Source organism: Nostoc sp. C057 (assembly GCF_013393925.1).
Classification (GTDB): domain Bacteria; phylum Cyanobacteriota; class Cyanobacteriia; order Cyanobacteriales; family Nostocaceae; genus Nostoc; species Nostoc muscorum_A.
The window spans coordinates 5,206,800-5,322,142 of record NZ_CP040281.1; the positions used below are offsets into that span (position 1 = coordinate 5,206,800).

Here is a 115,343-nt window from a genome sequence, read left to right on the forward strand (position 1 = left end):
CAGCATTGCTTTTTTAAATTTTTCCTTGAGATTTAGTAATTCAACATCAGTTAAATTATTTATTTTAGATAAAGCTTCACTTAAAAATACATCTCTAGTGTTTTCTTTATAATCTTTATATGAAGTAAGCATAAATGCAAGATAACCAACTATAAACTCTCGGTCATCCATACGCTTTTTTTTAGATTCACTAAGTGTAATTACTTTTATGAATTCTGAAGAATTTGCAAGTTCTCGCAAGAATTTATTGGCTTTACCTGGGTTTAGAGCATGACGCAGTTCTTGATTTGAAAGCCCTACACCTCCAGTATTAATCCTTTTGAAGATATTATATTTGACTTCTGTAGGAGTCCCTTTTTCAATTAAATAGACTGTAGGTTGAGTTTCTAAGATTCGCCGTTGATATCTTAGTTCTAGTTCATCATAAGTTTTACCATTAAGATTTGTGAGGTATTCTAGTCCACTTAGCTTAAGTCTATCTTTACTTTTATCACTAACAAAGTGCTTTAAAGCAGATAGACGTTGTAAACCATCAACAACTACCCATTTATCATCATTAGTAGCATCTATATAAAAAGCTGGTAATGGAATCCGAATCAGAAGAGACTCAATTAGTTTACTTTTAGCATCTAGATTCCATATATTTGCTTGACGTTGGAAATCAGGTGCTAAATCAAGTGCTGCTTCATCAATTCGTCTTAATAATTGTTCAATAGTTGGTTGCCTTGTCGTAATATTAATTTTATCAGGATCGTATTGAAAAGTAACTTTATCATATTGTTCCTCATCATTATTTTCTTCATCCAAAGTTTCTTCATCAGCTAATTCTGCATTGTAGTTATTCAAATCTGTCACAGCGCTTACTCCTTAGTATTAACACTAGTTTGTTCACTCAGTTATTAGTGATGCTTGGTGTTACTACATCAGCAAATGGGGGTTTTTAACTGGCGTACTTCAATCCTACTATCTCGCAAAATGACAGAGACGCAAAATTTTGCGCCTCTACGTAACTAGTTTATTACTTGTTTACCTTCCCCAGTTAAATCAAAAATTGGCGTGATCGCCTCCGGTAAAGTCACAGCGATCGCACCTTAAAGCTAAAAACCTATACTTCTAGTTCAACACCGAGCGATCGCACCTTCAACCAAAATACCTAACCTTCTGGCTCAACATGGAGCGATCAGACTTCTAACCCATACTTGAAAAATATTAGACTTCTGGTTCAACGCCGAGCGATCGCCTTTGGAATAAAATTACTTAACGAAGCAGAAGCGAATTAAGCTTCTGGTTCAATGGTGAGCGATCGCAATTGGGTAGTTAGGCGATGGGCTCTTTGTCTTTCCTGTTCGGCTCTTTCCTCACCAGTCAACAATAAATTACCTTGCAAATCCCACCAACGCAACCAGTGAAAATTAATACAAATATTTTGGAAGTTGCAAAGATTGCTTTGGCAGCAGGCGATCGGTTGCAATGTGGCAAATAAACTAGGTTTTGACTACCGCAACCAATAAAAGGCGAAACTTAACATGCAAATTTGTCATCATGAGAGAAATTACCTATCGATTATTAACTCAGCACCAAGATGACTGAAGCAACAGCAACTCGTCCCAACGCATATATCCAGGAAACTGGCCCAACGATTCATTACTTAGTAGCAATGTCTCAACCAGAAACCCATCTGTTTGAGGTAACTTTACGCATTGTCGATTACCCCTCGCCGATTCTCGATTTAAAATTGCCGGTATGGACACCCGGTTCTTACTTAGTTCGGGAATATGCCAAGAATTTACAGGATTTTGTGGTTTTTGCAGAGGATAAGCCTTTACCTTGGCGAAAAATCAGCAAAAATCACTGGCAGGTAGACAAAACAGGTGTTTCAGAATTAACTATACGTTACCGAATTTTTGCCAATGAGCTATCGGTACGGACAAATCACTTGGATGCAACCCACGGTTATTTCAATGGTGCAGCATTATTTTTTAGACTACCGGGCTGGGATAAGCAACCCATTCGCGTTACCATCGTACCACCATACCCAGAATGGCAGGTAACAACTGCTCTACCTCCCGTAGGTGAGGAAACAAATACTTTCTGGGCGAGCGATTTTGATACTTTGGTGGATACTCCCTTTGAAATTGGTAGCCATCAATTATATAAATTTGAGGTCTTAGGAAAACCCCATGAACTGGCAATTTGGGGGAAAGGTAATTACCAAGTTCAGCAGTTGATTGCTGATATCCAAAAAATTATTCAGGTAGAAGCGCAGATGTTCGGCGGTTTACCTTATGAACGATATGTGTTTCTGCTACATTTATTTAGCCAAGCTTTTGGCGGTTTGGAGCATAAAGACTCTTGCTCGTTAATTTACCAGCGTTTTGGGTTTCGCGCTCAGGAAAAATACGATCGCTTTATCCAATTAGTTGCACACGAATTCTTTCACTTGTGGAATGTCAAACGAATTCGCCCAAAAGCATTAGAAGTTTTTGATTATGACCAAGAAAACTACACACCATCATTATGGTTTTGTGAAGGTACTACTAGTTACTATGACTTGTTAATTCCTTTGCGGGCAGAAATTTATGATGTTAAGTCGTATTTGAATAACTTGAGCAAAGAAATTACCAGATATGAAACGACACCGGGGCGCAAGGTACAACCCGTTTCCGAGTCGAGTTTTGATGCCTGGATTAAACTCTATCGCCCCGATGCCAATAGCGGTAATTCTCAAATTTCTTACTATTTAAAGGGAGAAATGGTATCGTTGTTGCTGGATTTACTGATTCGTTCTACTCACGACAATCAACGCTCCCTCGATGACGTAATGCTGAAAATGTGGCAGCAATTTGGGAAAGATGAAATTGGCTATACTCCAGAACAGTTGCAGGAAGTTATAGAATCTGTCGCCGGAATTGATTTGACTGATTTCTTTAAACGCTACATTGATAGTACTGATGATTTACCTTTTAATCAGTATCTAGAACCCTTTGGTTTGCATTTGGTAGCTGAACAGCAGGAAGAACCTTATCTGGGTGTGAGAATAAATACAGAGAATGGGCGGGAGATGATTAAGTTTGTGGAAACTGATTCACCTGCACAAGTAGGGGGAATTGATGCAGGTGATGAGTTGTTAGCAATTGACGGGATTAAGGTAGCGGCGGGTAGTTTAAGCGATCGCCTGAAAGATTACCAAGCAAACGATACCATCCAAGTCACAGTTTTCCATCAAGACGAACTGCGTACTTATTCCATTACCCTCGCGTCACCGCATCCAACTCGATATCAGCTAAAACCTGTTGATCATCCTGACTCTACACAGCAGAAAAACTTTGCTGGATGGCTTGGGGTTGCGATCGCAACTGTTTGATAAAGGGATTGGGCATGGGGCATTGGGCATGGGGTATTGGTTATTAATTCTTCCTCTGCCTCCCCTGCTCCCCTGCTCCCCTGCTCCCCTGCTCCCCTGCTCCCCTGCTCCCCTGCTTCTTCCCCATTCCCCACTTCTAAGGCGTTCTCACTGCCCCAGAGTAAATCAAACCCCGTTGCAGATCGAGCGTTATAATCGCCCCATCGCGAATCACCTGCGTTGCCTGCTTCACGCCAACAATCACTGGCACACCGAGACGTAAGCCAATCACCGCCGCATGACTTGTGAGACTTTCTTCTTCCGTAATAATCCCGGCAGATTTCCGAATAGCCTCAACAAAATCAGCACTAGTGCGCGGTGCAACTAATATGTCTCCAGGATTAAAGTTACTAACATCCATGCCAGTATTAGCTACCCGTGCGCGACCACTCACTAAACCTTGTCCTAATCCAATTCCGTGACCTAGTACCGCCGTCACCACCTCAACCTTAATCAAATCTGTGGAGCCGGAAATTCCCTGGAGTGTGCCAGCAGTCATCACTACTAAATCACCCTCAGAAAGTAACTTCAACTCCTGAGCCACATTAATCGCAGCTTGGAATGTCTGACCTGTGGAAGGTAATCCTAGCACCAATAGCGGTTTTACTCCCCATACCATTTGTAGCTGCCGCGCTACATTCACGTGGGGGGTAACAGCCAAAATCGGTGTATTGGGACGGAATTTAGAGACATTGCGAGCTGTAGCCCCAGTTTGCGTTAGGGTCATAATTGCCGCTGCACCTAGTTGTTCGGCAATTTGACCTACAGCTTGACTAATCGCATTAGGAATGGAGCGTCGAGCATCTCTCACGGAACGCAAGTTTAAGTGTTGGGCTTCTTCCTGCTCCATCCGCTCGGCAATCCGCGCCATCGTCGCCACTGCTTCTACAGGAAAGCTACCCACAGCAGTTTCATTGGAGAGCATCACCGCATCAGTGCCGTCTAAAATGGCGTTTGCCACATCCGACACTTCCGCGCGAGTGGGACGAGGATTGCTCACCATGCTGTCTAACATCTGGGTGGCGGTGATGATGGGAATCCCTAAGCGATTTGCCGTAGCAATTAGCCGCTTTTGGAGTACCGGAACATCTTCTGCTGGCAATTCTACGCCTAAATCGCCTCTGGCAACCATCACGCCATCACACAAAGCCAGAATCGCCTCCATTTGTTCAATGGCTTCATGTTTTTCAATTTTGGCAACCACCGGCACTTGCTTGCCTGTACTGGAAATTAGTTCTTTAATTTCGATCATGTCCTGCGGATTGCGGACAAAGGAAAGTGCCACCCAATCTACACCCTGATCTAGACCAAACATCAGATCCTCTCGGTCTTTGTCGGTCATTGCTTTAATTGACAGGTAAACGCCGGGAAAGTTTACGCCTTTATTGTTAGAAAGTTTACCAGGCACGGTGATGCGACAATGCAAATCACCTTTGTCTCGGTTAATCTCCTCCACGACCATTTCTACTCGTCCATCATCGAGGAGGATTTTTGCACCAACTGGGACTTCTTCGGCTAAATAATCGTAGGTGACGCAGCTAATTTCCTGTGTGCCTACCACCGGACGATTTGTCAAGGTGAAGCGATCGCCTTTTGCCAAAACTATAGACCCGTTGTCAAACTTCCCCAAGCGAATTTTTGGGCCCTGCAAGTCTTGGAGAATGGCCACTGGCTGATTTAATTCAAAAGCGGTTTGCCGAATTAAGCGAATACTACGCTGATGGTCGGCATGAGTTCCGTGGGAGAAGTTTAGCCGCAGCGTCGTGGCTCCCGCTTCAATAATCGCCTTGAGCATTTCAGGACTGCTAGTGGCGGGGCCAATAGTAGCGACAATTTTTGTCCGGCGCAGAGAATCTCTTAATTGCATAGGGGCTGAAGTGAGGGAGCTATCTGGGAAGTCATCGTAACTTAAGTTGCATCTCCTTTTCAGTCACTGCTATACCAATAGATATAAGCAGTTAGAGAGGTTTTATGGGAGAGTGAGGGCTGTGGGATAGACTAGATATAGTACATCAATCTTGTATCCATCCTCCCAACGAAAGAGTTTATCCCATCAACTTTTTGACAATTGCCATACCCCACTTATCAGTAAAGATTAGTTCTTGTCTGGAATCATAGCGTTATTCATCTACTGATATGCAAAGCTGTGGATAAATATTGCTATACAAAAGGTTACAAAACTTTATTCTTCACTAATATTTATCGTATATTCGTAATGTTTGATTAAGAAGGAGTCAATGTTAGAGATGATCGCATCGGAGGCACGAAAGCCACTGACAATCCCGCCAAAGGAATTTTTAGCGCCTCCTGGTGATTTTAATCCCACGCTATTGCTGTTTTTGGTAGCTGTAGCAATGCTGGTGTTATCTAACTTTGGTTACTGGCTTTGGGAATGGCCCCACTGGCTCTGCTTTAGCGTTAACACTATTGCCTTGCATTGTGCTGGGACGGTTATTCACGACGCTTGTCACCAATCTGCCCATCGCAACCGGGTGATGAATGCGATGTTAGGGCATGGCAGTGCGTTGATGCTAGCTTTTGCTTTTCCAGTGTTTACGCGGGTGCATTTACAGCATCATGGCCATGTCAACCATCCCAAAGACGACCCAGATCATTATGTCTCTACGGGTGGCCCACTGTGGCTGATTGCGGTGCGGTTTTTGTACCATGAGGTGTTTTTCTTTCAACGGCGACTGTGGCGGAAATATGAACTACTGGAATGGTTCGTCAGCCGCTTAATTGTCGGTGTAATTGTTTATATATCAGTGCAATACCACTTTTTGGGTTACATTCTCAATTTTTGGTTTATACCAGCTTTTGTAGTGGGCATAGCACTGGGATTATTTTTCGACTATTTGCCTCATCGTCCTTTTGCGGAGCGCGATCGCTGGAAAAATGCTCGCGTCTACCCGAACCAAGTTCTCAATATTCTGATTATGGGACAGAATTACCACTTAATTCATCATCTGTGGCCTTCTATTCCTTGGTATAATTATCAACCTGCATACTATGTAATGAAGCCCCTGTTAGATGAAAAAGGATGTTATCAAACTTCAGGATTGTTGCAGAAAAAGGACTTTTTTGAGTTTGTTTACGACATCTTTCTAGGGATTCGCTTTCATCATCAAAAAGAATAGAGTTATTGTATACAGCTATCGCCCACTAATGGCTAGCACTGGGAAATTGACACAAGTACATCATGACCAAGGCTAGCCTTCAAAGTCAACTGAGTGCGATCGCTTCACAATTCCAAGTTTTTCAATGTGTTTCCTGTGCTATTGCCCTGCGCCAATTCCTGATTAATCAAAACATTTCTGGTAAACAGATTAGTCTGTTCACAGGTAGTACAGAAGATCCTTTCTGCAACATTTACCATGAACGCCTCCAACAAAACATTTCTATTAATGGGCTACATGAAGCGATCGCCGTTGAAATTAATGGGCAAGAACTCATTTTTGACAACATCCACCCTGAAGGAATTTCCAGAGTAGACTGGATTAATAACCTATACTGCCCTGCTCTAGATTTAGGCGGCAATTTCCAAATCACCGAAACCGATTTTTAAGCAAGAGGGACAGATGGTTGATTTATATGACCTAATCCACAATATACGCAAACGTCCTGCTATGTATTTAGGACGACCTTCTATATCCAATCTCCGCACTTTTCTTGCAGGTTACTGCTTTGCCCGTCGCCAGATAGCAATCCCTCAAACACAACAAGAACAGGAATTTTCAGGATTTCAAACCTGGATTCAGCAGAGGTTTAATTTAACTTCCAATCAGACTTGGGATCAGATTATTTTATTTTTTTCCCAAGATGAACACACTGCACTAGATCAGTTTTTCAAATTGTTTGATGAATTCATTCAAACAGAACATCCTAGAGAACTTCAACCGAATACAACGAATAATTTATTGACATCCTCACCGCCGTGAACGCACTCTTAAGAAGGAGTAATGAGTAATAAGTAATAAGTAATGAGTAAATACCCATTTTTCATCCACTCATTACTCATTACTCCTTGACGAGTTACTTTAAAGCCGTGCTGGAAACACGGGGTTTTAAACCCATTTTTCTGATAATGGTTTCAGGAACCCAAGATTAAAAGAAGCTTGAAATGGATGCTTTAGTGCAAGAACTCTATACAAATCTTTGATTTCAATAACCACACCTGGAGCGATCATTGCTAGGATACTGCCAACGCTGGGTATTAATGGAAGTAAATCAGGTAGGCGATCGCTCTCCAAACAAAGCCAAATAAGTAATTTTGGTTGGTGATGGATGCGAGCGATCGCAGTAATTAAACTCACACAGAACGCCAATTTTCGATTTGCAAGTTAGGTACTCTTTGAAATTCTCGGACATTAGATGTCACCACAATATGATTATTGATTACTGCGGTGGCTGCTACAAGTACATCATAAGCACCAATCGGTGAACCAGCTAATTTAAGAAAGCTTCTGATCTGGGCTGCTTGTTCTGCTTCTTTTGAATCAAAAGGTAAAATTGTAATTGAATCTAATAATATTTCAATAGTTGATTGGATTTTAACAGCGCGTTGTGGGTTTATAGCTAATCCATATTTCACCTCCATAATTGTTAGAGATGAAACAAAAATTTCATTAGGGTAGATTAACTTTATTCGCTTGAGGGTGTTTTCTTCTCCTTTGACAAAATCACTAATGACGCAAGTATCCAGTAAATAACCCATATATAATTAAAGTTCTATTTCGTTCGGTGGTATCAGTTCCTCTCGATATGATTCAAAAATAATACTTTCTTTTATACCTGAATATTGCATGATTATTTCTGGCCATTGGCTGGGTTTAGTTTCTAAGAAGGTGACAAACACTAAACTTTCAGTGATACCTTCTGGTGTTTCAGCTAATTCAATTTTGCCGTTTTTATAAATTCCTTGAATTTTTTTTAACATATAGCTTACCTCCTACATAAATTTTAATCCATAGGACTCATATTTGATTGTTTAAAAAATTCAGTATAACTCAAAGAGGCTTCTTGACTATTGCCTGACTACGCAAATAATTTCATAAATGAAATCGGATCGCTATATAAAAATAACCTCTGAAATTGATCGCCTCGAAAGTTTCCCGAAAGTGCGATCGCTTACATTGGGTGACTGTAAATAACCACGTAACTTAGCACAACTGTATCCAATTAAATCCTCTAGGTTATTTAAGTAAACGCAGAGTTTTACGTCTTGTCATAACTAGCAGAAGGGATGGTCTATTTTTTAACCAACATTACCCGCAGACAAAACTTGTTCAACTGTAAGTGCAATTTCCGGGAAAGTTGCAGACACAATTTGCTGGCTCCCGCTAAACTGTTTTTCCTCGTACAATCCTTCTGACAACAATAAAATCGTAATTTTTGACTCTATTGGATCTACAATCCAATATTCAGAAATCTCTAACGCTGCATATTCAGAACGTTTATATCGATAATCGCGTTTTACTGAATCAGGACTGACAACTTCCACTACTAATATCGGCGCAGACTGACAAACAGCAGACTCATCAAGGAATTCCATTACCTGTTCAGCCCTTACAACATAAACATCAGGCAATCTTGACTTTCGCCATCCTGTTCTTACCCCTGCCTCTCTAAAGCATAGCCAAGGTAAACTCAAGCGATTGATTTCTGCCTTAAAGTTATCCTGAATAAAGTCAGAAATTAGTAAATGTCTAAATGTTGGTGGATTCATGCGTTCTAGTTTCCCATCCACCAGTTCATAACGGCTATCAGTACCATCGTTATAAGCGAGATATTCTTCAAAAGAGTATAGACGCTCTGTGGTTGTGTGTGTCATCGCGCAACTTTTAAATAAAGGTTTTTTTGAGGTAGTACTCAAAAAATCATGAGTAATTGCACATTAGCTTGTAGTAGCGTTTAAACGTGTAGGTAAATAAAAAATCTGTATAATTTTATCACCGACAAAACACGATTTTATCGTTAGCTACTCAACACTTTGGAAAAAATAAAGTTGTATATATAATTTAATTATACTACTATCCCAAAAAAATCCAAAAGTTCTACTGTGGCACAATTTTATGCGATCGCATTTACTAAAAATCAAAAAAGTGATTTCTATCTGACTTACTTCTTTGTAAACACTCTGCGGGAAGCAAACTAAGTTTCCTCAATTCAAGCAGCAAAAGAGTGCGTAGGCGCAGGCCGCCGTAGGCATCGCACTTTTACTTGTTATAAGCTAATCGGCATTTAAGTTGCATAAAGGTAGGGCTGAAGCCCTTACTACAAGCGAATCATTCTGGAAAAATGAATGACGATTAGCTTACCCCTCTTCTGTCACTCTCCGAAAACATTTGCCTTTTCTAAAATCTAGAGCTTTTGTATAGCAAGCGATTGCACGATTATTTTCTAATAACAAATACAAGACCTATTTTTTTCTAATAGTATAGCTTGTATCGATTGCCTCATGAGGCTTCTAGCGATTGCCTTCCCGGAAAGTGACAGAAGAGGGTTACAACCCTAATTTTTTCCTAGTCTTCGAGTCAACAATTCCAGTCTCATGTAAGCCCTTATCCTTTTGAAACGATTTGACTGCCTCTTCAGTGGCCAAGTCAAACCTGTTAGGATCAGTTGTAATAAGCTTAAGCTGTACTTTAAGCTTTTTCACCTCTTCACCCTCACTTCCAATTTTTAGCGGTTCTTTTGCTCCAGTAGCAACAGCGGCTTTTTTCGCAAGATAGGCTCCTTGACTGATACCAAATATTGACAATATCGTCGTATCTACATCAGGTAATGTCACCAAACGATGGAGTTCGAGGACACCTAGAAAGTTAATTAGCTGTAGTAGATAAACCACAACGGCAAGGAGAGTAATAAAACTCATTTGGAGATCGCCAAAGTCTATATTTTCATCATCATCATCAGTGAAAAAATCACTCAGACTTCCATTATCCTTACTACTACTCAGTTTACTATTCGGTTTGCTGTTAACTTGACTTTGAGTAATAACTTTTGCTCCCCCATAGGTCAAAGCACTTAATCCTGATAGAAGCAAAAGGTTCTGAGGGATGCCGATTCCCCCAACAAATCCTAGACCACCATGTATGACACGCAAAGAACTTAAGGAGATGTAACCTACTAGAAGAACAAAAAACCAAATTGCCATTTGAGACTTAGAATTACTAAGCCGATTGTCCTGACCAAGAAAAATTTTATTCAAGTTTTTTCCGCACGCAAACTGTACAATCAAATAGGAAATCAGATAAAGCGCAATTCCAGTAATTATAAGTGCAGAAAACCTCTCTATGCCATTGTTTACTGATTTCATCACAGAAATACTTGTAAGATCCTTTTCAGAGGTGTAAGCAATATTAACCTTATCGCCACTCGAAAATCCTTGCAAAGTTGCTTTAAGCTCTGGCTTGTTGACAGAAATGGTTATTGGATCAGAATTGTTGGTAGAATTGCACTGAACTTGTAAACTAGATTGGTCTGCGGCAATAGACTCAATTATCAGATTTTTAATAATCTCATTTGTCTTTGTATCAGGTTTGGGACAAGTTTGGTCGCCAGTTTGGGCAATGGCATATGTTGTAAAAATTCCAAAAAGAAATGTTACAAAAAGCAATGGTATTATCAAATATCGCCTGAAGAATTTCTTCAGGTTGAGACCTTTTTTACCACTAACAAATTTCATGTTTTTAATCCCTGAAATTTAAATGATTGTGTGTCACCCGAAGGATAATTTGCCCGGGGCGGAAAGCATAACTTTCTGCCAAGGTGTATCTAAAATTATTGACAATGAGGAATGTAGAAATCAGGGATTGTGAAACCCTAAAAATACCCTTTTCAACATGCCGTGAAAAGTCAGATTAGTTTGAGATTTTCTATATTACAATCGGTCATTAATTTTAGTTAAATGAGTTTTAATAGTTAAAATAATACACTTTGCAATACCTCTAAAGCAATGGAAGTTTGCCAACTTAAGCCCAGGGAAATTAAGAATTATTACAATTATTGCTCTAAACCATCAGTAGAAATCTCTTCAATAACTGAGAAATTGAGAATTTTGAGCAAAGTAAAAGATTGATTTTTCGCCCAAAAGAACGAAAAATTATCTAAAACTCAGCAAAGCCAATTTAGTTACATATTATTAAAACTGCGTGTTTTATGAGATTGTAGTATTTAAAATTACACTCATTGTTCACTATACTCTGTTCAATCTCTATCTGATATCCATATACTCTGACTATCAAAAATTACTGTTGAATAACATTCCTAAAATCAAAGTACTGGAAGTGTAATTTGAGCGCATCCACTTTTGGAAGAAATATAATAAGCACCCCTATATGGGTTGTATAAAAAACTATCTGCCAAAACCGGATGCTCATTAAAAGTTGTGATTTCCCTCTCGGCTGACTCTCTTTTTTGCTTAAAGTGTTGCGGAAATAAAATCCAACTGTTTCTTTATGCTTCCAAAACAACGCATACGTGGTGTAATCCTTACGCCTAAAGGATTACATAAACTTGAGTTAGCAAAACAACAAACAGAATTTAATGAAAACGGCAATAAGCGATTTACACTCATCAATCTGAGTGTTAAGACAGGTTTAGACTCTCATACCCTGTGTAAGATTTTAAGCTGTGGCAACAAAGTTGATCGATACTCTCTCACTCGATGTTTTCAGGCATTCAAAATATTATTAGAGCCGGATGATTATGATGTCGCCACAATTCCACTGCTCATAAATAGCTCAGAGTTACAACAGCGAGAAACCTGCAAGGATAAGACTTTAGGCAGAGAGGAAGACAAAAAACTTGGATTACAGTTGAACTTAGATGTAAATGAGGTCAACTTGCCCATGACTCCACCTGAAGAAATTCGCTCAAGAGGAATAACACTGCTGGAATAATTATCGGGAGAATCTTTACTAAAAGCAGTTAAATTTTTAGAATACCTTTCTCAAGAGTCTTTACCGCTAAGTCAAAACAAGCTTGAACATAGCAACGGTGTTGCGAAGAATATTAGGCTCAATTAAACTAAAAAGATTTTTCAACAACCATCAAAATAACCTCTGGAAGCGATCGCACCTTTAATTGGTACTATTCCTACACTTAGAGAATAACGAACCGCAGAGGCGCAGAGGACACGGGGAAATCAGAGTTTGAGAAATATTTTGCGTTAGTCCTAACAAAGAATAGAGTTGTTGTATGAAGGGATGCCTAGGTTGGGCTGCGCCAACGGGTCAAAAATCTTTGATTTCATATAACCACATTTGGAGCGATCGCTGCTAGAACCTGCTAAGACTGGGTATCAATTGGAAGGAAATCAGCCGTACAATAGCGATCGCGCCCCTTTTGTTTGGCATTGTACATTGCTTGATCGGCTGAAGCGATAAGTGTATCTGGCTTGATGTCCCAAGTGGGTATTACAGAACTAATACCCAAACTAAGTGTGACGATATCCTTGATATCAGACTTTGCATGAGGAATGGCCTGATCGTGAATTGCTTGTTGAATACTTTCTGCTACTTTGATCGCTCCTACTAAGTCAGTATTGGGGAGTAGTACCGAAAATTCTTCTCCTCCGTAACGCGCTACTAGATCAGCAGGACGATGAACTGTCTGTTGCACTGTTTGCGCTATTCTGATTAGACAATTATCGCCTCCAATATGCCCATAGTAGTCGTTGTAAGATTTGAATTTATCAACATCCAATAAAATCAGTGACAGGGGTTGTTGTTCTTGTCCAAGGCGTTTCCATTCTGCTTGCAGTCGTCCATCAAAGCAGCGACGGTTAGCCACCTGAGTCAAACCATCTAGATTTACCAGTTGTTCTAGTTTCTGATTTGCATCTTCTGCTTTTTCTTTAGCAATTAGTAACTCTGCTGTTCTCTCTTGTACCCGTTGTTCTAAAGTTTCAAAAGATGTTTGTAACTGAAGTGCCATATTGTTAAACGATTTTGCCAGTTGACCTATTTCGTCTTTTGAGCTAATTTTGGCGCGGATGTCTAAGTTACCTGCGGTAAACTGGAAAACTATATTGGTAAGGGAAATTATTGGCTTTGTTAGCACTTGCCCAATGGCAAAAGCAATGATTGTCACTACTGAAGCGATAATTGCAAATAGAAACATTGCGTCACGAATTTGCTTTTCTACAGGTGCTAGGGCAACAGCAAGGGGTTGTGCGAACAACACAGACCAAGGTTTATATTTTAAACGAGCGATCGCAATCAGATTAACCTGACTACCTGTTGCTGACAAAGATGTAATTAAATCCGACTGTTTATTATCCAATGCTTGCTTAAGTTTTGACTCATTAGTTGCCAATTCTTTGACAGGATAATTAGGCAAACGTCTTTCTTGTTGCAGTTGAGTTACAACATCGGCAGGCAGAGGCACAATTGATTTAAAAAGCAGTTCTGAGGCAGTGCTATGTGCCAGATAAATATTATTTTCATCTAAAAGAATAGCAAATGATTTTACCCCAGCTCGTTCAGTTTCTCTAGTTACTAACTGCTGAACAACAGTCGCATTGTATGAAACACGCAATACACCCAATATATCTCCCTTGGCATTGCGAACTGGACTGCTAAAAAACAGGGTAATAAGGTCAGGAATTGTCGGCGATCGCTTCATGCTAGAAACAAAAGATAACCCAGTTTCTAGCGGTTTTTTAAAATAATCTTCAACTGATTCATCTTTGCCAATATTCGGTGTTGTATATGTATCCAATACATTTTTCCCGTTTAAGTCGAGCAAAGAGTATGAGATAATATTGAGCATATCTTTGCGACTGAGACGGATTAATGTTTCTGTCGCCAATTTCATTTCGGGACTGTCATCTCGCTGTTTTGGAGTTAGGCTGAGGTAGCGTGCCAAACCTGGTAAAATCGCCTCTACACGCACGGCATTGAGATTTCCATAAATAAAGGCATCTATTCTGTTAGCAGTTTCGTTAGCCGCCGCAGATAGCAGGGCGAACGCACGGGATTTCTGAAACCCTTGCTGGGCAAGGATCTTGATGAAAAAATAGGCTAAATTAAAAAACGCCAAAACCCTTGCTATTAAAGGATTCTTATACTTTAGATGCGTTTGCCCTGCCGCAGATAGGGCTTGTTTCGCATTGTCAGTTAGTGCTTTTTCAGTTGTCTGTTTGTTGATAAATGACAATAACAGCAACGGAATCAAAGCAACAATCAGAAACGAAGTGATCAACTTTGTACGGATGCCGCCCAAAAGAGATTGCTTCATGGCTTTAAACTAGGAGGGAGGCTTCAAGAATGAAGAATTGAACAAAGTTTTTAGCTCAGGAATGCGCGTGACGTTTCCAGAGCGAATAAAAAAGTCTGTATATATCTTGGCAGTTTTGTAGATGGAGTTAGAGCTGCTAGATTGCAATAATTTTTGATTTTCACCTAAATCAATTAGGTTTACTCCCTCCAGAGAGATTGTATTGCTAGGAATTTTTAAGACTTTGCTGATGATAGCGTTTCCTTCCTGAACATTTGCTTTCCAGTAGTTTACTGCTTGCAGCCATCCTCGCACGAATGCACGAACATCTTCAGGGCGATCGCGGATGATCTCACCGCGAAAGACAATCATATCTAAAATCAAGCCAGGGGTTTGTTTGCTGGTAAATAGGATATGTCCCCCTAATTTTCTCGCTTCAGAAAGATGGGGTTCCCAAGTGTGTCCAGCTTGAATAGTATTATTTTCCAGACGTTGAGGAACTTCTGAAGCCTCTGATTTAACCAGGGCGAACGCACGGGATTTCTGAAACCCTTGCTGGGCAAGGATCTTGATGAAAAAATAGGCTAAATTAAAAAACGCCAAAACCCTTGCTATTAAAGGATTCTTATACTTTAGATGCGTTTGCCCTGCTGATTTAACTAAGTTCACATCATCGCTGGTTAAGTTGGCAGTTTTCAACATCTCAGTTACGAAAACTTCGCTAAAACCGCCTAGATTTGCACCCAGTTTTTTCCCTTTCAAGTCAGCAACGGTTTTAATTTGTGATTGGGCGACTACTACATCTGCTCCTGTTGATTCATCTACAACCATCACGCATTGTATATCTGGATTTGTGGCGCTCAAGATGATAAAACTTCCCAAAGAATACATAGCACCATCATACTTACCCGCACTGAAATTTCCTTGTTCCAATTGGATGTATCGTTTATGAAGAATTAGTTCCACATCTACCCCTTGGGCTTTGAAGAATCCTTTTTCTTGAGCAATGATGCCTGGATACTCCCCAACAAAATATCCAACTGGTATTTTCAAGGGAGGGCGTTTGAATTCGATTGGTGCCCTCTGACAAGCAAATAGCAAACAGGCCGTAATGATAAAAGTACCAGCGTATTTAAGTAGTTTTAACATAGAATATTTGCTATTTTGTAATCATTGCCGCTCAAATATTAAACTAAATTAACTATCTGTTCAAATTCAAATTAACAGGCAAAATTTTTTAAATATTGGATGAAAAAAGTTCTGATTTTATGAATTTATCTGATTGATTCTATGACAAGATTACTATTTGCTTGTCAAGCAGTCTCACAGAAGTGATTAATCATTTTTTGAAATATACAAATTGGGAGCATCCCAATGCAAACAAATTTACTAAGATAATGAGTCGTCATTGCGTTCGCCTCTGGCGTTCCCGAAGGTATGAAGCGTAGAGCCTTCTCTTCTCTTTCAGAGACGCTAATGCGAACGAGAGGCTTTTCTGCGACACGCTACGCGAACTGCATAGCTTCGCTTAACGCAGTAGCGTCTCGTAAGAGAAGCAAAATGTACTCTTTATGATTCAATTTACACTTTTGACTTCACTACTGGCTGTGATGTTTGTAAAGACTGAGGCAAACTCCAGTCGGGACGCAAGCTAGCGGCGTTGCGTAAATAGATATGATGAATTGAGGCGGAGGCTGGCAGATAGGCGTGGATTAAGAACCGAATGCAGCGCTGTAAGCTACCTTCGACGTGCATTTGCTGCACATCCAACATGGCCACATTATCCCAACCAGGACGCGCTCTAGCGATCGCAGCTGGAAAAATCGCATCCAAATCGCGTGTCACTGAGAAAGTCACACTAATCATGTCTGTCGGCTGAAATTGATTCCGATTTTCCAATTCATCTAGTAGTTCTGTAACTACTTCTTGAATTACCTCAACAGTATTTTCTGAAGCAGTTGTTGCTCCGCGAATAGCCCGCATTTGCCACTCCACGCCAAAATCCTCCTAAAAAGATAAAAGTTAGGAGTTAGAAGTTAGGAGTTAGGAGTTAGGAGTTCAAACTCTTAACTTCTCACTCCTAACTCCTAACTCAAGCTAGGGACGATATAACCACAACGGTAAACCACTAGTAGAGACTTCAAATTCGAGCCAATCAATTCCAGATCGAATTCCTGATGAAACCTGACGACTTCCTGGTAGAAGGCGACTCAATAGGGGTTTACGTTCTTCTAGGGTATAGCAGAGAGTTTTTTCCGGATCGAGTCCGACTAATTCTGCTGTCCAGCGACGGGCATCTTCTTCTGTGCCCAGGCGGTCTACAACACCCAATTCTAGGGCTTGCTGTCCAGTAAAAATCCGACCATCGGCGAAACTTTTTACAGCTTCTACTGTTAAAGAACGGCCATCAGCTACCGTTTGGACAAACTGCTGATAACTTGTGTCAATCAACTCTTGCAAGATGTTTTCTTCTGGTTGAGTCAGCTGCCGATCAAAAGCCAAAATGTCTTTGTAAGGGCCAGACTTAATTACCTGGAAGGAAACACCGATTTTTTCTAGCAAGCGTTCCAAGTTATTGCCACGCAAAATCACACCAATACTACCCGTAATTGTACCTGGGTTAGATACGATGTGTTCTGCTCCCATACCGATGTAGACACCTCCAGAAGCCGAAATATTGCCAAAGCTAGCGACGATTTTAATTTTTTCGCGCAAACGCTTCAGGGCGCTGTAAATTTCTTGAGAATCTCCGACTGTACCGCCAGGGCTATCGATACGCAGCAATAATGCCGGAAATTTTTTTTCTTCTACAGTTTTCAGTGCTTCTAGGACGCGTTTGCGAGTCGCACCGGCGATCGCACCAGTAATTTCAATCCGCGCAATTTGTTTTCTAAACTTGGGCTTAAACGGCCAAACCATGAGCTGTAAACATTCCTCGTAATAAACTCAATATAAGATCCCCAGAGGTCAGACGACCTTCTTTGCTCTGTTAAGAAACATGAGCAGGCATTATGTTTATCAGATTTTAAGGGAATTTTTATATTTTGCAGTGAGTTTTATTTGATATTCTCGATGAATGCTAATAAATTCCTTAAAGATTGCAGCCAACACAAAATGCCAAACTCTAGTCTAGCGTTCAATGCGGTGGTTTAGCACAGACTATTTTAGCTATTTTACATAATTAAAAGTTTCAAAGCCCTTGTTCTACTAGCTTTTTGACTGTTTTCGGATTGGTTTACTACAGTCGGGCACACAGAACATTTATCAGTAATTAATAACTAATAACTAATTAACAATAAGTATTTAATTAATAATTTCGGTACTCAATTTAATTAATAAAATTTCATTCAGCAACACTAATCACTGTTTAGGTTAAGACCAGTAATACATTCATTTTGGGGAATCTCAATTTTTCCTCTCTTGTACAGCCCATGAACACCTGACGAAGACTATTCACATCACTTATGAATCTATTCGTAAAATTTGATACCGATAGTAAACATAAGTATCAAACAGTGACCCGACGAAACTACAGGTCAAGCTAATTACAAATAATCCACGCAGGGGAGTCCCACTGCCAAAGGTGGCGAGAAAACGTATAATCTCAGTGGCGATCGCCTCAGTTAACTCTTGTAAACCCGGAAGGGAACCAATAAGGGATAAAAGGAGCAGTCCACCGCCAACGAAGAAGATGGGAGCGACAAAACTAAATATGATCGTAAGTACTAAGGAGCGGAGAAAGTTAATGAAAATAGTCATTTAGGACAAACTCCGTGAGTAGAGATGACAATAGCTAGATAGCGGTTTGTCATTTTCTACAATACGTGCGATCGCTCCTAAGCAGACAATCTGTCAAAAATCTTAAGTTTTCATTAAAAGAAATGGCTACCAGTTACAACACGTGCTGGGGCTTTCCAAAATTATTTAAATCAATCAAACCCTTGCATAATCAAGCTTGTGGTCAAGATTAGCATTCATTCATTGGTTTGCAGCACGTTTAATAATAGCTTTTTTTTCTGAGAGCATTTTTAATCTAAGTTAATATTCAGCCTCCTTGAGAGTCAGGGGCATAAGGGCAATGAGTTAGAAATAACCATTCCCCATTCCCAATTCCCAATTCCCAATTCCCCATTCCCTATCCCAACGACTTCCGCTATTCTTAAGGCAGTTACCGAGTTAGCTACAGAACATTGAACCAGACTACATCCAAATCCAGTTTAGGAGAATGGAGTCAGCGATTGCTGGCAGCGATTTTTCTGGGTGGGCAAGTACTAGTTCACCTATTGAGGGGCAAAATCCATCGGCGCAACACCTTAGAACAAATGGCAGCAGTTGGGCCAGATTCCCTATTTATTGCCCTATTGACGGCTATTTTTGTCGGCGCGGTGTTTACCATTCAAGTGGCGCGGGAATTTATCAACTTTGGTGCAGGAAACATTATCGGGGGGGTGCTTTCTATAGCGTTGACAAGAGAACTCTCTCCCGTGTTGACAGCAGTGGTTTTAGCTGGGCGAGTCGGTTCTGCCTTTGCAGCCGAAATCGGTACCATGCGCGTCACAGAACAAATCGATGCCATGTTGATGTTAAAAACAGATCCAATCGATTATCTGGTCATTCCCCGCGTTATTGCTTGCTGTTTAATGCTACCAATTTTAACCCTCCTGTCTTTGATAACAGGGATGTTCGGAGGATTCATAATTGCGACAAATGTCTACAACCTTTCTGATACGGTATTTCTAGACTCAGCCCGTAACTTTCTTGGGATCTGGGATATTATTAGCGCCATGCTTAAGGCGTTTTGCTTTGGGATTTTAATCGCCGTAATTGGTTGCAGTTGGGGATTGACGACAACAGGAGGAGCTAAAGGAGTAGGACAGTCAACCACAACTGCTGTTGTGACTGCCTTGCTAATTATATTTGTTAGCAACTTCTTTCTTTCTTGGTTAATGTTTCAAGGACTTGGCAGTGCATTTTTGAAAGGCTTATAAAAGTGAGAAGTGAGTATTTAGGAGTTAGGAGTGATGAGTTAAAACTCCTCACTCTTGTAGAGACACGATTAATCGCGTCTCTACTTCTGACTCCTAAAATAAGAGATATGTTTACTAATAAAGCAGGATTTAAAACTGTGACCAGTTCATTTGCTCCTAACTCCACATCAACTGTGGAACTCAAGCCTAGTTACAATATACCTATAGTATTGGTGATTACCGCTATTCCACTACTGTTGGTACAACCGTGGATAGGCGCTGTTTTCACACTGTTTGGCTTATTTCTCATGTTTCAAGCGTTAACGCTGCGTTTGCAATTTACCGTCACCGACTTAGATATTTACAGAAGTGAAAAATTGATTCGGCGCTTTCCCTACCAGGAATGGCAAAACTGGCGGATCTTCTGGAATGGAGTCCCCATTTTGTTTTACTTTAAAGAAATTAAAAGTATTCACTTTTTGCCGATTTTATTTGACCCCAACACCTTGAAAACTTGCTTAGAACAACGTTGTCCGCGTATTTAGTGCTGAGTACCATGAGCGGTGAGTCATTTTGCTCTCAACTCATAACTCAGCCCTTGTGACTCAGGACTTTTATGGCAGGTTAATTGTAATATTTCTGAAAGCTATTTATTCGCGTCATAGGAATTACACTATTGTTTATGAACCCAGAGGCATCTCAAACCCCAGAACCAATTGATGAGCGGTTGGCAGAAAAAGAAGAGCAAAACAATGCAGTTGAACATCCAGTCAATCCATCTGTTGAGTCAGTGGGAGAAACAGGAGGCGTTAGCTCATCAGAAAACTACGCAACTTTTGAGCCACTCATCTCCAATGCAGAAGTGGTAGATACTACAGTAGAGCTAACAGAAAATTCAAATGGCGAGTTTGTAGCGCAGTCGGAACCAGAAAATACCGCACTGGGGTCAGAAATAGAATCAGAAAATCATTCATTATATGCAGAAGCAGAGCAGCGAGTAGCAGAGTTGCAAAACGCTGAAGCAGCCCTCAAGGAAGAAATAGTTAAGCTGCAAGCTTCTTATAAAACCCTTCAGACACAAGTGAGCGAAACTCAAACCTCACTGGGACGAATTGTGCAAGAGTCGTTGGTACAGTTAGAACAACGCAAACAAACCCTACAAATTTCTGTAGAACAACTAGAACGCCGTCAAGAACGTATCCGCAACGAGATGCGAACCACTTTTGCTGGTACATCCCAAGACTTGGCAATTCGGGTGCAGGGTTTTAAAGACTATCTCACGGGTAGCTTACAGGATTTAGCCGTTGCTGCCGAACAGTTGCAACTAACGCCAACAGTGGTGGAACGAGAAAAACCAGCTGTAAAAGAGGCTAAACCTGTTGAATCGCAACCTGGAATACCTCAATTTGCCCAACAGCAGTTTCAAGATACTACAAAGCAAATTCGCCGCCTAATTGACCAATACCGCAATAAACCAGATTATTACGGCCCAGCATGGCAACTACGCCGAACCTTTGAACCAATCCATGCAGAGCGAGTCTCGAATTGGTTTTTTACCCAAGGGGGACGGGGTGGTTTGCGGACAATGGGTAGCCGCTTACAGAATATTCTGATTGCCTCAGCTGCAATTTCGATATTACACAAGCTGTATGGCGATCGCATTCGTACTTTAGTTTTAGCTAATACACCAGAGCGATTAGGTGAATGGCGGCGCGGCTTACAAGACTGTTTGGGAATCGGTCGCCCAGATTTTGGACCAGACCGGGGTGTAGTATTATTTGAGGCTTCTGATGCTCTTGCTCAGAAAGCAGACCGATTGACGAAAGCCAATCAACTGCCCTTAATTATCATTGACGATTCAGAAGAGCAAATCAGTTTGTCACTGCTGCAATTTCCTCTGTGGTTAGCCTTTGCTCCTGACCCCAAAACCGTGAGAAACTATGATGATGACTTTTAATTAGTCCATAGTAGAAACGTTGCAATGCAACGTTTCTACATAGTTTTTGAATTTTGAATGCGTGAATTTTAAATTTTATTATGGCTATTTGGTTAACCGGATGTGGGGCGATTGTGGTCATAGCCTACCTACTGGGTTCCTTTCCCACTGGGTATATTGCTGTGAAGCAGTTAAAAGGTATCGATATTCGGGAAGTTGGTTCAGGTTCCACTGGCGCAACTAATGTGCTAAGAACCTTGGGTAAAGGGCCAGGAGCATTTGTTTTAGTACTTGATGCCTTAAAGGGAGTATTAGCGATCGCTCTAGTTTACTGGTTATTCAATTTCGCCTCTAGTCAAAATTTTATCCCTGCAACGGTAGATGCACAACTGTGGCAACCGTGGGTAGTAATTTTAGCTGGGTTAGCTGCCATTCTGGGACATAGTAAATCGATTTTTTTGGGCTTTAGCGGTGGTAAATCTGTTGCTATCAGCTTGGGGATTTTATTGGCAATGAGTTGGCAGGTAGGTTTAGCAACAGCCGGTGTGTTTGCCGTCGTTGTGGCAATATCGCGGATTGTCTCTTTAAGTTCAATTGTAGGTGCGATCGCTGTTTCCATTTTCATGGTAATTTTGTATCAACCGTTACCCTATATTCTGTTTGGGATTGCCGGTGGATTATATGTAATTTTGCGCCATCGCACTAATATTGAACGACTGTTTGCTGGTACTGAGCCAAAAATTGGGCAAAAGGTAGAGACACCAGAACAAACTGTATAATTTACCAACTGTAAATAGATATATTTTGTCCCCAGCTTCAGCCAGGTTTAAGTTTATGAATTGACGTTCCCTTTCATTAAACGGTGGATGAGGCGGCAAGGCCAGAAAAAAGCTCCACAGATACTTACTGAAGCGATCGCGGCCACAACTCGCCAAGTCGAATTGGTTCCAGTGGCAGACTCTGAAGGGTGAGCTTGTTGTGTACTTTTAGCTAGTTCTGGCACTGAACGAGATAGCTGGCTGGCTGTACTCACCCCTTCAATTGCGGCTCCAATTAGATAAGCTACTAGGGCGATTACTAGCCAGTGATTCATAATATTCAACTGTTTCAACTCTGAGCGTATGCTTGGCATTAAGCAATCGATTTCTCGCGCTAATGATTGCCGCCTTGCCCGAAGGATAACCGACCTTCAGCCGTATCACGAATGAGAGGCAGTTTAGATTTTATATAAGTATTGAGGCTGCTATCTGCCTGGGCATCAAGAACCTGCTTCGCTTTTAACTGCTGGAGGAGTAATTGTACTAAAGCAGCATCGTCAAAATGGAGCAGGGTGTTGACCTGGGTAGACTCGATTACAGCCCAAAGCTGTTGCATCATTTTCGCTGTTACCATGAGTCTGTAACCTCTTAAGCTTTTCTTTATAATTACACAGATTTTTAATTTGTGCTTGATTTTTATCTGAAGAATTATAAAGATGTCGGCTTAAAATGCTTGAGTAAGTAAGTTGGGCGTAAATAATTGTCGTTGGGATAAGGCAATAGGCAAAAGGTAAAAGGCAATATGTATAAGGGTTTTAGCCTAGTTCATTTTTATTTACATAGTTTGATTTTATTGTGACAACTTGCTTAAGCCAATATGGTTAAGTTATAGCATTTTTCAATTGATTGAAATACAACCCTGCTCATTCATGATTCTTTACCCTAATGGCGGTGTATTGCGGTTCTCAATTGTATGGAATACAGAGCTAACCAAAATATACCTAACCCTTGTAGCCTCTCTTCTTTTAGAGTTGCCCATTAAAGCAAGAATTTTAGAAAGCCACAATGCAGATATCCGTAAGCATCAGCACTTTTTTGTCAAAGCTAAACTTCAGTCGTTGTTGAGTACTACTTTTGAAGTTTATCGTGGAACTTTCGCACAAGCTCCTTCTTGACCAGAAGGATCGGAAAAAATTGCTAAAGTGTGATATTCAGGATTATCTGTTCCATATATCACTCGAAAAGTATATAACTTATTTCTACCTTGCGCTTCGGTAACAACTGTTAAAAGTGTATTTTTAGTAAGAGGAAGTCCAGGAATGTTCAGCTTTTTAATTCGTCTGAGTTGAATTACATTTGCTGCGGAGTTTTTACAATCTCCTATATTAGTATTAGCTTCTTGACCAAACTGCATACATACAGGGCCATCAAAATCTAGAGTTACCTGTGATGGATCGTTTAACCAAACTTTTTTAATTACTTCTCCAGATGGAATAAAACTTAAGTTTGTTCCTTGTTGATACCAAATCTTGATTGTAGGTATTAGTCCCCCTAAACCCTGCGCTTGACAGGAAAAAATGGAACGCAGAACAGCATTATTAGCACCAGCACGTCCTACCAACAATAACATAGCAACCGAGAAAATTAAGGAAGCTAGAGGTAGGAAATAAGAATTATGTGAGCTATTTCCTGACAAGTTAGTATTCTTTTTCATGGTTGCAAATTAGGAGATTGATAGAACAGGTAAAAATAGGGAAGATGGCAAGAAAACTAATTACTTAATTACCATTACCCAATGCAAATTTAAAATTGGTATCAATCCTACCTCTTAAAACTGGGTTACTTGATTAACGTATATTTCAATATTTGTACCGGCTGGCAAAAACCAAATATTCGTTTGCTGGGACATTTGGGCGATCGCCTGTTGATTACGTTGGGCAATTTGGGGGACTACAGAGTTCAAACCACCTTCCACAACCCCGGCTGCAATATCGCGTCTGTTTTTAGTGACAGTAGTAAGAGTTGTGCTGCTACTGGTGTTGCCATCAACGGTAGTTTGTGAAGTAAGTGGTTGCAGTTCAGTATCACTACGATTTATTAACTCTGCTGCTTTCCCAATACCTCCCAAAACGAATAGTCCTAAATCCATCGATGCTATGGACGAGCCTTGACTGGGAAATTTATTTGCAATTAAAGGTTTACCTTGGGTAGCGCGAATAATAATTGCATTGTTAGGTAAGCTTCGTTCTATCGGGTTGCCGTTATTTTGCGAGACAACTTTCACTACATTCATCTGCAAAAGACCTTGTTCGGAGAGGGAGCTAATTTCAGCTAGGAATTCGGTATTTGCAGGTAGAGCGATCGCACCATCGGTAGATTTTAGCGGTTCTTTTAATCTGATCACAAATACGTTTTTCTGTTCACCTGTATCACCGCCGCCACCGCTTGACTTGGTAGTTTCCCCAAATATTGCCGTCGCCAACACAGCTTTAGCACTACTTCCTACTGCTACAGATTTTTGTCCCTGCTGTTGCGCTTGACTGACTAGAGGAGCAGCAGTTTGCTGTTGTGGAGTTTGCTCAGGATTTGGGTTTGGTGTTTGTTGCTGCGGCTGTGGATTGTTTGGAGGTTCAGAAGCAGCTACCGTGTTATTGGGTTGATCGTTGGCATTGACTTGACCATAGCTACCTAACTTTGATAATTTTGTCCACTCTTCAAATGGGTTTGGTGGAGCTGGTGGAGTGATATTAACTACGGGTTGAGTATTTGGCTTCACAACTGGTAGTTGGGGTGATGGCAGTTGAGAAGCAGGTACTTTAACAATGCGCTCAACTGTCACTGTTCGAGGTGCGTAAGCTATTGGTGGGGGTGTTGGGATCACTTTCTGTGTACCTCTAGAAGAAATTGATGGTTCTCGTAAGGCTACTTTAGGCGTTGATTTGGCAATTCTGAGTTGTTGTTGGGCGGCTCTTACCAACTGTGCTTGTTCCGTCAGGGCTAATTTCGTTTTCAGAGTATCTACTTCGACTGCTAGCTGTTGAGAGGTCGATTCATTAATTGGTTGCTCACGCATCGGTGGGGAAACAATATTTTTTGGCTTCTGATTGCTGGTACCCATCAACTGGGATAAAAACACACCACCCACCAAAACGATCGCTAAAGTAGCAGCCCCTACCAAGCCTAATTTTGCAAAGGGGTTAGATGAGAGGGGTTGCTTAGTCTGAACTTCTTGTGGTTGATAAGGAGACTCTTGCGGCATTGCAGAGTCTTCCGATCCTTGAGGATTGCCAGAAAAAGATTCTTCTTCAAAGCCGACCAACTTTGAGATCCGTGATTCCCAATCAAAAGATTCTACATCTTGCTGGCGATCGTCTGTAGTTAAAGCAAATCCATTTTGAGGAGGCGTTTGGGCAGGAATTGAGTATCGAGTCATGGTAAAGCTTGGTTGGGATTTCCAGAACAATTTTTATCTTGGATTTCACAGACATTATAAATTTCTAATCTGGCTTCACCAAGGCGGTAAGCTGCGAAGTACGTCGGTAGTGGCGCATTTGGTAGTGAAGTTGCTGGTTCATCTATTGCTCTAACTAAAATTTGTTTATTAAACGAAACTGATTTTCCCAACCTATCATAACCGCTAAAAATTAATTGATTGGCAAACATCTCTACTTTCCAGTTTCCCTTACTGATTTCTGTTGGTTGAGAAATTTTTTGGATGACTAATACATTCTCAGTTCCTCTACTAACATTTTCAAATTGACTATCTGGATTTAAATTAGTAATTTCTGATTTAAGTTTTTGTTTAAAATCATCAGCTACCAGTTGAGAAGTAATTTCCCAAACCTGTGTAGGTGGCTGTTGTTGTGACCAGTTAAGCATTAAGCTCATCGTTTCAGCCACAAAGCGCCGAATAGTCTCTGGCTGTCGCTCTAAATTTGGTTGAGCGTCTACTGTTATAGTGCGACCATCAACAAGTTGTACCAAACTTTGAGGTGTAAGTTGCCGACTTAACTGTTGTAACATAGACCCATGAAATATTAGTAAAAGCAAGGTTAATACATGTAAACCAAATGTTCCTACTGCCAAGAGTGGTAATGGGCTATTTCTCTTATTTTCTGGTTTAAGTAATTGCATTAATAATTGATTATATAAATTTAACTATGACTCAGTGAATTAAAAATCTCTTATTTTATAAAGCTATCAGAGGTTTATCCAGCCCTGCATTGCTTTAAATTATCTTCGTTAAGGTTGTTATACCCATCTAGCAAACATAAATTACGAATTTCATAAATTTCTAGTTTATCAGTGCGGACACTATAAATTGCTTTTTGCAAGTCTGTGACGTTGTTGGCTTGGGGATTACCAAAATAATCTACTGCACGGACAAGTAAATCTTTGTTAAAAGGAGTGACGATTTTTTCACCACCAACTCGATTCTTTTGAATTAAGTCGGCTACCATCCCCACTCGCCACTTACCTGGTGCAATTTGTTTTGGTGGATACACTCGCTTAATAATTAATTGTGATGTCATAACTTGGTTAGGATTTTCCGAGAAAACTTCTGGCGGGGTCATTTCTGCAACTGTGCTTAAGAAACCTTTGCGAAAGTCTTCTGATAAGGCAAAACTTGCTATCCAAGTACTAGTACTAATTTTTTGGCTACTACCTTGGGGTGTTCTAATTAGAATTCCTAAATCTGCTTTAGGATTTGCAACTTCTTCGATATTTTGTGGTGGTAAGGTTCCCGACCAGGTAAACATTGATATCATCGTTTTGCTGATGAATCGGCGAATTGCTTCTGGTTCTCTTGCTAAATCATCAATATTGCCTACTGGTTTACCATCTATTAGTTGCACAAAGTTGGGAGGTTTTCTCAGACTAAGTTGGCGAATATTTAGCCCTTGAAATATGAATAAAAGTAAAACTAATACATGTAAACTGAAGGACGCGATCGCAAAAATTGTCAAAACACTTCCCGTTCTTTGTCTTTTTTCTAGTAGACGCACCATTTATTCATCTCCTCCTGCAAAAAACTTCAGCCATTATATATGATGATTTGCGTATAGTCGGCAGTCAGGAAAATAGCCACTATTTAGAATATATTCTTCTTTAGAAATTTTGAGTTGCTTATATCCTCTCCTTCACTAAAGAAGCTGTATTGCTAATAGCACTGAAAACTGCAAAACCGCCAGCCGCAGCTACAAGTAAGGATAAAAGTGGTGCTAAAATTCCTAGAAAAATAATGAACCACATTAAATCTGGATCAACATTAGCATCTTGACCCGGCCCATTGACAATAACTGCGGCAGTCAGCACCGCAATAATATTGAATGAAATCTTGGCGATTCCAATAGATAAAAATCCAGTCAGCCATGCGAAGATTGGTTTGCCCGCGACAGGTAGTAAAGACCCACCTACAGCTATTGGGCCTAAAGCTGCTATCAGCAACATCGTAGCTTCTATCAAATTCTGAAAGGCATATTGTAACGAAACTAAAAAGTTTTTGATACTCGTTTGGACTGTAGAACCTAATAAAGAATTAAATGAGGTTTCTGATACAATCCCAGTGCCATATCTAATGTTATCTACCTTAGTTTGTAGTCTAATTATCCAATTTTTATTCCCATATATATCTCTATATTTTTGCCAAAGAATGTTAACTTTTTCGGCAGCTTTGACAAAGCATTGACTTTGTTGTTCGCCAGTCAGTGATTGACATGGACGCAGCAAAGAACCAGCTACTTCTTCGGCAACACTCATATTCAGTGCTTGCTGGTACATTTTGTCTGCATCTGCTGATACCACGACTTGCTGATTCACAGTGTTCAGAAAATTCCGCACTCCTAGTGTCAGATTAGAAAGAATACTTCCATTGGCTGAATTACTTAAGAGGATCACCACAATAAAAGGCCAAATTAAAGCTGATATGGGACGAGTATATTCATAGGATAGTAAGTCTTTGAGGAATTGTATCATGAAAAACAACAGGGTTCCTACCGCAAAAAAAATACCCAGATTTGTCAGCGCTCCATACAAGTTATTACTACTGTTATTTTGTAATAAATCTAGCCATTGCTTATCCCAACCTTCGGCAATACTTTGAGAGGTTGCAGCACCATTATCAAGAATCTCATCAATGCCTACTTGGGCAAATATTTGTTGAATAGCAAGTTGCATGTTCAGTTAACTAACTGTCTTTTAAAAAATGTATTTTCTAGAATCAGAAGAATTGAGATTTCTCAATTTTAAATTTCAATTATTAAGCTTTCTGCCAAACAAATCTAGTTGAGAAGTCGCCCGCAAAAGTCGCGCAGCTTCGGTAGATGTTTCCACTCTCCGAGCGCGATTTGCTTCTTCTGACTGCTGAGAAATATTTGCCAAGTTTAAATTCGAGTATTGCAAAGACTGATTATTTTGTAATGTCTGAGCAAATGTTTCAGCTACGATTTTCGATTGTTCCTGTTGGATTTTAATGGTTTCTTGGTTGGTAGTTAACAATGCTAATAAGCCCTGACCTAGTAAGTTGTCGGCAATACTTATAACTTGTTTAGCAGCTGTGTCAATACCAGTACTCTCTAATTTATTCTTAAAGCTATTAATTTGGTTATCAGCATCGTTTGAGCCGGCAATATCTTGCAGACTTCTCTCTGTATTTTCTAACTTTGATTTTGTCCGAATTTGTCCCTTTTCACCAAGAATCCCTACCGCTACTCCACGGGTAATTACCCGATTAAGTTCATTACTAACTAAATTTCCCCGCACTGCTGAATTATTCTCAAAGCGACCCGCTCTTGAGTCGGAATTAGAAGAGTAGAGAATCAAATTATCACGAACTCTTTGCCCAGCCATAACAGGGTTAGGTATATTCAATTCTCCTCTGGCATTACTCAGAGCATTTTGACTCTGTACTTCTACAGGCTTTAAGTTGTCGCTCAGATTATATTGAAGGTAGTTTTGCAAATCTGTGGAATATGATTGAAAATCAGTCCAAACCTGGCCTAATGCGCCCGTCTGAATTTGTGCCATCGCTGGTAGGATTGCCAAAGATAGCAATGTCAAAGTAAAAATGGTAGTTTTTCTCATATTTCTATACCTCAAAAAGGTAGATGCAATTAAGTTTGCTGTAAGTAGGATTTAAGTTACAAGAAAGAAAGTTGCGAAACAAAATTAAATTCTTGTGGGTTGGGCAATATGAGCGCCCTAACTAAGTTAAATGTGAAACTACATATTTTGGGTGAATATCTTGTCTGCCTTTGCTTACGGGCGACCGAGATGTCCATGATAAAGTCCACGATTAACTACTACGTAAAGTAGCCACTAACTGGCGTGCAAAGGCAGAAATTGCTTCATATTTATTGTTGTGGAGTTGCATCATTTTACTCCGGGCAGTTTGTTCAGATGGGTTATTAGCAACTGCTGCCAATTGTTCATAACCTGGATAATAACGACAGAATGTATAAATACCGTTATCATCTAATAGCCATTGGCTATAGACACCTTCTTTGCGGGGAAAAAAGCTTTCTGAAGCATTACGAGAAATAATGTTGCGGGGATATTTTAAGATATCTGCAAAACTATCCACTGCAACTGGTTGAATTCTTCCAATCAATCGCGTTGTCAAGTTTTGCAAAATTTTAGATGCAGCTTTAGATTTGGCAATGGTATCAGGATCTTGTCCCGATAAGATGACTCTGATACCGGCTTTAGCACCGTTGGCACAAATTCTGCCAACTAAGTCAGAGATTTGCTCGAATTCAAATAAAATTGGTGCTTCGTCAATAAAGAATATAGAAGCTGGGCTACTTAATGCCCGTCGCAATGCTGCTGAATAGGCACTCAAAGATAGTACGGCTGCATCTTCACTATCTGATAAGTTTCTGAGAGCAAAAACTAACAGTTGTGCATCAGTAGGAAAGCTAGATGGTGCAGAAATAGCTTGTCCCACCCGACTAGAGAGCCAAAACCGCAAGCGTAGTTGAATTTGACTCAGAGCGTCTTCTACTCTGCCACTTAAAGAATCTAGCTGCAAGTATTCTGGCGAGCAGAAATAAAGAAAATCTTTCAACGTAGGGGTTTTCTGCCAAGCCAGAGTGCCGAATCCTCCCATCATCGCCTGTCGATATCGCTCTTTGATGCCCTCATCTGTAAAGAAGGCTTCTAAAGCTAGGTTGAGCAGCGATCGCACTGTTTGCGATAAAATTTGACTTTCAGTGGACGATCCTAAAACCATTGTCATTAAAGCTGATTCTAGGAAGGCGGTATAATCGTTAAAGCGATCGCGCTGTTGTTCTGGTTCTAGCGATCGCAAATCTGGCTGTTCAAATAAGTTATTTGATTGTTTGGAGATATCAAAATAGGCTCCATTCCCCTCCATAAACTCTGTATAGTCTGTGAAAGTTGATGTGCCATCAGGTTTAGGGAAATCTAACGCCACTACAGGAATTCCATGCGCCAAAGCTTGAGTTAAAATCCCTGATACTAATACAGATTTACCAGCACGAGTTGTCGCAAACAAAGCTAAATTTTTGTGTTGATTAAACAAATCTAAATGTACAGGTGTTCCACCTTCTTCGGCAATCAATTCAAAGCCTTCTTTGTCACCCCGTTTAGTTAAAACTAAAGGCATTAATCCGGGAACTTCACTGGTTAAATATAGCTGACGACGGTTAAAGGGTGTTGCTAATAAACCTTCCCAAACTATTGGTAGAGTTTGCAGCCAAATTTTCCAGGCATATTCAGTTTCCCTAATTACTCTTGCTGGACGTTGAAAACAGTTTTCAATATACCTTGTTGCCTCATCTAATTTTTCAACAGTTGGACGATGTACCAAAATAGCGATACTCGTATAAATCGGAACTGCACCTTCAAATAATTGTTCTTGTGCCGCTACCGATTTCTTCAACTTCAATTGAGCGTTGACATCAATGGTTTTACTTTTTTCTTGAGCCATGATTGTCGTCATGTTTGACTGCTTCAGCACTCGTTGCAAAGTCGTTTTTACCATTGCTGAATTTGCGGCAGTCAACTCACAAAAAATCTCTGTATCTACAACTCTTTCTCTGGCCAATAGTTCCCATAAATATCGCAGTTGGGAAGATTTATTTGGCCAACCTCCTGGTTTTTCGAGAAATGACAGTGCGCCAATATAACGATTGTTAACATTAACCCAACGGCGATCGGCACAAGGTACGCTAGATTCCATCAGCAAAGTTGTGCCGTGGATATTGTCTATCAGCAATTTAGTACTAGCTAAATCTGAATTAGCTTGCTCATGCAGTCCTTGTTCATCTAATGTCATCAACTGAGGAATCTCTATTGCCTCTGTATCATTAAACCTTTTCCAGACCTCTTTCCAGAGTTCATCTGCTGTCAAAGGTTTGATATCCAATCCCATTTGATTAGATAAAATCTGTTCCCAGCGCAGAAAACCCTGCTTGTAAGCATTTGTGATTAGGGTTTCGATGCGCTGATTTTCTACTTCTGAGAGTTCACCTTTGAATTTCAACCACCACGATTCAGCTTTGACTAAAAGTTTCTCTATCCAATCATCTGCATGTTGCGAGTTAGATTCAATGGTGTAAGTGACATAAATCCGCAAAAATTTTGGCTTGCGAACACCAGAAATAGTCAGTTCTTTGACTCTGGCTCTTTCTGCCATCAACAAGTATTTGATATCTCGTGATGGCGCATTTCTGATTAGTGTTGCTAATTCTTTTTGGCGTTCTTTGTCAGAACTAAAAGACCCTAAATGCAGCGTCATCCTTTCACCGCTAGGGATATCTTTTAATCCAGCTTCAATGTTATTAAAAAGTGTATCGATTTGTTCGGGTCTTAAAGTAGTATGAATTCCCTTACAGTCAAAACCAAAAACAAAGCAAAACCGATCTTTTTGAGTGCCTTTTGTCAAAAGGTACGCGCCAATATCGCGTCCATTCAAGGCGACACGTAACATTGTCGCCAAGTGTAAGGCATCTTCAAATGGTGTTAATCTACTTTCGTTTCCGGCTATGCCGACGCTTTGTTTTCCGATTTTTTGCTTCATGGTTAACTTCCAGTAAGCTTTGATAACGAGCAAAGCCTCTTGTCCAAGCGGGAACGCCAATAAATTTACTTAAAAAACTCCAACTCCTACCACCAGTTAAAATCCACCAGGTTCCTATTCCCCAACCAGTCATTAGTACTGTCCACAACCATTTTTGAAACTCTTCTTGGAAAAGACCCCCAAAAATTCCATTGATAATAAAGTAGGAGGCTAAGGCAATCACCGTCCAAGGAAGAATTTGATCGGCAGGGATGGGCCCTAGAGAAGGTTGGCTTCCCAGAACCTGATTAACTGGACGAAATTCTTGTTCCCGCTCTTGAGACATTTGAAATATCTGAATTATTTACTGCTATCGCCAATTACAAAGCGTGTGAGTACATCAGCAATAGTAACAGCAACAACGACTAATAGGGGAGTTCTGGCAATGCTTTGCCAATCTTCATCTTTACGCACTGCGTTGATCACACCAACCAGGGAGATTGCAATATATAGTAAGTAAATCGCCCGCAACACATTAAATATCAAACTTACAGCTGTGTTGCTACCACCACTATTTGTTGTTGAACCATCACTTAAGGTTTTTTTGAAAAACTTTTCAGCTTCTCCAAAAAACTGTGCTTGTGCGGTGCCAGCAAAACAATCTAACCAATAAAAACTCAGGATGAAGGCTGCTGCTAGAATTTGCAATAATATTAGCGATCGCCTAGGTAAATGAAACTGCTGCCCAATTTGCTGGGTAATGACTGCAATTAAACTACCAACTAGTAAACAAAAAAGCAGGATAGGACTTTTTAGGCTGATAACGCTTACAAGTACAGCACAAGCAATCAAAAAAGGTATAGATTCAATCAGAATGAATAAACTGGATTCCAGTCCCAGTCTTAACTTATGAGATCCTTTGACAGCGCTACCAGTTAAAGCTTTGAAAAAGTTTCTCTTGTGAGAACTTTGTCTAGACATTTGCTAATTTTCCTATGGTGTACTATGAGTGTTGGTTGTTTCAAATTTTACAAGCATTACAATTTTACATGATCTAACATTTATTTATCCTCAAATTATAAAGTTATAGCTAGCAAAGTCCTATACTATACACAAACCTATATTAAGTTAAGTTAACAAAACATTAATAATTATTTAATTAAGTAGGCATGACTTGAGAGACTAGGTTTTATGAAGCCTTTGGGATTTTCAATAAATAAACTATCCAATCTTGTAGGGCGGGCATCTTGCTCATCCCCCAATAAATAGTTGGATATTTTTTTGTTTAGAAGTCCCTTTAACCAGAACTACCACAGTCTTCTTAAAGTTTTTCCATACTATCAATTATGAGTTTGGGGAATCCATTGGAAATGCGAGATAATGCTTGGTAGCATACCGCTCTTTAATCACTATCGCTAGAGTAAAATCTGAATTCCTTGTCCAGACGGAGTTTTGAACGCTGAGTTTTATTTAGGATTTCTATGAGTAAGCATACACGCATAACAGAAAGCCAGCGCTCAGGGCTGTTTTAAAGCGATACCTACACGGTTAAGCTTCGCTAAGGCGTAAAAACCTGGTGATGCCAAGGCTACTTGTGTCACCTCTGAAGATCAGCTCATATAAATTTCCATTGCTTGCCTGGAATAATTTAGCAATTGGATTAGTCCCTCTATTGGGCAAGACGGTTCCCGTAAAGTTGAGCAGTGTTGCCGGATAGAGGTATGAATCTGGATGTAGAGACGTTGCAATTTTGCCTAAATATTCTGAACACTTACAAATTGGTTGATTGTCAACTAAGTAAGTTGGCACAATCAAACCAAACTATGTGAAGAAAGATAAAGTAGACTGAAACCTTCTTTCCTCCTGCCTTCTCCCAACGACAAATTTTTATGCCGACCTACTTATAGGTTTATTGGCTATGATAGCTAGATTTTTCAGCTATTTTTTCCGATGCCTGGATTGGGCTATACCTACACAACTAATAAAATGCTGAAATAACGCATTTTCGTTGATACATATTATGGTTGATTTTTAAAATATATATACTCTATTAAATACATATTAAACCCTCTAAAAGAGCTTAATAAGCAAAATCATAACCTTAAGAAAAAATTTCAGATTTTACTCTGGCCAGATTAATAAAAAAGCGCTAAAAAACTGCTTTTAAAACACCGACAAATTGCAAAAACACATTTAAGTTTTTTAATCATTCCATAATGTAATCATGATTTGAGCTTTACCTTAACACTATACTGTTAATTTCGTTGGCAAAACTTCAACAGCTATTAGCCATAGCATTTTCAAAAAAATCGTGAAATTATGACTTTCTTTCGTTTGCACCTTAGCGGTAGTTTGTGTAAACTGCTGTGTATATGCACTCAAGAAAGTGATTTTCATAATTCAGATAAAGTTGCCATCCCAAACAAGTAAGTTGGTAAAATTCAACATGGCTTTTTAACAGGGTATAAGAGACTGAGAATGTTAATTTAGGTATGATTCATAGTACCTAATAACTACTACCTTATACTAAGCCATTGAATGTTTCTTTATACAAACTTACTTTAGGAATATAGAGTTTTGAACTAGCAAAACATTATGTAACTGGGTGCATTAACAATAGTCAAATGCACTCAAAAAATTTGCAGTTTTGCTTTTGGTTTTCTCTACATTCTTAAATGCTTTGTGCAAACTTTTGATTTATCAATAATTTTTATAGTGTCAGTTTTTTGTCCTTAAAGAAAGTTATTGATAATTGCCAGTTTGACACTTGATTTGGATTTGTTAGGGTTTAACACCCAAAAATTAACTTGAAGGAGCTTGACATGGTTTTCTATCGCGATCGCCTGAATAATTTGACAAGTTCAGTTTCTATACTCGCCATCACCATTGGTTTAGTAATAGGTCAATCTGTTAATGAGAAATCTTTAGCTCAGACTTCCACCACTCCTCCCCCAGCTGGAGTAACCTCCATAAATGGTCTAGGTGCAAGCACTGTAAATACTTTATTTGTAGGTACAGGACAGACAAATCCATGTCCTTTTGGTTCAAAAGGCTCATGGTTTAACGTTTTCGGTGTTGGAAATCCTTCATCTCTCAATGCTGATTTAGCTGCAATCACCAACAATTGCCCAGTTGGAACTTATGGTCCAGTCGTTAATAACGACACATTCAGATATGCTTCGGTTGGTAGCGGCGCAGGCATAACAGCTTTTTTCAATCAAACCGTACCACCAGCATCACCTGGCCCTACCATTCTAGCCCCAGTCTCGTTTGCAGCTACTGACGACCCTTTAGCAGGAACACAAATAGAACAAACAGTCACCACCGGTACTGGAAAGCCCAATAGCGGAAAGGCTATTCAAGTGCCTGTAGTAGGTGTTGGAATCACCCTATCTTACAACCGTACTGGTCTTAGCATACCAGCAGCAGGACTGAAGCTTTCCCGAAATACTTACTGTGGTATTTTGAAAGGCACCATCACAAATTGGAATGATTCCAGAATTAGAACAGATAACGGCGGCGCAGTCATTGCAGTCAACTTACCCATCAAAGTTGTACGTCGTAGTGACAATAGTGGTAGTACCTTTGTTTTAAGCACTCATCTCAATACTGTATGTAAAACTGCTGCGACTTCAACAATTCAAGCAGCTAATATATGGGATAAAGGAGTGGGTAGCATAAGTACTTCAGGTACTGTACCTCCAGCACCACCAGCCAATACAGTTGTTTGGCCAACCACCTTCCTATCTGCTTCAGGAGGTGGAGGTGTAGCCACTGCCATCACAGCCAATAATGGTGCTATTGGTTATGTAGATAGTGCTACGCGTTTAGCTAGAAGTCTACCTGCTGCACTTTTACAGAACAAAGCAAATGTATACGTTGGCCCTACAACAGCCGGAATTCAAGGCGCTTTGAGTGTTGGAACCATTGTGAAATATGGTACTGCTCCCGCTAACAGGCTGATTAGAATTGATAACTTAGCCGATCCAAACGCTGCAACTGCCTATCCCATTTCCGCAGCAACTTATGCGCTGTTTTATGACGTATACCAAAACAGTACCACAGGCAATTTGATAGCAACTCATATTAGAACCTTCATTAACTGGGCTTTAGCAAATTCAACACAACCAGTTCCTCCTGCTACCAATTCCTCCAACCCCACTCCAGATCAGATAGCTATAAATCGAGGATATGCTCCTCTTCCCAACACCATCAAAACAGTGGCTAGAACTGTTGTGAATACTTGCGTAAACACTACTACTGGTGCTTCTCCTTGCACCCCTTAAGTTGATAAATCTGCCTAGTATTTGACCACACCAACTTTAATAGGTAAACAATTTGGTAGTAAGGACTTTAGTCTTTGTCTTAAGCACCAAAGTCCTTACTAAGTAGCAGCCAAAGTTGCAGTGGTGGACTACTAGCCGCTTGCCGGAAAATTCAACAGTTAATTCTGTTGGCACTTTTAGGAATCATTATTTGATGTAATAAAAACATTGTTTTAGGGGCAATTTATTGGATTATCTCTAAAACAATGGTTCCTATAAAAATAGGAACTTATTTGAATGTAATAAAAATAAAAAATATTTTAAATTAATTCACTTAACCTAAATTTTAACTAATACTAATGTTATTTATTTAGAAATATTACATATACTCAATTCCTAATAACAAAGAATACGAGAAAATCATGGCTGATACATTATTCAACCTATCGTCGCTAGATGGTAACAACGGCTTTACCATCAACGGCAATGCTAGTGACTCATCAGGTAACTCAGTCAGTAATGCCGGAGACATCAACGGCGATAACATCGACGACCTAATTATTGGCGCACCTGGTGCTGGAAAAAGCTACGTAGTATTTGGCAGCACCAACGGCTTTAATACCAGCCTCAACCTCTCAGACCTCAACGGCAGCAACGGCTTTAGCATCAACGGCAGTAGTAGCGACTCATCAGGCACATCAGTTAGTAATGCTGGGGATATTAACAATGACGGCATCGGCGACCTAATTATTGGTGCATCAGGTGCAGCTTTGGGTGCAGGGCAGAGCTATGTAGTATTTGGCAGTCGTAACAGCTTCAATGCCAACCTCGACCTCTCATCATTGGATGGCAACAACGGCTTTGTCATTAACGGTATTAATGGGCGAAACTCAGATGGCATCTCAGACTCATCAGGCACATCAGTTAGTAATGCCGGAGACATCAACGGCGATAACATCAGCGACCTAATTATTGGCGCACCCAGTGCCGCTTCAGGTGGAGGGCAGAGCTACGTAGTATTTGGTAGTAGTAGTGCATTTAGTGCTAGCCTCAACCTCTCAGACCTCAACGGCAGCAATGGCTTTGCCATCAATGGCAACAGCAACGACTCATCAGGCAACTCAGTTAGCAGCGCTGGGGACGTTAACCGTGATGGCATCGGCGACCTAATTATTGGCGCACAGGGTAGTGGAAAGAGCTACGTGGTCTTTGGTAGCACTACTGCCTTTAGTGCTAACTTCGACCTGTCTAGTCTCAATGGCAGCAACGGTTTTGTCATTAATGGCAATGCCAGTGACTTTTTTGGTGCCTCAGTCAGCAATGCTGGAGACGTTAATAATGATGACATCGACGATTTAATCATTGGTGCATACAATGCTGCTTCTGGTGCAGGGCAAAGCTATGTGGTGTTTGGTACTACCAATGGTTTTGATGCCATTAATAACCTCTCAGACCTCGGCAGCAACGGCTTTGTCATCAACGGCATTAATGGCAATGATGTTTCAGGTTTTTCAGTTAGCGCGGCTGGAGATGTCAACGATGACGACATTGCTGACCTAATTATCGGCGCACCTTTTGCTTTATCTGGTGCTGGGCAGAGCTACGTAGTATTTGGCAGTAGTAACGGCTTTAGTGAAAGTCTCGACCTTTCCAACCTTGACCCCAGCCAGGGCTTTGCCATCAATGGTATTAATGCTACTGATTCCTCATCTACTTCAGTTAGTGCTGCTGGCGATATCAATAATGATGGTGCTGATGACTTGCTTGTGGGCGCACCTGGTGCTGGGCAAAGCTATGTTGTCTTTGGAACTCCAAAACCACAACCTGAACCGGAACCTGAACCACAATCTCCAGAACTTACAAATAGTGGTAATGATGTCTTTAATATCAAAGGTGAGAATGATACGGTAATACTCCAAGTTGCGATCGCAGGCAGCAATTCTAAGTTAGTGAATGAATTCGGTGTATATAGTGTTGATGATGCTACAGGCGAAATTGACGGTATTGCCTCGGGCGAGGCAGGTTATGCCCGCAAAGCTTTAGAACGAGGACAAGTGATTCTTTCAGCTATTGCCAATCCACCTGATGGGTTTAGCAACAGTCCTCTCAATGGTTCATTAGAGTTCCCATCTGATACTAACCTGAGATTTTATTTAGTCAAAAATAGTACAACTGAAAATGTGCTGACTAATATCACACCAATCACTGACGTACTGTTTTCTGACCCTTCAAATCAAAAAATTACTAGTTTAGATAACAATACGTTCTCCTTGGCTTGGAAAGATGGTTCTGGTAATAACACTAATGATTTCCAGAATCTAGTCGTAAAAATTCAGCCTACAAGTGAGCCTTTACCTTTGGGTACAAGTCTACAAGGTAAACCACAAGGAGAATTGATTGACTTAAGAGATATTGAACAACGGGTAACAGCTAATTTTGCTGTCAACCGAGAAGCTGTATTCAATAATTTCATCGGATTTTATAAAGTAGCTGATGAAAATGGTGGTATTGATACCAACGGCGATGGTAAGGGAGATATTCTTGTTGGCCAAGCTGGTTATACCGAAGCTGCACTGCGTCAACGCGTTGCAGGAATTGACCTGACGGTGAATAACCAAGGTACGGCAAGTTATACTGGCACTTTCGAGCCTGGTTCTATCTTCGCACCATTCATTATTGTCGATGGCAGACCAGATGCTGTTTTAGATAACAATCCTAATAATAATCCAGCAGTTTACTTCTCATTCTTGGGTGCTAATAGTGACAAGGTAGATCATATTCGTTTGTTAGGGAATAACACCTTTGGCTTTGAGGATTTAGCAAATGGGGGTGACAAAGATTTTAATGATGTTATTGTGCGAGTTAATTTGAGTATTGCCTCCTAATTTGAGGAGTTTATAACCACCAAAAAAGGTGAACAAGCTAGTAGTTCGCCAAGTGAACTTGGCGGGGTAAAGGGGAAAGGGGAAGGGGGAAAGATTTCAAATCCCTTACCCCTTACCCCTTCCCCTTTCCCCAGCCATCACGCAGCATTTTTGGGTTGGCAGACTACTAGTCTTGGGATCGCCAATGGATGAATCTCACAACTATTTGGGCTTGTTCGCCTTTGAGGTTTCCACATAGTAGCATCTGGGGTTGGGCACAGAGTAGAAGGTAAAAATAAGGATTTGAGCAAACCAAAAGCAGTGCCCACATTACTTTATAAGATGATGCGATCGCACTAACTATTCATCTTCTGTGTCTTTAAATTATCTAAAAATCGCAATTGAATACAACTTAATGCTGTTGTTAACCTTGCATCTATGGGTCAGACATAGTTGAAAAAAGTTCAACCGTCAACTATGTTATGATAAAATAGTTGAGAAATATTTTCGGTCATGTAACTGACTATGTAGACACCTCTCCGAATCTAAATCTCTACAAACTTTGCTTCTGGAGGTGTTTTTTGTCAGTTTATATTGCAAATTTATCCTTTAAAGATGAAAGTCTTTAAGGATTGCAAAAATTGAAATTTTTAGTGAGTAGAACTGTATTGCAATACCTGGCGTGAAACGGATACCTCTCACTTTCAAAAAATATGCTAAAAAGAACGGACAAGTTTAGTGTGTCACAAACACAGACAACATACGGATAGTACTTAAACTTATGCCAACGGATATAATTACTCGTCCTGAGTCCCTCACAGAAGATTGTTTCTTTACTTACGCCCTTGGGACTGATTTGCACGATACTAATTCCACAGCCAAATATTTACGCAGGATCAGAAAAGAAGATAAACCTTATATCGATATAGCCGTTTCTCCCAGACCTGGCTATCGGTTTGAGGTTTGTCTTATCCCTGTTGAAGGGTTCGCTCAAGAAACAATCTTAACAAAAGATGGGTTCGCCAAAGCTTTAGCGATTATTTGTGCTGTATCTAACAAAGCTAGAAAGCGATTTCCTTCTGGAAACGGACAAGAGATTGTCCGGTGTCAATTTAGCAACTTAGCTGATGCAGTCGCTGTAGCGAACAGATTGTCTGCATTACCCTCTGATATGTATGAAACTCTCGCTAAGGTACCAAATGCTTTGTGAGATTGTGTCCGCTTTAAGATTTATGATTAAGGCTGACGCAAGGACATTTTAATGGTAAGTAAGTAGACGGACAAGAGAATAAAAAACTCAATAGTTCATATTTTATTTGTTCATAAAAGTCTTGCCTAACGAGCCTTTTAACCTTAAATGTACAATTTTTCTGTTTTTGTACAGCGATCCATAATTCAAAGTGAGTCTTTTTTATGCCTATCAGTCCTTTGCGTGAAGAACCTCGTAACCAACGAGCGCCTGTAATTCGTACAAGTAATGAATTTATTCTTTTGGAATGGCTAAAGTCAACTGGTCGTCTAATCGAGCGTGAACATCAAGAATCTGAGTATCTAAATGAAGTAGAAGAAATTTCAGAAATGATCGACCTTGATGATATCCCTTACGATCATGACGATGATGATGCTGATATGGATATAGAAGCGTAATTTGTAATTCGTAATTACCTCAAGCGTTTCATTTTCGCCGAAATCCCAAGAATCCCGGCTTTGTTTAGAGAAGTCGGGATTCTTAGTATGAAAATGCGAGTGGGTTTAATTCTTGGACTTGAGTAGTAGATAAAATAATTGTCCATTGCTGACTGTGACACCAGCGCGATCGCCTGCTAATTTCCCAGTACCTAAAAAATAATCTACCCTACCTGCACCTTTAATTGCGCCGCCGGTATCTTGGTCAAGAACATAGCGGCTAACGATACGCTCCTCCAGTTTTCCGGTAGGATTAGCGAAAGGAATAGAAGCGCGAATCAACGCTAAAGCACCAGGAGGCATGAGAGATTTATCTGTAGCAATGGAACGCTCTGCTGTTAGGGGTACGTTGATCGAACCTTGAGCTGGTTCACCGTGATTTTCTTGAAAAAAAACAAAACTGCGATCGCGCGGAATATAAATATTTAATTCTTGGGGATGCTTTTGAAAATAGTCGAGAATAATTGGCATAGTCATCCCTTGTAGCGGTAATTTGCCATCGTTCGCTAATTCTCGCCCAATGCTTTTGTAATCATAAGCATTATTCCCAGCATAGCCGATTGTTGTCTGAGTCCCGTCGGGAAGCTGAAGTCGCGCCGAACCTTGAATTTGAGCTAGATATGGTTCGAGGCGATCGCGAAACCAAAACAATTCTAATCCTCGTAATTTCCCTTTTGCGCCTTGTAAACCATCTGCTCCTTCTAAATCTTCTCGTGTCGGATGCGGCTTAGGCCAAGAGTTTAAATCAGGAGGTAATCGATAAACAGGATAGCGATATTCTGGTGTGGGGACGCGACTAGCTGCGTAAAGTGGTTCATAATAGGCGGTGAATAAAACAGAACCTTGGTTATCTTTACCAACTGACTGGTAAAGAACAAATTCTCGCTCAATGGCTTGATGTAATTCTGTTGCAGAATGAGTTGTCAAAACGAGTTCGCGGAATCTTTTCAAGCTTTTGAAGACGCGATCGCGTGTAATTCCAGCTACTTGGTAGTTCTGATAAGCAGTCGCAGCGTTAGCTGTTTGCAAGTATTGGAGACTCCGAGCGATCGCACTCAATAGCGCCTTTTTATCTGGTATTTCTCCATAGAGAAGTTCATCCAAGCAAGATGTATCACCTTGACAACAAGTAACTGGTAGCCTTTGGATTAATGGTGCTTTTTGCTTTTGTGGAAGTCCATTTTGGTTTTCACCAGTCAAGGAAACTGGTATATCCCACTTTTTCAACCGACATTCTGGCGGACTGAGTTCCTGATGCGCCAAAAATTCCATCCGCACCAGGAAAATTGACAAAAACACAGGTAAGCTGATAGCGATATATTTGTTAAACTTTCCTAACTCAGCAAGTGTCTTTTTCATCAAAATTCAAAATTTTTGAGATTATCCCACTTCGCTCAAATTCAAAAACCAAATAATTTAGTTCCCAATTCCCAATTCCCAATTCCCAATACCTTATTCATTCATATTACGATAAGTCGCAACTGCCGAAGGCGATATCCGGTTCAAATATCGGAATATCCAATATTTGAAAATGGTATCTAAAATCACTGGGAATGTAGCAATAAATAAGAAAATAAAATCTCGATTTGCTGGTAATCCCCAATGACGTGATACACCTTCTAGGAGTACTTCCCAGCCATGAGGAGAGTGGAAACCTACAAATATATCGGTAAATAAAATGATGATAAATGCCTTGGCACTATCACTAAGTCCATAGACAATATTATCAAAGAAATCTTTAACTACAGCAATAGAAGACTTGCTAACAAGCAAAAGCCAGATAAAAGCACCAACCGAGAACATATCTGCAAAAACATTTTTGATCGCATTAGAGCTTTCGTGACGAAATTCTTCAGCAAGCTCTACAGCCTTGTCTGTCATTTTAGCTTCCATCTGTTCAGGCGAAAGTGGAGGAGCATTTATAATGAGATTTTCAAACTTGAGCTTTTCTTCAAATCTTTCTAATTTTTCAAGAGCTTCCTCTTCCATTTCTGAGTTGATAAATATCTGCATCTGATCGCTACTTCTAAAATGCTCAACAGATGGCCCAACGACAAAAGCTTTTGCTATCTGATGCGTCAAAAGTGGTATGATAATTAATAGTAAAATAAACCTGATAGATATTATTGTTCTTCTTTGAGTTTGACGAAAATTCTGAATTACTTCTTTTTCAGAATTAGGATCTAATTCAACTTGCAGACGAGTGATAGTACTTAAAATAGAACGGGGTAGAACCCCTGTGGTATCTACTTTACCCTTGGGTTTTTGTTTTTTATCCGAGTCTTGAGTTGGTATTTTGGGTGGTAACGTTGGAGTATTGACGGGCAGCAATTTATCATCAGATATGGCAGAGTTAATTGGTAGATTTGGAGGTTTGACTGCTAAAGCATTAGAAGTTATTTGATCGGAACTTATGGTGTATTTAGATATAACTTGATCGATAAAGTTTAGCTTTTCCAAAACCAAAGAAGGACTGGGATGTTCTATACCTGCTTTCTGAGCAGCTTTTTGATTCTCTTCATTTAGAAACCAACGACTTGCTCTAAACTCTGTCAGCCGCATCTTAGCAATTTTTAAAAGCTTGTTGAGGTCTGACTCAAAATAATCCATCACGCTGTTACTATACGTGGCTGAACCAATGTCTATTTTATTACCACTGAAATGCTTATCTTCTATTTCCTTAATCTTTAATGCTGCATCGTAAGCTTCATGTAAAGAACGTTCAGGAGTCTGTAAGTACCATCGATAAGCAGCAAGTAGAAAAGAATAGATTTTTTGGCTAAAAACAGAATTTTTCATTGGAAACAATCATCCAGCATTATTTGGTGATTCTTAACCTTAAGTTAACCCACGAGGTATATTAGCAAATCTACAAGGAGAAAGTTTGTGGTTTCTCATTCGGTTTGGATTGTTGGCACTAGTCGCACTGGTAAGACGGCTCGCTTGGTAGAGCAATTTTGTAGTTGGGTACAACCTGAGAAGCAGCATACCGAATTATTTTATACTAATAAGGAAGCACGTAAAAAAGGCGTTCGCATACCTGAATTTTTATATCTTAAACAAACAGAGCCAGGAGTTTTAGTCTTAGCTGCTAATGATGATAATCGCCGAGAGTTGGGGGATATCATTGTTACATCTACATTAGGGAAATATCCGGTACGTGCCAAGACACCGCTAGGCTTTTTCCAAGATGAAGTTATTTTATTTTGGCCGTTGCTAATTAACTCGTTGAACCTGAAGGCCCAGTTTCCGGTAAGGTTGCGGCCAGAAACGGAACAAGAGTTAGCAACCAAACTTTGGCGTTCCCAACTAGACGAAGAAATTTTACGAGTTGCGGGAGTGAATGAGTCGCGCTTGGTGCGTCGCATTTTAGACTTATTGCAATTAGCTGCTTACAGTGGTGTACATTGCGAAGATATTGCCCAGATTTTGACAAGGGGTCTGGGGGAAAATACTACAACTTTAGAGCCGGAATTTTTGGCATCTTTGCTCATTGATTGGCGTAACTGGTGTTTAGAGAGGGGGTTACTAACTTATGGCATTATTACCGAACTCTATAGTCAATATTTATTAAGCGATCGCAACTACCAACAGCACCTAACTAAACGCTATCAAGCAGTATTGGCAGATGATGTTGACGATTATCCTAGCGTAGCGCGTCTTTTGTTTGAATTGCTATTAGATCAAGGCGCAATTGGCGCGTTTAGCTATAATCCTGACGGTGCAGTGCGATTGGGATTGGGAGCAGATCCCAAATATCTAGAAGGGTTAGCAAAGCGTTGTCGGGTAGAAATCTTAAGCGAGCCGCCTCCAGAGTCTCTGGGAGAGCAAGCTAAACAGATGGTGGAATTAGTCACAGAACCAATGGTGTTGGTGAGTTTACCTGAGATTGTGCATTCCATTCAAACTACCTCCCGCGCTCAATTATTGCGACAAACAGCAGAGGTAATTGCTGATGCGATCCAATCGCAGCAAGTACAAGCAGAAGAAGTAGCGATTATTGCACCAGGTTTAGATGCGATCGCTCGTTATACTCTAGTAGAAATCCTGGTTAAGCAAAACATCCAGGTAGAATCACTCAATGACCAACGCCCCCTAATTAGTTCACCTGTGATTCGCGCCTTACTCACCATGCTGGCACTAGTTTATCCGGGCTTGGGTCGCTTAGTAGACCGGGATGCCGTGGCAGAAATGCTGGTTGTGTTGAGTAGAAAGCAACAACCACCAGAAAACTCCACAGACGCGATGAATCGCGTCTCTACAAATATTGATCCGGTACGCGCTGGTTTGATAGCAGATTACTGCTTTGTACCCCATCCCGATCGCCCCAACTTACTACCAGTATCCGCCTTCGAGCGCTGGGATAGAATCGGCTATGCGGCTACTACAGCCTATAATGAGATATTGGAGTGGTTAGAACAGCAGCGATCGCAACAAGAACTGCGGTTAATTCCTAGTCCCATTTCCCTATTAGACAGAGCAATTCAGCGTTTTTTGTGGAATGGTAGCAATCTCCCCTACGAACAACTAGCAGCATTACGAGAATTATTAGAAACCGCCCAACACTACTGGGAAATTGACACCAGGTTACGACAAATTGCCCCAGTTGAGACAACGCCTCACACAACTATTATCGAATTCATTCAATTACTGCGACGTGGTACAATCACCGCCAACCCTTACCCTGTGCTACCTATTGGTGGAGCGAGAAAGGCCGTCACCTTAGCAACTATATTTCAATATCGGTCTAGCAGGCGATCGCACCGTTGGCATTTTTGGCTGGATGCTGGTTCACCTCTTTGGGCTAAAGGTGGCGCAGCGACGTTATTTGGTGCGCCCTTTTTCTTGCAAGACAGGTTAGGTGAACCTTGGACAGCAGAAGATGAAAAATTGGCAGAAGAAGAACGACTGCGGAGGATTTTGACAGATTTACTATCTCGCGTATCGGAGAGAGTTTATTTGTGTCACAGCGATTTAGCCGTAAATGGACAAGAACAATTAGGGCCGCTGTTACCTTTGGTGAATGCTTGTGTAACAGTTATTTCTGAGGCTACTGCCAAGTAAGGCTCAGATCACCGACTTCTTTAAGAACTCAGGGATCTTATTGTAATATATCTGTTTGTATTTAGTAGTAATTGTCCCCTTTTTCAGATTGAAGTTTGGGGTTGAACTTTGGAAATTTCGAGACTGTGGTTGAGTCGGAAAAGGAGAGCGAGGAAGGACTTTATCACGCCTTAAGAGCAAAGGAATACTGAGAAGTCCCAAAATAATTACTACTCCAGTCATTATCCAAACGATGATCCTATTTGGTTTATAATCTGCTCGTTCAATTTGCCAGAAAACTTGGTTGTATCGCCATGCGGCTAATGCAACAACCAAAATTCCAAAAACTACCAAAGAAACACCCAAATTTTCCGAGTTGGATAATGGATTTACCGGAGTTTCTTGTTGAGTAATAGCAATATTCAGCTGTTGCAGAAATATACCAAATCGCGCAATAGCAAAACCAAAACCAATCAATGAAATAGAAGTACGTAGCCAAGCTAGAAAAGTACGTTCGTTCGCTTGATGCTCCCTTTGACGATCAATTTTTGGTATTTTATCCATGAGTACTTCTGACGATTACTTACTCTTGAAAAGTATTCATAATGATGAATAGCACGAACTATCGCCACAAGGTCAACACAATCCGGTGATGACTCTGAGAAAACCCCAAGCGATCGCAAGAATCTTTACAATAGTAAATAAGGTAAAGATATATATCAGAGTCAAAATCAATGGCACTATTCGGATTTGGCAAAAAGCAAGTTATGCCCACACCAGAAGAAGCTTTGTCAGGAAGGGCACAGTCTATGCCAGTACCTGCTGCTCATTATGTCAACAAGAATCCTTTAAAAGCTCCTTATCCCGATGGATTAGAGAAGGCAATCTTTGGCTTGGGCTGTTTTTGGGGTGCAGAACGCAAATTTTGGCAACTTAAAGGAGTTTACACCACCGCAGTGGGTTACGCTGCTGGATTTACACCCAACCCCACTTATGAAGAGGTATGTAGTGGGCGAACCGGTCACAATGAAGTGGTGTTGGTTGTGTTTGATCCCAAAGTAATTAGTTTTTCTGAACTGCTCAAAGTCTTTTGGGAAAGCCACAATCCTACCCAAGGGATGCGCCAAGGTAATGATGCTGGCACTCAATACCGTTCGGGAATTTATGTATATTCTGAAAGCCAAAAGCAGCTAGCAGAAGCATCACGAGAAGCTTATCAGCAAGCTCTCAACGATGCAGGTTATGGCAAGATTACTACAGAAATCTTAGATGCACCGGAATTCTATTACGCAGAAGCTTACCATCAGCAATACCTGGCTAAAAATCCTAATGGGTATTGTGGTTTAGGAGGGACAAATGTTTCTTGTCCCGTGGGTGTAGTTGAATCGCAAGTGAGCGGTTAGAAAGAAGCAGAGGGGAAGGGAGCAGGGGGGCAGGGGAGACAAGGGGACAAGGGGACAAGGGGTGAGAACTTGAAACAAGTCTTTCCCCTTGTCCCCAATTCTCCTTGTCCCCAAGTCCTCTTGCCCATGCCCAATTCCCAATTCCCAATTAAAATGCAGCTTTTAGCAAAGCGATCGCTCGAACCCACAGCATAATACTAATAGGCGCTCCAATTAGAATACCAGCGATCGCCCAGCCTCTTTGATGGGCTTTGAATTGTTCAATACTACGCCACTGTCTACTTTTCCAAGCCCATTCATTGCCTTTGGCACCGAGTGCGATCGCCATTAACCACCAACCATGTGGTACAAAACAAAATAGCCCATACCATACCTGATTCGGCCACATCCACAACCAAGGCATGAGAAATGCGCCCCAGTTCCAACCGAGAATTTCCTCTGGGACTGTTTCATTTTGATTACTTATGCCGCATCCAGAATTGTTAATTATTTCTCTTAACGGTAAAAGCTGACTTCTGTTTGCAGATTTCACAGCCAGACCAGATTTGAGAGCATTCAGCGCTTGGCGAGCATCAGTAAATCGTTGTTCGGGAGCGGGTTCTATTAACTTTTGTAGCCAACTGGCAAAACTAGGACTGAGATTAACTCGGTCTGCAAATTGCAGTCGCAAATCCTGCTGAGGTAAATCAGAGGGGGAAATCCCAGTGAGCAAATGAATCAGAGTCGCACCCAGTGCATAGAGGTCTGAAGCTGGAACTGCTCGACCACCAAATTGTTCCATTGGGGCATAACCATAAGTACCCACAACGGTGAAAGTAACGCCTTCTCTTGCCGCTTTATCTTGTACTGCGCCAAAATCAACTAAATAAATCCGATTATCTTCGCCCCAGATTAAATTACTCGGTTTTATATCTCTATGTAACACTCCTGGGTTTAACTCATGTAAATACATGAGAATATTTAAAATCTCACCGGCGATTTTTCTCGCTCGCTTTTCAGTAAACCTTTTGCCAAGAGCAAGTTTTTCTTTAAGCGACTCACCAGGAATATATTGTTGTATTAAGCCAAACCAGAGAGTGCGATCGTCGATACAAAAATAATCTATATATCTAGGAATGCGGGGATGATTTAGCTGTTTAAGAATTTGTGCTTCTCTCTCAAAAAGTTTTAAATCATCCCACTGTATAGTACCGCCAAAGGCTAAAAGTTTGACCACAACGGTCGAATTTTCGCCATCAGAGGCTTGTAAATCCTTTGCAAGCCAAGTTTGACGAATTCCATTGTTACCAAGTTGGTGTTGGATTTGATAACGATCTTGTAATATCTGTTCTGGTTGCAGCATCTTACACCTGCTGGCAGTTTACGCCGATCTGATTCCCTTATATTCAAGGATAGTCATTATCTAGAGAAATTGTGGGAATGAGATAATTTTTGCGATAGTAAGCTTGATATTCCGCAGACAGCAGAGGTTCCCACCAATCACGATGATTGAGATACCATTCAACAGTTAAACGTAAACCCTCAGCAATCGTTACAGAAGGTGTCCAACCAAGCTGAGTTTTAATTTTGTTTGCATTAATTGCATATCTCCGATCGTGTCCCTGTCTATCCTTGACAAAAGTAATCAAATCCTTTGCTGGACGTATTGGTAAATCAGGTGCTAATTCATCCATCATTTCACACAAAAGCTGCACCAGGTTGAGATTTTCCACCTCATTGTTGCCACCAATATTGTATGTTTCCCCTGGTTGACCATGATTGATTACCACATCCAAAGCACGACAATGATCGACCACATAAAGCCAATCCCGCACATTTTTACCATCGCCATAAACAGGTAATGGTTTACCTATTAAAGTGTTGATGCACATCAGGGGAATTAGCTTTTCGGGAAATTGATAAGGCCCGTAATTATTAGAGCAATTTGTGATAATGGTGGGAAGTTTATAAGTATGATAATAAGCACGCACTAAGTGATCGCTACCAGCTTTGGAAGCTGAATAGGGACTATTAGGAGCGTAAGGTGTCGTTTCCGAAAAAGCTGCATCATCTGGGCTCAAACTACCGTAGACTTCATCAGTCGAAACGTGTAGGAAACGATAATCAGATGGCTGTGCTTTAGCCTCCCAATATTGGCGAAAAGCTTCCAGCAGCGTGAAAGTTCCCACAACATTAGTTTGCACAAAAGCCGCCGGCCCAAGAATCGAACGATCGACATGAGATTCAGCAGCAAAATGGGCGATAATATCTATATTTTCAGTTGATAATAGGTTGTCTATGATGGTGCGATCGCAAATATCCCCCTGCACAAACCGAAAATTCTCTCTTCCCTCAACCGCCGCCAAATTCAGACGATTCCCCGCGTATGTAAGCGCATCCAACACCACCACACGGTCATCTGGATAAACCTGACACCAGTGATGGACAAAATTCGCCCCAATAAACCCCGCACCCCCAGTAACTAATAACCGCCGACTCATTCAATTTCCTCTCTTCTCTGTGTGATCTGTGCGCCTCTGCGGTGCGTTTCTATTACTTAAAATATTTCTTCCTCAGCTTCCCATATATCCTCTGAGCGAGTAATTTTGCCATACGTATTCTCGTCAAACTCTTAATATTAGATGGCTGTTGGATCTTGTGATCAAAAAACTCATTTAACTCATCTAGAATAACTTGGAAACGCTTAATAATATTTTCAGTCCGATGCTCAGTGAAAAAATCTTCAGATAAACTAAAAGTTGCTGAAGAATCAATCACTTTCAGAATACGTTGCACATCATATTCTTGAGAATATCCAGCAATTTTATAGCAATTAAATCCAGGATCTAAGTAATCTGCTAGTCCTCCGTTAACACTAGAAAATACTTGACAACCACAAGCAAGAGCTTCCATTGGTTGTAGACCAAATCCTTCACTAACGCCCTGTTGTGCCCAGTACTCAGCCGAATCATAGAGGTAAACCTTAGCTCTGTTAAATAATGCAGGTAAATCCTCTATGTATGAATCAACAACCAATACTTTACAACGTTTTTGCAACGCTGGAATCAATTCTTTAATTAAATACTCAGAAGATTTTCGAGCCTGGACTAAAACATCAATATCCCGTTCTAGACCTAAATTTTGAAACTCATCAGAAATTTGATTGGGCAAATAATAAATCAGAGAATTAGGTGATTTTTCTCCCCAATATCCCATTGTATAGCGGCTAACAGTAACAATCGGAATACTCGTAGGTAGTCTAAATGGATAACCTGGACTATGGGCATGGTAAACCACATTGTATTGCTTAAGTTTAGCCACGAGTTGAGCTATATCAAATCCCCAACTGATGACAAAAATTACATCACTTAAATTTTTCTCTTTTAGTAAATCATCAATAAAAAGCTTATCTTTTTCTCGCTGACGGTAAGTTACAACATCAGCACTACAGAAATTCTCTGCCAGATTAAGTGCTTTTAACTCAGCCCAAAGACCACCACAAGCAAATTTGCCATCTGTACCGGGGAGTAAGAAGTAAAGTTTTCTCATAATTTTATTAGGGAATTGGGAATTGGGAATTGGGAAGAGGACTTGGGGACAAGGAGAATTGGGGACAAGGGGAAAGACTTGTTTCAAGTTCTCTCACCTCTTGTCCCCTTGTCCCCTTGTCCCCTGCTCCCCTGCTCCCTCTCATTCTTGCCAACCCACTTTAACAAAATGTGCATCACGTCCCCAAACGTCGCGTGTACGGGTAATATTTTCAATTGCTAGGTTAAAAGGAATGGCTGTTGTTAAGTAACGCTGCGCCATAAAACCTAAATCAGGTGCGAGTTCAGCTGCTGTCGTCGCTGCTAGCCCCAAACCTATAAGTTGTTCGATTGGTCGAAATGGTAGTAACAGATGTACACCAACAGCTAGTCCAGCTGTTAAGAGCATTGCTACCGATAAATTTGTGCCGCAACGGGGATGTACAGCTAAATCCCATTCTCCATTGGTGAGGCGATGTCGAGCAAGTGCTACCGCACGGCGCAAATCACTAATATTTACTTCACCATAAAGGTAAAATCCATGCTCAGTAGACAAACCGCCTAATAGTTCGTTATCTGGAAGTCCCTTAGTAGCTTTTCCTTTAGCAGGTTGGCCACTTTGTGAATCACTAAGAACCCAAACAGTGGCGTGTTCTAAGGCGTGAACCTGTCGGATCATCAAAATTTCTTTCAACCCTGGAATAAATGATAACTGCCTGAGTAAGTCAGCATCTTGTGTGGGTTGGGGAAAGTCTAAGGGACGGTATTCTGGGTTCGGAACTTTCTCAGATACAGGTACTCTAAGATCAAAGTTAAAAAAATCAAAGGGAGACGAGCCACCCTGAAAAGAAGCAGAAGTATTCATTGGAACACCACTCTCCAAGCCGATGGAGCAATATAGATTTCTCTCAAATGTAACGCTTGCACCACTGAATTGTTGCTAATTTTTGTGGTTAATTGTTGAGTTTGGGTATCAAGTATGGGGCATGGGGCATTGGGAATTGGGGATGGGCAAGAGGACTTGGGGACAAGGGGAAAGACTTGTTTCAAGTTCTCACCTCTTGTCCCCTTGTCCCCCTGCTCCCTTGCTCCCTGCTCCCTCGCTTCTTCTCCAGTCCTACATCTGTTCTGCTGAATGTGGAAAGGAATTCTTTGTTATAAACCTCGTCTACCTTGATAACCGTAGTTTTGTAGCGACTGTCTTAAAAGTCAAGCGATCGTTAACAAAAAACTGGGACGGTGAACGTTGGCGCAACTGAGGAACGCTGCGCTAAAAGCGGTCTTATTTGACCAAGGTTGGGACGGTCTACTACTGTTTCTAAGATACAAGGTTGGGTGCAGCGATAGCGTAACCCAACATAAATAAGCTGGTAATGTTTGGTTGCGTTTCACTCCACCCAACCTAGTAGCGCGGCAAGCTTAATTTGTTGGGTTGAGTCATCAGAGAATATTTTTTTGTTGTTGGATTTTCTAGATTGTTTGAACCCAATATTTTAGGCTTGCCGCACTACTACATAAAGATATCTTTTAAAAAACTCTAGGTTTCAACATAGATCAGGTTTATATGGGTTTGTGGGAGCGATCGCTCCCACAACATCTAAAATTAGATGAGGTTTTTGTGTTGTCTAAGCTTAATTTTTAGCATTATAATTTATACTTTTTTATCACTACAGCAAGCTTTTAGCCACAAATACGACTTTGTGCATTTAGCTCAAAGGTTCTAACGAAGTGCAAGACATAAGCTTCCAACTAGCTGCAAGGCATGGGGCTATTCTACACTGGAATCAGAGAAGGTGTGTTTAACTGACTTAGATGTAAAAACTGGGGAGTTTTGTCATACCTTCTCGGCGTTGCTGATGAAGTGCTTACCTAGTGTGGTAAAACTTAACTTAAATTCTGTCAGTTACTAACGGAGTTGATAGGAATGGGTACTTTAATTGTTATTGGCTTGATAGGGGTTTACGGAGGTGGCGTTTGGAAGTTTTGGAATGGATTTGGACGGACTAATTTTAATCAAACTTTGAGCAATCGCATTGGTTTATCCTTGCTATGGCCAGCTTTGTTTATTACGAATCAATCCTATCGTCGAAACTTTAGAAAAGCGTTGAAGGGCTAGAGTTTAGTATTAAGTATAACGTCATCTAAATGTTACGGTGGCGTATATCCCAAATATCAATCTAACCCACCAACCCCCTTTCCCTAGTAGGGAAAGGGGGTTGTCTTTGATCATCCTTAAAGGAGAAGAATTAGGGGAGGAATAAATTCGTAGTGTTTACAAGTGAAACCTGTTAACAATTGGGAAGTATTTTCGCTGATGAATTTACGAATTATTTGCCATTGGTCAGTAGATGGATTGCTGCACCTACAGCTGCACCATCAACAGCATTCCCAAGGGTATCTCTGCTATCGCCAGTAACTACGCCAGTCACTGCGCTAGCACCTGCACCGACTCCAACATCTTGACCAATATTCCGGTGATGGCGATTGCGAGTGTTTCTTAGACCATTTGCACCATTGACAGCTGCACCAGTCACACCACCTTTGACAGCATTGCCTAATACACTACCATTTCCCCTAACGGCTCCGGTGACGACATTGGTAACAGCCCCAATACCTGCATCTCGTAGTACTTGGTCATCAGCAGCAGCCGGTTTAGCAGGAACCAAAGTTACACCAGCTAAACTTGCAGCCATGAGGCTGGGTAGAAGTGTGCGTTTTAGGATTTTATTCATTGTGTTACCTTCTCAAAACATCAAACAATTGGCTAAAAACCAAAGTTACTATAGTCAGATAAAATTTGATTTTTTATCTTAACAACAAAGCAACTATTTATTGTTCGAGAACATATACATAGTCACATTTATCAAGTCATAACGGCATCTACTGAAAGCATGAATATATATTAAGCCCTGAGAAGGCCTTGCTAATTTATTCGCTGATACTAGAGATTACATATTGACAAAATAAATCAAAGATGCGTCTTAGATTTTTCGGATATCAAAGTTTTATTTTTCATGACTAGCAAGCGATTTTTGACGAGCAGTCGTATAGGGTAAACCCTATCTATCTAAAGGTAGGTAGCAAAATAATTAAACTAACTCGTCTGGGTTAATATTTAATTTTCTTAGTTGAGTAGTCAGGTGCTGCGATCGCATTAAAATCCTAAATCTACAGCAATCCGGTGGGCGCAAGCAAACCCAGAAAAAGCTACTGCATTCAATCCCTGACCAGGAAAGGTACTATCCCCAACACAATAAAGTCCTGGAATGGCTGTGCGATTAAAGGGCATCTTCAATAACCCCCGCAACTTACGCCTGGGAATTGGCCCATAAGTGCCATCCTGACGACCCAAAAAGCGGCGATGGGTGCGGGGTGTGCCTACCTCTAGATAATCCAATCCAGCATCTAAGCCAGGAAAAATCTTCTCTAGGCGGTCAATAATTCGCCCAGCCGCCTCTTCTTTCTTCGCTTCGTACTCGCTTGGAGAAAGTTCTTGCCAATCATCAATCCAGTGAGGCGTGAAGGCATGAATGATGTGATATCCACTTGGCGCTAAATCTGGGTCAAGCAATGTGGGAATCGAAACAAAAATTGTCCCTTCCACTGCTGTCATCTTTTCCCAACCTTCCAGCAAAATATGGTGGCACTCTGTCCCCGCAGGTAAAACTGACTCTTTTACCCCTATATGTAAACTCAAGAAGCTGGGAGATTTTTGATAATTTTGCTGCCATTTTTTCTCATTAAGCGGTATTTCTTCTGCTGGTAGTAGTTGCTCAAACGTATCCCAGCGTGTGGCATTAGAAACTATGCGTTTACCCCGATATACTTTACCATTCGCGAGTTGCACACCTACCGCTTTTCCCTTTTCTGTGAGGATTTTCGTGACTCTAGCTTGGTACTGAATCTTACCCCCAGCTTTCTCTAGACCTTCCACCAGTTTTTGAGCAATTTGTCCTACTCCGCCTTTAGGATAGTTAACTCCGCCATAATGCCTGTCAGAAAAGACCATCCCAGCATTAATCATGGGTGTCATGTCTGACGGAACCACCGACCAGCAATAACATTCCATATCGATAAATTTTAGTAGTTTAGGATCTTTGATGTAGCGTCTGGCAAAATCCCCAGCATTTTGGGGCAGATACTTAACTAAACCGAGACACGCCAAAGGATGCTGGAAAAATACCCGCAGTAAATACCGGGGTTCTTCCAACGACAGTAAATCCATACTGTTGAGACACTTGAATACTTTTTGGCATTCGTCATAAAAGCGACGAATCCCTTTTTCTTCATGGGGAAAATGAGCAATAAGATTTTGCAAAAATTTTTCATAAACCCGGTCAACCTTCAGGTCTAAGCCTTGGGGTAAGTGATAGTGAATCTGTACCGGATCTGCGATCGCATCTTGGCTAACATTCACAGCTGCCAAAGCGCGGGTAAGCAAGTTTGTAGTGCCGTTTTGTCCCAACCCAAAAATCATCGATGCGCCAACATCAAATCGATAGCCTTGGCGTTCAAAATAACCTGCGCTACCGCCTGGAATCAAATAACGTTCCAGCACCAACACTTTCGCCCCCTTAGCGGCTAGTTGGGTCGCTGTTACTAACCCACCAATACCAGACCCAATCACGATTGCGTCATTTGTCATTTGTCCTTTATCCTTTGTCATTTGTACTGAGCGTATCGCTAAAGCGAAAGCTCCGCTAACGCGTAGCCTCTCATAGAGAAGTATTTGTCCTTTTTGTCTAGAGTCAATGAATATTTAATTTAACTAAGACTAATGACTAAGGACTAATGACAAATGACAAATCAAAAAAAAGAGGGACGAGCCTGCTACTGCTGGCTAATCCCGTCTGCCGATCCTTAAAAGAGAGGAGAACACTGGATAATAATATAGCTTTGATTGAGAATAGATGTCAACTACTAATGAAATTATTTCTCAATAAAATGGAGAGTATTAATTTTAGCTGTCAGCCGGATGCAGGAAAGAGTATTATGGTGTTTCAGTTCTTGTACAATAAAAAGTCGCCTATTTCTGGCTATGACGCTACAATTGCGCGTTTATGTTCCACCCCATCCCCTGATCAAACACTGGCTGGCAGTCGCCCGTGATGCAGGCACGCCTTCAGTATTATTTCGCAGCGCCATGACTGAGTTGGGAAGATGGCTGACTTATGAAGCTGCGCGAGACTGGTTGCCGACCCAAGAAACAGCAGTACAGACTCCTTTGGATACCTGTCCAGCAACTGTGATCGATCCGCAAATACCAGTAGCAGTAGTACCGATTCTGCGAGCTGGACTAGGATTACTCGAAGGAGCGCAGACTTTATTACCTTTAGCATCGGTTTACCATCTTGGCTTGGCGCGAGATGAAGAAACACTGCAACCTCATTGTTATCTGAACAAGTTGCCAGAAAAATTTGACCCCCAAACACGAGTGTTAATTACCGATCCTATGTTGGCAACAGGAGGGTCGATCATGGCTACAATGGCAGAATTAACACAACGGGGTGCCGATCCTTCCCTGACCCGGATTGTTTGCGTAGTGGCGGCTCCACCAGCTTTGCAAAAACTGAGTGAAGCTTATCCAGGTTTAATCGTTTACACCGCTACTATTGACGAAAAACTCAACAGTAAGGGGTTTATTGTACCGGGATTAGGAGATGCAGGCGATCGCACATTTGGGACTTAAGCTAGTATGCAGCTAGGGCAGATAAAGATAGCATAACTACTATAAAAGTTGCAAGGTTTGTTGAAGGCGGTAAAGATATGAGTCAACGAGATGGTTTTAGCAGTGGTTTTTTAGCAGGGGCCTTTGTCGGTGGCGTATTTGGCGGTGTTATCGGCGCACTGATTGCTTCTCGACGCAATCCAGAATTGGTAGCAGACGACGAGGTAGAACTGACGGATAGCCAAGTCGAAGCGAAGAAAATAGCAGCAAAGCGCCGTCAGATGAAAGCCTCAGAGAGTGAGAGCATCGGCATAGAAACAGCTAGGCGATCGCTAGAAGATAAAATTGCCCAGCTAAATGCCACAATTGATGATGTGCGAAAGCAGCTAGGAAATGTAAATGGCGATTCACCCCAAGCCAGCAAGGATCGCACCCTCACTAAAGACTCCTGAAATTAGTTCAGGCGTGGTGAAAATGTCTTGTGTGGCCAGTGGTAAATCTGCAAACTCCATGACATAGACTAAATTAAAATTAGAAAGACAAGACCGCGTTTGACACTTAGTAGGAAACCAAGCCATCTATGAGTTTACTGATTACCACACTAGTTACCTTTGTCACCTTTTATAGCTATTTACTAATTATCCGGGTTTTGTTGACCTGGTTCCCGACAATCAACTGGTATAACCAGCCATTTGCCGCTTTAGCCCAGATCAGCGATCCTTATTTGAATCTATTCCGCTCAATTATTCCCCCATTGGGCGGCATGGATTTTTCTCCGATCTTAGCTTTCTTAGCACTCAACTTAGCTGGCGATCTTCTGAGAACCTTAGCTCGTTTGCCATTCGCGCAAGGATTTTGATTGCTACCCCAATAAAAACTTTTGTAGAGACGCAAATTTTAATTTGCGTCTCTACAATTTTTATTGCGTCTAAAATACTGATTGGAAAACCTCTTCTTGTGCGGAATAACGCACCGACTCCTAAATCTCAAATCTAAAATTGGTAAGCTAAAAATCTTTTAATTTGTATTCGCCAAAAATAAATTTCTTGTGGGGTGGGGATTAGTTATGCAAATTAAATGCCTTACCTACGCACTTGACCACTAAATCCAGCAGCCTTAAACTGCTTCAGCTTCAACGGAGTCGGTTGATTTGCTGGTACAGTAATTCTCAGTTGAAAATCGCTAATCCCTGGCGGTACTTCAGTAATAGAACCTAATCGAGTGCGGTTTTGCATCACTGAGTCATTGTTGGCATCATAGATGCGTCCAAAAATATCTGCGTCGTAGACTGTTTTATTAGTGCCATTTTCTGCTTTGCCAATGACAATAAAACAATTGGCAGCCGCGCTACCACTACTGATAACAGCCCCTTGTGCCAGTTCTGGTGGACAATCTTTATAAGAAACATCAAATAATTTAATCTGTGTCAAGGCTATAGCAGGGGGAGTAATCACCCACGATAGCAAGGCGATGAGACAGGAAATAAAAACGACCGTGAGTGACCGCAACCGCATACAAGACCCCGTTACTTAATCCAAAAATATGTAACTTATAACCTCAGCTTACCTGAATTTAACTACAACAGGATTGAAGACTTTAATTTAACCTTTTGTACCCACTGTTATCAGAGGTAGGATTCTTGTGATATCCGCATAGGAGTTATCAAAACTCCCCTACACACTCTAGAAAAAGTAATAATTAGGGAAATAAACCCTCAATTGCGATTAACTTATGACACCAGATGAGATTGAAGCATCTATGCTCGCAGCCTTTAATGATTGTGATGCAGCAAGCTGTCCTCTCACTGACACGCAGAAACAGATTTTACTGCAAGTGGTCGAGCAAATTCAGGGAAATTCTATCTCTAGGGCATCAGATATTGCTAATCCTTTAGACGAACTTACGCCAGAGGAGTTAGAAGCATTTTTACAGTTTGTTAAAGATGAAGAACAGCGCAACCGCACTTGGAAAGTGCAATTACTTAATGACTGGCTGCTAGAAAATGACTCTGGAACAGTACAATTTATCCGGGAACGCTATGGTTTGCAGTGGCTGAATCGTGTTGAGTCATTCCATTTTGATAAGTATTCTTATTTTGAGGATGCACTAAAGTTAAGAGTAGGCGATCGCATTGAAGTTTCCAATGCACTATGGGAATGGGTGCAAAAAGATGGGCCTTGTAAGCGCGAATGGTTTCCTTGTATGGTGATTAAGGTCGAAGAAATTAGCGATGGCGATGATTCCTCTACTAACTGCGTCGTCCGCTTCTTCAACGGCGCTGAGTATGAAATTCAAGGCATCTACGAATGGAATCGCTATAACTGGCGTTGGCCGCAAAAGTAGTAGGGTGCTGAGTAATGATTAAATTTAATTGAGCCTTTGAACTCCATTAATAAGGCTCAAAACTGGATTCATCCACCTCAAATACTCGTTCATCCACCTTTGAACTGGATTCATCCACCTCAAATACTCGTTCATCCACCTTTGAACTGGATTCATCCACCTCAGAACTCCGTTGATGAGTCTTTGATACTCGTGAATGAGTCTTTATACTCTGACTGCTGCTCTATGTTAATAAAATTATTGCTTAAACAACGCCCAAGCCAAAAACCTCTCGGTATGATACAACGCTAATTGATTGCTCACACCGTTGAAAACTGCATCAAAAGCGTGTTCTGCCCAAGGAATTTGTAGAAAAACCGCAGTATTACCAGAGTTATGTAAACTTTCGTACATCTGTCTCCCAAATCGCGCTTCTACCAAATGGTCGCGGCTGCCGTAAACTAATAAAGTTGGTGGTAAAGGATGCGTCAAGTAATTTATCGGTGAAGCAATTTTATATTGATTAGGCAATTCTTCTAATGAACCACCCATAAATGCTTTTAAAACAGCGCGGGTGTTGATAGGATCGGGAAATGGCGGTGTTTTGTATCCTCCAGGTAAGTTAACAGGGCCGTAATAGTTCACCACAGCCCGAATGGGTGGTGCATCTGGTTGATAAGCCGCTAACATTGCTAGATGCGCTCCCGCAGAACGTCCTATAAGTACCATACGTTCAGGATCGGCTTCATAAGTTGCTGCATTTTTGCGAATAAAATTTAAGGCTGTACGCACATCATCTAACTGAGTTGGAAACTGATATTTAGGTGCGTGTCGATAGTCGATCGCAAATACTGTATATCCCTGATGAGCTATATATTGATTAAACTCAGAATTGGCCTGAGGGTTTCCATATTGCCAAGCTCCACCATAAATTACTACCACTGCTGGATATTTCCCTACCTGTGGGGGTTGGTAAACTTCCATTTTTAAAGGCACTCCCGCAGGAGAGGCAAAAAGAATATCTTTTTGATAACGGATTTTACCTAATGCAATACCCCGAAAAGAATTAACTAAATCAAAGGGATGAGTTTGCATTTTAGCCCTTACTTGGACTGGAATCTGCTCTAGATAGTCTGTTCCCAAACCTTGCTTCATTGCTTTATCCATCTGCATTTGAGTTAGGGGAATATTCGCCAGCACCCATGCACAAATTAGCAATCCTATTGAACTAAAAATGGAAGTTAAACGCCGTATTTTATAGCGACGGATGCAGAGAAAAGAAAGCAATAAAGAGAATAAATTTAATAACAATAACCAAGGACTGACTTCTGGCGCTCCTACTGCTAGCGTGAGTAAAGACATATTTGGAGCCGGAAGAAGAATCCAAGAACTGAGAAACAGACTTGTAAAACTTAGTAAGAATACAAGCCATGAAAAAACTATTTTGGGGTTAAGAAACATATATCAAATAGCAGTAATAACGACTCAAAAAAAGTACACTTTATCTGCCAACGCTGCGGTTTGCAATAGTTAAATCATATCGAATCATAATTACTTTTACTTTGAGGATGTACTAAAGCTGAGATTAGGCGATCGCATTCAAGTTTTCAATGCCCTGTGGGAATGGGTACAAGTCGATGTCCTCTGTGCGCGGGAATGGTTTGCCTGAATGTTTCTTCAGATTACTGAAATTAGCGATCGCAACGGTTTCGCTACGATTGCCTTGTCTGCTTCTACAACGGCGTTGAGTATAAAATTTAAGCCATCTACGAATCAAATCGCTACAATTGGCGCTGGTCACAGAAGTAGTGAGGGGACGATCTGAAGGAATAATTACTAAAAATTATATCCTTTGCCCCTTGCAGTTTTTTTTTATGCTAAAAACGTCTATCGATTTCAATTTTAAGATTGGGTAATCGTTCTACTGGGCTAAGGTCGGTAACGTCTGTATCTCCCAAAACTAATTCTGTAAGATTAGGGAGGTTAGCAAGCGGACTAAGATCATATACAGGCGTATGCATAATCCTTGAACTTCCTGATGATGGGTATTTGATCTTACCTAAAGAAAGGCTGCGAAGATTGTGCAGCCGAGCAAGGGGATTTAGGTCAGTTAAACTTGTTTCGGCTATGCTTAAGTGAACAAGATGGGTGAAGCTAGCAAGGATACTAAAGTCACTGATTTGGTTCGATACCAGGACTAAGTTTGTGAGATGAGACAGAGAAGCAAGTGGACACAGATCGTTCACTTGTGTTCCTTCCAGTCTCAGTTCTAAAAGGTTTATAAGGTTCGCAAGTGGACTTAGGTCACTAAGAGAATTCCAGCCTCCAGTTGATGAACAATTTTCAAAATGTATCCCTCCTATACTGAGTGAAACGAGTTTGGTTAGATTAGATAATGGACTTAAGTCGCTTATATCTTCATTAAGACTTAAGTTAACAAGATTGGTCAGGTTAGAGATCAGGCTGAGATCCCTAAGTTTTGTTCCACTAATACCTAAAGTTGTAAGATTGGAAAGTTTAGCTAGCGAATTTAAATCTAAAGGAACGTCTTTACTGTGAATAATGACCAACTTAACTAGATTGGCAAGGTTTAGTAAAGAATTAAGTTCGCTAACACTTGTAATAAATAAAAATAGGCTAGAAAGATTGGACAAGATACTTAGCGTACTAAGGTCATTAATTTCTCCAATCAAGTCTAAATGAGTTAGTTTAGGCAGAGGAGCAAGTAATATCTTGTCTGTATTTTTTATATGTAACTTTAGGTGAGTAAGGTTAGGCAGAGCAGCAAGTGAGCTAAAGTCTGTGACTACCTCTACATCCAAAGATAAATAAGTAAGGTTAGGAAGAGTCGGAAGTAAACTGAGGTCTTTGGTTACTTGTTCACCTAAGAACAAATGGGTAAGGTTAGGAAGAGTTGGAAGTAAACTGAGGTCTTTGGTTACTTGTTCACCTAAGAACAAATGGGTAAGGTTAGGGAGAGCAGCAAGTGGACTAAAGTCAAATACCATATCAGTTGCATTATAAATATTTAACTTAGTGAGGTTAGTAAAGTTCCTGAGAGGACTGAGGTCTTGTATGGTTAGGTTGGCTATATCTATATCCGTGACATGGCTGAGGTACTCAAATCCATCCCATGACACCAAAATTCGGACAGAGACTTTGGTAGTGTAAGATAATACTTTACTAGCATAGGTTCTACGGTCAAAAGCATCCCACGCTTCACCCAATTCCCTATTTAAGTCATAACGAGTATCTTTTGCATAATCAGCCAAAATTTTCATAGCAGCAGAACTACCAATCTTAGCTAGCGCCTCCACACACCGAGCAGTTTCCCACCTAGAATACTTTGGGTTCCGAGCAAGCAAAGGTGCGATCGCATCTCCAGCTCTGGCAACCATTATCACCTCGTCATCATCTTTGGGAGGTAACAATGCCTCAGCTTGTTTAAGGACATCAGCGCGTATCTGAGGGTCAACTTCTACGGTTGTTTCCAAACATGCCACCGCCAGCAAATGCAAATAATGGCGTTTATCTGGCATTTCGTTACCCATCTGGAGCAGCCTTTCAAGCAGTTCTTTGCGCTCTCTTGGACGACCTAGACCCGCAGCAACAATAATTGCTTCCCGCCATTGGTCATTGTGGGCATGTTGCAGTAGTACATTAACACTATCTTCATTAAGTGCTGCCTGTGCGGCGAGATACTCTTGAAAAGTGCGGTGGGCAAAATCAATTTTCCCAACAGATGGTTCACGCAAAAGTGCTACTCTTTCCACAAATAGAGCGCGTATCTGTTTCCCCGTCACTTCTTTGGGAAGGGTCATCCCTGGCAGACGGCGAGTGAAGTGTGCATCAACTCGGTCTATTTCAACGTCAGAATAATTATTTTCCATCATCCAATAAGCAAAGGATTGGATTAAAGCCATTTTCTGACTGTCGGACAAACCACCTGGGTAAGATTCGTCAAGGTCAAGTTTAATTTTGCGTCCGCGATCGCGGCTATTCAACAGCATCTCAATACACTCTTCGTAAAGCTTGATACGTTCTGTAGGCAAATTTTCGCCGCGCTCTCGATATAGGGCACAAATCATCGCACACAACAATGGTGTGGTTGCTAGTCGCCGCAATTCAGGACGTTGATGCAATAGACGTTTTAGGTCGATTGCCCTATTCTGCAAATTAATCTGTTCATCTTCTGGACGACAAGCAGCTGCTAGAGCCTCATGCCACTGAGTAATAAACTGCTCGATATCAGTAAGACTCATAGACTGTAGTGACAGATTGAGAAATTCTTCTTGCTCTGTCCAAGTTTCCCAATCCTGCCACTTTTCCCCTTGACCATCCTTTAGCCCAGCAGGGCGTGATGTGACAACATAACGTGAATAGGGAAAGTCTGCCACCAAGTCAGCAAGGGCATCAAAAAAATCTTGACGCTGATTTCGTGGCAGTTCATCTACCCCATCAATCAATACCAATGCATATCCTGCCTCAAGGCATTGATGTGCCCATCCCTTGGGCATAGTTTCGGCAATGTTACGAGCAATGAGTTTTGGGAACTCTTCTGGTGTGGGGAAACCTTTATCTACCAAAGACCTTAGCCGAATAAAAAATGGTATCAGTCGATTCCAAGACTCTAAGGCGGGTGGAAAATCTTGTTTGGCAGCACGCACAGCTAGCCACTGGAGAAGTGTACTTTTACCAGCACCAGCCCCACCCCGAATCACTATCCGTCGGCAGTTAGCAAGTGTTTCGTCTACTGGAGATGTGCGTAAACTGGTTATTTTCTCGTGCTGTTGAGCGTGAACTGCTATTTCTTCCGTTAGCTTTCTACTGATAATTTCTGCCTGTTGATTTTGCTCCTCTCGCCCATGCGGTGTTGCTGACAAGGTAACGTAGGCTATGCTGAGGCTTTGTCGAGCAGTGAGCGTATCCATTCGCGGCAAACCAAACATCTCCATCCGATCTAGTTCGCGGATGATGACTTGTCGATATTTCCTCTCAAACTCATTTTTGTCTCGCTGAGACTGTTCTTGCGATGTCTGGAGATGCTCAATAATTTTTTCTAGTCGATGTAAACTTTCTGTAGTCGCAGCAAGTGTAAAACCTTCCAATTGTGGTGCTACTTCAATAATGGCTCTGCTTACTTCTTCTAACATCCGCTCATAGAGAGCAGCTTCATTGCGACCAAAGAGTTTGCAAGCCTCTGGATAAGCATTGCGAAGATTTACCGTTAAGGATTTTACATTCAAACTTAAATTTGTCAGCAACTCACTCGTTACCTCAACGCGACGCAATGTTTCCGCAATTTGAAGTTGAATCGCCGTGCGGCTTTCTTGGCTGATGCTTGCAGCTTCCAGATCGAAAATGGGCTGCATGTTTTCTATTATCTGCTTGGCAATCTTTTCAATACTTCTTTGTATCTTTTCTTGGTCACTAGGATTAGAAATAAAATTTTTAAGCTTGTCTACTATATTTTCTTCAATCGCGTTCTCTAATGAGCGATTTTTCAGGTAAGTAGAAATTATTATCTTTGCTATAGCAGGGCAGACAAGGGAAACAAGCGATCGCACAACAGCCATAAGTATAATTACAAAATATTACTTAATTTTCAATGTAATTTATACAAAGCTGAATTAAACTTTTTTCGCCATAACTTAAGAATAAATTAAGCAATACGATGTGTTATTTATTGCTGCAACGACATAGCACTAAAATGCAGACCCAAACTAAGGTATGGTTTTGGAAAGTAAATTAATACTTGATGGATAATATTTATCCAAGTGGTGATGCCTATAGACAAGCCGCTTCTCTACAAGACGCTGTGCGGAGGCATCGACGCATTTACTCTCTGCCCAAAAGTGTACATAAACCAGAAACAGAAGTATTATTAAACACTTCTGTTGATGAAAGCACGATCAATATTCTTACTTGAATCGTGCCCCAGCAGCCAAATAATTTGGCGTAACCTGAAAGCCAGAAATGCTAGAGAAGCGGTGTATGAGTTTTGGAATACCTTATTTCCCTAAACCAAGTTGATTTAGTAAAGCTTGGCGCATCACTTCTACAGGTACATTTTCCTGCTGCAACCAAATTTTTAATGCTGCTACCCCTTGCTGGACTAGCATTTCTAAGCCATCGATCGCAATTGCACCTTGTTTTTGAGCAAGCTCTAGAAATTGCGTCGGTTTAGGGATATATATTAAATCGTAAGCGATCGCACCTGTTGGTAAATTCGCTATTTCTTCTCCACTCAAAGGCGACTCATCAACCTTGGGATACATCCCTATGGGGGTTGTGTTTACCAGCAGATTAGCTTGGGGAATTAGCTTTGCAAGTTCCTCCCATTGGTGAACTTGCAAATTTTCACTTATAGGTGAATTGCTCCAACTATCGCGGAATTCTTGTAATCTCTGCACATTCCGCCCAACAACATGAATTTTGGCAAAACCTAGTTGGTGACAACCTGCTACAACTGCCCTGGCTGCGCCACCATTGCCTAAAATTACCGCTACCTTCTGACTCCAATCTTGCTTATAGGTTGTCTGCAAAGGGGCGATAAATCCTTCTATATCTGTGTTTGTCCCCACCCATTGGTTATTTTGGCGACTAACTGTATTCACAGCCCCTATCATTTGAGCAAGAGGGGTAATTTCTGAGAGCAGGGGCATGATTGCCTGTTTGTGGGGGATTGTAACACTAAAGCCGACAACACCAATAGCGGCAAAGCCTGCGATCGCTACTTCTAAATTCTCTGGTGCGATGGGAAAGGGAAGATAAACATAATCTAATCCTAAATTAGCAATCGCAGCATTATGCATTGCTGGCGACAGCGAATGTTCTACCGGATGTCCAATTACCCCTAGCAGTTTAGTTTTACCTGTAATCAATTTGTCATTTGCCATTTGTCAATAAATCAGTAGTGATTTTTCCCTGCTCAATTCTTATAACGCAAGGATTCCAGTCTTTATTATCACTACATATTTACCCAATTCTCACACATCACGGGCTTTGAAAAAATTGTAAATGGCAAGCGCAATAGCTATAAGTAATACTGCATGAATTAAATTTCCAGCAATATGAAGTACTAATCCTAATGCCCAAAAAGCGACCAGTACAACAACAATACCCCAAAGTATACCTAACATATATTTACTTTTAGTAAGGTGATTTTTATTTGTTCAGATATTTTATCGTCTAACTTGAGTTTTATCCTATTTACCTTAAGATAGATTGGTAAATTTAATTCATCTTTCTTAAGAAGTAATTTGAAAGCATTTATTATTTTTGAATAGCTAGATTTATATACTTCTGGCATACAGTAGCAGCGCTGCAAATAGAATCTAGTAGATAAAAAATGGTCGTGTTAAATATGTGGTAATAAAGGCTGAAATTCTTTCTTTGTAAGGATTTAGCAAGAAAAAAATCACTACTTACATACCAATTACAATCCCCATAAATAATTTTAGGGACTTGTATCTTTTTTTTCTTAGGTCAAGGCTCAAGGGTCAAAAGCCAAAAGCTAACCCTCTGCTCTACACTACAATTATTAAAAGCTACTTAACAATTCTTTGAATCATGCAGGCAACTACAGCCCCCTCTACAACCCCAATTCCTGGTAAATATTGGCAGTGGCGTGGGCACAACGTTTACTATGTGCGTGCGGGAGAGAAGCAAGCGCAACGTCCGCCGTTGCTTTTGGTACATGGATTTGGTGCTTCCACAGACCACTGGCGCAAGAATATCACCGGATTGTGTCAAGATTTTGAAGTATTTGCGATCGATCTTTTGGGATTTGGGCGATCGGCAAAACCAAAATTGCAGTACAGTGGCGACTTGTGGCGCGACCAACTCCATGATTTTATCAGTGAAGTAATTGGTCAAAAAGCAGTATTAGCAGGTAATTCCCTTGGTGGCTACGCTGGCTTGTGTGTTGCAGCACAGCGTCCTGACAGTGCTGCTGGTTTAGTTTTGCTCAATAGCGCCGGGCCTTTTAGCGAAAGGCAGTCTACATCTGAGCCTGAAGCTTTACAATCAGAAATTCAGCCTCCCAAACAATCGGCTAATTTGCAAAAACTTCTTGGTGACGGCACTAAGTGGATTTTTCAACAACCTTTAGCCCAGTTTTTGTTATTTCAGTACGTGCGACAACGTTGGGTAATTCGCCAAACTCTAGAAAAAGTTTATCTTGACAAGAGTGCCATTACAGACCAATTAATAGAAGAAATTTCTCGCCCTGCTTACGATCCTGGTGCGTTGGATGTGTTTGTTTCAGTCTTTAGCACTCCTCAAGGGGAAAAAGTTGATGTGCTACTAAAGCAATTAACTTGTCCTCTATTAATGTTGTGGGGAGAAGCTGACCCTTGGATGAATGCTAGAGAACGTTCTCAAAAATTTCGTCAATATTATCCTGAACTCAGGGAACACTTTTTAACAGCAGGTCATTGTCCCCATGATGAAGTACCGGATAGAGTAAATCAACTTTTAGGGGATTGGGTTTTATCTATCAACAATTAATACTAACCTCTCACTGTCTTGAACTTGATTAAAGTCTGTCCCTCTCCGACTTAGAGAAAGATAGATTTTGGTTAGTCAAACCAGGGAGAGGTCTTTTTATCTTTGGGAAAATTTGCAACGAACTGGCTCTCCTTCTTCCTTATTTAAAACAATCCCTCCGATTCAGCGAATTTACGCAAACGTGGTATACACTGGCGCTGATAAAAACTGCTTAACGTCGGAATTGACAAGCTAAACTCCTCAGATAATTCTTTCCAGCTAACTTCAGGAGGCAGGCGTTTAAGAATTAACACCTGACAATTCACATCTGGTCGTCCTTTAATACAAGTACGGCGCAGTTCTCCATCAGAATCGGTCTGAGTCCATGTTTCCAAGTCTTCCAAAATGGGAGGTGCTTGGGGGCTAGCTGGGAGGTTATCTACAGGATCAATTGTTTCGCTTGTCCCACCCGATGTAGACTGACGAACCCGAAGAGGCACTGTTGTGGCTTGTTCCCGGTTCTGGTTAATGTAAAAGTCTTGTAGTCTACGTTTTAGGTAAGCATTTAGCCAGGTAATGATACTGCCATAGTTGGGGTCATAGATTTGACCAGTCAAGCCATCACAAACATTGCGGCAGAAATACAACCAAGTTTGTTGTAGTGCATCTTGATAGTAGGGAGTACCTTCCCTCCAGAGTCTATTTGCTGTCAAGCGAATAATTTGCGTGAGCAGCTTCTGACGCTGAGGACTTCCAAGTGGGTGTCCACAGGCTTCGGTAACTAAGCGGCGTAGCTGTTCATCGAATTGAACCATGACAATCTTGAGGCAAAAAGCAAGAATATCTTAGTATTGCGTATAACCACGCCACAAAAAATTACCTTTCGTCAAGATGTTGGGAATTGGGAATTGGCAAGAGGACAAGGGGACAAGGAGAATTGGGGACAAGGGGAAAGACTGGTTTCAAGTTCTCACCTCTTGTCCCCTTGTCCCCTTGCTTCTTCCCCAAACCTCAGTCGCCTCAATATAATCCCAGCCAAGAAAATAAATTTTCCCACCAAGAATATGTCAGATTACCAACACTCAGTTTCATCTTGTTGCGAATGTCTTGGATCTTCCAATTTGTGAGTTTAGCCAGAGTTTGCGCCTCTTGTTCAAAACGCTTGGGCAAAGACCGCTTATACTCTCTACCCGCCTGACATTTGAGTTCTCCTTGGAACGGATGTTGTAAAACATAACGCCCTTGGAAAAATTCACTGTTAGCAGTTTGTTGGAATATCAAGTCTTCAGGGAATTTGTCGCGGGTGTAGCGGACATGCAATCGGGAGATGAAGACATCACTTCTAGGAAAGGGAGGACGAAACCTTGGCGATACTGGCACATCACTTGGAGAATTATTATCTAGCCAAAATACGCCTGCTTGCTTAAGCTCATCTGGGGTTAGAGGCTCGGCAGAACAGGGATCGCAACTACCCATATTCCAAGCGTATTCTAAAAAACCAACTTTCTTGTTTTCTTTGGTGTAGGCAGTTTGAAACATTGATTTGTAGAAGTCACCAAATTCATCTTTGACAAACAAGGGAACGTTTGTATCTGAGGGGATTTTCACCGTCCGGTAGTTAGTGATTTCTGCCTGTCCTTGGGGCGAGAGGATGTAGACAATCAAATCCTGCTCTGTCGTGGCATTGATCATGCCTAAACGAATTGGCAGCATGAACTTGGGTGACTGGTAGGAAATTTGTAGCGGACGAAGGAACTGGTAGCCAGATTTCTCGAATTTATTTAAGTTGACTTTGGCAACAAAGAATTTCATTGAGGAGCGGATATAGGGTTTTAGTAACTGTTTCGCACCTCTAGGAATTTTGTAGCCACTGCGTTGGAGCCAAGTTTCTAGTCCGCCAGATTCTTTAGCACTAAGGATCACGATGTCGTATTCGCCGACATTGAAACGTGCTTCGACTGTTACACCCAAACTAGCATCGTCCCTTGCATTCCCCGCCTCCATTCTTGCTGCTGGCGCTGGTGCTGCTGATAACTTCTGGGGATAAACTGGGGCACAAGGATCTGGATCGAAATATTCAACCAATCGCGGCGCACTAAAAGCATCTAAGCGTTCGATAATCTTGGGTTCCGTAACGCTAACTTGCTCTTTTTGCAGCACTGTTGGCACCGGTACTACCATTGCAAAATCTTTAACTTCACCTTGAAAATCGTTTGCCATTGTTAGGACGGTGCGATCGCCATCTCGCGCTATCACCACCTGAGAAGCTTTGTTATACAGTTTTGTATCAGCTTTAGCTACATAAAATCCACAAAATGCCCAAGCTGCTGGTGCAAAGCAGAAAACAGCTACGATTGCCAACAATAATGGCGTTAAAATTCGAAAAAACTTCATTATTTTATACCTCTATCTTTTTTAGTGCTGAGTTAGGAGTTAGCAGTAGCCCTTTTAAGGTGACTGGTAAAATCTCTTTTTTCTCTCTGCGCTACGCCAGTTGCTACAAGTCGGGGAACCCGCCCAACGCACTGGCTTCTCTGTGCCTCTGCGGTTTAAAAATAATTTTTCTAACCACAGAGGCGCAGAGAACACAGAGTAAAGAGCTTAACGAGGAATTTGTTGTTAAACAGTTGTTATCGACGTTGAAGGGGCTAGAGTTAGGAGTTAGGAGTTAGGAGTTAGGAGTTCTACCCCTGCTTCCTGATCTTTCTCTTGCCAAGCAAACCTTGGGGCTAACCAGAGAAAATCTAACAGGATTGTCAATGGTGCAAGGGCAAAAAGCGCCCAGAAAACTGCTGTGGAAATAAAGAAATAATTCCGCAGGATAAAAGTTAATCCGGCGATGCAGATTGCCCAAACTACCCGCCCAATTCGGGAATTAGGAATTGATCGCGGATCTGTAATCATAAATAGGGCAAACAGCAGCAAAGACCCACTCATCAATCGATGCCAGTAAACATCCCAAGTCCAACCCAGCCAGAGATTGCGAATCGCCTCTAGCAAGGCGTAGGAACCTAAAAAAGCTGCTGTGGTGTCCCAACGACCAACGCGCTGCAAAATCATGCCGCCAGTGCCGGCAAATAATAGCCCATACCACCACTCTTCACCCCATTGTCCCGGCGAAACCCAAGCATCGGGGGTCAAAATCAAGGCAGATATGATGCCAAAGTTGGTGGGATTAAAGAAATGCTTATCGCCGACTTGGAAGATAAATTTGCTCGCGATCGCAATTGCTGCGGCGATTGCCATTGTTGTCCAGCAATCCGCCCGCAATAGCAGTCCCAGTCCTAGAGAGGTAATTAAAGCGCTGCGAAGATTTGCCATTTGTTCTTTGCCAGTAACTAATGACAATATCCATTGGGTTGCTAGACTTGTGGCGATCGCTACCCCAATTAACTCTGGCCGCAGCGTCCAATCTCTTGTACCGATTCCCAATACTAGGAACAAGCCGAGAAATAGAATTTGATAATCTCGTATATCTTTGAGCAACATTAATCCTTTGATTCCGGGATTACGCGTAGATTTCTCATCAATCTAGACGAGTGCTAGCTCAAATAGTAATGCTGTTACAGATTTTGTTACAAAGCGACTAGCAAGTTCATGCCCATCGCTTGATATTGCTTAGGGTTTCGAGTTCTAAGCACGAAGTTTTGTGTTCTGATAATTTGGCTAGAATATTGAGACATTGTATGTATGCGGTGCGATCGCCTATCGCAGTTTCGCAAGCAACACCTACAAAAAGTTGTCAGCAGCAGAGAAACGCAAATGCAGCTAGCTCCTCTATTCCCAGTTTTATATCGCATTCTCCAACCGAGTTTTCCCAATTGCCTTTGGGGTGGAAATCCCCATACTAAAGCGATCGCACTCACATTCGATGATGGGCCCCATCCGCAATACACACCAGAAGTTTTGGCAGTATTGGATCGCTACAACATTACAGCTAGTTTTTTTTGGTTGGGTGTTTGCGTCAACCGTTCACCAGCGATCGCCAAAGCTGTTAGCGATCGCGGCCACTGGATCGGATTGCATGGCTACGATCATCGTTCTTTTCCCATGCTTTCCCTCAATGAATTGAAGGGCAATTTAGAAAAAACCCAAGTTGCCATCTACAATGCCTGCAATCTACAACCTGAACAAGTACGGGATGTCCGTCCCCCCAATGGTTTATTTACACCTGCTACTTTAAAATTGTTTTCGCAGTGGAATTACCGTTCAGTTATGTGGAGTGTTGTACCAGAAGATTGGGTACGACCAGGTATCACCACTGTGGTAGAGCGAATTATGCAGCAGGTCAAAAATGGTTCTTTGATTGTCTTGCATGATGGTGCTTGCGGTGGGCAAGATGTTGCTGCCACAATCCAAATTCTCATTCCGCAACTGCTACAACAAGGTTATGAGTTTGTAACTGTTGATACTCTATGGCAGCAAGCTAAGACCAAATATTGACTGTTACAAATTTAAGAATAAGTGAAGTTAATAATTTTCTCTAAATCACGCTTTCTCATAAATTATGCCAAAGCAGTTTCGTCTTATTGAGGTTCCCCTAGATGCCCCAGACGCTGATGAGGATTTGGGAACAAAAGAAAAGTTCTGGTTTCGCGATCACGATTTAGGTCGTTGTCTATTCAAGAAAGCGAGACCAAACACAGGAGAAGATTGGGCAGAGAAGATTGCAGCTGAGTTGTGTGAGTTACTTAGGCTACCTCATGCTGATTATGAACTAGCGGCATACAATGGCGAAAATGGTATCATTTCACCCTCATTTTTACCATATCAAAAAGGTGGAATCCTCACCCTTGGTAATGAAATTCTCGCTCGGATAGTATCTAATTATCCACAAGATTCTAAAGACTTGTCCCAACACACAATAGATAATGTATTCAATGCTATAGGAGATGCCTCAGTCAATTTGCCTATCGGCTGGACACCACCAGATAGAATTAATTATGCAACAGAAACTTTTGTTGGGTATTTACTTTTGGATGCTTGGATCGGGAATAGCGATCGACACCATGAAAATTGGGCATTCATCAGTTTGGAAGAGAATATCTATTTAGCACCAACCTATGACCACGCCTCATGTCTTGGTAGGAACGAGTCTGATTCTAGAAGGAAAAGTAGACTAACCACGAAAGATGCTGGCTTTTCTGTACAAGCATATGTGGAAAAATGTAATTCTGCCTTGTATGCTAGAGTTGGTGATCAAAAAACCCTCAAAACTTTTAATGCATTTCGTGAAGCGCAACAGCGCTATCCAGGTGCAGCGAGGGTATGGTTAAATAATCTAGCAAGGGTGTCAAGCAATGATACGTTAGAGCTTTTTGAGCGTATTCCATCTAATCGCATATCGCAAACAGCAATTGAATTTGCACAAAAGATATTGGAATTAAATCAAAGCAAGCTGCTAGACACCTACGATGAAAACACTTTTTTTAGCTTGGCAAGATCCTAAAAGTCGGGTTTGGCTTCCCATTGGTCGCTTAACATTTGATGGTAAAAAATATCAATTTGTGTATACGTATGGTGCTGTAAAAGCTCAAGTTCAGCACAGGTTTCAGCTATTGTATTCGTTTCCAGACTTGAACAATGTATACACATCAGTTGAACTTTTCCCCTTGTTCTCTAATCGATTAATGCGAGCCTCTCGCCCAGACTACAAAAATTATATTGAATGGCTAAATATTCCGGAAGGTGAAGATGATCCAGTTACCATCCTTTCTCGGAGTGGTGGACGCAAGGTAACGGATAATTTTGAAGTTTTCCCCTGTCCACAACCAGATGATGCTGGTTTATACCATATCCATTTTTTTGCACATGGACTCCGACACCTTCCTACTTGTGCAACTGAACGGATTAGTCAATTACAAACTGGTGAACTGTTACATTTAGCTAACGAATTTCAAAATCCCTATGACCCACGTGCATTACTTTTATGCACTGAAGATCATTACATCGTAGGTTATTGTCCCCGGTATATTGTAGATGATGTTTTTAAACTCAAAAACAAAAATTCAGAACTTCTAAAAGTAGAAGTCGAGCGGGTTAATCCAGTACCCACACCACTCCAACTACGTTTATTGTGCAATATAACCGCAGAATGGCATGAAGATTTTCGTCCATTTTCTAGTTCGGAGTATCAGCCTTTAGTGGCTGATATTCCTGCTAATTGTGCTAATTCCTAAAGTTGATGTGAGGCTAGAAAAGCTTCAACTTCAGCAGTTGTTGGTTGGGAAGCGATCGCACCTGGTTTAATGGTAGTCAGTGCCCCAACAGCACTGGCATAAGTGACAATGCGTTTTGCAGTTTCAGCATCCCGCAAGCTGTGGATGCCGTAATGACTCAACTGGTGGATGAATCCTGCCAGAAAGCTATCTCCTGCACCAGTGGTATCAACTACGGGGATGGAAAAGGAAGGTAATTTGCCTTCGTTCTCACCCAGACAGTAGGTGCAACCGTTTTCGCCATCTGTTACTAATACTCCTTCAATTGAAGCCAAGCGGTAAGTAATGGCTCCAGGATCTGCGGTTTCAAATAGCCATTCAGCTTCTTCTTTGGAGAGTTTGAGGAAATCTACTCGCTTAAATAATTCTGGAATTTTTTGATGAGCGATTTTTGGCTCGTCCCAAAATACAGGCCGCCAATTGATGTCTAGAACAATCTTCAGATCGTAATGTTCTGCTAACTCTAGGGCGCGGTAAATTGCCTGTTCACTTTCAGGATAGGCTAATTCCAAAGTACCCAAAACCAGAAAATCTGCCTCTTGAAACAGCGCATCTGGCAATTGTTTGGCTTGCAGGCGAGTATCGGCAAATTCTGCGGTGTCATACTGACCAAATCCGGCGAAGGTGCGATCGCCAGCCAGATCCCGTGTAACATAAACTTGCCGCGTTGGTGCTGTGGGGTGACGTTGTACTCCCGTCGTATCTACACCTACATCTTGTAATAGCTTGACTAGTGCATTTCCTGGTTCATCTTCACCAACGGCTCCGATAAATCCTGCTGTCGTCCCCAGCTTGACTAAAGCACAGGCTACGTTAGCTGGTGCCCCTCCTGGATAGGGAGTCCAGGATTTAACTTCTTCCAGCTTTAACCCTAATTGATCGGCTAAACAATCAAACAAAATTTCACCGAGGCACAAAACACGGGAATTGCTCATTTCATTTTAGATTTGAGATTTCGATTTTGGATTAAGAATTTACAGTATAAAATCTACAACAATTGTTGCTAATTTGTCGCCAGTTCTTCATAGAATTAAATAGCATTTTTTACTACTCCATAACATCTATATGCTTCTAATTACCACCGAAATTATCTAAATATTTATACTAAAATACAGACAAAAATAAGTGTTGTATAATACTTGTATATTGTCATGATTTATATTCTTGCCAACTTAAAATCCAAAGAAAATATTGACAATAGTGTTACTGCTAATACTTGAAACCCCTACCAACAAAAGAATCTTCTAGAATTAGAAAGAGTGATTAAGTAGATATACCAAAGGAGGATAGAAATAGTCATGGCTGGTGGCAAGTCTGAGACCCCCGTTAGTCTGTCAGACAGAGAACTGCAAATTATCGACCTAGTGGCCGCTGGCTTAACTAACCAAGAGATTGCAGGTAAACTGGAGATTAGCAAGCGTACAGTTGATAACCATATCAGCAATATTCTGACCAAGACCGAGACTGAAAATCGAGTAGCTCTTGTCCGCTGGGCCTTACAGTGGGGCAAAGTCTGCTTAAATGATGTCAATTGCTGTCTTCTCCCTAACCAGATCGAATAAACAATTTACTAGTAGCAACGTAATTGCTATGGTCTGGTAGAATTGCAAGCCAATTTTGAGGTTGACTGATTGTTTCCCTCCTCACGCCTAAGTTTTCAGTGTTAAACGCTCTACCAAAAGTTCCGAGTCCTTCACTCAGCCGGAGTTTATGTTAGTGGAGCCAGCTGACCCTCGGACTCGGAAACTAAAACTCACCTATGTTGAAACCTAGAGTTTTTTAAAAGATATATTTAACTAGTCTCCCTCTTTAGCGATCGCTCACTCAATTGGGATCTCATTCTTATGCTCTTTTTTGCCCACATGCGAAATCCAGCAACTAGGGAAGATTTGGCGGCGAAGCGGAGTGCCTGGTGCAGGCTGCTAAAATCCTTACTACCAGCCACCGCCGAATCTAGCGCAGTGTTCCTCAGTTGCGCCAAGGTTCACCGTCCCAGTTTTTTGTTAACGATCGCTTGACTTTTAAGACAGTCGCGACAAAACTACGGTTCTCAAGGTAGACGAGCTTTATTGCTACAAATAGGCAACAGAGACATTTATTCTACTTATCATAACTTTCTGGCATACCCACTGGTGATAAGCCTGCGATCGCTCTGAGATTTTGGCAACGAATCAACTCAGTAAAATTTAAACCAGAACGCCCTTCAATTTTTGCTACTGCTTCAATTGCTAATAATAGGTGCTGCGCTGCTTCAGCTTCTGAATAACCGCGCCGTTGTGCGATGCGAATTGCTGCTGCATCGGCATTTAACTCTGACTCTTGAGATTTATTAGTGCGCCAGATCCGAAAAGCAGCGATCGCACTTAATCCCCCAGCTATGGCTACACCCACCACATCTGACTGTGATGCTTCTAATAAGCCACCTAACATCCCCACTAGCACGACACCTTGATAAATGTCGGGTTTAAACCACTTTACCCCCGTCAACCAGCTAACCATCTGCAACAGCAGCAAATCTCGTTGCGGCTTTGCTAGGCAACGCCATAAATCGAAATTAATATATATTGGTCGCGTCTGATTCCAGGGTTGAGGAAAGGACGCATCAATCACTTTTGCCTGTTCCGGCTTACTAACGATTTTTGTCGTCATCCGGCCAGAAGCAGGCATTACATCTAATAAACGGCGAATTTCAACATTTGGCTCCATAAATTTAATTATTAGCCATAATGTGCATAGTAATTATTTTAGTTACCATTTGTGTTAACCTTTGATTTGTGAGATGCGATCGCAATCTTTCTAAATAGTTATTCTATTAGTGAAAATCTCTGTAAATGGCGATTTGTAAATAGTTTAGACAAAGCCATAAGAATATTGATAAAGCAGTTTGATAGTGTGGCGGGATTTTATAGTATCCGTTTGCCCCCAAGTTCAAAACCTGAAAGTTTTGGATAACCATTGATATTACTGTAACGATATGGACGCTTTTGCTACCCTCCCACCTGAATGGACGAATCAGGCAATGCACGCTTATGAATTTTGCTGTCCTAATTGCCACTCAACTAGCCGAGAAGCTGAAAAAGTTTGGCTAAATCGGCGATCGCCTGTACTTACAGAAGACCGTCGTCGCAAATGGCAAGAGTTCTATTATTGCCACTGTGCTACTGTGTGGTGGGCTTGGAGTAGCGATCGCCCCCCTAAAGATATATCCAATCAGCCAGATTATAATCCTACATAGCTAATTTTTTCCTGAACAAAAGCCCACCTCAAGGCGGGCTTTTGTTTATCTAATTCTGAGCTTTATTTGCCATCACCAATTTTAGAAGGTGAAGGTAGTACGCAGAGTACCTACATAGATGGTATCGTTAGCGTCGTTGTGTTCGGGATTGAAGATTACCAACAAGCCAGGCGTGACCTGAATATTATCAGAAACCTTGAACTTGTAAAGACCTTCTAAGTGATAAGAGGTATCGGTGTCTAAGTTATTAACTGTTCTGATGCTGCCACCAGTAACTTTGGGTGGTTGACCAAAGATAACACCTAAAACGTTGCCTTCTCCACCGAAGTCTTTTAAAGCAAGCGATCCAGCCCAGTACCAGAGGTCTGCATCTCTACCAACGTTAACACCACTCCTAGCATCAGCAGTTGTATAACCTCCCCAACCACTAATAGCTAAGTTAGAGCCAAGTTGAAATGTCGCTTCTACACCGTAGTTGTTAGATTCAGTACGAGCCCCAGTTCCAAATGGGTTATTGGCAAAGGTGCTACCTGTACCTTGGAAGAGGCTGTTGGCAGCATTACCAGCGAAGTAACTACGAGCGTAGGTCAAACCAATATTGAAGGCTTTGGTGGGTTTGAAAGTTAATTGACCGAAGATAGTGTTATCGCCATCAAACAGACCGTTACTAAGTCCGGGATTATTAGCACCAAAGACACCATTACCAGTTGAAGGTGCTAAATAAGCACCAGTCAAGCTAATAGCTTGGTTAGGATTGAAAGTAACAGTCAAGCCAGCACCATTTTGACCTTGACGGTAGATGGGGCTGAAACGTCCATATCGAGAAAGCGCACCTCTACCAGAGCTTGCAAAGTCAGGGTTAAAGGTGTTTACGTTTTCATACAATTCACCGCCACTCGCATCAATCTTGACACGCACTGCGTCAGTGAAGTTGAAAGCATAGTTGATTTTATCGATCACAACAGAGTTATTGTTATCACCGTCATAACCCAAGCGGGTCATGTTAGTACCAGTACCGCTTGCAACACCACCAACAACACTACCAACGTTGGAAACGATATTGCCAGCATTTAAACGGATTTGCAACTGGTCTTTACCAGTGAAACTGCTGTACAAGTTCAAGCGCACGCGATCAGAGAAAACAGTGTTGCTATTTAAGTCTGGATTATTGTTAGGGTTGGCATCTGTATCAGCCCTATTTCCACCAAAAACATCAGACACGTTGAAAATTGCTTCCCCAACCAACTTGGTGGTAGTGGAGAACTGATTAGCTTCAAGTTCAGAAGTGCGGGCTTCTAGTCCATCCACACGACCGCGCAGAGTTGCTAATTCAGCAGAATATTCTTCTTGTAAGCGCTGTAAAGTAGCTAAATCTTGTTTGCTGACCAAATCAGCAGTAGCTGTAGCAATCAGTTCGTTAACCCGATCTAAACAAGCATTTAAACCTGCGGCAAATTCATAACGGGTCAAAGCACGATTCCCACGATAGGTACTGTTGGGATAACCTGCAATACAGCCGTAGCGCTCAACTAGAGATTGTAAAGCTTGGAATGCCCAATCTGTGGGTTGCACATCTGAAAATTGCGAAACTGATGTTACCTGACTCATATCATTAGAGTCTTGAGCTTCAGATAACTGGGCAGCATTTGTTACTTGTTCGTTGACTTCAGCAGCTAGAGCGCTATTAGCAACAAAAAATGTCGCAGCTACAATAACTGGACTAACCTTAAAAAGATTCCAGAATCGTTTTGTCATGTTTATACTCTCACTCACACCTAAATAACCCGACCACTGTAAAACGCTTATAGCACTTTACTTTCGGGAATTCCACACACAATCACAGACACGATTATACATTACACTCTGTGAATTTTACAAGCAATTCAGCTAACATACTGCTGAACCATAATTTTTAATTAGTTTATTTGGTAAACGCAAAATAATGCGGCGTTTGTGACGTAGAACTGTTCCTTCTTCCTCCAATTGCTGTAAGAGGCGAGTAACTGTTACTCGCGTGGTATTTAATACTTCAGCAATATCTTGATGGGTAACATTTAAATCAATTAGTTTTCCCTTATCTACATCACGTCCAAATTTTTCACTTAACCACACCAAAAATTGCCATAAGCGTAGCGAAATTGGTTTTCGATGCACAATACTTAGTAGATCCTCTGCCTGTTGAATATGGGACAACAAAGCATTAATATCTTGATGCCATAAATGAGGCGGTACAATGCTTACTTCCACGCCTGTGAGACATTCAATTTGGTAGGGCTTGACCCTAGATAAAGGATAGCCAATCAGATCCCCTAATCCCCAATAACCAAGAGTGATGAATGTTCCATCTTCACTCCACGTTAAGGTACGAACTGCACCGTATTCAATACGCCAAAGTACGTCATTTTGAAGTGGAATTACTTCCCTACGGGTAAATATCTGCTGGGGTAATTGTCCGCCGAAAGCAGAGCTATTTGACACGACAGAAGAGTTTGAAGTAGGAGTTGTGGAATATATCATTAACAGTAACTACATAATTATCAGGCAATCTCGATATTTAAAATGATTAAGAAACTCTAATGATTTGTATAAAACAAAATCCACCTGTGTATCTAAATTATGTGTATTTTTACTTGTGAGGGCTAGAGACTAACTCAAAATCTTTTCATTGAAACAACTTCTTGTTTTAGGTATCTATGAGTTAGATAGATACTAATTTTTGTCAGGTGTTTGTCTGTTACTTTAGTTGTGCAAGTTTAAGAATAGGTAAGCTTTTAGTAAAATATTTAGTTAAATTATTTTTATTGAGCAAGTTTTCAACCGAAAAAGGTGGGTTTCGTTCGTTCCCATACGGAGTATGGGAACGAGCGAAACCGCATTAAGCTAAGTCTTTAAGACTTATGTATACACCGTAGGTATGTATTGGGGAGGGAAAAGATTTCTAATTTCCCGTTTTCATAAGCCAATACGCTTGGGTTTAGGCTATGCAGTGGGAAGAATAGTAAGAAAATCCCTCATCAAGTTTCTTAGAACCAGCGTAAATTAGGTCTACTACACTCTTTCAATATACAAGCGTGCAATTTTCACCTTTTGACAAGCCAAAAAGGGATGACCTTAGCTACTAAGTATCCTTTTTTACTATAAAATTACCTTTATCCTGAAATTTTAGTTCGTTCTAAAGGTAAAAATCAAAATCTCGTTGTGATTATTTCACTTCGGTGACACGCCAGCTAAGTTTCAAATTAATCCAGAAATTCCAGATAGTAGCAACTGCGATCGCAATAAAGTTGGCAATATAACGGTTAGGAATAAGAAAATTGAATACCAAATTTAATACCAGTACATTCAATACTAAGCCAGCAAGGCAAATGGCGTTGAACTTCAAAAACCGCTTCAGGCGTTGATGCCATTCTTGCTGTCTGGCGCTGACATCAGCAAATGTCCAAGCGTCATTCCACAAAAAATTATTTAAAATCGCAATTTCACCAGCCATAATTTTGCTGCGTGTTAGAGGCCAAGCCAAGGTAGTGGGATCGCTGAGTAAATAAAGAATTGTCATATCCACAAATACCCCACTCAGTCCTACTAAGCCAAAGCGGATAAATCGGCCAATGGGGAAACCCGTTTGTTGAGTAAGTTTTTGTTTTTTATTACCTCCAGTTAGCCGTAATCTTACTAAATGGTGAATGTAATCTATGTATTGTTTCCATGTAACTTTGCTTTCACCCTCTTTGCGTTCACAAAATACATATCCAACTTCGGCAACTTCATCTACCTTTCCCCGACCGATTACTTCTAAGAGAATTTTGTATCCCACTGGATTGAGTGTTGCATTAGCGATCGCACTTCGGCGCACCATAAAATAACCACTCATAGGGTCAGAAACTCTACCCAGTACTCCCGGTAAAATAACCAAGCCTAATAATTGAGCGCCACGAGACAATAAACGTCTGACAACACTCCAGCTACTAACACCGCCTCCTTCAACATGACGACTAGCTACTGCCAAATCCGCTCCCTGCTCAATACTACGCAACAGTTGCATTAGCACCTCTGGCGGATGCTGCAAATCTCCATCAATTACCCCTAACACATTTCCCGTAGCTGCTTGCCACCCACGAATCACTGCCGAAGATAGCCCCCGCTCTTGTTCTCGTCGCATCACCCGCAACTGAGGGTATTCTGTTGTCAGAGATTGTGCTATTTCCCAAGTTCGGTCTGGGCTATCATCGTCTACCACAATTAGTTCATATTTTCCTGGAATTGATTCATCCAGTAACTGACTCAATATACTGACCACATTCTGGATGTTGTCACGCTCTTTATAAGTAGGAATTACTAGAGATAAATGGATAGATTCAGCAGTTATACCCACATTATTAGGGGGCAACTCTGAAATCTTTAGTGGGCCCGTTGGTACTGCTAACAGCGAGTTGGATGAGTTTGTCTTCATAATTTCACATTTATCTGTAAAGACTAAAGGAAATAGAGTCGAACATCTGCGCGCTTTATTGACTGAACCTGGTTAGCCAAAGTTTTTTGTTACATTTAGATGTTCTGAAAAGTTTGACATCTGCCTCCTGCTTTCTGAACGGAGGTGGGTTTAAAACCCTTGTCTATTATCTCTGCACGTTTTATATATTCAGAAGTCCATAACTTCCTTTATGTGTAAGCTTTAAACCTTCAGTTACCCTTTGAAAAAATGATTTTTTCCATTTACTGATGAAACATAATATTGGCATTATTGCTTCATGACTGTATCCACAGAGTGGCATATTAACTGCATTTGTTCGTTTAATGTCACCATTATCTTGGCTGTTTTCAATAAACTTTGTTATTGATTCTATCCACATGACATACCCTGTACTTAGTCGCAAACATGACTTTAGTTGCTTTTTCAGTATTGAATTTTATCAGAAATGGTTTAAAATTACTATACATCTCACGAATGATTTAGGATTGCTGTATTAATTGCTATATTGTTTTTTGAGTTTTGCGAGCGAGTAATAATTGAAGATGTTCAGTTTTCCTAAATAACTTTATAGTACTCTTGCGTAAGATACATTCAATTGTATAAAATTATTCAATTTCAAAATTGGATTGGAACTTGAACTGTTTAAGACTAGCAAGGTCAACACCTAGCTTCATTTGAATTTTGGATTTAATATCTGTATTAAACTCAGGGTAAGCACATCTCAAATTTTATTGACAAAATAGAATAGGAATTTATGGTTTTGTTGAGTTCTACAGACTAAATAGCGAAGGCTTAAGTTATTAGCAATAAGTGGTACTGAATGGGATTACTTAGGTCTCTATTTAGATTAGGGATTTCTCATTCAAAATATGTGCTTGCCTTGGTATTAAACCATTATATATTGTTAATGAATGATTAATTATTTATATTTATGCTTATGCTAAATGCAAACAATTTATCTAACAGTAAGAAAAACCAAATATTATTAGGTTTAGCCATTATTTTGTCATTAATATTATGTGGAGAATTAGCAATTAGAGCTTATTCTTTTTATCTGGATGCTTTAGGTAATTCTACAGGTAGATATTTACCTGATTTTCCCAACCATTTTGACCAAATAAGAACAGGCATAGAACTCCTCTTTTTAACTATTATATATGTTGTGTGGCTAATAATAAACAAGAATAAGGAAAAAAATATAACCTTTATAAAAATTTTAAAAAATAGTTCATTTTTTCTGTTAATTGCCTTTGCAAGTTATCCAATAACTACTGATATCAATTTGTATATACATTATGGCTTGATGTATTTAAATGGAGTTAACCCTTTTCTGAATCCTGCAAGCACATTTACCTCAGAATTGTCTCCATTTCTTGCTTGGAAACAGACTTCTACTTATGGGCCTATATCTCAACTATTTTTTATGTTTTCTGCTTTTTTCGTTGCAATTACTCCTAGTTTAGGAATTTATGTATTTAAATCAATCTGTCTTTTATTCCATATATTAAATAGTTACTTAATTTGGGGGCATTTAAAAAACTATCCTCATAAAGTTAATGTAACAACTGCATATTTAGTTAGCCCATTACTTTTGTATGAGCAGGTAACAAATGCTCATATAGATGTCTTAATTTCTACCATTTTAATTATTCTAATAATATTTCTTAAAAACTATAATTATCTAGCTGCGATTGTTATAGCGTGGATTGGTTTTCTAATTAAAACATTACCAATTGTTTGGCTGCCTCTAATTTTTGTTTATTTGATTAAGCAACAGCGTTGGAAAATTTTATTTAGTGCCATTTTTATCTCTGTAGCTATAATTTTTGCAACTTCTCTGATAGCTTTACCTTCAGTCGATGCTTGGACAAGCCTTTTCAATCCTGGCGTTAAAGACAGAGTAGGTGGTTCATTATATTCTTTGATTAAGAATTTACTAAGTATAAAAATACTAAACCTTCCTATAACTTTACAAGCAACTGTATTCTCAAGATTTAAACCTATAATCTTTTCTATATTTGTAATTTCTTATTTAATTATTCTGGTAAAACCATATTTGAAAAAAACATATTCTACAACTAGTTTTAGTACAAATATAGGATGGATTACCTTAATATTATTTTTGTTTGCTGCTCCTTGGTATTGCTCTTGGTATTCCTCTGTGCTGCTGGCAGTCGTAGCTTTAAACATAGATTCTAATTCAAAAAGATTCGTGATTACTAGCATCGTCTTCTGTCTTAGCAGTACTGTTTTTTACTATCTATTACGAGGTATCCGACTGTACGATTTTTTAACGGTTTTACCAACCTTAGCAGTAATTATATTTTGGCTTGTACGTGATATCCAAGCTCTAAAAAAACCACTGAAAAACTGAATTAAAAACTATCATTTTTATAATTAGACAGTAAATAGTGTTTCTACCTGCTCATATATATTTATGATTTTTATCGCTAATTTTAATGGTAATAATTAAAATTTAATACCTCTAATTTACCAACTAGAAAAACCCAAAATTTCATCGTTATTTAGTACTTGTTATGCCAAATCTTTGTAGGCTAAAATAGCCCTACACTCGTTACTCATATCTTTATTTACAATCTTTTAATCCTTCTTTTGTAAACATCTAAGAGACTTAGGGATTAGGCATATTTGACAAATTCACGCTTAATATTCTTGCTAATACTGCCTTTTTATTGAGAATTAACGACTAACTAATCAGGGTTAGAAAAACAAAAGCGATCGCTATCGCAAATGTTAAGACAGATCCGGGTAATGGATAGTCTTAAAAAGAGGGGAGCTAAAATCAAGATCCACCCCATTTATTGGGGAGCTAGAGGTAGTGACTTTAGGCTGTTGATTCATGAACCGTCAATTAAGAGCGTTGACCGGTGACAATATATGCTACCCTCTGACCGATATTAGTTGCATGATCTGCCATCCGTTCCAGACAACGAATTGCCAGTGCTAGCAGCACAATTGGCTCGACTACACCAGGTACATCCCGTTGTTGGGCTAAAGTTTGATAAACGCGATCGTAAGCATCGTCTACAGTGTCATCTAGGTGCTTTAAACGGCGACCACCGCCTTCATCGAAATCTCCCAAAGCCTTCAAGCTAGTTGCTAGCATCGCCTGCGCGTGAAGGGACATGGCTTCAATTTCAGATAAACACGTATGAGGCGCATAAGGAAAAATTTTAATCGCAATCTCAGCTAAATCTTCAGCATAATCGCCAATGCGCTCTAAGTCTCGCACCAGTTGCATAAAGGCACTCAAGCAGCGCAAATCTTGAGCCGTAGGCGCTTTCAGCGTCATAATCGCCGTACAGTCTGATTCGATTTGACGATAAAAGCGATCAATCTTTTTATCTAATAGAGGAAGTTGCTCTGCTGCTGTTAAGTTACGAGCAAATAACGCTTGGTGGCTGAGGCGAAATGATTGTTCTACCAAAGCACCCATGCGTAATACCTCCCGTTCTAAGCGCCTAATGGCGCGTGCTAGTTCGGGTCTTTGAGGATTGGAACCATAATGGACAGCTTTCACACTTGTTGTCTTAAAGGTGAAGATATTACTAACTATAGTCTTGGCTTAAGGAGTTTGCCATAACTTCAGGAAATTGAAGTTGCATCCACGCACCACCGGTTTCTGGATGGTTCATAGCTTTGATTGAGCCACCGTGGGCGATCAGAATTTGCTCAACGATCGCTAATCCTAATCCATTACCAACGATCGCCCCGATGGAGTTACTATCTTGTGGGGAATGGGTTCGCGCCTTATCTCCTCGATAAAATCGCTCAAAAACGTGTGGTAAATCTGCCTCAGAAAACCCGACTCCAGAATCAATAAGATTTATTTCTAGAATTGGAGAAGTAGCATCATAATCTTTTGTTGATAAGATTTTCGCTTCAACCCGAATACTTGTAGAAGGAGGGCTGTATTTTATACTGTTGTCTAGCAAGTTGAGAAAAACTTGAAAAATCCGGGCTTGATCTGCTTTAATCCAAAGATTTTCTGGGCCAGAATAAGAAATAGATAGATGTTGGCGCTGTGCTAAGGGTTCTAGTGTTTCCCAAACAGATGTAATTAGCGATCGCAATTCTACAGCTTTGGCTTGCAATTGCATGGTTGGGTTTGCTTCCATTTGGGTCAAGTCTAACCAGCTTTGCACTAGATTAATCAGCCGATCAACTTCCTGCATCAAACGGTTAACCCAGCGATTTAGAGGTGGTTCCAAGCGGATTTGTAAAGTTTCCACCACCAAGCGAATCGAAGTCAAGGGCGTTCTAAGTTCGTGGGCTAAATCAGAAAAAGAGCGATCGCGTACTTGATTTATGTCTAATAGGGGTTGACGATTTTCTAAAAATACTCCTACTTGTCCATTAGGTAAAGGCAAACTAGATGCCCGCAAAGCCAGAGATTTGATTGTTGACATTTCTGCCGCATCATCAAAAGATGGATGAAAAATCCATTCTCCCGTCTGTGGTTTTTGGCGATCGCGAGTTTGCTCAATTAAATGGTCAAGTTCGTAAGACCGTACTAACTCTAGTAGTAAGCGTATTTCTTCTGGTTGCCACCTTTGCAGATACAAAATTTCCTGCGCCTGCCGATTACACCACAGCAGCTGATTTTCCTCATCTACCTGCAAATATCCCACTGGTGCAAAATCTAGCAAGTCTTGGTAAGTTTGCAATGATTGCTGCAAATCTTGCCGTTGCTGTTTCACCATCGCTATTTCCTGCCATAACCCAGGAATCAGCAGCAGTCCCTTCTTGTCAGAATGCGAGGTTAACGGTCGGAATAAGCGCCCCAGGTAGCGGTTAAGTTGAACCTGTTGCCAAATCCAAAACCCAATGCCTACTGCTAAACCCAGAAAAAATCCCAATAAAAGCATTTGAGTTGTTAGTTTGTTGGTGACTACTAAAAACTAACAACTATCTAAACTAATTATCCAAACCTATAGCCAAAACCTCGTACAGTCACAATATATTCCGGATGACTGGGGTCTTGCTCTAATTTTTCGCGCAACCAGCGAATATGAACGTCTACGGTTTTACTATCACCAACGAAATCTGGCCCCCAAACCTGATCTAGTAATTGTTCCCGCGACCATACCCTCCGGGCGTAACTCATAAACAATTCCAGCAAGCGGAACTCTTTAGGTGAAAGGCTCACTTCTTGGCCACGAACCAGCACCCGACATTCTTGAGGATTCAAGGTAACATCTTTGAATTTTAATACTGGTAGTTGTGGTAAATTACTTAGGCGTTGGCGGCGGAGTAAAGCGCGACAACGAGCTACTAACTCACGCATACTAAAAGGTTTGGTCAGGTAGTCATCTGCTCCCACCTCTAACCCCAGAACGCGGTCAGTTTCACTACCCTTAGCACTGAGCATTAAAATCGGTACTGGGTTTCCTTGATGACGCAGCAAACGGCATATATCTAGCCCATTGATTTGCGGCAGCATCAAATCAAGAATGATCAAATCAAAGGGAACTTCCCCTGAGTTGGTTTCAAAACTTTTGAGATACTCTATAGCAGATCGCCCATCGGGTGCAGTTATCACCCCGTAACCTTCTTCTTCCAGGGCTACAGCTAGCATTTCCTGGATTAATTCTTCATCTTCTACTACTAGAATACGGCTGGTTTGTCCAATTTCCGTTCTGGCAGAGTATTTGGTCGATTCAGTGGTATACATTGATATCACAAAAGTCTGGGACTGTGCTTGTATCAATTAGCATGATTAAACTTATTATCTCGCCTTAGTGCTACGGCGCTTGTGCTAGGGTTAATTCTTTTAGATTTTCTTTACAAAAAGTAATATATTCAACATCATTCTCTTAAATCACCATGATTGCCAGCTTTTAATACTTTGTTGGGTGGCGCAATTATATAAAGCATTATCTTGACAAGAAGAGATGAGGTTAGGTATATTTATCTTAGTACAAAAGTACTATTAAATCTCAAAGGGAAAACTATACCTGAAAAATAGAAGGACATAACTGTGGAAAATTCGTACCACCTAAGTGTCCTATATCGATCATTTCAGTATTTCCACTGCGTGAAAAATGTTGATTTAAAGGCTACTCTGATGTCTGCATAGGGTAGTCATTGGTATGGCTTGCTACCCAATAAATCATTTGCCTATTGAAGGGAGTTGGAAGATGACTACAGTTGGAGTCAAGGACAGCAAACAACAACTAATGCAAGCATTTCAACAAATTATTATCCAAAGAAAAAAGCTGGAATCTAAAATAGCAACCAAACAAGAGGAAGCAGACAAGGCAAAAAGTCAAGAAATTCTGCAAGCAGCTTCTGCATATACGGTTGATAGTATTGTCAAAGGTTTAGCTGATTTACAATTAGAGTTTGGCAGTATTCTCAATGCTTTATCTGAAAAACTAGCTCAGGAAAATTCTAAGTTAGATGAATTGAACCGAGCTATAGAAATTGAAACTCAACGCTTACAAGAGCTTCAACAAATCAGAGTTGTAGCGGATACTCTAGACATTTTAAGTCAAGAACATCAAGAAAAATTAAAAACTTTAGAGCAAGATACTATCAGTAAAAGGGAAGCACTAGAAAAAGAAATTACAACTAGGCGGAAAGAATGGCAAAAAGAGCAAGCTGAGTATGAAGAAAAACTCCAAGAATATAACGATTTATTAGTCAAAGAGCGCCAGCAAGAACAAGAAGAATCTCAATATAAGTTAGAAACTACTCGTAAACTAAATACAGATAGCTACGAAGCGGTAAAACGCCAACAACAAAGGGAAATACAAGAAAATTCTCAAAAGAAAGATAAAGATTGGGCACAACGAGAAAAGATATTCGCTGAACGCCAACCACTGTTTGCAGACTATGAACAAAAGGTAACTACATTTCCTAACGAACTGGAAGAAGCCGTTAAGAAAGCTAGAGAAGAAGCAATTAAAGAAACAAGCCAAAAAGCTAAAATTGAGGCTGATTTATTTGAGAGAGAATGGGAATCTAACAAACAGAGTTATGAACAAAAAATTCAATCTCTGGAAGAAACAATTAAGAAACAGTCTGAGCAAATAGAAGGTATCTCTGCTCAATTGCAAACTGCATTAAAACAAGCACAAGACTTAGCTATGAGGGCTTTTGGTAGTTCTAACCCTAAATAGTTACGAGTTTGTAGCATCTTAACCATTTTTAATTCCTGAAGAGGAGGTTTGTTGTGGTGGTGAAAAAGCCAACTGATAAGAATACTAAAGTAGAAATTCTTCAGGCATTTGAAGAGTTAGCTAAAGAAAAAGCAGCACTGAAATCGGAACTTGAAAAAGTTGCCAAAGAAAGCCAGCCTGGAACAAAAGAACAGCCTAAATTAGAACAAAAAACAGCTATGAATCAGCTTTCGAGTGTCCAACAGAAGATGAACAATACAATTGAAAGCTTGGCAAAGATTCAATTAGGTTTTGGCAGTGCTGCTAATGAATTATCGGAACAGCTAACCACAAAAGCCTCTAAGTTGGAAGAAATCAGGCGAAATTTAGAAGAAGAAATCCAACAATTAACACAGCTGCACAATTTAGAAATTTCTGATGATATCTTGGATACTCTCATCCAATCTTATGAAGATAATACGAAAGCTTATCAGGAAGAATATAACCAGCGTTCTGAAGTGTTATTCCAAGAAATACTAGAACAAAGAAATACTTGGGGGAAAGAACAAGAAGAACAGCAACGGGCTATAAAAGAACGGAATGAAAACTTGAAGAAAACTCGACAACGCGATGCATCAGAGTATAAATATAATTTAGAACTCCAACGACAATTGCAAAGTGACGAATACGAACAAGAGCAGAAAGCACTATATAAACAACTAGAAGAATTACTACAAGAGACAGAGAAACAATGGGCTGAACGAGAGAAAGCAATTTCTGAGAGAGAGAAACAATTTGAAGAATTAAAAGCTAAGGTAGAGGCTTTCCCGAAAGATAAAGAAGCAGCTATCAAAAAAGCTATAGAAGAAGGCAAAGGCATCGCCCATTACCAGGCGAAAGTAAAATCAGATTTATATTCTAAGGAAGTGGAAGGGCAAAAGCGTTTCTATGAACAAAGGCTGCAATCTCTAGAACAAACTATTACTAATCAAGAGACGCGGATTCAAAATCTTTCTAAACAACTTGAATCTGCTCTCAAGCAAGTTCAGGATTTGGCAGTTAAAGCTATTGAAGGGACTTCAAATGTTAATTCATATCAGGCTATTAAAGAAATAGCTTTAGAACAGGCAAAAACTCAAGCGAAAAATAAATAATACCGATTATTTTTGACGTTGTACAGAGCAAGGGGCTTAAGCTCCTTGTTTTAAGCTGTTACGCAAATAAGATTGCACATCAACTGGTGAGGTTGTCTTTTGTCCTTTGTCCTTTGTCAATTGTCCTTGGTAAACACTTTTGACTAATGACTAATGACTAATGACTAATGACGGTCTACACGGAAAATATTGCAATATGTAGGCGCGTTAGCTTATCAAGGTTGATTTTGTGCCGCTTCCCATAGAATTGGTATAAGCTGATTTATTTTTATGACAATTGATTTTAGAGACTTAATTTAAATTAAGTCTCTACAACGGACTATAACGCTTTTATTCGGTTTTCTTTGGTTTTTTGATGTCTGGGGGAGGTTGTAATCTCTTCTTCTTTGTTCCGGTAGCCTGTGTTTGCTGAAATGCTTGATTAGAATTTGGCTCTTGACTAGACATAATAGTAAATTTTAAAATCTCCGACAATATTATCTACATCACGGGTATTGTAGATTACAGAAATATATCACAAGGAATTTAAATTTTTAACTAAAAAATTAGTACATAATGTTAATCGTGTAATAATCTTTGCTTTGTTTATACTTAAGGTTGATTCGGCATAATCTTAATACCTTTCCCTGGATAGCTTTCTAAATTTAGACTTATCGGCAACTGCGAAAGCCGACTAAACCTCATCTATGTTGAAACCTAGAGTTTTTTAAAAGATATAAAGATATATTGATGTAGGTTGGGTGGAGTGAAACGCAACCCAACATTACCACCTTATTTATGTTGGGTTACGCGATCGCTGCACCCAAATTACAAAACTGAATTTAGACTTATCGGCAACTGGGAAAGCCGACTAGATAGTAATATTTTGCCTAAAAATGGAAGAAATAAGGCTAAAATTTATTGTAAGTAAAAGTCGTTGAATATTAAATTAACTTTAAATTTATTTAACTTTACAGAATGCCAGACGCGGAAAAGTCCCAAAACCAGCTGGCTAATGAAAAGCTGCTGCATCGGCAAGTTAGTAAAAAAGCAAATTATTCGCTCTTAGCCAGTGGAGAAGAGGGAATGGTGCTTCAGTTGGCAGATGGTACTATCCAGGCTTGTAGTGCAGCTTGCGATCGCATTTTGGGACTAACCACAGCACAACTTGTAGGGCAGAATTTGCTCGATTCCAAGTGGCAATTCCTTCATGAAGATGGCTCTCCTTTACCTAGCGAAACTCACCCAGCGATCGCTGCTCAGAAAACAGGTAAACCTTGCTTGAATGTGGTGTGTGGCTTTTATAAGCCAAATGGTCAGCTAGTCTGGCTATTATTGTCTTCTAAACCTCTGTTCCAAAGTGGAGTAAACACTCCCTTTGCGATCGCCACAACTTTTTCGGATATTACAGAATTTAAGCACGCACAACTTGAGGAAAAATGTAACTGTACTGAAGATATTCAACAAGTTGAAGAAGAAAGTTGGTTGCAGCCAGAAGCTGAGAGTATTGTTCCTCCTGCCTCTCTTGTTGATGCAAATGAATCTCTAGTACTGTGGGATAGTCAACGTTTGTTCCAACAAATTGCTGGTACTCTGCCGGGGATACTTTACATATACGACCTCATTGAGCAGCGAAATTCTTATGTTAATTACGAAATTGCTCAAGGTTGGGGCTACACACCAACAGAAATCCAGGCAATGGGAAAGGATTTATTTATCCAACTTCTACACCCTGAAGATTTGGCTCGACTCCCTACTTATTTTGAAAGATTTAATTCTACCTGTCAGGGCGAAGTCCTCAGTTTTGAGTACCGCATTCGACACGCGAATGGAGAGTGGCGTTGGTTTTGTAGCTATGACACTGTATATAGCAAAACTGTTGAGGGATTCCCGAAATATCTTTTAGGCATTGCTTTCGATATTACAGAGCGACGACATATAGAAATTTCGCTGCGGCAAAGTAACGAAAGGTTTGAGCTAGCAGCTGCGGCAGTTAATTGCCTAATCTATGACTGGGAAATTCACAGAAGTACTGTGGAAAGAACTCAGGGTTTAACGCAGGTTTTTGGCTACACACAACAAGAAGCTGAACCTACCTTCGAGTGGTGGCAACAACTTATTCACCCCGATGACCAACAAAGAGTTAATGACCAGTTCATGGCTAGTATGGCCAATGGCAACCGTTATAGCATTGAGTATCGAATCCGTCACAAAGATGGTCGCTATTTATGGGTGCAAGACCAGGGTTTTGCTGTCCGGGATACAAATGGTCAGTTAATTAGGGTAGTTGGTGCTAGTACTGATATTACCGAACAGCAAGCTGCGCTGCGCGATCGCCAGCAAATTGAAACAAACCTGCGCGAGAGTGAAGAGCGGATTCGGTTAGCCACTACTGCTGCGGAATTGGGTATGTGGTTTTGGAATATTACCACCAACGAGTTAGTTTGGACAGAGAAATGTAAGGAGCTATTTGGACTAGCCCCAGAAGTCGAAATGAGCTATGAGCTTTTCCTCAACTGCATACATCCAGAAGATCGTCAACGCCTCAATGAAGCGATCGCTCGTTGTTTTCAGGAAAAGGTTGAGTATGACATTGAATACCGCAGCCTTTGGCCTGATGGTAGCATTCATTGGATTGCTGCTAAAGGTCGTGTCTTTTACGAAGCCAACGATCAGCCAGTTCGGATGATGGGTACTTCTCAGGATATTACTGGGCGCAAACAGATAGAAAATGATTTGCGCCAGCGTGAAACTCAATTAAGGCGCTTAGTTGATTCCAATATTATTGGCATTATGTTCGCTACACCAGACCATATTACTGAGGCGAACGAGGCCTTTTTAGAAATGGTGGGTTATACGCGAGAGGAACTATTAGCAGGTAAAGTACGCAGAAAACAGATGACTCCACCGGAATATCACGCTCTTGATGAGCAGGGGATAGAGCAACTTTTAACGGTTGGAGTATGTAATCCTTTTGAAAAAGAATATATCCGCAAAGATGGTTCGCGCATTCCTATACTAATTGGTGGTGCTTTGGTAGAGAAAGATCCGCCATCTTGGATCTGTTTTATTCTGGACTTAACCCCAAGGAAGCAATTAGAAAAGACACTTAGACAACAAGCAGAGGAACTCAAACAGGCAAACCGAAACAAAGACGAGTTTCTCGCCATTCTCTCCCACGAATTGCGATCGCCCCTCAACCCAATTTTAGGCTGGTCATCGCTACTCAAAAGCCGCAAATTTGATGAAGCTACTACCAATCGGGCCTTAGAAACCATCGAAAGAAATACTCAATTGCAGATTCAATTAATTGATGAATTGCTGGATGTATCCCGAATTATTCGCGGTAAGTTGAACCTGACTTTTGCCACTGTTAACCTAGCATCTGTAATTGATGCTGCATTAGAAACAGTCCGGTTAATCGCAGAAAGCAAATCCATTCAGATCAAAATACAGCTTGACCCTAATGTTGGTAAAGTGTCAGGCGATTATTATCGCTTACAGCAAGTTGTCGGAAATTTACTCTCGAACGCAGTCAAGTTCACTCCCCCTAACGGTTCTGTGGAAGTCAGCCTATCCTCAAGTAGGGAATTGACTTCCCACTCAGCACTGATTCAAGTTAAAGACACTGGACAAGGGATTTCCCCTGAATTCCTCCCCCACGTATTTGAATATTTTCGTCAAGCCGATAGCAGTACAACCAGAAAAGTTGGCGGGCTGGGATTGGGATTGGCAATAGTTCGCAACCTGGTAGAGTTGCATGGTGGAACTATAACAGCAGCTAGTCCAGGAGAAGGACAGGGAGCAATTTTTACTGTCAGACTGCCTGTGATGAAAGAGATTAGGGGAGATGAGAAAACTGGGGGAGGCACAGAGAAATTTAACTCGTTAGCGATCGCTGGACTGCGGATATTGATTGTTGATGATGATGCTGATACACGGGAGTTTTTGCACTTCTTCCTACAACAGAATGGGGCACTAACAACTGTTGCAGCATCGGTAACTGAGGCGCTCGCTGTCATAGTCAAGACCATACCTGATGTATTAATCAGTGATTTAGGAATGCCAGAGATGGATGGCTACAGCCTGATTAAGCTGCTCAGGGCTATGCCAAAGGAAGAGGGAGGGGAAATTCCGGCGATCGCTCTTACAGCTTATGCGGGAGAAAGCGATCGCGAGCGAGTTCTAGCAGCTGGTTTTCAGAAACATATTGCCAAGCCAGTACAACCAACTGAATTAATAACCTCAATTGCATATTTGGTAGGTCAAAGATAAGTAACACTTGTGACTGGCTCAAAATGCAAAGAGACGTTGCACTTCTCTGAAATTCAAATAGGACTTACGCAAATAAGATTGCACATCAACTGGTGAGGTTGTCCTTTGTCCTTGGTAAACACTTTTGACTAATGACTAATGACGGTCTACACGGAAAATATTGCAATATGTAGGCGCGTTAGCTTAGAAACCTTTATTTTCAGGTAGGGGCAATTCATCAATTACCGCTATGCGTGTAGGTTTGCGTCACTCTTATCAAAAATCCTAGTTTATCCTTGGATTGATTTTAATAAAATTGTCTTTTGCAAAAGAATAATTCCGAGGTCAAAATCTTGGCGCAATCATGCCCCAAATCTTTGATTGTGATCGCTAATTTCCAGTCTAGTATTAGAATTTTTTCTATCAAGGACAACTATCTAAAGAGTGAATGTTTTTGATCGTAATCTAGCCATTAGTTAGTTGTATAATCTCGATTAAAGGCTAATAATACATCATATCGTCAACATACATTGCTACTTCTTAAACCTTGTTAAAGATCGTGATGCATTGAGCTTGACGGTATTAACCCTCGTCGGCAATTATAAAGAAACGGCTATTAAAAGCCAATTTTCTTACTGCTTGACGGCGATTTTAGAACTGAGAAAATCGTCTACTTGCACTAATGATATTTATTCTTGCAGCGTAGGATATTACCACAGAATCACTGATTATCGTTATTAGTGTTATCTGCGGTTCTTTAAAAATCAAATAGGAATATAATACTATTTGTGGTGAATATTTGGATAAATGTGATGAGATGTCAGAGCAGCTACTCATAATGTCCAACATTTTGATTTTCCAGAGTTAACGGTTGTATTTGGGGTTCCCATCCATAATCGATGTAAACCAAGCACTCATCTGGATATTTGTATTAACTTAACCTTGCACCCAGTATTTTCCAATAGTCAATCCAAGAATTTCAAAAGAGGATATTTCTATGTTTAGTTTTTTTCGTTGGCCATCAGCAAGGGTTGCTTTACTAGTTCTGGGAATGACAGCTGCTACAATAACTCCCATCGTAATTTCTACCCCAGCTTCATCTCAAAATACCGTTCCATCTGAGACACCATCCCCTACAACACCATCCCCTGCAACACCATCTCCGACTTCAACAGTTAACTTATCTGATGTTTCCTCAGATTATTGGGCGCGTCCCTTCATTCAAGCCCTAGCTGACAATAATGTGATTGCTGGCTTTCCTGATGGCAGCTTCAGACCAAATCAAGCCGTGACTCGTGCTGAATTTGCCGCCCTGATTCAAAAAGCTTTTCCTAACCAAAACCGAGTTCGGCAATTAAGCGCAGGTGGATTTCGTGATGTTCCTGCTGGCTATTGGGCATCTTCTGTAATTCAGTACGCCTACGAAACTGGATTTTTGGCAGGCTATCCTGGGAACGTGTTTTCGCCAAATCAACAAATACCCAAGGTACAGGCGATCGTTGCTTTAACGAGTGGTTTGGGCCTAACTGCTAGTAACACCGGAGCCAGTACTGACCTCAGCACCTACTACACCGACGCTTCAAGTATCCCGCAGTATGCCATTGCCAGTGTTACTAGTGCAACACAATCTAATATTGTTGTTAATTATCCAGATGTAAAACAACTCAATCCCCAACAACCTTTAACTCGTGCTGAAGTTGCGGCACTCTTATATCAAGCTTTGGCTAAACAGGGACGAGTACAACCCATTGCTAGCAATCTTCCAGCTAGTCAGTATATTGTTGGTGGGACTCAAACTGGTAGCGATATTGTCACTCTTGCTTCATCCAGTAGTTCTCTTACAACTCTGACTTCTTTATTAAAGGCAGCCGGCTTAACAGATGTTCTTCAACAGCCAGGCCCTTATACAGTCTTTGCTCCCACCGATCAAGCATTTGCTGCTTTACCTGCTGCTACCTTACAGCAGTTACAGCAACCAGAAAATAGACAAGCATTGATTAAGATTTTGACATACCATGTGGTTCCTGGTGCAGTCACTTCTAGTCAACTCGCGGCTGGGGAACTGCAAACTGCTGAAGAAAAGCCTGTAAATATTCAAATTGATCGCGCTAGCAATCAAATCTCGGTAAATAATGCCAGAGTTATCCAGGCGGATGTTAAAGCTAGCAATGGTGTTATCCATGCAATTAACCAAGTCCTTGTCCCGCCTGATGTTAACATCAGTCAGTTAAATCAACCACCAACAGGAAATGCAGATGGAACAACACCTAGTGTTAGACCAGGTAGAACTACTCTTGGTGGCCCCAGCTATATCGGGGTTGCTGGTAACATTGGTTTGAGCGGCAACGATACAGCTTTGAGCGATGGTAACTTTGCAGTAATCAGTAAAATTGGTCTGACACGCAATATCTCAGTGCGACCATCGGTGCTATTTGGGGATGATACAGTGTTTTTGGTTCCCTTGACTTTGGATTTTACCCCTCGTGCCTCTGCTGATGTCGGCGACAGAACCTTCTTTATATCTCCTTATATAGGTGCTGGTGTCGCGATCGAAGCTAATCTCGATACTGATTTTGGATTACTGCTAACTGGTGGTGTAGACATTCCTCTCGGTTCTAGATTTACGTTAAATGGCGCTGTCAATGCTGCTTTTATGGATCAAACTGATGTAGGGTTACAATTAGGACTTGGCTACAACTTCTAAGTCAACATAGAATTAGATCCCACTTTTTAAGGGGGACTTTGAGAGGTTTTTGCCCCTCCTTAATTATCGAATTACCCCACCCTAACCCTCCCCTTGTAAAGGGGAGGGAACTAGATTTTCTTGTTTCCCCCCTTTACAAGGGGGGATTAAGGGGGGTAATTCGACTTGTGTATACACAGTAGCTTTTTCAAGAGGTATTAGGGGGATCTAAAAGTGGCTAAATTCACAGCGAAACACTTTTCAAACAACCTCTAATACTTTGAAAACACGCGCTAGTCTTATAAATAAAAAAGAGTGGAAGGAAGCATATCAGTCAGCTTTCAAACTCCCACTCTGCCATTTGCTGCTGAAGTGAACAGGAATGTATACAGACGTTGCCCGTTATTTAGGGGCTAATGCGTATATCAACAACAACGTCCATACATATTTAATATTCCTGTTGCAGCAAAGGCTAAACCTAATTATTGATATTTATCTGCTGATAAAAATACTCTGCAAATAATTTATTAGAGATAGTTTTTTGGAAATCATTTAGTAAATAAATAGTGTTTTACAAAATGAATTTGCTTGTGTGGTAGCCCCTGATAAAAACCCTTGAAGTCGTTTATCTTCGTACAATTTAACTTGGGTAATTAGAATGTGGTTGCCATTTTGGCAGGTTTTTAAATTTTCTAATTGGGGTATTCTTTTGCTTTAACAGAGTTGAAAGATTGAGGCTTGAGGGGTTTTACCCCCTATTTATTAAGCAACAGTATTATGGAATTTGCTAATAGCGTTTAACTGTCATAATGATACAAATATCTTGGTAAGGGTATAGTCAAATTCAGAGGATGTTTGAAAATTATTTTTGTCAGTATCAAAAGTTTTATATCCCTCTAAATCCCCCTTGTCAAGGTAAAATTTGATTTCGTTTCCTGCCTTTTTAAGGGATGTTTTAAAAGTGTTTGGCTGTGCTTTTAAGTACTTCTAGATCCCCCCTAGCCCCCCTTAAAAAGGGGGGAACCGGAATTAAAGTCCCCCTTTTTAAGGGGGATTTAGGGGGATCTGAACTTTTGATACCCATAAGGGGACTTTTAAAACATCCTCTAAGGGATGTTGGAGGGGATCTAAAAGTGTTTAAAGTCACAGCAAAATAGTTTTCAAACAACCACTAAGGTTAAAAGGGCGGTTAGAAAATGGTATGAGGCTTTGTTAACAAGGCTTTGAGATTCATTAAGGAGTCTTTGAACTCTGTTAACGAGGCTTTGAGGTTCATTAAGGAGTCTTTGAACTCCGTTAACGAAGCTTTTATACTCGTGAACGAGGCTTTGAACTCCGTTAACGAAGCTTTTATACTCGTGAACGAGGCTTTGAACTCCGTCAACGAGTCTTTTATACTCGTGAATGAGGCTTTGAACTCCGTCAACGAGTCTTTTATACTCGTGAATGAGGCTTTGAACTCCGTCAACGAGTCTTTTATACTCGTGAATGAGTCTTTGAACTCCGTTAACGAGTCTTTGATACTCGTGAACGAGGCTTTGAACTCCATTCATGAAAAATATCTAACCATTCTTAAATTTACAGGGGTGAGCGTGTAGTAAAATTTGCTCACCTCCGTAAAGTGGAACATGGCTTTAGACTTCTCCGGTCAAAATCTCCGAGGACGCAACTTCAAAGGTAGAAAAGACCTTGTGGGTGCCAACTTTAGCTATGCCGACATCCGAGGGGCAAACTTTACCAATGTCAACTTGAGAAAGGCAAACTTCAGTCATGCTAAAGCTGGACTGCAAGAACCTTGGAAAATAGCTTACCTAGCCCTTATCTCGTTGTTGTTTTTAGTACTGTCAGGATTTTTCTCATATCTAACTGATTATTTTTTGCCATTAACATTTAAAGCCTCCAGCTTAGAAAAGCAGATTGCGAGCTGCACTACTTTAATCTTATTGATTGCCTTCTTTTTAAGTACGATTCTTCAAGGAGTAGGGGCTGGTTTAGAAGCCTTCGCTTTCGCCTTTACCGGAACTGTAGCTGTAGCTGCCTCTGTCAGAGGCGGAACCGTAGCTGCCTTCACTGGAGCCGCAGTTGTAGGTTTAACTGTAGCAGTAGTGATAATCTTAGCGGTAGCCTTCGCTGGAGCCGTAGCAGCTTTTAGCGAAACTGTAGCCGCAACAGGAGCAATAGTCGTAATTGTAGCCTTGGCCTCACCAGTGGCTATATCCTTTGCCAGATTTGGGTCTGGCAAAATCATAGTAGTAATCGTAATTATAATTGCAGCCTTAGCTTTAGCCTTTGCCGTAGCCTTATTTAGCATTTACATAGGTTGGCGAGCAATGAAAGGAGATGAAAAATACGCCTTAATTCGCAATATCGCTCTTACCTTTGCTGCAATAGAAGGTACAAGTTTTTGTGGCGCTAACTTGACTAATGCTGATTTCACTGCTGCGACGCTGAAAAGTACAGATTTCCGAAACACTATACTTATTAATACCTGTTGGCATCAAGCCAAAATGCTTGACCGTGTTCGCTCTGGTTCAACTTACCTTCAAAACTTACAAGTCCGACAACTGCTGGTTACAGGAGAGGGACAGGATAAGAATTTTTATCGTGAAAATCTGCGGGGTATCAACTTACAATCAGCAAATTTAGCAGATGCCAGCTTTATTGGCGCTGACCTCAGTGAAGCAAACTTGCAAGATGCCGATTTGTCAAGAGCAAAGCTGAAGCAAACACAACTAGACGGAACAGATTTAACAGGTGCAACTCTTACCGGCGCGTACATTGAAGATTGGGGGATTACAAATACAACTAAATTGCATGGGGTGAGGTGTGAATATATCTTCATGCGCTTACCCACCAAAGAAGACCCCGACCCTCTCCGCAAACCTGATAATAAACAAGAGGTATTTGCAGACGGGGATTTTGCCAACTTTATCAAGCCAATTTTTGACACCCTCGACCTTTACCATAATCAAGGCGTTGACCCCCGCGCTGTTGCCATAGCTTTCAAAAACCTTGCCGAAAACCATCCCGAAGCCGAGTTAAAAATCGTGGCAATGGAGAAACGCGGCGATGATAAAATCTTGCTCAGAGCCAAAACCGCCGCAGGTAGTGATAAATCTCAACTGAGTGCAGAATATTTTGATGACTATAATCAACTCAAAGCTTTATCGCAGAGTCAGCAATTATTGCTGGTAGAAAAAGATAAGCGCATTATTAGTTTAGAAAATATGGTAGATACTGCTCTCAAGCAGCCCAAATTTTATACACAAGGAGATACAAATATGTCAGATATCAGTGGTATCAATATTCAAGGTAGCAGTAATGTTAGCGGTATCGCGGGCAATAATTCTATTGCTAATCTAGGAACCATTAGCGGTAACGTGAGTATTGCCCTCAATCAGTTACCTGATGCAACCGATGCCGAGAAACCAGGAATTAAAGAATTATTGTCACAGTTGCAAGATGCAATCATCCAATCTACATATTTGTCAGAAGAAGACAAAACCGAAGCGCTAGAGCAGGTGAACAGTTTGGCAGAAGCGGGTAAAAATCCTCAAGAATCCACCAAGCAGAAGACTGCAAAGACAGCTATCACCATGTTGAAAGGGATATTTACAGGCTTACCTGCGATCGCATCGCTGGTTGAAGCTGGTAATAAATTATTGCCTGCCATTTCTAAACTATTCGGTTTGGGATAATTTAACGTGAGGTCTTTTGAATAAAAAATCCCTAAGCCGTTAATACCTGCTGGGCTGTCAGTGCTAACTCAGGGAAAGTCGGAGAAGATATTTGCTGGTTTCCTGTGAATACTGTTTGGTTATAACGTCCCTGATCCAACAAGCAGACTGTCACCTTTGCTTCCAGAGGATCAACAATCCAGTATTCAGGGATAGAGAAGGCTGCATACTCAAGTGGTTTCCTTTGATAATCTCGTTTCACAGACTCAGCGCTAACCACTTCTATTGTCAACAGTGGAGGTAATTCAAGCACCGCCGATTTACCCTGAATAGATTGTCGCTGTTCTTCAGTCATCACAATTAAATCAGGGAGACGGGATTTTTTGACAGAGGTACGAACGCCAGTACCGCTAGGACGAACCTGCCAATCTAACCCTAGTCGTTGGATTTCTAGATAGAAGCGAATCAACAAGAAAGTAACGATCGCTTCATGCAAATCTGAGGCTGGAGGCATTTCTAGCAGTACCCCATCCTCAAGTTCATAGCGCTTTTCAGTGCCATCATCGTAGGTGAGATATTCCTTAAAAGTATACAGACGTTCTACAGGTTTTGTAGTGGACATACTTATGTCTCCAGTTCCTCAAGAGACGGGTGGGAGTGTCACGATCATATCTACTTTCTTCATTCTCAGGTAGTTTTGGAATGTAGAGTTGAGTTTTTCCAAAATGTCTTTAACTGAAGAAATTCTTTCCCAATTACCAGGTGATGTTTTAGGAGGGTTGCGTCAAGGCGATCGCATCCTCACATCTCTGCGCGAAAACTCCGCACCCGCACCACAGTTAGTTAAAGAAAATCAACAACCTTTAGGCGTTGTAGACTTTGATGTGCTGATCTGCGGTGGCACTTTAGGCATTTTAATTGGTTGCGCCTTAGCGGTGAAGGGACTGCGGGTAGCGTTGATGGAACGGGGTATTTTACGGGGGAGAGAACAAGAGTGGAATATCTCTCGGAAAGAATTAGATGTGTTTGTGGAATTAAACTTGCTGACTGAGGATGAATTAGAAACTGCGATCGCAACTAAATATAACCCAGCGCGAGTTAGTTTTGATGGCGGTACAGAAGTTTGGGTAGAAGATGTCTTGAATATTGGCGTAGATCCAGTTTATCTCCTGGCTACATTGAAGACCCGATTTCTCGCTGTGGGTGGGAAGTTGTTAGAAAATACACCCTTTACTGAAGCGATCGTTCATCCAGATGGGGTGATGATAAATAAGCAATTCAAAACTCGGTTATTAATCGACGCAATGGGACATCTTTCACCCATCAGCCAACAAGCACGCCAAGGCAAAAAACCAGACGCGCTGTGCTTAGTTGTCGGAAGTTGTGCCCAAGGTTTTCCGGAAAATAACTCAGGCGACTTGTTGTTATCATTTACGCCTTTGCAAAATCAATGTCAGTACTTCTGGGAAGCTTTCCCAGCCAGGGATGGCAGAACCACTTACTTGTTTACCTACATGGATGCACATCCCCAACGTTTGAGTTTAGAAACTTTGTTTGAAGAATATCTGCGTCTCTTACCAGAATATCAGGGAGTGGAATTGAGCAAGCTAAAATTTCAACGGGCGTTATTTGGCTTCTTTCCTACCTATCGGCAAAGTCCTCTCAAAACTCTTTGGAATCGCATTTTGCCAGCCGGAGACAGCAGTGGTAGTCAGTCTCCCTTGAGTTTTGGTGGTTTTGGGGCAATGGTGCGTCACCTGAAGCGTTTAACTTATGGCATTTCCGAAGCGCTAGAAACAGAACAATTATCTCTAAAAGCTTTAGCACTACTGCAACCCTATCAGCCAAGTCTGACTGTTACCTGGTTGTTTCAAAAAGCGATGAGTGTTGGTATAAATCAGAAAATTGCCCCAGATCAAATTAACCAACTCCTCTCGGCAGTATTTCAAGAAATGCAACAGTTGGGTACACCAGTGTTAAAACCATTTTTACAGGATATAGTGCAGTTTTCAGCACTAACCCAAACACTGTTAAAAACTGGTTTATCTCATCCGGGAATAGTTGCCAAAATCATTCCGCAAGTAGGTTTAGGTAGTTTATTAGATTGGACGTTACATTACGGGAATTTAGGTGTATATACTGCCTTGTTTTGGTTAAGTCCAATGTTAGAAACATGGATTAAGAATCAACCAAATGAACAACAATATTATTGGCATCGTTTGGTTGATGCCTGGAAGTATGGTTCTGGCGGTGATTACTCAGATGAAACTTAGAATTTTAGCTGTGTGAGGATAACATGATTGAACGGAAATCATTAGGAATCAAATACTTTGCAGTCCTGATTGGATTCCTGCGCGATCGCCCAGGTTTTCTGGAGGAAATTCGCCAAGGTACGAGATTACCAACTAAAATCATTTCTCTGCTGGTTTGCAGTTCCTTATTTCTCGCCGCGTATGGCGGAATCATTGGTGCATATCATAGTTGGATGCAAGCTTTATCTTCCGCCATTAAACTCCCAGCGCTTTATTTAATCACACTTTTGATTTGTATCCCGACGTTGTTCTTTGCTAATATAATTTTTGGTTCCAAGCGGACTTTTGCACAGCATTTAGCATTAGTATTGACTGCGGTTTCAGTCACAAGCGTACTTTTATTTAGCTTTGCACCAATCACCCTATTTTTCTTGATTACCACGAATAATTACCAATTTTTAATTCTGTTAAATGTATTCATCTTTGCATTAACTGGATTTATTGGTATTTCGTCTTTATATCAGGCCACGAGTTTAGTTTTAGAACAAGATGATGAAGGTAGTAAGACACGCCAGAAGATTTTACAATTTTGGCTATTTCTTTACGCTTTCGTAGGTAGTCAGTTAGGATGGACTCTCAGACCGTTTTTTGGCACACCTGGTTCTACCTTTGAACTATTCCGCGAAAGAGAAGGTAATTTCTATTTAAGCGTCATTAAATCTCTTAGCTATCTTTTTGGATTCCGTTAATTAGTCATTAGTAATTCCACAAAATATACAAACTATAAAAATATGCTGAAAAAGCAAAATCGCGGAATTCAACAATTTGGTGTTTTGGTTAATTTATTGCGCGATCGCCAGTCATTTTTAGAAGAAATTCGTCAGGGAGTCAGGTTACAAAATAAAATCAGTTCTCTATTCGTAACTAGTTCTATATTCTTTGCTCTTTATGGAGCAATTATCGGTGCATCCCACAGTTGGGCACAGGCATTATCTGGTGCGATTAAACTTCCGGTATTCTATTTAATCACACTGATTATTTGTTTCCCGACTTTGTTCTTTTTTAATGTTTTGTTTGGTTCTCGGAGCAGTGTTTTACAGCATTTCGTTGTATTACTCACATCTGTATCAGTGATTAGCGTACTTTTATTTAGTTTGGCACCAGTTACACTATTTTTTCTCATCACTACACCAGATTCATATCAATTTTTCAAACTATTGAATGTGCTAATTTTTGGTATTACAGGCATCTTTGGTGTGAAATTTTTATATGAAGGGATGCAATTACTTTCTCAACAAGATGAAGTCGGTAAAAAAACCCGCACCACTATTTTAAGATCCTGGTTATTGCTTTATGCCTTTGTTGGTATGCAGTTAGGATGGTTTCTCAGACCCTTTTTTGGTGCGCCTGATTCTAAATTCGAATTATTTCGCGCAGTCAAAGGCAACTTTTATTTGGATATTGTTACGGCGATTTCCGAGATTTTAGGTTTGCGTTAACATAATCGCGGAAATCCCCCTGGCTAAATTCACAGTGAAACACTTTTAAAACAACCTCTAAAGCCTCGATTGCACTAAGCTTCAACACTCACCGCAGTCGAGGTTTAATTGGGCCTATCCGCAGCAATCTACTCATGATCTCAGTCTTTGCGATCGCAAACAAGCCCAAAAAGCCGCATTTCAGAGGATGTTTACAAAATAAGTTATCAGATATTTTATAGATAATTTCTATGAAATAGATTTAAGTATATGTCAAGTAGTTCCGTGTTTGTACGCTATCAGATATTTACGGATGCTCTTAAAATCAACCTAAATTTATTTCCGTAAGGAGTCAAATGTGAAGACTTATAACATGTCTTTCATAAAGACAAATGGACTCACGATTTTGCTGGTATTTATCTCAGTTATATTTATTTTTTCTTTAACTTTAATCTTTTCCTTATTTGAAAATATTCAAGGACTTTCAAACCAAGAAAAAATAGAATATATCACTCAAGCCTTAACAACTATTGCGATCATTATTGGAGGACTAGCATTAATTATTAATGCTTACTATACATCCAGACTCTCTTTGGATGAAAATCAGAGTCTGTTAATGCAGATCCTTGCTGGGACACTAGCTTGGGATAACAACATAGTAACTGGTATCAATTACAAGCAACCAACTCCCCAAGAAATTGTTCCCGAACGCTTTTCTAAAGCAATTGAACAACTAGGAAATGAAAAAATTGAAACGCGGTTTGCCGCAATTTATGCTTTAGAACGAATTGCTAAAGATTCTCCCAAAGACCATTGGACAATTATGGAAATTCTTGCTGCTTTTATTCGCGAGAATGCTCCGGTAAATCAAAAATATGAGGATGAGTTACAGGTATCATCAAAACTTCCTACAGATATTCAAACAGCGATAACTGTCATTGGGCGACGCGATTCACATAAAGACCCAGTAAATCAAAAACTAGATTTACGCAATACAGACCTCAGTAATGCAGACTTAACGGAAGCTAACCTCTCTAAGGCAATTTTCGTAGGAGCTGACTTACAATGGGTAAATTTTACACAAGCAAATTTATCCGAGGCAGACCTATCAGTAACCAATCTTTGTGGGTCAGTCTTCTATGAAGCAAACCTCTCTAAGGCAACCCTTCCAGAAGCCAATTTGCAAGGCGTAATTCTCAGAAAAGCAAACCTCTCGAAGGCAATCTTTTATGATGCCAACTTGGAAGGGGCAATTCTTTGTGATGCTAATTTGGTAGGAGCAATTCTTTGTGATGCCAACTTGGAAGGAGCAATTCTTTGTGATGCTAACCTCTTTGAAGCCAACTTCGAGGGTAGCAACCTCCAAGATGCAAACCTGATTGGCAGTAACCTGCAAAATGCAAAACTTGCTGGGGCCAACTTAGAAGGCGTGTTACTCAGTACAGCTAATCTGCAAGATGCCAACCTCCAAGAAACTAATCTCTTTAGGGCAAACTTGAGCGGATGTGAAAACCTAGAATTACAGCAGATTGAAGAGGCATTTGGCGATCGCACAACAATCCTACCGGAAAATCTGAATATACCCCAACATTGGCGTTAATAAAAGGGACTTCCAAATAAAAAAATATTCCAAAACTGACACAAAAATCCTCTTAATTTCTCCTCTCTCTGTGTTCTCTGCGTCTCTGTGGTTCGTTTTTTGGGATAATTTATTCCTTGGAAATCCCAAAAGCCCCGGCGAATTGAATAGAGCCTCCGGTACGCTGACGCGAAGGCAGTTATAGAAACAAAGTCCGGCTTCTCGGACTAGAGAAACTTAAGGTTTTTTAACCCGTCTGCGCGGGTTTTCTTCGTATAGACCCGATTTCTAACCGCTATTTTAACTGTGTTGAATTTAGTACCCAAAACTAAAAAGTTGTCAAAAACCTGATATCCTCTATCAGCGAGGACATCGAATATAAAGCGACGATTATGGATATCATTGAAATTCTCAAAGAAGACTATCAAAGATTCCCAGTCAATCAAACTTACAGCATTTACGCTCCAGACGTTTATTTTCAAGACCCACTGAATAAATTTCGTGGTGTTAAACGTTATCAAAAAATGATTAATTTTATCCAAACTTGGTTTTTAGATCCCAAGATGGACTTACATAATATTCAACGTTTAGGAGACACAATCAAAACTGAGTGGACACTCAGTTGGAATACTCCTCTCCCCTGGAAGCCACGGATTTCTATTCCTGGTTGGAGTGAATTAGGTCTTAACTCTGATGGTTTGATTGTCTCCCATATCGATTATTGGAATTGTTCACCCTTAGACGTGGTGAAGCAGCATTTCTAACGCTTCTGGGTTGAGTCCAATATATACCTAACCTCCAGCCCAAAATACCATATCTCTCCTTGTCAACTTCGGTGTACAGACAATTTTTGTAGAGTTATCCCCCAGTTTTTAGAAGACTACAGTGTATACACAAGTCTTAAAAACCTAGTGGTCTATCGCATTAGTTATGAGTGGTAAATACGTTTGTAGTGAGGACTTTAGTCCTCAAATATTTAAGCACTAAAGTGTCTTACTACAAACCTATCAAAACTTTTGCGATAGACTACTAGCTTGATGAAGTTTTGCTTTTTTGCTCATTCTCATACGGAGTATGGGAATATATTCTGAATTACATTCTGAATTAATCTATCACTGCAAGCAGAGCCTGTAATCAGCTATTCCCGCCCTCTGTATCGATAAAATAAGACGAAATCGAGCCATTATGATGAATATTGCGATATTCATCACTAACAAGCAATTGCCCAAAAAACTAGATCCAATATCTGAATTAAGAGAAATTACTCAGATTAATGTATTAGTTTTATGAGAAATAAAATTATTCACGAATTTTACTGAACCAAAAAACAGCTTGACTAAGCCAAACTAACTTTAGAACCCTATTTAAGGAATATATCTATGTCTCCTCCAAAAACGGACATCACATATTCTATAAAAAGCTGACTTAAGATCGGCTGGACTGAAATCAATGGATTCAAATATGAATTCAATCTTCTAATAATAGAGATAAAAAAGGAACAAATATTATTTGTTCTCTAAAAGCATTTGTCGCAATTTCTCAAACAGAATTCAAGAGTGAAGAATTAGAATTGAGAATTAATTCTGGCTTAAAAATTGAATAGCGCAGTAGTAGCAAGTCTGCAATCTTCTTAATCAATGAAGTCTTTTTACCCTCACCAAATCATAGATTTGGTGATGACACAAGGCGCAAGTCTAGTCTAGCTTTGCGAACAAGATACCCACGCAGCATTTATTAGAGAGCATCTAGATTCTGAATTGATTATCAATCTATTCAATGATGCTCTTTGGATAAGAAAACTTTATATACGGTTAATACCATGCAATGTCATGCATATTCTGTTAAGTACCTTGTAGTCTAGCCTCATTTATCGTAATGCTGAAAATGTTGCTATCTGCGAATTTCAACAATTTTGCTTGTCTAAACTCTCATTAGAGTTTATAGTGATACGGTGTTTTTCCCTTAAAATTTCTCGGCAGATTTATATCATGATTTATTCTCAAAAATTTCAGAAGTATTTGGCAGGTTTCTCTTTATCTGTCATATTAGTAGCTGATTTAGTCCTCACACAAAAAGTCCCTCCAGCTTTTGCCGAAATAGTAAATTCATCTGTTGGGAATGCTGTGACATTTAGTTGCAATGATAGTGAAGCGACTATCAAAGCTAAGAATGGGGCCAGAGTAGTTAGTGGAAGTTCAGCCTTTTACATTGGTTATCAGCAAGTCTCATCTAATAACAAAAACCCTATAACTATCCGTTTTAATAATGGTATTAAAACATGGTGTAGGACTGATTACGAAACAACAAATGACGACGGTACAGGCTACGGATTGTATTGGAGTGGGGGGAATTATTTATATGGCGTTTACTCTTCTACTGGCAGTCAGACCGGTAATGATTTTCGCCGCTTTGCAACTGGACGTTGGTTGCCTAGTTATGGTAGTGGAGGCGGGCCAAAAGTCGCAGTTATAGCCCGGATTAATCCAGCCAATGGCGAGGTTTACTATGCTACATTTTTATCTGCTAAAAAGGCAGATAATGGAAATACAAACTCTTTAGTTGTCAGAAGCCTATCATGGAATGGCACAAATTTAACTGTAGAGGCAAAGTCATGGTGGACTCCCCGCCGCACTAATACCAACTCCATGACTTGCTCTGGTGCATCTCCTTATATATACACAGCAGTATTCACTGGCGATTTAACAAAGGTTAACTCAGCTTCAGCTGCTACCTGTAGTTAAGGTATAAGGATTCCGCTATCAAATTTAGGACTTACGCAAAACGACAGGCGGTAGAGGCAATTAATGTAGCCGCTTTGCGTCTACTCTACGAGTTAGTACCCGCAGGGTATTGTCCCTACTAGAAAATCATCAAGCTTTGGGCTATTTTTTGCGTAAGTCCCGAAATTGAGGAAGCATATTTTTTCCAGTTGTTTGAGAATTGACAAAAGCGATCGCTCTTTCTCAATTATCTATTCCTAATTTTTCCCATGCGGACGATGAATAATTGTCTCTAAAACCCGCCGCTTGGCTTTCGGATCAATACCTACTAAGCGGATATACTCACCGCTATATTCTGCCAAAGTTGCCTCTAAGTTTGAGATTGCATCAGACTCGGCATCAATGTGGCTATGAACACAACTTTGCCAAGAACCTGTGCGGAAACGGCGCTCATCTACGTGTTCAATGCTGATTTTGTAACCTTGAGATAATAATTGCCGAATCTGTTCTTGTGTCTCTAGGGTTAAATGTGGGCTTGATACTTCCTGTTTCTGGAATCCATTAGTTTTTGCTTCTTGAGTTGCACCATTGCTTGACGGCTGATTAATTGGTGTTACAGCAGCAGGCTGTGCAGATTGAGAATTTCTACCTCGATTGAGTCGGTTGTAATCGTCAACTAAATGGGAATTTTCCACCCGTTTTTGTTCACCAACGAGGAAGTTACCAGACTCTATTAAGTGAGACAGCCTGAAATCTGGTTTTTTAAATTCTGGTGGCCCTTCGGTGCTGTTAACCACACTCAAGGATACTTTCTCAAAACCTATTTTATGGATGTAGTTGCGGATTTGTTCGTCATAAATGCGCGATCGCAAAGCGCTAAAAAAGTCAATGGACTGGTTGACAAATGTATCAACTAGCTGTTCAACTTCCTTCTGCGATAGTCCATCCGGTTCAAAAATCCCTTTGACAATTCCCACTTTGTCGTCTCTGTCTGGTTCCCAGTAAAATTTCTCCATCCGTCCATCCCGAATTAACGGTGCATAGAGGGTAGAAAAATCATTACCTGTGACAATAATCGGTACACGATGTAAAGGTGTGGAATCGTAGCTTCCAGGCAACTGCACATCTGTGGGATTATCAGCAATATTCATCAGTGTGGCATTCACCAACTGCGTATTTACAGTATATTGAGTGCCTTCATCAAAGCGTCCAGCCCCCGCATCTAAATCGTTAATCATCAGTACACACATTTTGCCGCGTACTTTGATCAGTTCTGCTGTTTCCCGATAGCGCAGCCGAATCAACCGCGCTGGATCTCCTGCATCTGGACTTTCCAATTCGCCGCCAGATACATGAGTCACCTCGATACCCATTTTCTCGAAGACTAATTGACATTGAAATGTTTTGCCTTCTCCTTTGCGTCCGTGAATACCTAAAATCACGGGAACTCGCACGCCAGGAAGCTTTAGAAAGTTTTTAGTGATGTGGACAGCCAATTTGTCCAGAAAGCGAGGAGCGATGTAGTAACCCATAAAATTATCTTTGCCTAGCACTGCCTAAAGTAATGTTAAGTTTTTTTGGTGATGACTGTTTATTTATCTTTTGGTAGAGAATGAGCGGTACTTACCATATACGTCTTATTGGATATACATCAAAAATTTTATCGGCACTTAGTAAAGGTATATTTTCCACTATCGATTGTGCAATTAAAATTCGGTCTAATGGGTCACGGTGATGTAAAGATAGTGTGGCAATAACAGTAACGTCGCTAATTTTGATATCGAGTAACCTAAAATCGTTGAGGTTTAGTTGCTGTGTGATGAATATCTCGAATGGCTGATTAAAACTAAGCTTGCCTAAATTTTGCTTAATAGCTATTTCCTATAGACTAGCTATACCTAGTAAAATTTCATTATTTTCATCATTGATTAAATCTACTACTTGATTACTAAGTCTTCAATTATCTGTCACATATCAAATAAAAGTATGTGTATCCAGCAGTAATCTCATTCCATATATTCCTTGAAATCTTTGAGTGGTGCATCAAAGTCATCAGATATTGTAATTAAACCCTTTGCACTTCCAGGTTGACGGGGGCGTTTAACTGGCGACACAGGAGTTAATTTCACAACAGGTTGATTATCTTTGATGATGATAATTTCCTCACCACTGAGTGCTGCTTCAATTAAGTCAGATAAGTGTTGAGATGCTTCAGCTAGAGTAATTTGCTGCATAGTTACCACCTTTAGATATAAAAATTAGGTGCTATCACTATCCTAACTTTGAATGCTCGATTAAATCAGAGGAAACCAATTTAACCAAGCGTCCCAATTTTCTACTATTTGGGCAAATTCTTCATAACCGCCTGCTTGAGGATGAACCCCATCATTGGCTCTTGCTTCATTAATCCAGATATTTGATATTTCTAATATCGGGAAAACGTCTAAATAAGGTACATTTAATCCTTTACAAATAAAAGCATATTGTTTAGATAAATCTATAGTTCTTTGCTTTGTTTGAGAATCTTCTTGTTCTATGTATGGTGCGGGGCCAACCATCAAAACAGGATATAATTTTTGAGCTTTACTTAAAATTTCACGGGTATTTTTGAGAGAATCTGCCAAATCCACACGAGTTTTACCATTTTCTAATGTTGTGTCATTCAATCCAAAAGAAAATACAACTCTGCCATCATATTCCTTGGGCAATCGCAGTGAGACTTCCTGTAACCAACGCTTTGCTATATCAGTACTCGTATCACGCCTAATTCCTAAATTATAGTAGGTAATGTCATAACCTTTTTTATTAGCATTAACACATACTCTCCCTGTCCAACCAAGACATTCTTTGTCGCCAGTACCGTTAACGAAGGAGTCACCAACAAAACAAATTCTTACTTCTTGTCGATGTATTGAGTTCATGACTTATGCGCTAGATAATGCCTTAATTTCTACACAAAATGTATCCTGATTGCTCCTTCTATCTGGGATGAGTTGTCAACCAATCAACGGCAAAATCAACAGCGTTTTTGACAGACAATAGCTTGGTTTGTGCAGAACCAACTTTTGAGACTTTGACATGACCAGTGTTTTCCAAATCTCTACCTATGTCAAAAAAACAGTCATTGTCAAATTCAATATCTGAGTAATATTTCCAAACTCGTTGTCCTGCTTCTAGAACTGGCGCACCTTTGCTAACTTGCTGTGTCCCATCAACCCGATACTCAGCCAGATAAAAACTGGTGCTTAGGATCAGACCACAGAATGGGTAGGCATTATGAGACTTACTGCTGGCGCGATCGCATCCATCAGTGCTTGAACTACTGTGACTGAACCACCACAAACCCATCCCAGTGAACTGAGTCAAGAGTGGACTATCACATTCATCTCTGGAGTTAAACCTGCGTGTAACAAGTCCGTAGCCAGACTTTGGCGAGTCTGAGGTGATGGTGTATTTGAAATTACTTTTAATTCACTCATCTTGCACAAAATTCTTGAGACTTGAATACTGAGGTTTACCAGAATTGTTATGACTCTTTAGTTAAAAAATAGGAGAGGCAGAATTATCTGCCTCTCCTATGGGGATAAATTAATTACTTAAAGCTTGCTAGCTTTAGTATCTGGTGGCTTTGTTAGGTTTGTGAACAAGAAAGCTGAGAACTTGGCACTGCTTGATGTTGTCAAAACCTACAACACGGATATAGCTGGTGTTGAATTGAGAACGGCATCCTTGAACTTCGCTCAATACTTCTTGAGTGGATTTAGCACCGAACAAAGGCAACTTCCACATTGTCCAATATAATTCTGTTGGCTCAGAAGTTTCGTTGAACTCGATCGCTGGAATGTAACCTTGATTCAAAATGTACTGAATCTGCTTGGCAATTTGAGCGTCAGTAAGGGGTGGCAGATAAGAAAGGGTTTCGTAACGACGCTCTTTTGGTAAAGTTTGCATAGCTTTTTGATAATGGGTTGCGATTTTTGACTACTAGGTTGACCGAACTAATTGGATAAGTTATCCAAATTCTGATCTGAAGTTGTTTGCTGTTCTGGTTGCAGACTGGGGTTAGATGTGTCTATTCGTGTGATGCGTTCTAAATGCTGGCGACGCTGCTCCATGTTGGCTTGCTGAATGCCAGTGCGAACCATTTCCGGTAAAAATTCTGCAATTTCTTCCGCAATATGTTCTCTGACAGTCATGATTCGCAAAGCCAAATCTGGTTTTTCTCTCAGCAGTTGCTCAATGTATGACTCACCATTTTGAATTTTGCCAGACGAAAAGTTATGCAACCAAAGTTCTAATGGAGGATTCGTTTCGCCTAGCTGTGCCAATACTGTCCTTAGAGCCTGATAAGTCAGATAGCTTTGGAGAGTTTTGGCTGTGTCCTTCGCAATTTGCTTAAGATTCATGCTTGACCCCAGCCCTAAAGAGTTATGAGTTATGAGTTATGAGTTATGAATTAATGCAAATCCTAACTCTTAACTCTTAACTCTTAACTGTTAACTCAGATCAGACGGTATCCATTGCTTCAAACTCGAACTTGATTTCTTTCCATAGTTCGCAAGCAACAGCTAGTTCAGGAGACCACTTGGCTGCTTCGCGGATGATATCGTTACCTTCACGAGCCAAGTTACGGCCTTCGTTACGAGCTTGAACAACAGCTTCCAAGGCGACGCGGTTAGCGGTTGCTCCAGGAGCGTTACCCCAAGGGTGTCCCAGAGTACCACCACCGAATTGTAGTACGGAGTCATCACCAAAGATTTCTACTAGCGCGGGCATGTGCCATACGTGGATACCACCAGAAGCAACTGCCATTACACCAGGTAGAGAAGCCCAGTCTTGGGTAAAGTAAATACCACGAGACTTGTCTTGCTCAATGTAGTTTTCACGCAACAGGTCAACGAAGCCCATTGTGATGCCGCGCTCACCTTCCAACTTACCAACTACGGTGCCGGTGTGGATGTGATCACCACCAGACAAACGTAGAGCTTTAGCCAATACACGGAAGTGGATACCGTGGTTCTTTTGACGGTCGATTACAGCGTGCATAGCACGGTGAATGTGTAGCAAGATACCGTTATCGCGGCACCAACGAGACAATGTGGTGTTGGCGGTGAAACCTGCGGTGAGGTAGTCATGCATGATGATGGGCATTTTGAGTTCTTTAGCGTACTCAGCCCGTTGCAACATTTGTTCGCAAGTAGGAGCGGTGACGTTTAGGTAGTGACCTTTAATTTCACCGGTTTCTGCTTGAGCTTTGTTGATAGCTTCAGCTACAAACAAGAAGCGATCGCGCCATCTTTGGAATGGTGCGGAGTTAATGTTTTCGTCGTCTTTGGTGAAGTCCAAACCACCGCGTAAGCACTCGTATACAGCGCGTCCGTAGTTCTTAGCGGAAAGACCCAATTTGGGCTTAATGGTACAACCTAGTAAAGGACGACCGTATTTGTTTAACTTGTCGCGCTCAACTTGGATACCGTGAGGAGGCCCTTGGAAGGTCTTGATGTAAGCTACTGGGAAACGGATGTCTTCTAGACGTAGTGCCCGCAGAGCTTTGAAACCAAATACGTTACCTACAATTGAGGTTAATACGTTGGTTACAGAACCTTCTTCAAACAAGTCCAAAGGATAAGCAACGTAGCAGATGTACTGGTTGTCTTCGCCGGGAACTGGTTCGATGTCATAACAACGACCTTTGTAGCGATCGAGGTCGGTGAGCAAGTCTGTCCACACAGTTGTCCAAGTACCTGTGGAAGACTCAGCCGCTACAGCCGCACCTGCTTCTTCGGGAGGAACACCAGGCTGGGGTGTCATGCGGAACGCAGCTAGAAGATCGGTATCTTTTGGTGTGTAATCGGGTGTGTAATAAGTTAATCTGTAATCTTTAACCCCGGCTTGATACCCAGACTTGCTCTGAGTCTTCGTTTGAGCGTAAGACATATTTTATCCTTCCCTGAAATCACTCTTAATTAATTATCAAATCACGTTTTGTGCAACTTCCCCTCACCCCTTTTTTCCCCCTTCATCAAGGAGAAGATTCGGGAAAAATTTTTGTTGGGGGTTGTTTTTGCCCAAGGGTTGCAGTTTTTTTGCGGCGGACACTTTGGTAGCGGTGGTAGCCCTCCTCACCAGTGTTATCCCCTTCTAGGGGTACACGACCTAGCGCTTCTACTGTTTCCTCTTTATACGAATCAAAATTCTTTTTTACCTCTTTTTCGCACCCGACTAAACCTTCTCAATTTCACCAAAACTCCCGCTTTTCGCGGCTTTATTTTAGATAATTCCCCTACAAATTGGGGTATTCAGGGGATTGGGCTGGCTGGCAGACATTCCCACCTCTACACTCCTTCTATCTTCCCCATTGATGGAAAAGATACCAGAAAAGAATTTACTTGACAGAGATTTAGCAGAGTGGTGAGCGAAAGATAAAAAATTGCACACCACGTAATTTGTAACTTATTCCACAATATATCAATAATTCGATAAGTTATTCTTTCAAAGTTTTGAACTTATATATTTAGTTTTGTTATTACATAATGATTTAACATTTTATTACAAACGCTTTACAAGGTGTCATCAATAGTGTTTCGGGACTGGGTAATAAAAAAGTATTCCTAAATATTTATTCTCCAGTCCCCAATCCCCAATGTTTAAAAAATCCCAACTAGGGGAACACTGAAATTAACCCAAAGCCAGTTTAGGTAATGACTATGGGTAATGTCTCCAAAGGAAATGTCACCGTGGTACTATTTTGCAAGCGTACTAGTTTATTGATTACTTCTATCTTGTTTGGGTTGATAGCTGTGCCAGGTATGGGATGGGCACAAAAAACCCCTGACATCAAATCATCTGATTTAACCCCCGCTTATCCACCTTCTGCACCGCCACCGCGAGTAGAATCTTTGCCCGATGAGCGCGGAGTGCAAGAAAATTCGCCAGAAACTGATTATCGTGTTGGTAACTTACT

The 115,343-nt window shown here is 40.7% G+C and carries 99 protein-coding genes and 2 pseudogenes (2 of these 101 cut by a window edge); 41 read left to right on the top strand and 60 right to left on the bottom strand.

The window, feature by feature from the left end; all coding sequences use genetic code 11:
- Nucleotides 1-855, bottom strand: the 5' portion of a protein-coding gene (locus FD724_RS22265; protein WP_179074124.1) for a DUF262 domain-containing protein. Its footprint begins 288 nt before the window's first position; the window shows 855 of its 1,143 coding nt (coding positions 1-855); the start codon lies at nt 853-855; its stop codon lies off the left edge, out of view.
- Nucleotides 856-1,276: 421 nt separating this feature from the next.
- Nucleotides 1,277-1,405: pseudogene (locus FD724_RS22270) on the bottom strand (Uma2 family endonuclease); the annotation flags it as partial.
- 177 nt (nt 1,406-1,582) lie between these two features.
- Here FD724_RS22270 and FD724_RS22275 point away from each other — a divergent pair.
- Nucleotides 1,583-3,364 carry a M61 family metallopeptidase gene (locus FD724_RS22275; protein ID WP_179074125.1) on the top strand — a complete coding sequence of 594 codons (1,782 nt, stop codon included), beginning with the start codon at nt 1,583-1,585 and terminating at the stop codon, nt 3,362-3,364.
- Between the two features lie 136 nt (nt 3,365-3,500).
- On the opposite strand, the gene pyk is transcribed toward FD724_RS22275, so the two are convergent.
- On the bottom strand, nt 3,501-5,270 hold the full coding sequence (pyk, locus tag FD724_RS22280) for a pyruvate kinase (protein ID WP_114082851.1): 1,770 nt from the start codon (nt 5,268-5,270) through the stop codon (nt 3,501-3,503).
- Nucleotides 5,271-5,649: 379 nt separating this feature from the next.
- On the opposite strand from pyk, the gene crtR reads away from it, so the two are divergent.
- The 3 genes from crtR (at nt 5,650) to FD724_RS22295 (ending at nt 7,341) form a co-directional block, all read left to right on the top strand.
- On the top strand, nt 5,650-6,540 hold the full coding sequence (gene crtR / locus FD724_RS22285) for a beta-carotene hydroxylase (protein ID WP_179075592.1): 891 nt from the start codon (nt 5,650-5,652) through the stop codon (nt 6,538-6,540).
- Between the two features lie 62 nt (nt 6,541-6,602).
- On the top strand, nt 6,603-6,968 hold the full coding sequence (locus FD724_RS22290; protein ID WP_179074126.1) for a papain fold toxin domain-containing protein: 366 nt from the start codon (nt 6,603-6,605) through the stop codon (nt 6,966-6,968).
- 13 nt (nt 6,969-6,981) lie between these two features.
- A complete protein-coding gene (locus FD724_RS22295) occupies nt 6,982-7,341 on the top strand; it encodes a hypothetical protein (protein WP_179074127.1) in 360 nt (119 codons plus the stop codon).
- Between the two features lie 126 nt (nt 7,342-7,467).
- Here the strand turns inward: FD724_RS22295 and FD724_RS22300 are convergent, their stop codons facing one another.
- From FD724_RS22300 to FD724_RS22320, 5 genes are all read right to left on the bottom strand, one after another.
- Entirely contained in the window at nt 7,468-7,716 is a 249-nt protein-coding gene (locus FD724_RS22300) for a hypothetical protein (protein ID WP_179074128.1), read from the bottom strand.
- A complete protein-coding gene (locus FD724_RS22305) occupies nt 7,713-8,117 on the bottom strand; it encodes a type II toxin-antitoxin system VapC family toxin (RefSeq protein ID WP_179074129.1) in 405 nt (134 codons plus the stop codon). Before FD724_RS22305 ends, FD724_RS22300 begins: the two co-directional genes overlap by 4 nt.
- Nucleotides 8,118-8,123: 6 nt before the next feature.
- Entirely contained in the window at nt 8,124-8,339 is a 216-nt protein-coding gene (locus FD724_RS22310) for a hypothetical protein (protein WP_179074130.1), read from the bottom strand.
- Nucleotides 8,340-8,657: 318 nt separating this feature from the next.
- The gene (locus FD724_RS22315) at nt 8,658-9,233 is read right to left on the bottom strand and encodes a Uma2 family endonuclease (RefSeq protein ID WP_179074131.1); all 576 of its coding nucleotides are present in this window, start codon (nt 9,231-9,233) and stop codon (nt 8,658-8,660) included.
- Nucleotides 9,234-9,905: 672 nt separating this feature from the next.
- On the bottom strand, nt 9,906-11,090 hold the full coding sequence (locus FD724_RS22320; protein WP_179074132.1) for a peptidoglycan-binding protein: 1,185 nt from the start codon (nt 11,088-11,090) through the stop codon (nt 9,906-9,908).
- A 772-nt stretch (nt 11,091-11,862) separates the two neighbouring features.
- Between FD724_RS22320 and FD724_RS22325 the strand changes: the two genes are divergently transcribed.
- Nucleotides 11,863-12,306, top strand: a complete 444-nt coding sequence (locus tag FD724_RS22325; protein ID WP_179074133.1) for a hypothetical protein — start codon at nt 11,863-11,865, stop codon at nt 12,304-12,306.
- 388 nt (nt 12,307-12,694) lie between these two features.
- On the opposite strand, the gene FD724_RS22330 is transcribed toward FD724_RS22325, so the two are convergent.
- From FD724_RS22330 to FD724_RS22350, 5 genes are all read right to left on the bottom strand, one after another.
- Nucleotides 12,695-14,647, bottom strand: coding sequence for a diguanylate cyclase domain-containing protein (locus FD724_RS22330; RefSeq protein ID WP_256874334.1), 1,953 nt, complete (start codon nt 14,645-14,647; stop codon nt 12,695-12,697).
- A gap of 9 nt (nt 14,648-14,656) precedes the next feature.
- Complete coding sequence (locus FD724_RS22335) at nt 14,657-15,775, bottom strand: ABC transporter substrate-binding protein (protein WP_179074134.1); 1,119 nt, start codon at nt 15,773-15,775, stop codon at nt 14,657-14,659.
- 432 nt (nt 15,776-16,207) lie between these two features.
- Nucleotides 16,208-16,609 (bottom strand): chorismate mutase, encoded by a 402-nt coding sequence (aroH, locus tag FD724_RS22340; protein WP_199346339.1) that lies wholly within the window; start codon nt 16,607-16,609, stop codon nt 16,208-16,210.
- A gap of 114 nt (nt 16,610-16,723) precedes the next feature.
- Nucleotides 16,724-17,545, bottom strand: coding sequence for a signal peptide peptidase SppA (gene sppA / locus FD724_RS22345; protein ID WP_163930209.1), 822 nt, complete (start codon nt 17,543-17,545; stop codon nt 16,724-16,726).
- Nucleotides 17,546-18,088: 543 nt separating this feature from the next.
- Complete coding sequence (locus FD724_RS22350; protein ID WP_179074136.1) at nt 18,089-18,385, bottom strand: hypothetical protein; 297 nt, start codon at nt 18,383-18,385, stop codon at nt 18,089-18,091.
- A 431-nt stretch (nt 18,386-18,816) separates the two neighbouring features.
- Here FD724_RS22350 and FD724_RS22355 point away from each other — a divergent pair, with 431 nt between their 5' ends.
- The 4 genes from FD724_RS22355 (at nt 18,817) to plsY (ending at nt 22,308) form a co-directional block, all read left to right on the top strand.
- Nucleotides 18,817-19,614, top strand: a complete 798-nt coding sequence (locus FD724_RS22355; protein WP_012410611.1) for an MlaE family lipid ABC transporter permease subunit — start codon at nt 18,817-18,819, stop codon at nt 19,612-19,614.
- 107 nt (nt 19,615-19,721) lie between these two features.
- On the top strand, nt 19,722-20,138 hold the full coding sequence (locus FD724_RS22360) for a DUF3119 family protein (RefSeq protein WP_179074137.1): 417 nt from the start codon (nt 19,722-19,724) through the stop codon (nt 20,136-20,138).
- Nucleotides 20,139-20,275: 137 nt separating this feature from the next.
- A complete protein-coding gene (locus FD724_RS22365) occupies nt 20,276-21,550 on the top strand; it encodes a DUF3086 domain-containing protein (RefSeq protein WP_179074138.1) in 1,275 nt (424 codons plus the stop codon).
- Between the two features lie 80 nt (nt 21,551-21,630).
- On the top strand, nt 21,631-22,308 hold the full coding sequence (gene plsY / locus FD724_RS22370) for a glycerol-3-phosphate 1-O-acyltransferase PlsY (protein WP_179074139.1): 678 nt from the start codon (nt 21,631-21,633) through the stop codon (nt 22,306-22,308).
- A 53-nt stretch (nt 22,309-22,361) separates the two neighbouring features.
- Here plsY and FD724_RS22375 read toward each other — a convergent pair whose 3' ends face one another.
- From FD724_RS22375 to FD724_RS22425, 11 genes are all read right to left on the bottom strand, one after another.
- A complete protein-coding gene (locus FD724_RS22375; protein ID WP_041566350.1) occupies nt 22,362-22,622 on the bottom strand; it encodes a hypothetical protein in 261 nt (86 codons plus the stop codon).
- 59 nt (nt 22,623-22,681) lie between these two features.
- On the bottom strand, nt 22,682-22,921 hold the full coding sequence (locus FD724_RS22380; RefSeq protein ID WP_114082867.1) for a hypothetical protein: 240 nt from the start codon (nt 22,919-22,921) through the stop codon (nt 22,682-22,684).
- 507 nt (nt 22,922-23,428) lie between these two features.
- Nucleotides 23,429-24,001 carry a hypothetical protein gene (locus FD724_RS22385; RefSeq protein ID WP_179074140.1) on the bottom strand — a complete coding sequence of 191 codons (573 nt, stop codon included), beginning with the start codon at nt 23,999-24,001 and terminating at the stop codon, nt 23,429-23,431.
- Between the two features lie 114 nt (nt 24,002-24,115).
- The gene (locus FD724_RS22390; protein WP_179074141.1) at nt 24,116-25,720 is read right to left on the bottom strand and encodes a TrbI/VirB10 family protein; all 1,605 of its coding nucleotides are present in this window, start codon (nt 25,718-25,720) and stop codon (nt 24,116-24,118) included.
- Nucleotides 25,717-26,421 carry a hypothetical protein gene (locus FD724_RS22395; RefSeq protein ID WP_179074142.1) on the bottom strand — a complete coding sequence of 235 codons (705 nt, stop codon included), beginning with the start codon at nt 26,419-26,421 and terminating at the stop codon, nt 25,717-25,719. The genes FD724_RS22390 and FD724_RS22395 overlap by 4 nt, the downstream gene beginning before the upstream one ends.
- A gap of 74 nt (nt 26,422-26,495) precedes the next feature.
- Entirely contained in the window at nt 26,496-27,296 is an 801-nt protein-coding gene (locus FD724_RS22400) for a hypothetical protein (protein WP_179074143.1), read from the bottom strand.
- Between the two features lie 118 nt (nt 27,297-27,414).
- A complete protein-coding gene (locus FD724_RS22405; RefSeq protein ID WP_163930188.1) occupies nt 27,415-28,464 on the bottom strand; it encodes a hypothetical protein in 1,050 nt (349 codons plus the stop codon).
- Between the two features lie 75 nt (nt 28,465-28,539).
- A complete protein-coding gene (locus tag FD724_RS22410; RefSeq protein ID WP_179074144.1) occupies nt 28,540-29,370 on the bottom strand; it encodes a hypothetical protein in 831 nt (276 codons plus the stop codon).
- 211 nt (nt 29,371-29,581) lie between these two features.
- Entirely contained in the window at nt 29,582-32,329 is a 2,748-nt protein-coding gene (locus tag FD724_RS22415) for a hypothetical protein (protein ID WP_179074145.1), read from the bottom strand.
- Nucleotides 32,277-32,654, bottom strand: a complete 378-nt coding sequence (locus tag FD724_RS22420) for a hypothetical protein (protein ID WP_114082875.1) — start codon at nt 32,652-32,654, stop codon at nt 32,277-32,279. The genes FD724_RS22415 and FD724_RS22420 overlap by 53 nt, the downstream gene beginning before the upstream one ends.
- A 14-nt stretch (nt 32,655-32,668) precedes the next feature.
- Nucleotides 32,669-33,289 carry a hypothetical protein gene (locus tag FD724_RS22425; protein WP_179074146.1) on the bottom strand — a complete coding sequence of 207 codons (621 nt, stop codon included), beginning with the start codon at nt 33,287-33,289 and terminating at the stop codon, nt 32,669-32,671.
- Between the two features lie 1,841 nt (nt 33,290-35,130).
- On the opposite strand from FD724_RS22425, the gene FD724_RS22430 reads away from it, so the two are divergent.
- The 4 genes from FD724_RS22430 to FD724_RS22445 all read left to right on the top strand — a co-directional run bounded on the left by FD724_RS22430 (nt 35,131) and on the right by FD724_RS22445 (nt 41,084).
- Nucleotides 35,131-36,594, top strand: a complete 1,464-nt coding sequence (locus tag FD724_RS22430; protein WP_179074147.1) for a substrate-binding domain-containing protein — start codon at nt 35,131-35,133, stop codon at nt 36,592-36,594.
- 401 nt (nt 36,595-36,995) lie between these two features.
- Nucleotides 36,996-39,458: a DUF4114 domain-containing protein gene (locus FD724_RS22435; protein ID WP_179074148.1), complete on the top strand. Its 2,463-nt coding sequence runs from the start codon at nt 36,996-36,998 to the stop codon at nt 39,456-39,458.
- Between the two features lie 760 nt (nt 39,459-40,218).
- Entirely contained in the window at nt 40,219-40,647 is a 429-nt protein-coding gene (locus FD724_RS22440) for a hypothetical protein (protein ID WP_179074149.1), read from the top strand.
- A gap of 203 nt (nt 40,648-40,850) precedes the next feature.
- Entirely contained in the window at nt 40,851-41,084 is a 234-nt protein-coding gene (locus tag FD724_RS22445) for a DUF3134 domain-containing protein (protein ID WP_179074150.1), read from the top strand.
- A gap of 105 nt (nt 41,085-41,189) precedes the next feature.
- Here FD724_RS22445 and FD724_RS22450 read toward each other — a convergent pair whose 3' ends face one another.
- Entirely contained in the window at nt 41,190-42,482 is a 1,293-nt protein-coding gene (locus FD724_RS22450; protein WP_179074151.1) for a murein transglycosylase A, read from the bottom strand.
- Nucleotides 42,483-42,575: 93 nt separating this feature from the next.
- The gene (locus tag FD724_RS22455; protein WP_114082880.1) at nt 42,576-43,922 is read right to left on the bottom strand and encodes a proton extrusion protein PcxA; all 1,347 of its coding nucleotides are present in this window, start codon (nt 43,920-43,922) and stop codon (nt 42,576-42,578) included.
- Nucleotides 43,923-44,009: 87 nt separating this feature from the next.
- Between FD724_RS22455 and FD724_RS22460 the strand changes: the two genes are divergently transcribed.
- Nucleotides 44,010-46,187, top strand: coding sequence for a recombinase family protein (locus FD724_RS22460; protein ID WP_179074153.1), 2,178 nt, complete (start codon nt 44,010-44,012; stop codon nt 46,185-46,187).
- A 108-nt stretch (nt 46,188-46,295) separates the two neighbouring features.
- On the opposite strand, the pseudogene FD724_RS22465 reads toward FD724_RS22460, so the two are convergent.
- Nucleotides 46,296-46,730: pseudogene (locus tag FD724_RS22465) on the bottom strand (YidH family protein); the annotation flags it as partial.
- A 170-nt stretch (nt 46,731-46,900) separates the two neighbouring features.
- Here FD724_RS22465 and msrA point away from each other — a divergent pair.
- Nucleotides 46,901-47,569 (top strand): peptide-methionine (S)-S-oxide reductase MsrA, encoded by a 669-nt coding sequence (gene msrA / locus FD724_RS22470; protein WP_179074155.1) that lies wholly within the window; start codon nt 46,901-46,903, stop codon nt 47,567-47,569.
- A gap of 148 nt (nt 47,570-47,717) precedes the next feature.
- Here the strand turns inward: msrA and FD724_RS22475 are convergent, their stop codons facing one another.
- The 4 genes from FD724_RS22475 to FD724_RS22490 form a co-directional block, all read right to left on the bottom strand.
- Complete coding sequence (locus tag FD724_RS22475; RefSeq protein WP_114082884.1) at nt 47,718-48,911, bottom strand: serine/threonine-protein kinase; 1,194 nt, start codon at nt 48,909-48,911, stop codon at nt 47,718-47,720.
- 43 nt (nt 48,912-48,954) lie between these two features.
- Nucleotides 48,955-50,049, bottom strand: coding sequence for a dTDP-glucose 4,6-dehydratase (rfbB, locus tag FD724_RS22480; RefSeq protein ID WP_179074156.1), 1,095 nt, complete (start codon nt 50,047-50,049; stop codon nt 48,955-48,957).
- A 52-nt stretch (nt 50,050-50,101) separates the two neighbouring features.
- On the bottom strand, nt 50,102-51,097 hold the full coding sequence (locus FD724_RS22485; protein WP_179074157.1) for a glycosyltransferase: 996 nt from the start codon (nt 51,095-51,097) through the stop codon (nt 50,102-50,104).
- Between the two features lie 141 nt (nt 51,098-51,238).
- Nucleotides 51,239-51,940 carry a DUF6391 domain-containing protein gene (locus tag FD724_RS22490; RefSeq protein WP_179074158.1) on the bottom strand — a complete coding sequence of 234 codons (702 nt, stop codon included), beginning with the start codon at nt 51,938-51,940 and terminating at the stop codon, nt 51,239-51,241.
- A gap of 1,059 nt (nt 51,941-52,999) precedes the next feature.
- On the opposite strand from FD724_RS22490, the gene FD724_RS22495 reads away from it, so the two are divergent.
- The gene (locus FD724_RS22495; RefSeq protein WP_114082888.1) at nt 53,000-53,191 is read left to right on the top strand and encodes a hypothetical protein; all 192 of its coding nucleotides are present in this window, start codon (nt 53,000-53,002) and stop codon (nt 53,189-53,191) included.
- Nucleotides 53,192-53,402: 211 nt separating this feature from the next.
- On the opposite strand, the gene FD724_RS22500 is transcribed toward FD724_RS22495, so the two are convergent.
- Both FD724_RS22500 and crtH read right to left on the bottom strand, forming a co-directional pair.
- Nucleotides 53,403-53,807, bottom strand: coding sequence for a hypothetical protein (locus FD724_RS22500; protein ID WP_114082889.1), 405 nt, complete (start codon nt 53,805-53,807; stop codon nt 53,403-53,405).
- A gap of 422 nt (nt 53,808-54,229) precedes the next feature.
- A complete protein-coding gene (gene crtH, locus FD724_RS22505; RefSeq protein ID WP_179074159.1) occupies nt 54,230-55,720 on the bottom strand; it encodes a carotenoid isomerase in 1,491 nt (496 codons plus the stop codon).
- 393 nt (nt 55,721-56,113) lie between these two features.
- Between crtH and upp the strand changes: the two genes are divergently transcribed.
- The 3 genes from upp (at nt 56,114) to FD724_RS22520 (ending at nt 57,602) form a co-directional block, all read left to right on the top strand.
- The gene (gene upp / locus FD724_RS22510; RefSeq protein ID WP_041566344.1) at nt 56,114-56,764 is read left to right on the top strand and encodes a uracil phosphoribosyltransferase; all 651 of its coding nucleotides are present in this window, start codon (nt 56,114-56,116) and stop codon (nt 56,762-56,764) included.
- 77 nt (nt 56,765-56,841) lie between these two features.
- A complete protein-coding gene (locus tag FD724_RS22515) occupies nt 56,842-57,195 on the top strand; it encodes a hypothetical protein (RefSeq protein WP_179074160.1) in 354 nt (117 codons plus the stop codon).
- 128 nt (nt 57,196-57,323) lie between these two features.
- Nucleotides 57,324-57,602 (top strand): YggT family protein, encoded by a 279-nt coding sequence (locus FD724_RS22520; RefSeq protein ID WP_012410570.1) that lies wholly within the window; start codon nt 57,324-57,326, stop codon nt 57,600-57,602.
- A 223-nt stretch (nt 57,603-57,825) separates the two neighbouring features.
- On the opposite strand, the gene FD724_RS22525 is transcribed toward FD724_RS22520, so the two are convergent.
- Nucleotides 57,826-58,257, bottom strand: coding sequence for a hypothetical protein (locus FD724_RS22525; RefSeq protein WP_012410571.1), 432 nt, complete (start codon nt 58,255-58,257; stop codon nt 57,826-57,828).
- A 217-nt stretch (nt 58,258-58,474) separates the two neighbouring features.
- Between FD724_RS22525 and FD724_RS22530 the strand changes: the two genes are divergently transcribed.
- A complete protein-coding gene (locus FD724_RS22530) occupies nt 58,475-59,086 on the top strand; it encodes a hypothetical protein (RefSeq protein ID WP_179074161.1) in 612 nt (203 codons plus the stop codon).
- Between the two features lie 237 nt (nt 59,087-59,323).
- On the opposite strand, the gene FD724_RS22535 is transcribed toward FD724_RS22530, so the two are convergent.
- The 5 genes from FD724_RS22535 to FD724_RS22555 form a co-directional block, all read right to left on the bottom strand.
- Entirely contained in the window at nt 59,324-60,526 is a 1,203-nt protein-coding gene (locus tag FD724_RS22535) for an alpha/beta hydrolase (protein WP_179074162.1), read from the bottom strand.
- A 124-nt stretch (nt 60,527-60,650) separates the two neighbouring features.
- Complete coding sequence (locus FD724_RS22540) at nt 60,651-60,866, bottom strand: hypothetical protein (RefSeq protein ID WP_179074163.1); 216 nt, start codon at nt 60,864-60,866, stop codon at nt 60,651-60,653.
- Between the two features lie 76 nt (nt 60,867-60,942).
- Nucleotides 60,943-64,641 (bottom strand): NACHT domain-containing protein, encoded by a 3,699-nt coding sequence (locus tag FD724_RS22545; protein WP_179074164.1) that lies wholly within the window; start codon nt 64,639-64,641, stop codon nt 60,943-60,945.
- Between the two features lie 435 nt (nt 64,642-65,076).
- Entirely contained in the window at nt 65,077-65,964 is an 888-nt protein-coding gene (locus FD724_RS22550; protein ID WP_179074165.1) for a shikimate dehydrogenase, read from the bottom strand.
- Nucleotides 65,965-66,054: 90 nt separating this feature from the next.
- Nucleotides 66,055-66,207 carry a lmo0937 family membrane protein gene (locus tag FD724_RS22555; protein WP_012410576.1) on the bottom strand — a complete coding sequence of 51 codons (153 nt, stop codon included), beginning with the start codon at nt 66,205-66,207 and terminating at the stop codon, nt 66,055-66,057.
- Between the two features lie 430 nt (nt 66,208-66,637).
- On the opposite strand from FD724_RS22555, the gene FD724_RS22560 reads away from it, so the two are divergent.
- On the top strand, nt 66,638-67,576 hold the full coding sequence (locus FD724_RS22560; protein ID WP_179074166.1) for an alpha/beta fold hydrolase: 939 nt from the start codon (nt 66,638-66,640) through the stop codon (nt 67,574-67,576).
- Between the two features lie 143 nt (nt 67,577-67,719).
- Here the strand turns inward: FD724_RS22560 and FD724_RS22565 are convergent, their stop codons facing one another.
- The 3 genes from FD724_RS22565 to FD724_RS22575 form a co-directional block, all read right to left on the bottom strand.
- Nucleotides 67,720-68,370, bottom strand: a complete 651-nt coding sequence (locus FD724_RS22565; RefSeq protein ID WP_179074167.1) for a sigma-70 family RNA polymerase sigma factor — start codon at nt 68,368-68,370, stop codon at nt 67,720-67,722.
- A 205-nt stretch (nt 68,371-68,575) separates the two neighbouring features.
- Complete coding sequence (locus FD724_RS22570) at nt 68,576-69,949, bottom strand: DUF2330 domain-containing protein (protein WP_179074168.1); 1,374 nt, start codon at nt 69,947-69,949, stop codon at nt 68,576-68,578.
- 267 nt (nt 69,950-70,216) lie between these two features.
- Nucleotides 70,217-71,044, bottom strand: a complete 828-nt coding sequence (locus FD724_RS22575; RefSeq protein ID WP_179074169.1) for an RnfABCDGE type electron transport complex subunit D — start codon at nt 71,042-71,044, stop codon at nt 70,217-70,219.
- A gap of 273 nt (nt 71,045-71,317) precedes the next feature.
- Here FD724_RS22575 and FD724_RS22580 point away from each other — a divergent pair, with 273 nt between their 5' ends.
- From FD724_RS22580 to FD724_RS22590, 3 genes are all read left to right on the top strand, one after another.
- On the top strand, nt 71,318-71,998 hold the full coding sequence (locus FD724_RS22580) for a polysaccharide deacetylase family protein (RefSeq protein WP_179074170.1): 681 nt from the start codon (nt 71,318-71,320) through the stop codon (nt 71,996-71,998).
- A 64-nt stretch (nt 71,999-72,062) separates the two neighbouring features.
- A complete protein-coding gene (locus tag FD724_RS22585) occupies nt 72,063-73,004 on the top strand; it encodes a HipA-like protein (RefSeq protein ID WP_179074171.1) in 942 nt (313 codons plus the stop codon).
- The gene (locus FD724_RS22590) at nt 72,970-73,734 is read left to right on the top strand and encodes an HIRAN domain-containing protein (protein ID WP_179074172.1); all 765 of its coding nucleotides are present in this window, start codon (nt 72,970-72,972) and stop codon (nt 73,732-73,734) included. Before FD724_RS22585 ends, FD724_RS22590 begins: the two co-directional genes overlap by 35 nt.
- Here the strand turns inward: FD724_RS22590 and FD724_RS22595 are convergent.
- On the bottom strand, nt 73,731-74,708 hold the full coding sequence (locus FD724_RS22595) for a carbohydrate kinase (protein ID WP_179074173.1): 978 nt from the start codon (nt 74,706-74,708) through the stop codon (nt 73,731-73,733). The genes FD724_RS22590 and FD724_RS22595 overlap by 4 nt on opposite strands.
- A 363-nt stretch (nt 74,709-75,071) precedes the next feature.
- Here FD724_RS22595 and FD724_RS22600 point away from each other — a divergent pair, with 363 nt between their 5' ends.
- Both FD724_RS22600 and FD724_RS40375 read left to right on the top strand, forming a co-directional pair.
- On the top strand, nt 75,072-75,335 hold the full coding sequence (locus FD724_RS22600; RefSeq protein ID WP_012410583.1) for a helix-turn-helix transcriptional regulator: 264 nt from the start codon (nt 75,072-75,074) through the stop codon (nt 75,333-75,335).
- Nucleotides 75,336-75,617: 282 nt separating this feature from the next.
- Complete coding sequence (locus FD724_RS40375; RefSeq protein ID WP_218651471.1) at nt 75,618-75,791, top strand: hypothetical protein; 174 nt, start codon at nt 75,618-75,620, stop codon at nt 75,789-75,791.
- 82 nt (nt 75,792-75,873) lie between these two features.
- Here the strand turns inward: FD724_RS40375 and FD724_RS22605 are convergent, their stop codons facing one another.
- Nucleotides 75,874-76,479, bottom strand: a complete 606-nt coding sequence (locus FD724_RS22605) for a DUF3318 domain-containing protein (RefSeq protein ID WP_012410564.1) — start codon at nt 76,477-76,479, stop codon at nt 75,874-75,876.
- 268 nt (nt 76,480-76,747) lie between these two features.
- Between FD724_RS22605 and FD724_RS22610 the strand changes: the two genes are divergently transcribed.
- Nucleotides 76,748-77,008: a hypothetical protein gene (locus FD724_RS22610; RefSeq protein ID WP_179074174.1), complete on the top strand. Its 261-nt coding sequence runs from the start codon at nt 76,748-76,750 to the stop codon at nt 77,006-77,008.
- An 81-nt stretch (nt 77,009-77,089) separates the two neighbouring features.
- Here FD724_RS22610 and FD724_RS22615 read toward each other — a convergent pair whose 3' ends face one another.
- The 3 genes from FD724_RS22615 to FD724_RS22625 all read right to left on the bottom strand — a co-directional run bounded on the left by FD724_RS22615 (nt 77,090) and on the right by FD724_RS22625 (nt 81,458).
- The gene (locus FD724_RS22615; RefSeq protein WP_179074175.1) at nt 77,090-78,763 is read right to left on the bottom strand and encodes an iron uptake porin; all 1,674 of its coding nucleotides are present in this window, start codon (nt 78,761-78,763) and stop codon (nt 77,090-77,092) included.
- Between the two features lie 132 nt (nt 78,764-78,895).
- On the bottom strand, nt 78,896-79,525 hold the full coding sequence (locus FD724_RS22620; RefSeq protein ID WP_114082903.1) for a Crp/Fnr family transcriptional regulator: 630 nt from the start codon (nt 79,523-79,525) through the stop codon (nt 78,896-78,898).
- 685 nt (nt 79,526-80,210) lie between these two features.
- Complete coding sequence (locus FD724_RS22625; protein WP_179074176.1) at nt 80,211-81,458, bottom strand: glycosyltransferase; 1,248 nt, start codon at nt 81,456-81,458, stop codon at nt 80,211-80,213.
- 958 nt (nt 81,459-82,416) lie between these two features.
- Here FD724_RS22625 and FD724_RS22630 point away from each other — a divergent pair.
- The gene (locus tag FD724_RS22630; RefSeq protein WP_179074177.1) at nt 82,417-83,853 is read left to right on the top strand and encodes a hypothetical protein; all 1,437 of its coding nucleotides are present in this window, start codon (nt 82,417-82,419) and stop codon (nt 83,851-83,853) included.
- A gap of 498 nt (nt 83,854-84,351) precedes the next feature.
- On the opposite strand, the gene phoU is transcribed toward FD724_RS22630, so the two are convergent.
- From phoU to FD724_RS22645, 3 genes are read right to left on the bottom strand one after another with little or no spacing between them, the layout of a single operon-like run.
- Nucleotides 84,352-85,020: a phosphate signaling complex protein PhoU gene (phoU, locus tag FD724_RS22635; protein ID WP_179074178.1), complete on the bottom strand. Its 669-nt coding sequence runs from the start codon at nt 85,018-85,020 to the stop codon at nt 84,352-84,354.
- A 28-nt stretch (nt 85,021-85,048) separates the two neighbouring features.
- Nucleotides 85,049-86,368: a cell wall metabolism sensor histidine kinase WalK gene (locus tag FD724_RS22640; RefSeq protein WP_179074179.1), complete on the bottom strand. Its 1,320-nt coding sequence runs from the start codon at nt 86,366-86,368 to the stop codon at nt 85,049-85,051.
- Between the two features lie 53 nt (nt 86,369-86,421).
- A complete protein-coding gene (locus tag FD724_RS22645) occupies nt 86,422-87,174 on the bottom strand; it encodes a winged helix-turn-helix domain-containing protein (protein WP_012410556.1) in 753 nt (250 codons plus the stop codon).
- A 466-nt stretch (nt 87,175-87,640) separates the two neighbouring features.
- On the opposite strand from FD724_RS22645, the gene FD724_RS22650 reads away from it, so the two are divergent.
- The 5 genes from FD724_RS22650 (at nt 87,641) to FD724_RS22670 (ending at nt 100,371) form a co-directional block, all read left to right on the top strand.
- On the top strand, nt 87,641-88,624 hold the full coding sequence (locus FD724_RS22650) for a hypothetical protein (RefSeq protein ID WP_179074180.1): 984 nt from the start codon (nt 87,641-87,643) through the stop codon (nt 88,622-88,624).
- A gap of 53 nt (nt 88,625-88,677) precedes the next feature.
- The gene (locus FD724_RS22655) at nt 88,678-89,757 is read left to right on the top strand and encodes a hypothetical protein (protein ID WP_179074181.1); all 1,080 of its coding nucleotides are present in this window, start codon (nt 88,678-88,680) and stop codon (nt 89,755-89,757) included.
- 957 nt (nt 89,758-90,714) lie between these two features.
- Entirely contained in the window at nt 90,715-94,011 is a 3,297-nt protein-coding gene (locus FD724_RS22660) for a PAS domain-containing protein (protein WP_179074182.1), read from the top strand.
- 976 nt (nt 94,012-94,987) lie between these two features.
- Nucleotides 94,988-96,694, top strand: a complete 1,707-nt coding sequence (locus tag FD724_RS22665; RefSeq protein ID WP_179074183.1) for a fasciclin domain-containing protein — start codon at nt 94,988-94,990, stop codon at nt 96,692-96,694.
- A gap of 1,607 nt (nt 96,695-98,301) precedes the next feature.
- Nucleotides 98,302-100,371, top strand: coding sequence for a pentapeptide repeat-containing protein (locus FD724_RS22670; RefSeq protein WP_179074184.1), 2,070 nt, complete (start codon nt 98,302-98,304; stop codon nt 100,369-100,371).
- A 31-nt stretch (nt 100,372-100,402) separates the two neighbouring features.
- Here the strand turns inward: FD724_RS22670 and FD724_RS22675 are convergent, their stop codons facing one another.
- Nucleotides 100,403-100,972 carry a Uma2 family endonuclease gene (locus tag FD724_RS22675; protein ID WP_179074185.1) on the bottom strand — a complete coding sequence of 190 codons (570 nt, stop codon included), beginning with the start codon at nt 100,970-100,972 and terminating at the stop codon, nt 100,403-100,405.
- A gap of 103 nt (nt 100,973-101,075) precedes the next feature.
- Here FD724_RS22675 and FD724_RS22680 point away from each other — a divergent pair, with 103 nt between their 5' ends.
- From FD724_RS22680 to FD724_RS22705, 6 genes are all read left to right on the top strand, one after another.
- Nucleotides 101,076-102,623, top strand: coding sequence for an FAD-binding oxidoreductase (locus tag FD724_RS22680; protein ID WP_179074186.1), 1,548 nt, complete (start codon nt 101,076-101,078; stop codon nt 102,621-102,623).
- 23 nt (nt 102,624-102,646) lie between these two features.
- Nucleotides 102,647-103,351: an actin-binding WH2 domain-containing protein gene (locus FD724_RS22685; protein ID WP_179074187.1), complete on the top strand. Its 705-nt coding sequence runs from the start codon at nt 102,647-102,649 to the stop codon at nt 103,349-103,351.
- Between the two features lie 42 nt (nt 103,352-103,393).
- Nucleotides 103,394-104,101, top strand: a complete 708-nt coding sequence (locus FD724_RS22690) for an actin-binding WH2 domain-containing protein (RefSeq protein WP_114082917.1) — start codon at nt 103,394-103,396, stop codon at nt 104,099-104,101.
- A gap of 352 nt (nt 104,102-104,453) precedes the next feature.
- Complete coding sequence (locus FD724_RS22695) at nt 104,454-105,680, top strand: pentapeptide repeat-containing protein (RefSeq protein ID WP_179074188.1); 1,227 nt, start codon at nt 104,454-104,456, stop codon at nt 105,678-105,680.
- 371 nt (nt 105,681-106,051) lie between these two features.
- Complete coding sequence (locus tag FD724_RS22700) at nt 106,052-106,423, top strand: DUF2358 domain-containing protein (RefSeq protein WP_114082919.1); 372 nt, start codon at nt 106,052-106,054, stop codon at nt 106,421-106,423.
- A gap of 1,224 nt (nt 106,424-107,647) precedes the next feature.
- Nucleotides 107,648-108,400 carry a hypothetical protein gene (locus FD724_RS22705; RefSeq protein ID WP_179074189.1) on the top strand — a complete coding sequence of 251 codons (753 nt, stop codon included), beginning with the start codon at nt 107,648-107,650 and terminating at the stop codon, nt 108,398-108,400.
- 236 nt (nt 108,401-108,636) lie between these two features.
- Here FD724_RS22705 and FD724_RS22710 read toward each other — a convergent pair whose 3' ends face one another.
- The 9 genes from FD724_RS22710 to FD724_RS22745 all read right to left on the bottom strand — a co-directional run bounded on the left by FD724_RS22710 (nt 108,637) and on the right by FD724_RS22745 (nt 114,316).
- A complete protein-coding gene (locus FD724_RS22710; RefSeq protein ID WP_179074190.1) occupies nt 108,637-109,911 on the bottom strand; it encodes a ribulose bisphosphate carboxylase small subunit in 1,275 nt (424 codons plus the stop codon).
- A gap of 91 nt (nt 109,912-110,002) precedes the next feature.
- Nucleotides 110,003-110,257: a type II toxin-antitoxin system VapC family toxin gene (locus FD724_RS41725; protein WP_306297098.1), complete on the bottom strand. Its 255-nt coding sequence runs from the start codon at nt 110,255-110,257 to the stop codon at nt 110,003-110,005.
- 128 nt (nt 110,258-110,385) lie between these two features.
- On the bottom strand, nt 110,386-110,613 hold the full coding sequence (locus FD724_RS22720) for a type II toxin-antitoxin system Phd/YefM family antitoxin (RefSeq protein WP_179074191.1): 228 nt from the start codon (nt 110,611-110,613) through the stop codon (nt 110,386-110,388).
- A gap of 60 nt (nt 110,614-110,673) precedes the next feature.
- Nucleotides 110,674-111,300: a GDSL-type esterase/lipase family protein gene (locus FD724_RS22725; protein ID WP_179074192.1), complete on the bottom strand. Its 627-nt coding sequence runs from the start codon at nt 111,298-111,300 to the stop codon at nt 110,674-110,676.
- A 58-nt stretch (nt 111,301-111,358) separates the two neighbouring features.
- Nucleotides 111,359-111,634 carry an AAC(3) family N-acetyltransferase gene (locus FD724_RS22730; protein WP_306297099.1) on the bottom strand — a complete coding sequence of 92 codons (276 nt, stop codon included), beginning with the start codon at nt 111,632-111,634 and terminating at the stop codon, nt 111,359-111,361.
- Nucleotides 111,631-111,732, bottom strand: coding sequence for an AAC(3) family N-acetyltransferase (locus FD724_RS41730; RefSeq protein ID WP_306297100.1), 102 nt, complete (start codon nt 111,730-111,732; stop codon nt 111,631-111,633). Before FD724_RS41730 ends, FD724_RS22730 begins: the two co-directional genes overlap by 4 nt.
- A 259-nt stretch (nt 111,733-111,991) precedes the next feature.
- The gene (locus tag FD724_RS22735) at nt 111,992-112,330 is read right to left on the bottom strand and encodes a ribulose bisphosphate carboxylase small subunit (protein ID WP_114082924.1); all 339 of its coding nucleotides are present in this window, start codon (nt 112,328-112,330) and stop codon (nt 111,992-111,994) included.
- 47 nt (nt 112,331-112,377) lie between these two features.
- The gene (locus tag FD724_RS22740) at nt 112,378-112,785 is read right to left on the bottom strand and encodes a chaperonin family protein RbcX (protein ID WP_012410538.1); all 408 of its coding nucleotides are present in this window, start codon (nt 112,783-112,785) and stop codon (nt 112,378-112,380) included.
- A gap of 100 nt (nt 112,786-112,885) precedes the next feature.
- On the bottom strand, nt 112,886-114,316 hold the full coding sequence (locus FD724_RS22745; protein WP_114082926.1) for a form I ribulose bisphosphate carboxylase large subunit: 1,431 nt from the start codon (nt 114,314-114,316) through the stop codon (nt 112,886-112,888).
- Nucleotides 114,317-114,427: 111 nt separating this feature from the next.
- Here FD724_RS22745 and FD724_RS22750 point away from each other — a divergent pair, with 111 nt between their 5' ends.
- Nucleotides 114,428-114,772 carry a hypothetical protein gene (locus tag FD724_RS22750; RefSeq protein ID WP_114082927.1) on the top strand — a complete coding sequence of 115 codons (345 nt, stop codon included), beginning with the start codon at nt 114,428-114,430 and terminating at the stop codon, nt 114,770-114,772.
- A gap of 308 nt (nt 114,773-115,080) precedes the next feature.
- A protein-coding gene (locus FD724_RS22755; protein WP_114082928.1) for a two-component regulator propeller domain-containing protein crosses the window boundary here: on the top strand, nt 115,081-115,343 show its 5' portion. It continues 850 nt past the right edge of the window; 263 of the gene's 1,113 nt are visible here — the first part of the coding sequence; its start codon is at nt 115,081-115,083; its stop codon lies beyond the right edge, outside the window.

Excerpts from the sequence above, each read along its gene's own strand:
- FD724_RS22275 (WP_179074125.1), top strand. The coding sequence starts at position 1,583 with ATGACTGAAGCAACAGCAACTCGTCCCAACGCATATATCCAGGAAACT.
- pyk (WP_114082851.1), bottom strand. The coding sequence starts at position 5,270 with ATGCAATTAAGAGATTCTCTGCGCCGGACAAAAATTGTCGCTACTATT.
- crtR (WP_179075592.1), top strand. The coding sequence starts at position 5,650 with ATGATCGCATCGGAGGCACGAAAGCCACTGACAATCCCGCCAAAGGAA.
- FD724_RS22290 (WP_179074126.1), top strand. The coding sequence starts at position 6,603 with ATGACCAAGGCTAGCCTTCAAAGTCAACTGAGTGCGATCGCTTCACAA.
- FD724_RS22295 (WP_179074127.1), top strand. The coding sequence starts at position 6,982 with ATGGTTGATTTATATGACCTAATCCACAATATACGCAAACGTCCTGCT.
- FD724_RS22305 (WP_179074129.1), bottom strand. The coding sequence starts at position 8,117 with ATGGGTTATTTACTGGATACTTGCGTCATTAGTGATTTTGTCAAAGGA.
- FD724_RS22310 (WP_179074130.1), bottom strand. The coding sequence starts at position 8,339 with ATGTTAAAAAAAATTCAAGGAATTTATAAAAACGGCAAAATTGAATTA.
- FD724_RS22315 (WP_179074131.1), bottom strand. The coding sequence starts at position 9,233 with ATGACACACACAACCACAGAGCGTCTATACTCTTTTGAAGAATATCTC.
- FD724_RS22320 (WP_179074132.1), bottom strand. The coding sequence starts at position 11,090 with ATGAAATTTGTTAGTGGTAAAAAAGGTCTCAACCTGAAGAAATTCTTC.
- FD724_RS22325 (WP_179074133.1), top strand. The coding sequence starts at position 11,863 with ATGCTTCCAAAACAACGCATACGTGGTGTAATCCTTACGCCTAAAGGA.
- FD724_RS22330 (WP_256874334.1), bottom strand. The coding sequence starts at position 14,647 with ATGAAGCAATCTCTTTTGGGCGGCATCCGTACAAAGTTGATCACTTCG.
- FD724_RS22335 (WP_179074134.1), bottom strand. The coding sequence starts at position 15,775 with ATGTTAAAACTACTTAAATACGCTGGTACTTTTATCATTACGGCCTGT.
- aroH (WP_199346339.1), bottom strand. The coding sequence starts at position 16,609 with ATGCGGGCTATTCGCGGAGCAACAACTGCTTCAGAAAATACTGTTGAG.
- sppA (WP_163930209.1), bottom strand. The coding sequence starts at position 17,545 with ATGGTTTGGCCGTTTAAGCCCAAGTTTAGAAAACAAATTGCGCGGATT.
- FD724_RS22350 (WP_179074136.1), bottom strand. The coding sequence starts at position 18,385 with ATGACTATTTTCATTAACTTTCTCCGCTCCTTAGTACTTACGATCATA.
- FD724_RS22360 (WP_179074137.1), top strand. The coding sequence starts at position 19,722 with ATGTTTACTAATAAAGCAGGATTTAAAACTGTGACCAGTTCATTTGCT.
- FD724_RS22365 (WP_179074138.1), top strand. The coding sequence starts at position 20,276 with ATGAACCCAGAGGCATCTCAAACCCCAGAACCAATTGATGAGCGGTTG.
- plsY (WP_179074139.1), top strand. The coding sequence starts at position 21,631 with ATGGCTATTTGGTTAACCGGATGTGGGGCGATTGTGGTCATAGCCTAC.
- FD724_RS22375 (WP_041566350.1), bottom strand. The coding sequence starts at position 22,622 with ATGAATCACTGGCTAGTAATCGCCCTAGTAGCTTATCTAATTGGAGCC.
- FD724_RS22380 (WP_114082867.1), bottom strand. The coding sequence starts at position 22,921 with ATGGTAACAGCGAAAATGATGCAACAGCTTTGGGCTGTAATCGAGTCT.
- FD724_RS22385 (WP_179074140.1), bottom strand. The coding sequence starts at position 24,001 with ATGAAAAAGAATACTAACTTGTCAGGAAATAGCTCACATAATTCTTAT.
- FD724_RS22390 (WP_179074141.1), bottom strand. The coding sequence starts at position 25,720 with ATGACTCGATACTCAATTCCTGCCCAAACGCCTCCTCAAAATGGATTT.
- FD724_RS22395 (WP_179074142.1), bottom strand. The coding sequence starts at position 26,421 with ATGCAATTACTTAAACCAGAAAATAAGAGAAATAGCCCATTACCACTC.
- FD724_RS22400 (WP_179074143.1), bottom strand. The coding sequence starts at position 27,296 with ATGGTGCGTCTACTAGAAAAAAGACAAAGAACGGGAAGTGTTTTGACA.
- FD724_RS22405 (WP_163930188.1), bottom strand. The coding sequence starts at position 28,464 with ATGCAACTTGCTATTCAACAAATATTTGCCCAAGTAGGCATTGATGAG.
- FD724_RS22410 (WP_179074144.1), bottom strand. The coding sequence starts at position 29,370 with ATGAGAAAAACTACCATTTTTACTTTGACATTGCTATCTTTGGCAATC.
- FD724_RS22415 (WP_179074145.1), bottom strand. The coding sequence starts at position 32,329 with ATGAAGCAAAAAATCGGAAAACAAAGCGTCGGCATAGCCGGAAACGAA.
- FD724_RS22420 (WP_114082875.1), bottom strand. The coding sequence starts at position 32,654 with ATGTCTCAAGAGCGGGAACAAGAATTTCGTCCAGTTAATCAGGTTCTG.
- FD724_RS22425 (WP_179074146.1), bottom strand. The coding sequence starts at position 33,289 with ATGTCTAGACAAAGTTCTCACAAGAGAAACTTTTTCAAAGCTTTAACT.
- FD724_RS22430 (WP_179074147.1), top strand. The coding sequence starts at position 35,131 with ATGGTTTTCTATCGCGATCGCCTGAATAATTTGACAAGTTCAGTTTCT.
- FD724_RS22435 (WP_179074148.1), top strand. The coding sequence starts at position 36,996 with ATGGCTGATACATTATTCAACCTATCGTCGCTAGATGGTAACAACGGC.
- FD724_RS22440 (WP_179074149.1), top strand. The coding sequence starts at position 40,219 with ATGCCAACGGATATAATTACTCGTCCTGAGTCCCTCACAGAAGATTGT.
- FD724_RS22445 (WP_179074150.1), top strand. The coding sequence starts at position 40,851 with ATGCCTATCAGTCCTTTGCGTGAAGAACCTCGTAACCAACGAGCGCCT.
- FD724_RS22450 (WP_179074151.1), bottom strand. The coding sequence starts at position 42,482 with ATGAAAAAGACACTTGCTGAGTTAGGAAAGTTTAACAAATATATCGCT.
- FD724_RS22455 (WP_114082880.1), bottom strand. The coding sequence starts at position 43,922 with ATGAAAAATTCTGTTTTTAGCCAAAAAATCTATTCTTTTCTACTTGCT.
- msrA (WP_179074155.1), top strand. The coding sequence starts at position 46,901 with ATGGCACTATTCGGATTTGGCAAAAAGCAAGTTATGCCCACACCAGAA.
- FD724_RS22475 (WP_114082884.1), bottom strand. The coding sequence starts at position 48,911 with ATGCTGCAACCAGAACAGATATTACAAGATCGTTATCAAATCCAACAC.
- rfbB (WP_179074156.1), bottom strand. The coding sequence starts at position 50,049 with ATGAGTCGGCGGTTATTAGTTACTGGGGGTGCGGGGTTTATTGGGGCG.
- FD724_RS22485 (WP_179074157.1), bottom strand. The coding sequence starts at position 51,097 with ATGAGAAAACTTTACTTCTTACTCCCCGGTACAGATGGCAAATTTGCT.
- FD724_RS22490 (WP_179074158.1), bottom strand. The coding sequence starts at position 51,940 with ATGAATACTTCTGCTTCTTTTCAGGGTGGCTCGTCTCCCTTTGATTTT.
- FD724_RS22495 (WP_114082888.1), top strand. The coding sequence starts at position 53,000 with ATGGGTACTTTAATTGTTATTGGCTTGATAGGGGTTTACGGAGGTGGC.
- FD724_RS22500 (WP_114082889.1), bottom strand. The coding sequence starts at position 53,807 with ATGAATAAAATCCTAAAACGCACACTTCTACCCAGCCTCATGGCTGCA.
- crtH (WP_179074159.1), bottom strand. The coding sequence starts at position 55,720 with ATGACAAATGACGCAATCGTGATTGGGTCTGGTATTGGTGGGTTAGTA.
- upp (WP_041566344.1), top strand. The coding sequence starts at position 56,114 with ATGACGCTACAATTGCGCGTTTATGTTCCACCCCATCCCCTGATCAAA.
- FD724_RS22515 (WP_179074160.1), top strand. The coding sequence starts at position 56,842 with ATGAGTCAACGAGATGGTTTTAGCAGTGGTTTTTTAGCAGGGGCCTTT.
- FD724_RS22520 (WP_012410570.1), top strand. The coding sequence starts at position 57,324 with ATGAGTTTACTGATTACCACACTAGTTACCTTTGTCACCTTTTATAGC.
- FD724_RS22525 (WP_012410571.1), bottom strand. The coding sequence starts at position 58,257 with ATGCGGTTGCGGTCACTCACGGTCGTTTTTATTTCCTGTCTCATCGCC.
- FD724_RS22530 (WP_179074161.1), top strand. The coding sequence starts at position 58,475 with ATGACACCAGATGAGATTGAAGCATCTATGCTCGCAGCCTTTAATGAT.
- FD724_RS22535 (WP_179074162.1), bottom strand. The coding sequence starts at position 60,526 with ATGTTTCTTAACCCCAAAATAGTTTTTTCATGGCTTGTATTCTTACTA.
- FD724_RS22545 (WP_179074164.1), bottom strand. The coding sequence starts at position 64,641 with ATGGCTGTTGTGCGATCGCTTGTTTCCCTTGTCTGCCCTGCTATAGCA.
- FD724_RS22550 (WP_179074165.1), bottom strand. The coding sequence starts at position 65,964 with ATGGCAAATGACAAATTGATTACAGGTAAAACTAAACTGCTAGGGGTA.
- FD724_RS22555 (WP_012410576.1), bottom strand. The coding sequence starts at position 66,207 with ATGTTAGGTATACTTTGGGGTATTGTTGTTGTACTGGTCGCTTTTTGG.
- FD724_RS22560 (WP_179074166.1), top strand. The coding sequence starts at position 66,638 with ATGCAGGCAACTACAGCCCCCTCTACAACCCCAATTCCTGGTAAATAT.
- FD724_RS22565 (WP_179074167.1), bottom strand. The coding sequence starts at position 68,370 with ATGGTTCAATTCGATGAACAGCTACGCCGCTTAGTTACCGAAGCCTGT.
- FD724_RS22570 (WP_179074168.1), bottom strand. The coding sequence starts at position 69,949 with ATGAAGTTTTTTCGAATTTTAACGCCATTATTGTTGGCAATCGTAGCT.
- FD724_RS22575 (WP_179074169.1), bottom strand. The coding sequence starts at position 71,044 with ATGTTGCTCAAAGATATACGAGATTATCAAATTCTATTTCTCGGCTTG.
- FD724_RS22580 (WP_179074170.1), top strand. The coding sequence starts at position 71,318 with ATGCAGCTAGCTCCTCTATTCCCAGTTTTATATCGCATTCTCCAACCG.
- FD724_RS22585 (WP_179074171.1), top strand. The coding sequence starts at position 72,063 with ATGCCAAAGCAGTTTCGTCTTATTGAGGTTCCCCTAGATGCCCCAGAC.
- FD724_RS22590 (WP_179074172.1), top strand. The coding sequence starts at position 72,970 with ATGAAAACACTTTTTTTAGCTTGGCAAGATCCTAAAAGTCGGGTTTGG.
- FD724_RS22595 (WP_179074173.1), bottom strand. The coding sequence starts at position 74,708 with ATGAGCAATTCCCGTGTTTTGTGCCTCGGTGAAATTTTGTTTGATTGT.
- FD724_RS22600 (WP_012410583.1), top strand. The coding sequence starts at position 75,072 with ATGGCTGGTGGCAAGTCTGAGACCCCCGTTAGTCTGTCAGACAGAGAA.
- FD724_RS40375 (WP_218651471.1), top strand. The coding sequence starts at position 75,618 with ATGCTCTTTTTTGCCCACATGCGAAATCCAGCAACTAGGGAAGATTTG.
- FD724_RS22605 (WP_012410564.1), bottom strand. The coding sequence starts at position 76,479 with ATGGAGCCAAATGTTGAAATTCGCCGTTTATTAGATGTAATGCCTGCT.
- FD724_RS22610 (WP_179074174.1), top strand. The coding sequence starts at position 76,748 with ATGGACGCTTTTGCTACCCTCCCACCTGAATGGACGAATCAGGCAATG.
- FD724_RS22615 (WP_179074175.1), bottom strand. The coding sequence starts at position 78,763 with ATGACAAAACGATTCTGGAATCTTTTTAAGGTTAGTCCAGTTATTGTA.
- FD724_RS22620 (WP_114082903.1), bottom strand. The coding sequence starts at position 79,525 with ATGATATATTCCACAACTCCTACTTCAAACTCTTCTGTCGTGTCAAAT.
- FD724_RS22625 (WP_179074176.1), bottom strand. The coding sequence starts at position 81,458 with ATGAAGACAAACTCATCCAACTCGCTGTTAGCAGTACCAACGGGCCCA.
- FD724_RS22630 (WP_179074177.1), top strand. The coding sequence starts at position 82,417 with ATGCTAAATGCAAACAATTTATCTAACAGTAAGAAAAACCAAATATTA.
- FD724_RS22640 (WP_179074179.1), bottom strand. The coding sequence starts at position 86,368 with ATGCTTTTATTGGGATTTTTTCTGGGTTTAGCAGTAGGCATTGGGTTT.
- FD724_RS22645 (WP_012410556.1), bottom strand. The coding sequence starts at position 87,174 with ATGTATACCACTGAATCGACCAAATACTCTGCCAGAACGGAAATTGGA.
- FD724_RS22650 (WP_179074180.1), top strand. The coding sequence starts at position 87,641 with ATGACTACAGTTGGAGTCAAGGACAGCAAACAACAACTAATGCAAGCA.
- FD724_RS22660 (WP_179074182.1), top strand. The coding sequence starts at position 90,715 with ATGCCAGACGCGGAAAAGTCCCAAAACCAGCTGGCTAATGAAAAGCTG.
- FD724_RS22665 (WP_179074183.1), top strand. The coding sequence starts at position 94,988 with ATGTTTAGTTTTTTTCGTTGGCCATCAGCAAGGGTTGCTTTACTAGTT.
- FD724_RS22670 (WP_179074184.1), top strand. The coding sequence starts at position 98,302 with ATGGCTTTAGACTTCTCCGGTCAAAATCTCCGAGGACGCAACTTCAAA.
- FD724_RS22675 (WP_179074185.1), bottom strand. The coding sequence starts at position 100,972 with ATGTCCACTACAAAACCTGTAGAACGTCTGTATACTTTTAAGGAATAT.
- FD724_RS22680 (WP_179074186.1), top strand. The coding sequence starts at position 101,076 with ATGTCTTTAACTGAAGAAATTCTTTCCCAATTACCAGGTGATGTTTTA.
- FD724_RS22685 (WP_179074187.1), top strand. The coding sequence starts at position 102,647 with ATGATTGAACGGAAATCATTAGGAATCAAATACTTTGCAGTCCTGATT.
- FD724_RS22690 (WP_114082917.1), top strand. The coding sequence starts at position 103,394 with ATGCTGAAAAAGCAAAATCGCGGAATTCAACAATTTGGTGTTTTGGTT.
- FD724_RS22695 (WP_179074188.1), top strand. The coding sequence starts at position 104,454 with ATGTCTTTCATAAAGACAAATGGACTCACGATTTTGCTGGTATTTATC.
- FD724_RS22700 (WP_114082919.1), top strand. The coding sequence starts at position 106,052 with ATGGATATCATTGAAATTCTCAAAGAAGACTATCAAAGATTCCCAGTC.
- FD724_RS22705 (WP_179074189.1), top strand. The coding sequence starts at position 107,648 with ATGATTTATTCTCAAAAATTTCAGAAGTATTTGGCAGGTTTCTCTTTA.
- FD724_RS22710 (WP_179074190.1), bottom strand. The coding sequence starts at position 109,911 with ATGGGTTACTACATCGCTCCTCGCTTTCTGGACAAATTGGCTGTCCAC.
- FD724_RS22720 (WP_179074191.1), bottom strand. The coding sequence starts at position 110,613 with ATGCAGCAAATTACTCTAGCTGAAGCATCTCAACACTTATCTGACTTA.
- FD724_RS22725 (WP_179074192.1), bottom strand. The coding sequence starts at position 111,300 with ATGAACTCAATACATCGACAAGAAGTAAGAATTTGTTTTGTTGGTGAC.
- FD724_RS22735 (WP_114082924.1), bottom strand. The coding sequence starts at position 112,330 with ATGCAAACTTTACCAAAAGAGCGTCGTTACGAAACCCTTTCTTATCTG.
- FD724_RS22740 (WP_012410538.1), bottom strand. The coding sequence starts at position 112,785 with ATGAATCTTAAGCAAATTGCGAAGGACACAGCCAAAACTCTCCAAAGC.
- FD724_RS22745 (WP_114082926.1), bottom strand. The coding sequence starts at position 114,316 with ATGTCTTACGCTCAAACGAAGACTCAGAGCAAGTCTGGGTATCAAGCC.